A 111,479-nucleotide genomic window follows, 5' to 3' on the forward strand; every position below is an offset into this window, starting at 1 on the left:
GGCTCCCAGTAGACGACTGGGTTGATAGGCCGGATATGGAAGCCCTGTGAGGGGTGGAGTTGACCGGTACTAATAGGCCGAGGGCTTGTCCTCAGTTGCTCGCGTCCACTGTGTTGTTCTGAAACAACGACCCGCCCGACGTTCGGGTGCGCGGTTGACAGTTTCATAGTGTTTCGGTGGTCATAGCGTAAGGGAAACGCCCGGTTACATTCCGAACCCGGAAGCTAAGCCTCACAGCGCCGATGGTACTGCAGGGGGGACCCTGTGGGAGAGTAGGACGCCGCCGAACAATCATTCAGAAGAACCCCCGTCCGGGATTCCGGACGGGGGTTCTTCGCATTCCCGGGCCTTTTCGAAACCGCGCGGCCGGTCAATGCGGGTAGCGAGTGCGGATGGCTCGGGCGGCGTCGGTGCCGTCGAGCAGGCTGTGGAGCAGGGCGGTGAGGGTCTCGACGTCCTCGGTGGTGAGCCGGGCGCCCATCTCGGTGGTGAGCCGGGCGGTGGCGTCGCCGAGTCGGGTGGCGAGGGCGCGGCCGGCGTCGGTGAGGTGGATGAGGACGGCTCGTTTGTCCTGCTCGTGCGGGACGCGGCTGACCAGGCCGCGTTGGACGAGCGCGTCGACGAGCCGGCTGGGGCTGCCCTGTTCGCAGATCAGCAGTCGGCCGAGGGCGGCCAGGGTGACCGGTGGGTGCGCGGAGAGGACGTCGAGGACCTCGGCCTGGGCGGGGGTGAGGCCCAAGTGGCGCAGGGCGTCGCCGAGTCGGCGGCTGCCTTCGCGTTGGGCGGCCAGGACCAGGTAGCGCAGTTCGTCGTGCGTGGCCCGGGCTGGGCGGCTGGGATCGGTGGTCGCGGTCACGGGCTGTCCTCGTTTCCGGGGATCGGGTGGCGGTGTGCGGCCAGCATATCAATGACATGACATCGATGTGATGACATCGATGCCACAACATTGATGCCAGAACATGGATGACACGACATCGATGTTGTGTCATGGTTGTCCTCGTCATCGACGGAAGCCCGCTGGGGCGGAAGGAGCACGACCATGCGATCCGACGCGCGTTCAGAAGCACGATCCGACTTCGTCGTTCTCGGTGCCACCGGCACCACCGGCGGCTTGGTCGCCGAGCACCTCGTTCATCAGGGCGCGACCGTGACGCTGGCCGGTCGGGACGGGGACCGGCTGGCGGCCGCCGCGGCGCGGTTCGTCGGCGGTGAGGTGTCCGTCCTGACCGTCGACCTCGCGGAACCCGCCTCGCTGGCGGCCTTGGCCCGGGCGGGCAGGGTGCTGGTCAACACGGTCGGTCCGTTCGCCCGGCTGGCGCCGGCGGTGGTGGACGCCTGCCTCGACGCCGGCACGGCGTACCTCGACCTCGCCAACGAGCGGGTCGCGGTGCGCGCCCTGCTCGACCGGGACGCCGAGGCGCGGGAGCGGGGCGTCGCGCTGGTCACCGGCGCCGGCTTCGGGCCGGCCGCCACGGAAGCGCTGGTGCTGACGCTGCTCGGGCGAACGGCGGGGGAACCCGCTCGGGTGGTGGTCGCCTCCGCAGCCACCAGCGCGTTCGACACGGCGGGAGTGCGCAGCACCGTGGCCGAGGCCGTCGCCGAGGGGGCCACCACCTACCGTGCCGGCGAGCTGGTCCGCGGTCCGCTCGGCGAAGGCGCCACCACGCTCGTGTTCGGCGGTGCGAGCCGTGCGGTGATCCCGGTGCCGACCGGCGACCTGGAGGCGGCCCGTGCCGCCAGCGGTGCGCCGGACGTGACGGCGTACGCCGTTCCGCGCGGAGGCGGTGGCGGCGCGGACGCCCGCTCCTACGCGTACGCGGAGCTCACCGACACCCATGGGCGCTCGCACACCGCCGAGTTGGGCACGGGGGAGGGGTTCGCGTTCACCGCGTCGCTCGCCGCGGCGGCCGCACGTGCGCTGCTGGACGGCCCGCGCCCGGGTGCCCGCACGGCGGCGCAGCTGCTCGGTGCCGACCGGGTCGCGGCCCTGCCCGCCACCGGCATCACGCTGGGCCGGTGATCCCGTTGAGCGCCTTCTCGGCCCCCACGTCCTCGTCGCCCGCCTTCTCGTCCGCCGCGCTCACCGTGCACCGGCTGGGCGACCGCATGATCAACTTCTATCTCGTCGACACCGGTCCGGCCCTGGTGCTGGTCGACGCCGGGCTCCCCGCGCACTGGGACGGCCTGGTCGGGGCACTGCGGGGCCTCGGCCGGCCGCTCACCGACATCGCGGCGGTCCTGGTCACCCACGCCCACCCCGATCACGTGGGCCTGGCCGAGCGGGTCCGGGTCGAGGCCGGAGCCGAGGTGTGGGTGCACGAGTCCGACGCACCGATCCTGGCGGAACCCCGGAGCCTCAACCGGGTCTGGCGCCCCGAGCGTTCCCTCCTCGGCTACGCGGCCCGGCGCCCCAGCAGCTTGCGCGGGCCCCTGCACCTGGCCCGGGGCGGCGCGCTCCGCACGCCGGCGGTCCGGGAGTTCCGCACCTTTACGGCGGACACCCCGCTCGACCTGCCCGGGACGCCGCTGGCCGTGCACACCCCGGGCCACACCCACGGCAGCACCAGTTACCTGTTCCGGGACGCCTCGGTGGCCTTCACCGGCGACGCCCTGGTCACCAGTGACACGGTCGGCGGCCGGATCGGACCGTGCGTCATCTGCCGGGCCTTCACCCAGGACAGCCGCGCGGCGCTGGCTTCCCTGGAGAGGGTCGCGGAGCACGAGACCGGCACCGTCCTGCCGGGCCACGGAGAGCCGTGGCAGGACGGTTTGGCGGAGGCCGCGAGGCAGGCGGTGGCGGCCGGGATCCGGTGAGTGCCGGACTCCCTGGGCGGCCCCCGGACCCCGGCCGCCATCGGGGCCTGACGGTCACCCGGCTCCGCCGACGGCCGGCCGCCGCCCGGCCCGCTGCCCTGCCCATCGCCCGGGCCCATCGCCCGGGCTCACCGCCCGGGCTCACCGCCCGGGCCCACCGCCCGGGCCCCCGCCCGGCCGGCCGCTCCGGAGGCCGAGAGGCCCGCGCGCCGGTGCTCAGCTGGTGTGGAGGACGCGGAAGCGGGCGGGGTCGGCCGGATCGCGGTCGACGACCTGGACGGGCGGCCACGCCCACTGCCAGACGCTGATCCCCGGCGCGCGGGAGAACCGGATCGTTCCGCGGGTGCCCTCGACGGCCACGCGCGGCCACGCGGCGGCGATCTTCGCCCGATCCGCGTCCGCGCCCTCGGAACGCAGCACCTCGGCGAGGACGGTGACGGTGTCGTAGCCCTCGAAGGCGACGAAGGACGGCGCCTCACCCAGCCGTTCGCGCAGCGCCGTCCCGACGCGGGCGCCGAGCGGGCCGACGTGCTCGGGCAGGTAGCGCAGGAACGGGACGGCCGCGCCGTCGTCGCCCAGCCGCGCCGACCAGTCGGCGAACTCCGGTTGCCCGGCCGGAGCGCCGATCAGGATCCCGGCCAGACGCCGGTCGCGGCGGACGGCCTCGACGATCGACACCGCCGACTCGGGCGCTCCGACCAGGAGCAGCAGCGCCGTCGCGCGCTGCCGGACGAGCTGGTCGCGGACGGCCTCGGGGGCGAGTTCGCCCGTGTCGAGCTCGACGAGGCCGGCGCCACGGGCAGCGAGGTGTTCCCGCAGGACGCGGGTGCCGGACGCCCAGTAGACGTTCGGCTGGGTCGCCACGGCGATCCGGCGATGGCCCGCGCCGAGCAGGAAGTCCGCGTAGACCCGCCAGCCGTGGGACTGGGCGGGGGCGATCCGCGCGACCCACTCCGTCGGCTGTTCGGTGAGCGCGTCGAGAACCGCCGACGCACAGAGGAAGGGCACGCCCAGCGCGTCCGCCCTGGCGGCCACGGCACGGGCGACCACGCTGTGGTACTCCCCGGCGAGAGCCGCCACGCCCAGGCCCGCCAGTTCGTCCACGGCCGCCGCGGCCTTCTCCGGGTCGGCGGCGGTGTCCCGGACCACCAACTCCAGGGGCCGGCCGCCGACCCCACCGGCGTCATTGGTTTCTTCGACGGCCAGTTCGAGCCCGGCGAGCAGGTGCCGGCCGGCCTCGACCCAGCCGGGCCGGGTCAGCGGGACGAGGGCGCCGAGCCGGACGGACGGACCGTCGGCCCGTTCCGCGGCGGACGGCGATGGTGGCGTGGGCATGGGTGGAGCCTCCGAGTCACGATGCGGCTACGGCCCGCACATCAGGATTGATCGCGCGCGCACCTGACACCCCAGCACGCCGGGGCGCGAGGTCTCAACCCCCGTCCTCGACCCCTTCCCCACGCCGCCCCCACCCCGCGCTCGGCGCGCCCCCGTGCTCGGCGCGCGCACGCGCCCGGACAAGGGCCGTCCCGCGGTCGAGCCCCGAGGCCGGCCGGCCCCACCCGGGCTCGGGTCCGACGGCCCGCCGTCAGGATGACGGAGGGATGGCTCCCAGGGGGGATCCTGATCGCGCGTGAGGCCGACGCAGCGTCGTCAAGCGACGACGAGGCTGGGGGCATGCCGATCTCGCGTCTCGCCCTTCCGCTCGGTGACACCGAGCGCGCCGTCCCCGTCTGGGCCGTCCGGCTCGCCAGGGCCCTTCCGTTCGTGGTGGTGCCGCACTGCCTGTGGCGGCTCCCGTTCGCCGTCGACTTCCCGATGGGGCAGGTCGATCCGGCGGCCCCGGTCGCTCCCTGGTGGTCCCCGTTCTACGTCATCGGGCTCAGTGTGCTCACCGAGGCGCTGGCCCTGCTGACCACCGGCTTGGTGAGCGGGTGGGGTGAGGTCGTGCCGCGCTGGGTGCCGTTCCTCGGCGGCCGCCGGGTGGCGCCGCTCGCCGCGGTGATCCCGGCGGTCCTGGGCGGCCTGGCCCTGGTGGCGATGTACGACCTCTACCCGCTCGCATGGGTCGGCGTCCTGCCCGCGGTGGAGTACAGCAACGGATGGTGGCGGGCCCTCGCCCACGTGTGCATCACCCCGGCGATGCTGTGGGGGCCGATCGTGCTCGTCCTGGCCTGGGCCTACTACCGGCGGCGAACTGCCTGAGGGGTTCCTCGGTGCGGACCGGCCGAGCCGGGAAGGCTCGGACCACCACGATCGCCGACGCCTGCAGTGCTCCCACCGCGTCGGTCCGCCGAGCCGATCGGCCGAGACAGGTCCGGCGGTTCTGGGTAACCTCGCCCCGTGGTGGATCAGGAGCAGTACGTCCGGTATCGGGAGGACTCGAAGGTGCTGGCGGCGATCGGGGCGCACGTCGATGCCCAGGTCGGCCGGATCACCGTGCGACTGCCCAGGGCGGTGGCCGAGGCCGCGGTGGGCGCATGGGAGCGTGACGAGTCGGGCGACCTCGGCGAGGAGACCCATGAGCAGTACGCACTGCGCGACCAGGCGGCGGAGTTGGCGCTGATCGGCCTCGCGATCTCCCAGCGCGGCCGCTGGGAGGGCGAGGAGGTCGTGATCGACCTGGACGTCGCCTCCGCCGGCGCGGCCTTGCGGGCGTCACAGTAGTCAGGCCGCGGGGCAGAGACCTGGCGCCCCGAGCGGATGCCCTCCCCGCCGCGGCTGCGCCCGCGTTCGCCGGATTCGGCCTCGGCGCGGCCGGCGTGTGCGTGGTGCGCGCCGCTGACAGCGGCCCGGCCGTGCGCCAGCATGGGGCGCATGGCCGAGACGACGAGGACCTTCCGCAGGATCGCCGACGACCACGTGGCGCGGAGCGCCGCGCTCGACCCGATGACCTCGACCAGACTCGGCCTGCACCCCGAGGACGACCGGCAGCCCGACCTGTCGCCGGAGGGCTTCGAGGCGCTCGCCGACCTCGCCCGGCGGACGCTGGCCGCGCTCGACACCGCCGAACGGGGCGTCGGAGCGGCCGAGTTCGGTGCACGACACGGCGACGCCGAACACGGTGCGACCGAACACGGTGCGACCGAACACGAGGGCGCCGACCACACCGGCGCCGAGCGGGACTGCGCCCGGCTGCTGCGGGAGCGGTTGACCGCCGAACTCGCCGTGCACGAGGCCGGCGACCACCTCCGCCAGCTGCGCAACGTCAACTCGCCGCTGCACAAGGTGCGGAGCATCTTCACCATGATGCCCACCGACACCGAGGAGAACTGGGCGGCGGTCGCCGGGCGGCTGCGCAACCTTCCCGGCGCACTCGACGGCTACCGGGCGACCCTGACCGTGGGCATCGACCGAGGCCTGCTGTGCGCGCCCCGGCAGGTGCACGCCGTCATCGCCCAACTCGCCGCCTGGACCGGCCAGGACGGTGACGGCGCCGACTGGTTCACCGGCTTCGTGGCCGCCGGCCCCGCCCGGCTGCGGCCCGAACTGGACGCCGCCGCCGCACGCGCGACGGCCGCCGTGGCGGCCTTCCGCGACTGGCTGCTCGCCACCTACCTGCCCGCCGCCGACGGCACCCCGGACGCCGTCGGCCGGGAACGCTACCTGCGCTCCGCCCGCTGGGCCAACGGCGCCGAGGTCGACCCGGCCGAGGCCTACGCCTGGGCGTGGGAGGAGTTCCACCGGACCGTCGCCGAGATGCGGGCCGAGGCCGAGCGGGTGCTGCCCGGGGCCGGCGTCCGGGAGACCATGGACCACCTCAACCGGCACGGCCATGCGATCGAGGGCGCGGAGAACATCCGCGCCTGGCTGCAGCAGATCACCGACGAGGCGATCGACGCCCTCGACGGCACCCACTTCGACCTCACCGGCCCGCTGCGCCGGGTGGAGACCCGGATCGCGCCGCCGGGAAGCTCGGGCGCGCCGTACTACAACGGCCCGAGCCTCGACTTCAGGCGCCCCGGCCGGACCTACCTGCCGACGCTCGGCCGGCGCTCCTTCCCGACCTGGCAGCTCGTCAGCACCTGGTACCACGAGGGTGTCCCCGGCCACCACCTGCAGACCGCCCGGTGGACGGCCTGCGCCGACCGCCTGAGCAGCTACCAGATCACCCTCGGCGCGGTGAGCGCCGACAAGGAGGGCTGGGCCCTGTACGCCGAGCGCCTGATGGACGAGCTGGGCTTCCTGACCGACCCGGCCCGGCGCCTCGGCTACCTGGACAAGCAGATGCTGCGGATCATCCGGGTCATCGTCGATATCGGCATGCACCTGGAACTGGCCATCCCCGCCGACTCCGGCTTCCATCCCGGCGAACGCTGGACCCCGGAACTCGCCACCGCCTTCATGGCCGCCCACCACGGCAGCGACATCCCCCGCCGCAGCAGCGAGATCGACCGCTACCTGGGCTGGCCCGGCCAGGCCATCGGCTACAAGCTGGGCGAACGGGCCTGGCTGCGCAGCCGGGAGGCGGCCCGGCGGCGCCTCGGCGCCGGCTTCGACCTGCGGGCCTGGCACACGAGCGTGCTCTCCCGGGGCTCGGTCGGCCTCGACGACCTGGCCGTCGACCACGTCGCGCCGTGAGCGACGGGCCGTGTGAGCCGCGTCGTGAGCGCCGCGTCGTGAGCGAGAGGCCGTGAGCGAGAGGCCGTGAGCAGCCGGCGCCCGTGAGCGGGGGAGCATGCCGCCGGGCCCCGGCGGTTCGCGGCCGTCGGGGCCCGTCCGCGTGTGAGCGCCCGAGGGGGCGGTCAGATCCTGCGCAGGGCACCGTCGGCGCGCAGGTCGGCGAGGCCGGGGTAGCCGTCGACGGCCATGAGCAGGTCGGCCTCGGCGAGCAGCGAGCGCAGGACGTGCACGATGCCGTCCTCGCCGCCGATCGCCAGGCCGTAGGCGTACGGTCGGCCGACGCCGACCGCCGTCGCGCCGAGCGCGAGCGCCTTGACGACGTCCGCGCCAGTGCGGACCCCGGAGTCGAACAGGACCGGCAGCCCGTCCGCGGCCTCGACCACGCCGGGCAGCGCCTCCAGGGCCGCCAGGCCGCCGTTGGCCTGGCGGCCGCCGTGGTTGGAGCAGTAGACGCCGTCCACGCCGCCGTCCTTGGCGCGCCGGACGTCCTCGGGGTGGCAGAGGCCCTTGAGGAGGATCGGCAGTTCGGTGAGCGAGCGCAGCCAGGGCAGGTCGTCCCAGGTCAGCGGGTTGCCGAAGACGCCGATCCACTCCCGCACGACGGCCTGCGGGTCCTCCTCCGGGGCCTTGGCGAGGCGGGCCCGGAAGACCGGGTCGGAGGTGTAGTTGGCCAGGCAGTGGCCGCGCAGCTGCGGGAAGTTGGCCGTGGCCAGGTCGCGCGGGCGCCAGCCGGGGACCCAGGTGTCCAGGGTGATCACGATGCCCTTGAAGCCGGCGGCCTCCGCGCGGTGCACGAGGCTCTCGGCCAGTGCCCGGTCGGTGGGGGTGTAGAGCTGGAAGAAGCCCGGGGTGTCCCCGAACGTGGCGGCGACCTCCTCCAGCGGGTCGACCGTCAGGGTGGAGGCGACCATCGGCACCCCGGTGCGGGCGGCGGCGCGGGCGGCGGCGAGGTCCCCGTGGCCGTCCTGCGCACAGAGCCCGAGCACCCCGACCGGCGCCATGAACAGCGGCGACGGCAGCCGCATCCCGAACAGCTCGACCGACAGGTCCCGCTCCGTGGCGCCGACCAGCATCCGCGGCACCAGGCCCCACCGCTCGAAGGCGGTGACGTTCGCCCGCTGGGTGGACTCGTCCCCGGCGCCGCCCTCGACGTAGGACAGGAGCGACGGCGGCAGCGCGGCCCGGGCCCGGGCCTCCAGTTCGGCGAAGGTCATCGGCAGCGCCGGCACCACGCCGGCCAGCCCGTTCAGGTAGATCTCGTACTGGTAGTCGCCGAACCGCATGCCGGTCTCGGGGCTCATCCCGGTCGCCGTCCTCTCGCCGTCACCCGCCGTCCGCGGACCGGGGACATCCCGGCCGGGGCGCCGCCCGTCCGTCGCGCGGGGCGGACGGAGCGGGCGGCGCCCCGGCATTCTCGCGGGGGCCGGTGCCCTTGGGTAGGGCGCGGCCGGGGAGGGCAGGGGCCGGGGGCTACTTCGCCGCGCGGAACAGGCCGACGCCGACCGGACGGTGGCCGGCGGGTCCCCGGGACCGGGCGGCCGCTGTGACGGGCTTCGGACTGTGACGGGTTCCGGACTGTGACGGGTTTCGGACAAGGTGGCGCGCGGGGCGGATTTCCTGGAACCTCCACGGAACACTCACTCCGTCTCCCCGTAAGGTGGCACTCGTTCCGCCGCCGGGCAGCGGGCGGAACGCTTCTCCTCGTCCTCGAATCGACCGGAGTGAACCGATGGTGAATACCCGTCAGCTGTGGGAGCGAGCGGCGGCCGCGGTCGTCGGAAGGGGGATCGGAGCCGCAGCTGCGGCGTTCGCGCTGGTCGCGGCCGTCGTCCTGGGCGGCACGGTCTCCGGCATGGCCTCGGCGGAGGCCAAACCCGCCTGGCCCGCGGGCCGTTGGGCCTGCTCCGGGCAGTCCATCGACGCCGGCAACGTCCTCACCGACCACGACCCTGCGGGCTGCGGCGGCTTCGGCTCCTGGTACCAGCAGCCGGCGAAGGACGGGATCTGGACGTGTTCCGGCTCCCCCGTGGTCGCCGGCTACGTCATCACCGACCACACCACGTACGGATGCCGGGGCATCGGCTCGTGGCGGCACAGCCTGGTCAAGGACGGGATCTGGACCTGTTCGGGTTCCCCGATCGTGCCCGGGTACGTCATCACCAACCACCTGCGGGCCGGCTGCGGCGGCATCGGCTCCTGGCAGCACGGTCTTCCGCACGACGGGATCTGGACCTGCTCCGGCTCGCCGGTGGTCGCCGGCTACGTGATCACCGGCCACCAGCAGGGCGGCTGCGACGGCGCCGGCTCCTGGTACCACAACATCGCCCGCGCCGGCCTGTGGACCTGCCCCGGCTCGCCCGTCCCGCCCGGCTTCCGCGCCACCACCTACGCCGCCGGGGGCTGCAACGGCCTCGGTGCCTGGATGCTGGCCAAGGCCTGACGGGCCGTCAATCTTCTGGGGTCCCGAACTCCCGCCGTCCCCGCGTCCCTACACGGAGGCGGGGGCGGCGTCGGCGGCTCCCGGGAACCGCTCGTGAGCCGGTCAGCCGCTCAGCCGGTCAGCCGGTCAGCCGGTCAGTCGACGGTCGGCTGCCGGCCGGTCGTCGGCCGGCCCGCCGACGGTGGGTTGCCGGTCAACGCAGCGCGTCGTAGGACCAGTTCGGGTCGCGACCGGTGAGGGCGAGCAGCCGCTCCTGGCTGCCGGCGCCCGGCGCGCTGACGAGCGGCGGGTCGAACAGGCCGGTGCCGGCCAGGTTGTGGTAGCCCTGGAACTCCTCCAGCGCGTACCGGGCGGCGCCCGGCGGCATCCGGCCGTCCTCGCCCAGCGCCCGGGCGAGGTCCCAGCCGTGCACGACGGTCTCGGCGGTCAGCTCGCGGGCGTACCCGCCGGCGTCGCGCACCCCGTAGGGCAGGTGCACCAGCAGGTCCGGTGCGCCCTCCTGGTGGAGTGCGCGCACCGCCGTGTCGGCGGCCATCGCCCATACCCCGGCGGGGTTGAGACCGAGCACGTCGCCTCCGAACCGGTGGCCGATCGCCTCCGGCGTGTAGCCGGCCACGGCCTGGCACACCCAGAGGTGCTGCGCGGCAAGGTGGTTCAGCAGCATGCGGACGTCCCAGTCCCGGCACGGCGTGGGCGCCGTCCAACCGTCCTCCGGAACGGCCCGCACCAGGCGGGTCACCTCCGCCACGGCGGCGACGTAGCGTTCACGGACCTCGACGTGGAACCCGGGTGGGTGCGGACATTCCATCGGAGGGCCTCCCTCCTGCCCTGCTCACTCTCAGTAAACCGCCCCGGGGAGTGAGGTGCCAGGTCTGGGAGGGGGCGACTGCCGTGAGTGCTCGCCCGGTGCCTCCCCGTCAGCGCGCCGGGTCCTCCAGGACGGCCCGCGCCGCGTTGTGCCCCGGGATGCCGCTGACACCGCCGCCGCGCACCGCTCCCGCTCCGCACAGCAGGACGGCCGGGCGGTCCGTCGCCACGCCCCAGCGGGCGGCGGCACCGCCGGTGGCGGCGCTTTCGGCCGCTCGGCCCTCCTCCGCGAACGGGAAGGCGAGGTCGCGGTGGAAGATGTGGCCGCCCGGCAGGCCGATCTCCCGCTCCAGCTCCGGCGGTGTCCTCGCCTCCAGACAGGGCCGGCCGTCGGCGTCCGTGGCCAGGCAGTCGGCGATCGGCTCGGCCAGCACCGCGTCCAGCTGCGCCAGGCTCGCGGCCAGCGCGCGCTCCTTGGCCGCCGGATCGCCGAACAGCCGGGCGGGCATGTGCAGACCGAACAGGGTCAGCGTCTGGAGCCCCTGCCGGACGGCCTCCGGGCCCAGGATCGACGGGTCGGTCAGGGTGTGGCAGTAGATCTCGGACGGCGGCGCCGAGGGCATCAGGCCGGCCCGCGCCTCGGCATGCGCGGCCGCCAACTGCCGGTAGCCATCGGCGATGTGGAAGGTCCCCGCGAAGGCCTCGCGCGGGTCCACGGCGGCGTCCCGCAGCCGCGGCAGGCGGCGCAGCACCATGTTGATTTTCAGCTGGGCGCCCTCCGGTGCGGGCCCGGGGTCCTCGCCCAGCAGCCGGGCCAGGGCGGCGGGCGCGGCGTTCACCAGCACCCGGTGCGCGGCCACCCTCCCCTCGCCACCCCGCTCCAGGTCCCGGTACGACACCTCGGCCTCGGCGTGGCCGCCGGTGCGGCCGTCGCCCGTGGCGCGCTCGGCGGCGACGGCGGTCACCTCGTGGCCGGTCCTGATCTCCGCGCCGGCCGCCCGCGCCGCCGCGGCCAGCGCGTCCGTCACCGCGCCCATCCCGCCGACCGGGACGTCCCAGTCACCCGTCCCGTTGCCGATCACGTGGTACAGGAAGCAGCGGTTCTGCCGCAGCGCGGGGTCGTGGGCGTGGGTGAACGTGCCGATCAGCGCGTCCGTGAGGACCACGCCGCGCACCAGGTCGTCCGCGAAGCTCCGTTCGATCACCGCGCCGAGCGGCTCCTCGAACAGCGCCGTCCAGGCCTCCTCGTCGGCGACCCGCCGGCGCAGCTCCGCCCGCGCGGGCAGCGGCTCGGTGAGCGTCGGGAACACCCGCTCGGCGACCCGCGCGGTCGTCCCGTAGAACCGCTGCCAGGCCTGCCACTCCCGGTCGCCGCCGGTCAGTGCCCGGAACGACTCCCGGGTGCGTCCCGGATCGCCGGCGTCCACCAGCAGCCCGGTGGGCTTGCCGTCCCGCTCGACGGGCGTGTACGAGGCGATCCGGCGCCGCCGCAGCTCCAGCCGCAGCCCGAGCTCCCGGACGACCTTCCGCGGCAGCAGGCTGACCAGGTAGGAGTAGCGCGACAGCCGCGCGTCCACTCCCGGGAACGCCCGCGTCGACACGGCCGCCCCACCCACCCGCGGCAGCCGCTCCAACACCAGCACCCGCCGACCGGCCTGCGCCAGGTACGCCGCCGCCACCAGCCCGTTGTGCCCGCCGCCGACGATCACGACGTCGTACCGCGAGGACGCGTTCGTGTTCATCCGGCCACGCTACGCCACAACCCGGGGCGCGGAACAGGCGTGCGGCCCCTCCACCGCCGTCGCCGCGCGTGGCCGGACGCGCGCTACGGGGTGGGATGGTCCGTGCGGGTGCGCAGGTACGTGAGGACGGCGAGGACGCGGCGGTGGCCGGTGTCGGGGGTGGGCATGCCGAGTTTGGCGAAGATGTGGCCGATGTGCTTGTTCACCGAGCTCTCGGCGATGAACAGGAGGGCCGCGATGGTGGGGTTGTTGTGGCCCTCGGCCATCAGGGCGAGGACCTCGCGTTCGCGCGGGGTCAGCGCGGCGAGCGGGTCGTGGTCGGGGTGGCGGGCCATGAGGTGGGTGATGACCTCGGGGTCCATGGCGGTGCCGCCTCCGGCGACGCGGGTGAGGGCCTGGAGGAACTCCTCGGCGCGGCCCACGCGGTCCTTGAGGAGGTAGCCGACGCCGGCGGCGCTCCGGGCGAGGAGCTCGGCGGCGTAGGCGCGTTCGACGTACTGGGAGAGGATCAGGACGGGGAGTCCGGGCAGTCGTCGGCGGGCCTCGACGGCGGCGCGCAGGCCCTCGTCGCGGAAGCCGGGCGGCAGGCGGACGTCCACCACGGCGACGTCGGGGCGGTGGTCGAGCAGGGCGGGCAGCAGGTCGTCGCCGTGCTCGACGGTCGCGCACACCTCGTGGCCCTCGCTGGTCAGCAGGAGCACCAGGCCCTCGCGGAGCAGGGCGTTGTCCTCGGCGATCAGGATCCGCATGGGATGCGCACCTCCAGTACGGTCGGGCCCCCGGGTGGGCTGGACAGGTCGGTCGTGCCGTCGAAGGCGGCGACGCGCCGGCGCAGACCGGGCAGCCCGCTGCCGGATCCCTCGGCGGCGCCGCCCCGGCCGTCGTCCTCGATCCGCACGGCGATCGCCTCGCCGGTGATCCGCAGCCGGACGAGGGCGGTGCGGGCGCCGCTGTGCCGGGCGACGTTGGTGAGGGCCTCGGCGACCACGAAGTAGGCCGCGGCCTCGGCTGCGGCGGGTACGCGGGGCGGCGGGGTGCCGGGGCCGGCCTCGGCGGGGTCAGCGGGGCCGGCAGGGCCGGCTTCGGCGGGGTCGGCCAGGTCGGTTCGGGTGGGGACGGGGCAGTGGGCGGCGAGGGAGCGGACCGCCTCCGCGAGGCCGCGGTCGGCGAGCACCGGGGGGTGGATGCCGCGGACCAGGGCGCGCAGGGACTCCAGGGCCTGCTCGGCGACCAGTTGGGTCGAGTCCACCAGCTCCGCGACGTCGTCCGGGCGGTGGGTGAGGGCGCGGCGGATCACACCGAGCCGCAGCGAGACGGCCACCAGGTCGGCCTGGGCGCCGTCGTGCAGGTCGCGTTCGATCCGGCGCAGCTCGGCGGCGTGGGCGTCCAGCGCCTCGGACCGGCTCACCGTCAGCTCGTGCACCCGCTGCGCGAGCGACGCGCGGCCCCGGGCCGCCAGCAGCCGGCGGGAGGCCCGCGCGTGCAGGTCGGCGAGCGGCCCGGCGGCGGCCACGGCGACGGCGGCGTAGCCGATCCCACCGACCGCGGCGGTGACCGCCATCGCCCAGGAGTCGACGTTCAGCAGGATGACCGCGTCCCGCTCGTGCGGCAGCAGCCGCCACCACACGGGCGCGGTCAGCCAGTTGAAGGCGTGGCTGCAGAGGGTGAGGGAGGCGGCGCACAGGGCGGTGCCGGCGGTGCCGTGGGCGAGCAGCCAGAGCAGGTCGCTGCGGACGGCCGGGTCGCGCGGGGACGCCGGTCCGTGCGGGTACGGCGAGCGGACCTCGGGCCCCAGCCGGCGGCCGACCAGCCGGCGGTGGAACTCGCTGCAGTGGCGCAGGAGTCGCAGCGCGTGGGGGAGGAGCAGGAGGCCGACGCCGGTCAGGCACAGGGCGAGGACGGCGAGCAGCAGAACGAGACCGACCAGTGCACCGAGACCGGTGCCGAGGCAGAGCAGCGTGTACCCGGCGGCCGAGGGGAAGCGCCGAACCGTCGACCGGACCGCTGCTCCTGCGGCGATTCCCGCTGCCCGCACGATCGTTCAGTGCCTCCGCGTCGACTCCTCGCCACCCTAGCACCGGCCGGTGAGCGGCCCTTCCGCTGGGCGGCCGCCGAGTTCACAAGGGGGCGGGCGATCGCGAGGGTCCGTGAGTTCGGTTCCTGGAGGGTGGCTCCGCTCGGCCCGCCGTCAGTGGACAGCGGTCTGCCAGTCCGAGGGGCCGGCGGCGGGGAGGTGGTCGGGGAGGCCGGGGGTCCAGCGCTTGGTGCCGTCCGGGAGGACGGCGAGGGCTTCGAGGCCGGGGCGGCGGGCGACCCAGGCGAGCGCGCGGTCCGGGCCCATGGCGAAGGCGGCGGTGGCCCAGGCGTCGGTGCGGGCGATGCCGGTGCCCGGTGCGCCGACCAGGGTGAGGGAGGCCAGGCCGGTGGCCGGGCGGCCGGTGTGCGGGTCGAGGATGTGCGGGCCGCGTTCGGCGGTGCCGGAGGTGGCGACGGCGAGGCCGTGGCCGGCGAGTACGGCGGTGAGCCGGCCGGGGTGCCCGGGGTCGGCGATGCCGATCCGCCAGGGCCCGCCGCCGGTCTGGACGTCCCCGCCGCCGCTGACGCAGTACTGCCGGGAGCCGGAGGAGTGCAGCAGGGCCGCTGCCTCCTCGACGGCCCACCCCTTGACCCAGCCGCTGGGGTCGAGCCTGCCGCCGGGCCGTTCGGTGAACCAGCCGTCGGTCTCGGCGGCCACCCGGCGGCAGGCGGCCAGGACGGTGCGGACGTCGGGATCGCAGTCGCCCGGGGAGAGTTCGCCCCGGTCGAGGCGGCTGATGTCGCTGTCGGGCCGGTAGGTGGAGAAGACCGCGTCGATCCGGTGCAGCCGCTCGGCGATCCGGCCGAGCACGGCGGGAGTCTCCGGCCCCGGGTCGCGGACGGTGATCGAGAAGACGGTGCCCATCACGGGTTCGGCGTGGTGGAGCACGGCGTCTCAGCCCTTCGCCCGGTCGAGGGCGCTCTGCAGCGAACGCATGTAGCCCTCGCTGGTGTACGTCGCGCCGCTGACCACGTCGATCCGGGCGCTCTGGGCGGAGATCGCCTCCTGGTTGAGCACGGGCAGGGCGGAGGTGTTGATCTCGCGGTCGCGCCGTTCCGCGGTGGGGTACTTGACCACGTCGACGGCGGTGATCCGGCTCCCGGCGAGGGTGACCTGGACCTGGACCGGGCCGTAGCGCGTGTTGACGGTGTCGCCGCCGACCTTCCGGGTGGCTCCCGCGGAGGCGGCCGCGGACGGGTTCGCGGATCGGCCGGCGGAGGGGCCGGTCGACGGCTCGGAGACGTCCGAGCCGCTTCCCGCGGCGGATCCGGCACCGGAGGCGGACCCGGCGTCCGGCCCCGAGCCGATCACCGGGGCCGGGCCGGTCGCCTGGTGCGGTTTGAGGGAGAGCAACAGCACCACCCCGGCGGCGGTGGCGGCACTGGTGACGACGGCTCGGCGCATGGGTATCGACACTCCTCGGAGGACGGCGGGCAGGGGGAAGACGCGGGCACGGGATGGAGCGGGGCACGGGGTGGACGGCGGGCACGGAAGACGCCTGCACGGGAAAGCGCGGGCACGGGATGGAGCGGGGCACGGGGTGGACGGCGGGCACGGGAGAGGGGGCGGGGCTCAGAAGGAGAAGTCCTCGTGGTGGATCCGCCCCCGCCGCACCCCCGCCGCCCGCAGCGCGCGGACGGCCTCCCCGGTCAGCGCCTCCGGGCCGCACAGGTAGACCTCGTGCCCGGCGAGGTCCGGGACGAGCCGGGCGAGCGCGGCGCCGAGGTCGCCGACCTCCTCCCGGGTGCCGAGCAGCTCGTGCACCACCGCGCCGCGCCGCCGGGCGACGTCGGCCAGCTCGGCCCGGAACAGCACGTCCTCCGGTCGGCGGGCCCGCTGGACCAGGGTGAGCTCGCCCGGGAGCGTCTCGAACAGCGCGCGCAGCGGGGTGATCCCGACGCCCGCGCCCAGCAGCAGGACCCGACGCTGTCGCAGCCGTCGCCCGGTGAACGCGCCGTAGGGGCCCTCCGCGCGCACCCGGGTGCCCGGGCGCAGGCCGGCCACGGCGGCGCTGTGCCCGCCGAGGTCCTTGACGGTGAAGCGCAGGAAGCGCGGGTGCGGCGGTGCGGACAGCGAGTACGGGTTGGCGGCCCAGCGCAGCCCGGGCGCCTGGAACTGGAGGCGGAAGAACTGCCCCGGCTCCGCGCGGAGTTCGTCCAGCCGGTGTCCGGTCAGGAACAGCGACACCACGCCCGGTCCCTCCGGCCGTACCTCGGCGACCTGCAGTCGGTGCCGCCGGTCGAGCAGCCACGGCCGGGCGAGCCGGTACCAGCCGAGCAGCGCGGCCGTCCCGAAGTAGAGGGCGTACCAGGCGGCGCCGCCCGGTCCGCCGCCGAGGTCGGCGCCGGTGGCGAGCTGGTGGGAGAAGGCGAGCGCCACGGCCAGGTAGGTGGCGAGGTGCAGGTAGTACCAGGCTTCGTACGGGAGGCGGCGGCGCGCGGCCCGGGCGGAGACCGCGCCGGTGCCGAGCAGCAGCAGCGTGCCCAGGGTGGCCTTGATCATCTCGGGGTAGTGGAGGACCACCTCCACGCCCTCGCCGAGGAGTCCGCGCCCGTCGGTCAGCGCGTAGCCCCAGACGACGGTCAGCACGTGCACCGTGACGGCGGCCACCAGCCACCGCCCGCCGAAGGCGTGCCAGCGGGCCAGCCGGTCCGCGCCGATGCCGCGTTCCAGCGGCGGCAGCCGGGCCATCAGCAGGATCAGCACGGGGGCGGCGTACCCGGCGAGCAGCCCGGTGATCCGTCCGGCGCCGGTCAGCCAGCCGGCCGCGCCGACGACCGCCGGGGTGCCGGCCCACCAGAGCGCGAGCACGCCGACGGCGCCGACGGCGATCAGGGCCAGTGCGGGCGCCGGCTCCAGGGCGAAGGGCGCGCGCGGCGCGGCCCGGCGGCCGCGGTCGGTGGGGGTCGGTCGCGGCCGGGGCCCGGGCCGCGACGGCGGCGCGGCGGCAGTGGTCATCGGGAACCTCCTCAGCGCCCGGCGGCGGGTGCCGCCGAGGCCAGCCACGATCGCACCGCAAGCTCTGAGCCGGCTCTGAACGGGAGCGGCCCCCGGGGGCTGGTGAGGGCGCATCGCCCCTGGTCAGGGTGGGTAGATCGGCGGCGAACCAGGTTCAGAGGTCTCAGGACTTTCTCATCGCGGCGGTCCAGAATGGACGCCGCGGCGCCCGCGTGCCCGGCACCGGCGCGCACCGCACGAGACCGAGGGAGCAGCATGGACGACACCGCCGACCGCCCGGAGTGGCGCGTTCTGGTCGTCGACGACGAGCCGGACCTGGTCGAGGTGGTCTGCGGCGCCGTGCGCTACGAGGGCTGGCAGGCGCGCGGCGCGACCACCGGCCTGGCCGCGGTGGAGGCGGCCGCCACGTGGCGGCCGCACGCCGTGGTGCTCGACGTGATGCTGCCGGACCTGGACGGCCTGGAGGTGCTGCGCCGGGTGCACGCCGGGCAGCCGGAGGTGCGGGTGCTCTTCCTCACCGCCCGGGACGCCGTCGAGGAGCGGATCGCGGGCATCGCGGCGGGTGGTGACGACTACGTCACCAAGCCGTTCAGCCTGGCCGAGGTGGTCGTCCGGCTGCGCGGACTGCTGCGCCGGGCCGCTGCGCCCGTGGCCCCGCACCGGCCGCCCGCGCACGCGCTGGTGCTCGGCGACCTCGTCCTGGACGACCGGGCCCGCGAGGTCACCCGCGGCGGCGAGACGATCGAGCTCAGTCCGACCGAGTACGCGCTGCTCGCCCACCTGATGCGCCACCCCCGGCAGGTGCTCAGCAAGGCGCAGATCCTGGACGCGGTCTGGTCGTACGACTTCGGGGGGCAGGCGCACATCGTCGAGCTGTACATCAGCTACCTGCGCAAGAAGGTGGACGCGGGCCGCAGTCCGATGATCCACACGGTGCGCGGCGCGGGGTACCTGATCAAGGCGGCGCCGTGAGGCCGGGCATCCCCCACGCCCCGCGCACTTCCGGCCGGCTGCGGGCCGGGCTGGTCCCCCGGACCCTGCGGGCCAGGCTGATCGCCGGCCTGCTGGTGCTGCTCGTCGTGACCTGCGCGGCCGTCGGCCTCGCGACCACGGCCTCGCTGCGCCACTTCCTGGTCGACCGTCTGGACCAGCAGCTCGCCGCGGCCGGTGGCCGCTACGCCGCGAGCCTGGAGCACGCGGGCCAGGGCGGCGGGCCCGACACCCGGGCGCAGACCCCCGGGACCCTCGGCGTCCGGCTGGTCGGCGGCCGGGTCACCGCGGCCGGGGTGGTCGACGGCGACGCCGACGACGCGGACGCCCCCGGCGCGGACGGGACCGGCACGGACCCGACGTCCACGGACGGCCACGGCGCGAACGGGACCAGCGCGAACGGGACCGCCGCGAACGGGACCGCCGCGGACGCGACCGGCGCCGACGGCACCGGCGACGAGGACGACCGGATCACCTTCACGCCCGCCCAGCAGCGCGCGCTCGCCGCCCTGCCCGCCGGCGGACCGGCCCGCACCCTGGACCTCGGCGCGGCCCAGGGCCACTACCGCGTCCGCGCGGTCGCCGGACGGGACGGCGACGTGCTGGTCAGCGGCCTTCCGCTGCGCCCGGCCGAGGACACCGTCCGGCGGCTGGAGGCCCTTGAGCTGACGGTCTTCGCGATCGCCGTCGCGGCCGCCGGTACGGCCGGGGCGCTCTGGGTGCGCTGGTCGCTGCGCCCGCTGCAACGGGTGGTGGGCACGGCCGAGCGGGTCAGCGCCATGCCGCTGGCCAGCGGCGAGGTCCTGCTGGCCGAACGCGTGCCGGACGACGACCCGCGCACCGAGGTCGGCCGGGTCGGCGCGGCGCTGAACCGGATGCTCGGCCACGTCGGCGACGCCCTCGCCCGCCGCCACGCCGTGGAGGAACGGCTGCGCGCGTTCGCCGCCGACGCCAGCCACGAGCTGCGCACCCCGGTCGCGGCCGTCCGCGGCCACGCCGAGCTGGCGCTGCGCCACCCCGGGGCCGTGCCCGCGCCGGTGCGGCACTCGCTGGAGCGGATCGACGCCGAGGCGGTGCGGATGGGCACGATCGTCGAGGACCTGCTGCTGCTCGCCCGCCTGGACGCCGGTCGCCCGTTGGCGGAGGACGAGGTGGACCTGACCCGGATCGCCCTCGACGCCGTCGCCGACGCCCGCGCCGCCGGGCCGGACCACCATTGGCGCCTCGCCCTCCCCGAGGAGCCGGTCCTGGTCCGGGGCGACGGGCACCGGCTGGGCCAGGTGGTGGCCAACCTGCTGGCCAACGCCCGGACCCACACCCCGCCCGGCACCCGGGTGGAGCTGGACCTCCGGCGCACGGGCGCCGGTCAGGTCGAGTTGAGCGTGACCGACGACGGGCCGGGCATCGCGCCGGAGCTGCTCGACCGGGTCTTCGAGCGCTTCGTCCGGGGCGACCGCGCCCGCTCCCGGGCCACCGGCTCGACCGGGCTCGGGCTGGCGATCGTCCGGGCCGTCGTCCGGGCGCACGGCGGCACGGTGGACGCGGTCGCCCGACCGGGCCGTACGGTGTTCACCGTCCGGCTGCCGTAGCGCGGCCAGCGGCGGCGTCCCCGCCCGCGCCGTCGCCCTCGTCCCCGGTCCCGCCCGCGCCCTCGTCCCCGGTCCCGCCCGCGCCCTCGCCCCCGGTCCCGGCGCCGCCGCCGGCCGTACGGAAGCGCTGCCGGTAGTCGGTCGGAGTGGTGTCCAGGCGGCGGCGGAACGCTCGGACGAGGGTGTCCGTGGTGCCGAACCCGCAGGCGGTGGCGATGCGTTCGAGCGTGGCGTCGCCGGATTCCAGCTGGTGACGGGCGCGTTCGACCCGGGCCGATTCGATGTAGGCGCTCGGGGTGGTGCCCAGCTCGGTCTTGAAGATCCGGGTCAGCTGCCGTTCGCTGACGTGGGCGTGGGCGGCGAGTTCCGGGACGCTGAGCCGCCCGGAGAGGTTGCGCAGGATGTGGTGGCGCAGCTCCTCGATCCGCCGGGTGGTCGAGACCGGCTCCAGCGGGACGCTGAACTGGCTCTGTCCACTGGGACGTTTGAGGTACATCACCAGCTGGCGGGCGACCCGCAGGGCCAGCTCCTCGCCGAAGTCCTCGGCGACCAGGGCGAGTGAGAGGTCCAGGCAGGCGCTGATGCCCGCGCCGGTCCAGACCTCGCCCTCGCGGATGAAGATCGGATCGGCGTCCACTTCGATCGCCGGGTACTCGGCGGCGAGTTGGTCGGCCGTGGACCAGTGGGTGGTGGCGCGCCGGCCGTCCAGCAGTCCGGCGGCGGCGAGCAGGTGCGCGCCGACGCAGACGCTGGCGACCCGGCGCGAGCGGGCGGCCAGGGTGCGGACCCGGTCGACCACGGCGGGGTCGGTCACCGCGTGGACCCGGCGCCGTTCGTCCAGTTCGACCGCGCCGGGCACCAGCAGGGTGTCGATGCCGCCCTCGGCGGCCTGGTCGAAGGTGAGGTCGGGCAGGATCCGCACGCCTGCCGCGGTGGTGACCGGCGCCGTGGTCTCGGCCGCGAGGACGACCCGGTAGCCCGTCGCGTCGCCGGTCTCCCGCCGGACCAGTGAGAACACCTCCGGCGGGCCGGTCACGTCCAGCAGGTCGACGCCCTCGAACAGGACGACGACGATCAGCCGCTCCACGCTCGCGCTCTCGGTCTCGCTGTCGCTCGCGGTCGCGCACTCGGTCTCGGTCTCGGTCTCGGTCTGCACCCGGCCTCCTAGGCGTGATGTCCGAATCTGCAGGTTAGACGACATTGCCGACACGGGAACGCCGCCCGTAGCGTTTCCCGAGGCAGGAACACCACCTGTGACCTGCAGGAACATCACTCTCCCCTCCATCTCCGAAAGGCGGCACCGCCGTGCCCACGACGACCCTGCGCACCCTCAGCGGACTCGACGAGAAGCCGGCCGCACTGGGCGACTCGACCGTGATCCTGATCGACTACCAGAACACCTACACCCGCGGCGTGATGGAGCTGGAGGGCTGGCGGGAGGCGCTCGCCGCCGCCGCCGACCTGCTCGCCCGGGCCAGGGCCGCCGGCGCCACCGTCATCCACGTGATGAACGACGGCGGCGCGGGCACCCCGTACGACGTCCGCGCCGAGATCGGTCGGATCCACCCGAGCGTGGCCCCCGCCGAGGGCGAGCGGGTGGTGGTCAAGCAGGTGCCGGACGCGTTCGCCGGCACCGACCTGGCCGAGCTCGTCGACGCGGCCGGCCACCAGGACGTGGTCGTCGCCGGGTTCATGACCCACCTGTGCGTCACCTTCACCACCGCCTCCGCCTTCCTGCGCGGCAACCGTCCGACCGTCGTGGCCGCCGCCTCGGCGACCCGGCCGCTGCCCTCCGGGGGCACCGAACTGACCGCCGAGCAGGTCCACCGCAGCGCGCTGGCGACGATCACGGACCTGTACGGAGTGGTGGTGGAGTCCCCGGCGGACCTGGGCTGAGGCCCCGGGAGGGTACGGCGGCGGGGGAGCGGGTCCCGGGGGCTCGCGGGGGGTGGGGGCCGAGCGCCGGGCCCGCTCCCCGCGGGCGTCGGCGTCCGGTCCGCCCTCGGCCCCCGCCGTCCAGGACGTCCGGGGTTCCAGCCTGACGGGGGGCGACCGACGGGCCGTCGATTCGGTTCTCGCCGAACGGTCTTGCGGTGGCGCCGCCCCCGGGGCGACGATCGCCGTCGTGCTGCGAATCTTCTTCGGGGCGGACGACCTGGCGCGGGTCCGAGTCGCGGAGCGCCCGGACATGTCGATGGAGCTCTCCCTCAGCGTGCACGCCCTGGTGAGCGGGGTGCGCGACCCGCGCTTCCAGGCCTGGCGGAACCGCCTGCGGGCCTCCTGGAACCCGCGCACCTCGCTGCTCTTCGACCTCTACACCCCGGCGGCGATCCCGGAGTTCCTCACCGTGCTGCGCGATCCGGGGGCCACCGAGAGCGCCACCGCCGAGACGCCGGAGGGACCGCTGCGCGAGCACCTGCGCTCGGTCGGCGGGGAGCGGCAGTTGAGCGCCTTCGCCTGCAGGGTGGCGGCCGGCGACCGGCGCGCGAGGAGGCTGCTCGGCACCGTCACCGCCGACTACCAGACCCGGGCGATCGATCCCTACCGGCGGCAGATCGAGACCATCGTCACCGTCGAGCACGGGCGCCGCCAGCGGCTCACCGAGCCGGACCGGGTGCTGGGCTCGCTGCACCCGGCGCTGTCCTGGCGCCGGCCGGTGCTCAGCTTCCCGCTGGCGAACCGGTGCCGCCACGACGTGTGGCTGGACGGCCGCGGCCTGCTGCTCCAGCCCTGCGTGTTCGGCCCCGGCCGCCCCGTCATCGCCCGCTTCGAGGACCCCTCCCAGCAGCCCGTCCTCCTCTACCCGGCCAGGATCGGTGGACCCTTGCGCGCCGAGCCCGAACCGATCCCCAGCCGCAACCTGACCGCCCTGCTCGGCCAGACCAGGGCCGCCGCCCTGGAGGCCATCGCCGCCCACGGGCCCTGCTCCACCAAGGACCTGGCGGCGCGCCTGGGCATCTCCACCGCCTCCGCGAGCGAGCACGCCAGCGTCCTCGCCGACTCCGGGCTCACCACCAAGGCCCGCGCCGGCCGGACCGTCACCCACCGGCCCACGCCGCTCGGCGAAGCCCTGCTGGCCGGCCGCCTCCCCGCCCCGGCCCCCGGCCGCGTCCCCGCCTGACGGGCGCCGTACGACCACCCCGGCCCCGGCCGAACGCGTTCAGCCCCCATGCGCGACGATGAGGGCGCATGCGGGGACCTCCCGCCCGCACCTGGCTCCGCCACGCCGCCCGAGGGGCCGGCCCCGGCCGGCTGCCGAACGCCGGATCGCCGCCCGGTCACCATCGGCCCGGAAGGCCCCCACCATGACCGAACTCCTCACCCTGGAAGCCCAGTTGCGCCTGGCCGGCGCCGCCCTCGTGGCACTCGGCCTGGTCCACGCCGTCCTGCCCCGCGTCATCGGCTGGCCCGCGGACCTCGCCCGCACCACCCTGCTGACCCGGCAGGTCTCCTACGCCCACCTCTTCTTCATCGGCCTGGTCTGCACCCTCCTCGGGCTCCTCCCGCTCTGCCTGGCCCCCGACCTGCTCGCCGGCACCCGTCTCGGCACCGCGCTGCTGGCCGGCCAAACCCTCTTCTGGGGCCTGCGCTGGCTCTTCGAATTCGCCGTCTTCTCCCCGAAGCTGTGGCGCGGAGACCGCGTCCGCACCATCGCCCACCTCGGCCTCTCCACCCTCTGGACCTGGATCACGGCCGTCTTCGCCACCGCCCTCTGGCACACGCTCTGACCCCGCCCCTCCGGGACTCGTGCGGCCCGAGGGGGCTGCCCCGCAACCCGTCGGCAAGGGATCGGCCGACCCGCTGGAGGCTCCCGTCGCGGTGCGTTCGCCGTGCGTCCGGGGGCCGTACGGGCCGGAGCCGTCAGTGGGCGGCAGCCTCCCTCAGGGGGCGGCCGGGAGGGCGGGGGCGCGGCGGGGTTGGCGGGGGAGGGGGAGGGTGAGTGCCTCGGGGGAGGTGGGCGGGAGCGCGAGGGCGGAGGCGGTCTCGGCCGGGAGGGGGCGGAGGCCGAGGAGGGCGGTGGTGAGGCGGGTGGTGGCGCGGTGCCAGTCGGGGACGCGCTGGAGCATGGCGTGCCCGCTGCCGGTGACGGTGTAGCCGCAGACGCGGGCGCCGGCGGCGCGGCTGCGGGCGGCGAAGGCGTGGGTGTCGGCGGGCGGGGTGACGGTGTCCCGGTCGCCGTGCAGCAACAGGATGTCGCGGTCGGCCAGTTGGTCGCACGGGTCCTCGGCCGGGCACCAGGGGGCGAGGGCGATCAGGCCCGTGACGGAGGGGTGTCCGCCGGCCCGGAGGGCGGCGCGCCCGCCCATCGAGTGGCCGATCAGGACGGTCGGCACGGGGCCGAGCGCGGCGGTGAGTTCGTCGAGGGCGGCGAGTGCGTCCCGGGCGGCGTCGGCGCGTTCGCCGTTCCAGCCGCGGTGGCGGTAGCGGACGGTGCCGACGGCGACCTGGGCGTCCGCGGTCGCCCTGACGAGCCCGCGCAGGAAGCCCTGCATGCGGAGCAGCGGGAGGTTGAGGCGTCCGGGCCGGGCGAGGTTGTGCTCCTCGCCGCCGTGCAGGACGAGGACGGCGGCCCGGGCACCGTGCGGGCGGGTCCGCCACTGCAGCGCCCGGTGTCCGACCGTGCTGTCCGCCGCACTGTCCGCCGTCGTACCGCTCACTGCCGCACCGTCCTGTCCCGTCCCGTCCCGCCCCGTGGCCCGTCCCCCTGGAACGCCACTGTACGCGGGCGGTCCGGCGGGCCGGTCAGCCGAGGAAGACGTTCCGGACGCCGGACGGCCGACGGACGGGCGGGCGGCTCGGGTCTCAGAACTCCAGCAGGCGCTGCTCGCGCACGAGCCAGCAGATCGCGGTCAGCCTGAGCACGGCGTAGTCGTGGCCGACCGGCTCCCGCCAGCCGATCTCGGTGAGCGCGTCGAGGAAGCCCTGCGCGTAGTCGGACAGGTCCGCGCGGTCCACTGGCCGGGCCGCGAGCTCCGGGCCCTGCGCGTAGAGCAGTTCGCGCAGCATCGCCGCGTGCTGGTCGACCGCCGCGACGAACCCGGGCTCGAAGGCGAACTCGGCCAGCCGCGGCGTGAAGGCCGCCACGATGCCGGGCAGCGGGCAGCCGGCCGGCTCGTCGGGGGAGCGGAACGATTCGTCGGAGGTCGCGAACATCCGTCCACGGTAGGCGAGCCCCGGTGTGGGCGCGGCGGCCCGTGACGGTTCCGTGCTGAGACCTTGGCCACCCGTGCGGGGCGTCGGCACGTTCCGTGTTCTGGCCGGTTCCCTGCGCTCACGGCCGGGCGGTCCGTACCAGAATGGTCCGCATGGATCTTCGCATCTTCACCGAACCCCAGCAGGGCGCGAGCTACGACACCCTCCTGGCGGTCGCCCGCACCGCGGAGGAACTCGGTGCCTTCAGTGCCTTCTTCCGCTCCGACCACTACCTGAAGATGGGCGACGTGGACGGCCTGCCCGGGCCGACCGACGCCTGGATCACCCTGGCCGGCCTCGCCCGCGACACCCGCACCATCCGCCTCGGCACGCTGATGACCGCCGCCACCTTCCGGCTGCCCGGGGTCACCGCGATCCAGGTCGCCCAGGTCGACGCGATGAGCGGCGGCCGGGTGGAGTTCGGTCTCGGAGCCGGCTGGTTCGAGGCCGAGCACACCGCCTACGGCATCCCCTTCCCCAAGGAGAAGTTCGGGCGGCTGGAGGAACAGCTGGCGATCATCACCGGGCTGTGGAACACCAAGCTCGGCGACACCTTCGACTTCGCCGGCGAGTACTACACCCTGACCGACTCGCCCGCGCTGCCCAAGCCCGCCCAGGACCGCATCCCGGTGCTGGTCGGCGGCCACGGCCCGACGCGCACCCCGGCGCTGGCGGCCCGCTTCGCCGACGAGTTCAACATGCCGTTCGCCTCGGTGGACGACTCCGCGGCCCAGTTCGGCCGGGTCCGCGCCGCGGTCGAACAGGCCGGGCGCTCGGCCGACGACCTGGTGTACTCCAACGCCCTGGTCGCCTGCGTCGGCCGGGACGACGCCGAGGTGGCGCGCCGGGCCGCCGCCATCGGCCGTGAGGTCGACGAGCTGAAGGCCAACGGCCTGGCCGGTACCCCGGACGAGGTGGTCGAGAAGATCGGCCGGTACGCGGCCGTCGGCAGCGAGCGGATCTACCTGCAGATCCTCGACCTGGGCGACCTGGACCACCTGGAGCTGATCGCCTCCCGGGTCGCCCCGCAGCTCGGCTGAGCCGGCTCAGCCGGCGGCCCGGCTGATCCGCTCAGCGGCTGACCTGGCAGCCCGGCCGATCCGGCGGCCCGCCGACCCGGCTGACCGGGCGGCCCGGCCGACGGTCCAGCCGGGCCGCCGCCGCGCTGGGGCGGACGGGTGCCGCGCGGGGGCCGGGAGACCGGCCCGTCTCCCGTCACGGCGGCGTCCGGAACCGGGCCCGGTCCGGTAACGGCGCCGGGACCGGCACGGGCCGTCCGTACCCGCTCCGACCTCCGCCCTTTACTCGCTCTTGGGAATGCGCCATGCTCCTGGGGAGAAAACGGCGGGGGGAGCACCGGTGAGCGGGACGAGAACGGCGCGGGCGGCGGTGCCGGGCGCACCGCCGCCGCGCACCGCCGGGGAACGCGTCGTCCTGCCCCCGCCGCACGACCGGCCGCACGAGCGGCCCGCCCTGCACGAGCTGCGCGGACCCGGCCCGGTGGTGCTGCGCTACCCGGCCGGTGACCTGCTGGTCGTCACCGGCCTGCCGGGCAGTGGCAAGAGCACCCTGATGCGCCGCTGCGTCCGCGCCCCGCTGGTCGACTCCCAGACGGTCCGCGAGGAGTACGCGGCCCGGCTGCCGGGCCGGCTCCCGTATGCCGTCTACCGCCCGGTCGCCCGGCTCGCGCACTACCGGCGGCTGCGCCGGGCCGTGCTGGGGGGCGGGCCGCTCGCGATACACGACTGCGGCACGCTGCCCTGGGTGCGGTCCTGGCTGGCCGGCACCGCCGCCCGGCAGGGCCGCCGGGTGCACCTGCTGCTGCTCGACGCGGCGCCGGGTGAGGCGCTGGACGGGCAGCGGCGGCGCGGGCGCGGCGTCTCCCGCTACGCCTTCGTCCGGCACGTCACCGGCGTCGCCCGGCTGCGCCGCCGGATCCTCGGGGACGGCCGGCTGCCGGCCGGCTGTGCGTCGGCCGTGGTACTCGACCGGGCCGCCGCGCGCGCCCTGCGGGAGATCGACTTCACGGCGTCGTAGTCTCGGCGAGTCCGCGCCGGGCGGCGCGCCGGCGGGTCCGGCCGGAGTACGCCAGGGGCGGCCGATACCCCGTCAACTCCCCCGTCAGGAGCGCAGATGCGCCGTTCCGCCCGGGTGCGCTCGCGTGCCCCCCGCCTGTTCCCCTGCGCCGTAGCCCTGGTCGCCGCGGCCGGCCTGAGCCAGTTCGCGGCCCCCGTCCCGCAGCGGGCCGCCGCCGTCGCCCCGTCCACCGTCTGCGAGGGCGGCGCGGCGGCGACCGACGCCGCGGCGCGGAAGCCGGCCGGCAGCCAGGTCGGGAAGGACCCGAACGCCGTCAGCGACCTCCGGGCCCGGGCGATGGAGGCCGACCTCGCCGACCGGCTCGCCGCGCTCGGCCCCGACCGGCCGCGCAGCGGTGCCCCGACCGCTGTCCCGGTGTACGTCCACGTGATCCACTCCGGTGCCGCCGGCAAGCTGGACGAGGGCGCCGTCGCCGCCCAGATCGACCACCTCAACGCCACCTACGGCGGCCAGGGCGCCGGCAACACCCCCACCCCGTTCCACTTCGAGCTGGCCGGCACCGACTGGACCGACAACGCGGCCTGGTACAGCGGCATGACCCCCGGCTCGGCGGCCGAACGGGCGATGAAACGCGCCCTGCGCAAGGGCGACCAGGGCACCCTCAACCTTTACACCGCCCGGCTCGGCCAGTCCCTGCTGGGCTGGTCCACCTTTCCCAGCGAGTACCGGGCGGACCCGACGGGCGACGGCGTGGTCGTCCTGGACGCCTCGCTGCCGGGTGGCTCCGCCACGCACTACGACGAGGGCAACACCGCCACCCACGAGATCGGCCACTGGCTCGGCCTCTTCCACACCTTCCAGGGCGGCTGCCTCGGCCAGGGCGACTACGTGGACGACACCCCGGCCGAGCGCACGCCCGGCTACGGCTGCCCCGAGGGCCGCGACACCTGCCCGAGCGCGGGGCTCGACCCGATCCACAACTTCATGGACTACAGCTACGACTCCTGCATGACCCAGTTCACCCCTGGCCAGGTCCAGCGGATGACGAACTCCTGGGCCGCCTACCGGAGTTGATCCGGCCTCGAAGGAGCCGCAGGAGGGCCGGGACGGAGCAGGTGCAGGAGCAACCGAAGGAGCAGCAGGGCATGCGTGCCATTCCCCGGATCGTCGTCGGCGTCGACGGCTCGCCCGCCTCCGAGCAGGCGCTGCGCTGGGCCGTCGACTACGCGACGCTCGTCGGCGGGACCGTCGACGCGATCACCGCCTGGGAGTACCCGGCGTTCTACGGCTGGGCCGGACAGGGCGTGCCGACCGTCGAGACCTTCAACCCCGAGGAACTCGCGGGCAGGACCCTCTCCGAGACCGTCGCCAAGGTCGTCGGCGACGACCCGGCCGTGCCGATCCGCGAGAGCGTGGTCCCCGGCGGCGCCGTCGCGGCCCTGCTGGAGGCGGCCGAGGGCGCCGCGCTGCTCGTGGTCGGCAGCCGCGGCCTCGGCGGCTTCTCCGGCGTGCTGCTCGGCTCGGTGAGCCGCCACCTCACCGAGCACGCGCCGTGCCCGGTGGTCGTCGTCCGCGAGGGCCAGGCCACGGCGCACTAGCCGGAGCAGCGGAACCGGCCGGAGCAGCCGGGAGCAGCCGGCGCGGGGGCCGGTACGCCGCCGGGCGCCGTGCGGACCAGAATGGAGACATGCCAGAAGGTGACTCCGTCTACCGCGCGGCGGCCCGGCTGCACGAGGCCCTCGCCGGTCAGCTGCTGACCAGCGCCGACCTGCGGGTGCCCGCCCACGCCACCGCCGACCTGGCCGGCCGCCGGGTCCTGGAGGTCGTCCCGCGCGGCAAGCACCTGCTCACCCGCCTGGAGGGCGGCCTCACCCTGCACACCCACCTGCGGATGGACGGCCGCTGGGCGGTCTACCGCCCCGGCGAGCGGTGGACCGGCGGCCCCGCCTGGCAGATCCGCGCCGTCCTCGGCACCGAGCGGGGCACCGCCGTCGGCTACCGGCTGCCCGTCGTCGAGCTGCTGCGCACCGCCGACGAGCAGCGCGCCGTCGGTCACCTCGGCCCGGACCTGCTCGGCCCCGACTGGGACCCGGTCGAAGCCGTCCGCCGGCTCCTCGCCCGCCCGGGCCGCCCGGTCATCGAGGCCCTGCTCGACCAGCGCAACCTGGCCGGGATCGGCAACGTCTACGCCAACGAGCTGTGCTTCGTGGCCGGGGTGACGCCGTGGACCGAGGTCGGTGAACTCCCGCACCCCGACCGGCTGGTGGAGCGCGCCCAGCGGATGCTGGAGGCCAACAAGCTGCGCCCCGGCCACATCACCACCGGCGACACCCGCCCCGGCCACCAGCACTGGGTGTACGGCCGGGCCGGGCGGCCCTGCCCGCGCTGCGTCACCCCCGTCGCGGCCGGTCGGCAGGGTGAACCCCCGCGCGACCGCTCGGTGTTCTGGTGCCCGTACTGCCAGCGCGGCCCCGCCCCGGAGACCGCCCGACCGGGCCGGGGGCGGCGGCCGCCGGGGCGGTTCTGAGGCCGCCGGGCGGTCCGGGCTCAGGCCCGCTCGACCAGGGCGGGATGCCTGGGGTCGTCCATCCGGACGGTGAGGTCGGCGAGTCCGGCGGGGACGGTCTCGGCCTCGTAGCGGGCGAAGGCGGGCAGGGTCCACTGCTGGTCGGCGGGCGTGCGGCGGGCCAGGGCGGCCGGGGTGAGGGCCAGGTGGACGGTCAGGTCCAGCGGCAGCCAGCGGCCGAGCAGGAGCGCCCCGTCCAGCAACAGCACGGCGTTGGGCGCGAGTCGGGTGTACGGGGCGCGGGTGGAGCGGTCGGTGACCGGGTCGCGCAGGGAGGGCAGGACGCGGCCGCTGCCGCCCGGCTCCAGGGGGTCGAGGACCTCGCGCAGCAGGGCGCCGTCGTCCAGCCAGAGGTCGTGGAAGGCGTCCGCGTCGTGGTGGCCGTACTCCAGGCGGATCGAGGCCGGGCGGAGGAAGTCCGTCGCCGACACCCGCAGCGTGGGGCGGCCGCGCAGCCGCAGCGGCTCCACCAGGGCGTCGGCGAGCTCCTCGGGCCGGGCGGCCGCGGCGCCGTCGACGGCCACCCGCAGCCGGCGGTCGGCGGCGTCGGGCAGGGCGGTGATGCGGTCGGCGAGCAGCTCGGCCAGCTTGTCGGGGGAGATCGGGCGTACCTGCATCGGGCCATCCTGCCTCGGCGGGGTCGCGTTCTGCGGAACCGGGACCGGGACCGGGACCGGAATCAGGACCGGGACCGGAATCAGGACCGGGACCGGAATCAGGACCGGGACCGGAATCGGAACCGGAACCGGAATGAGAGCCGGACCCGGGTGCGCAACCGGGACCCGGTCGGCCCGGGGCGGTCAGGCCAGCGGGAGGGCGTGCAGGACGTCGTCGTGGCCGGCGTAGAGGTGGCCGCCGTCCGTAGCGAGGTTCCAGACGTCCCGTCCCGGGCCCGAGTCGCGGAAGGTCCACGCCAGCTCGCCGGTCGTGGTGTGGATCGCGCTGACCCCGCCGACCGCCGTCCCCGGGACGAACAGGGTGTCGTTCGCGACCAGCGGGCGGGTGCGGCGGTCCAGCAGGTACGGCAGGCGGCAGGTCCACTCGACGGCGCCGGTGACCGCGTCGTGGCCGGTCACGATGCCGTTGTCGCGCGCGACGTACACCCGGGTACCGCTCGGGACGGGCGGCAGCGCGCGCCAGGACTCGCCGCGGGCGGGCGAGTACGTCCAGCCGGGCTCGCCGCCGGGGCGCAGCGCGCGGACGCCGCCGGTGCCGTCCGGGACGTAGACGTCCTGCGGGCCGGCCACGCACCAGCGCAGGTCCTCGTCGCCGGAGGCGGTCCACAGCTGGCGGCCGGTGGCGGCCTCGCGGACCACCAGCTCGGCCCGGTTGCCGAGGAAGCGGACGCAGGCGAGGAAGCTCCCGCCGACCCGGGTGGCGGGGGTGATGGGCTGCTCCTCGCGCTCGGTGGGGACGGTCCAGAGGAAGGACCGGTCGGCGACCCGCAGGGCGAACAGCCGGTTCTCCGCGGGGCCGTCGTCCGACCGGTGGTGGCCCCAGGAGTAGCCGTAGAGCACGCCCTGGTCGTAGCCGGCCAGCCGGGTCTCGCCCTGCAGGTCGTCGGGCAGCGGCAGGCTCCAGTCGGCGCCGGGGTCGGTGAGGTGGCGGGCTTCGAGGTGGCCCTCGTAGGTGGTGGTGAAGAGGCGGTCGGGCCCGAGGGCGACCTTGCCGAGCAGGTCGAGGTCGTTCGGCCAGCGCCGGGCCTCGGACGGGTCGAAGACCAGCAGCCGGGCGGCGGTGCCCCGGGCGGGGTCGAGGACCTGCAGGCCGTTCCTGGAGAGGTAGACCGGCCGGCCGGGCGGATCGGTGAGGCGCTCGGGGGTCATCGCCTCGGCACCCCGGTAGGTCCAGACCGGGGTCGGTCCGGACAGGGCGGTGGGCTGCGGCCGGGTCGGCGTCGGCGCGGGGAGCCCCTCACCGGCACCCGAACGGCCGAACGCCCAGACGGCCCCGCCGGCGGCGAGCACCCCGGCCCCGACCAGCAGCCGGCGCCGGCTCAGCCGCGGCCCGTCCCCGCCCCCGGCGATCACCTCCCCCGGGGCCTCGGCCGCGCCGCCGTCCTCCGCGTCCCACTGCCACGCCGCCTCGCGCGCGGATCCCTCGGACGACGGCGACTGCATGTGCTCTCGCTTCCCCACCGACGGCCCGGCGCCGCCACCCGTCGGGAGGATATCGAACAGTCCTCGAACCGTCCGAAACCGCGGAACTCCCGTACCAGGCTGCGGCACACCACACCAAGAGCCGCCCAACAGCCCCGGGGAGGTACGCCGTGACGGCCGAGATGATCGCACCCGAGTGGATGCACCGGCAGGTCACCGGCGAGCAGTACGACTCCTGGACCGACGAGCAGTGCGCGGGAGGTCGTCGACGGGGTGGTGGTCGTGTCCCCGAGTGCCGCCAAGCGGCACCACCGGCTCGCCCGCTTCCTCGCGAACGCGCTGGACGAGGCGGGAGGCGTCGAGTGGAACGCCGACACCGGCTTCGACGTGCGGCTGCAGGACGTGCCGCTGAACAACCGCGGGCCCGACGTGGTGGTCTACCGCGCCGACTCGATCGACGAGGCGCCGACCAGACCCCAGCACGTGCTCCTGCTGGTCGAGGTGGTCTCGCCGGGCTCGGAGACCACCGACCGGGTGGTCAAGCTCGACCAGTACGCCCGAGCGGGCATCCCGTTCCACTGGCGGGTCGAGCAGGCCGCGGGCCGGGTGCCGATCGTGCACACGTACGTGCTGGACGCGGCTGAGGGGGCGTACCGGGCGGGGGAGGTGTTCACCGGGCTGGTCAAGGCCGATGTGCCGTACCCGGTCGAGGTGGACCTGTCCGGGGTCTGAGCGGCTCGCCCGTCAGTGCTTCCCCGGGGGGTGGTCGGCGAGGTCGGCGAGGACGTCGGCGTGGCAGGGGAGCGGGGCGCACCAGCAGCCGAGGCGGTGGCCGCGCAGGGGCGGGACGAGGGCGAGCAGGTCGGGGCGGGCCAGGAGGTAGGCGCGGTACTTCGCGACCATCTCCTCGCGGGTGAGGTCGGGGCCGAGGCGGTACGGGGAGTGCAGGGGGGATTCGGCGAGGTGCCAGCCGCCGCGGTGCACGGCGCGGCCGACGTAGACGACGTCGTCGTAGTCGGGGTCGTCGCGGTGGCCCTTGAGGTTGACCACGGTGGTGCGGCAGGAGGTGCTCGGCATGGCGTCCATGCTGGCGCAAGCGGGGCGGCCCGGCAGCCCGGGGCACCGGCGGCCCCGCCTTGACACGCTTCCGGGCCCGGCGTAGCAAAAGAGCATGCGCCATCCGCACGCGACCGGTGGGGCCCCTGGGGCGCGGTCCGGGCCGGACCGGCCGCCGGAGCCCGGGGCCGACGCGGAGGTGCGCCGGGAGGCGCCCCGTTCCGTGCCCGGGGCGGCCGATCGGGCGGACCACCGGCGCGACGCGCTGCTCGCGGACGCCGTGCGCCGGGTGGTCGGCATCGACGGGGCGTACGGCGCGATGGTGCACCTGCGGTCGCGGGACGGCAGGTCGCTGGTGCTGCGGACGGTCGCGGGGGTGCCGCTGGCCGTGATGAGCCCCTTCCGGCAGGTCGCGGCGGCCGGACCGCTGCCGGTCGCGGTCTGCTTCCGGACCGGACACCCGATCGTGCTCTCCGACGCCGAGGACACCATGCGGCGCTTCCCGCAGCTCGCGGTCGGCCTGCCGTACGACTTCGCCTCCGCCTGCGTGCCGGTGGGGCACGGCGAGGAGCGGTTCGGGGTGCTGAGCGCGCTGTGGCCCGCCTCGGACGACGGGACGCCGCCGGCCGCCGGACCGGAGCTCGCCGCGGTGGCGGCCGAACTGGGCCGGGGGCTGGCCGCGTTGGAGGAGGCCGGGCAGTCGGTGGAGCCGCGCGGGGAGGCGGTCGTGGTGGAGCTGCCGCTGCCGGCCGCGGCGACCACCCGGGTCGGGCTGTTCGACTGGAACCTGGCCACCGGGGCGCTGTCCGCCGACGAGGGGTTCCGGGAGATCTTCGGCTTCGGGCCGGGCGAGTTCGACGGCACGGTGGCGGCGCTGAACCGCCGGGTCGCCCCGGGCGACCTGCCGGAGTTCCGGGCCGCCGCCCGGACCGCGCTGGAGCACGGGGAGGTGCTGGCGGCCCGGGTCCGGGTGCTGGGGGCGGACGGCCTGCCGTACCCGGTGGAGCTGTGGGCGCGGGTGCCCTCGGCGCTCGCCGACGGCCGCGACCACCTGGTGGGCGCCGTGCTGGACGTCCGCGGCCTGACCGCCGCCGCGGCCGCCGTCGAGCGGCTGAACGAGGGGGTGTTCTCGCTCGACCTGGACGGCCGGATCGGCTACGCCAACCGCGCCACCGAGTCGCTGCTCCTGGCCCCCCGCGAGGACCTGGTCGGCCACCACCCCTGGGACGTGCTGCCCTGGCTCGCCGACCCCTTCTACGAGAACCGCTACCGCGCCGCCCTGCTCTCCCAGCGGCCCGCCACCTTCCTGGCCGCCCGCCCGCCGGACGGCTGGCTGGCCTTCTCGCTCTACCCCGACCCGCACGGCGTCACCGGCCGGGTGGTCGCCGCCGAGCCGCCGTCCGGCGCCGCCGCCGCGCCGACCGCCCCGCCGCCCGCCGCCCGGACCGGTGGGATCGGCGGCACCCACCACCTGCTGCAGCTCGCCAGCGCGCTCACCGAGGCCGTCACCGTGCGCGACGTGTGCCGCGCGGTGGCCGAGCAGATCCTGCCGGCGTTCGGCGGGCAGGAGCTCGCCATCTACGGGGTGCGGGACCAGCGCCTGCACCTGGTCTCGCAGAGCGGCTACCCGGACGGCTTCCTCGACTCCTTCGAGGGCACCCCGATCGACGCCCGCGTCCCCGGCGCGGAGACGCTCAGCACCGGCACCCCGATCTTCTTCGAGTCGGTGCGCGAGCTCGCCGCGGCCTACCCCGGCCTCGCCCTGGACGAGATGGGCGCCTGGGCCTTCCTGCCGCTGATCGCCTCGGGCCGTCCGGTCGGCAGCTGCATCCTCGGCTTCGACCGCCCGCGCCCGTTCACCGTCGAGGAACGCGGCCTGCTCACCGCCCTGAGCGGCTTCATCGCCCAGGCCCTGGAGCGCGCCCGGCTGTACGACGCGGAGTTCGCGCTGGCCCGCGGCCTGCAGCAGGCGCTGCTGCCGCACCGGCTGCCCGAGGTACCAGGCATCCGGATCACCGCCCGCTACCTGCCCGGCACCCAGGGGATGGAGATCGGCGGCGACTGGTACGACGCGATCGTCACCGGCGGCGACGTCACCCTGGTGATCGGGGACGTCGAGGGGCACAGCGTCGCGGCGGCGGCCGCGATGGGCCAGCTGCGCAGCGCCGTCCGGGCCTTCGCGACCGGCGGCGACCCGCCCGACCAGGTGCTGGCGCGCACCAACCGGCTGCTGCTCGACCTCGACCCCGGGTTGCTCGCCAGCTGCTGCCTGGTCCGGCTCACCCCGGCCGACGGCACCGCCCGCTTCGCCCGGGCCGGGCACCTGCCGCCGGTGCTGCGCCACCCGGACGGGCGAGCCGAGGTGCTGGACGTGGCGGGCGGGCCGCTGCTGGGGGTGGACGAGCGGGCCGGGTACCCGGTCAGCGAACTGCGGCTGCGGCCGGGGGCGGTGCTCGCCCTGTACACCGACGGGCTGGTCGAGGACCCGGCGGTGGCGATCGACCAGGGCGTGGACCGGCTGCGGGCCGCGCTGGACCGGGCACCGGCGGGGGAGGTGCTGGAGGCGGCGGCCGAGCGGCTGTTGCGGGAGGTCGGCTCGACCGGCCGGGTCGACGACGTGGCACTGCTGCTGACGGCCTTCGGCTGAGCGGGCACCGACGAAAGTCGGCCGCCGGCCGCGACGAAGGAGGACGGCCGCCGTGCCGGGCGGCCCGTTAGCCTCGACGGGTGAACGCGATCGCACGGGCCTGGAAGACGGCGGTACGGACGGCGCTGCCCGGGCCCTGGCGGCCCCGGCGGATGGTGGGCGAGGCCCTGCTCGCCGTACTGATGGGCGGCTTCGCCGCCCTGCTGGAGGGCCTCATGGGCAGCGGCCTGGAGGTGCCGTTCGGCGTCGGCGTCGCGGTGCTGTGGGTGCTGCGGCGGGGGTTGCCCGCCACCGTGCTGCTGGCGGCGTCGGCCGGAACCGGCTGGTCGGGCGGGCCGGTGCTGCTGCTGGTCTGCGCGGGCTGGGTGGCCGGGGCGCGGATCCGCCGGGTCTGGACGCTCGTCGGCACCTTCGTCCTGAGCTGGGCGCTGTTCACCGTGACGGGCGTGCTGAAGGACGGCTCCTCGATCTCGCCGACGCTCGTCCTCGGACTGTCGCTCGGCGGCTACCTCGTGCTCGCCGTGCTGCCCGCGCTCTACGGCCGGTACCGCGCGCAGCGCCGCGCCCTGCTGGAGGCGCTGCGCGAGCGCAACGACCAGCTGCTGCGCGAGCGCGTCATGGTGGTGCACCAGGCGCGGCTGCGCGAGCGGCACCGGATCGCCCAGGACATGCACGACAGCCTGGGCCACCAGTTGGCGCTGATCTCGGTGCACTCCGGCGCGCTGGAGGTGGACCGGACGCTGACCGACCGGCAGCGGGAGGCGGTCGGCGTGCTGCGGCAGGCGGCGGTCGCGGCGATGCGCGAGCTGCGCGAGGTGGTCGGGGTGCTGCACGACGAGTCGACGGCGGTGCCGCCCGCGGCGGGGGCGGCCGGCACGGCGCCCGCCCGGGGCGGGGTGGACGGGATCGAGGGGCTGCTGGAGTCCTCCCGGGCGGCGGGGGCGGAGGTCACGCTGAGCCGGGAGGGCGAGCGGCGTCCGCTGTCGGCCGCGGTCGACCACGCGGCGTACCGGATCGTGCAGGAGGCGCTCACCAACGCCCACAAGCACGCCCCCGGCGCGCCCATCGGCGTCGCGCTCCGGTACGAACCGGATGCCCTGGTGGTGGAGGTGGTCAACACCCGCGCGCCGGAGCCGGTGGGCGCGCGCGCCGGAGCGGGCCAGGCCGTCAGCGGCGGTCAGGGGCTGACCGGCCTGCGGGAGCGCGCCCGGTTGGTCGGCGGCATGGTGCACGCCGGGCCCACGCCCGCGCACGGCTTCCGGCTGGCCGCCGTGCTGCCGTACGAGGGGAGCGAGGGCAGCGCGGAGGGCGCCGCCGCCGAGGCCGGCGTGGACGGCTGGGCGTTGGAGGGCCTGCCGGCCGACGGGACGCAGGGCGGGCGCCGCAGTCCGGCGCTCGGCTGCGCGCTCGGGGTGGTGGGGGTCGGGGTGGTGCTGCTGGGGCTGGTGGTGTGGGGCGTGGTCGGCTTCCTCGACGGCACCCGCGATGCGACGGTGAAGAGGGCGCGGTACGACGGGATCCAGGTCGGCACGGCCGAGTCCGCGGTGCTGGCCGAACTGCCGCCCGGGAACAGCCTCTTCACCGAGGACTACAAGAAGGCGGGGCCGGCCCGGCCGGAGGGCGCGCACTGCCGCTGGTACCTCCTGTCCGGCCTGCCCGGAGACGCCTGGAACGACCAGCACGTCGCGCGGTTCTGCTTCAAGGACGGGGTGCTGGTGGACAAGCAGGAGTACGTCAGCAAGGACTGAGCGCACCCGTCCCCGGTGCGGGGGCGGGGCGGCCGGGATGTGAGGATGGTGGCGCAGCCCGAGCACCGTTCGAGGGGAATGACCAGCGTGATCCGAGTCCTCGTCGCCGACGACGAGCCGCTGATCCGGGCCGGGATCAGGATGATCCTCGGCTCCGCCGACGACATCGAGGTGGTCGCCGAGGCCGTCGACGGCCGGGAGGCGCTGGAGCTGGCGCGGGCGCACCGGGTGGACGTGGTGCTGCTGGACATCCAGATGCCGGTGATGGACGGCCTGACGGCGCTCGGCGAGCTGGCGAGGGTCGCCCCCGGCGCGCGGGCGCTGATCCTCACCACCTTCGGGGAGCGCGAGAACGTCCTGCGCGCCGTGACCGAGGGCGGCGCCGGCTTCCTGCTCAAGGACACCGCGCCGAACGAGCTGATCCAGGCCGTGCGGGCGGCGGCCGGCGGCAACGCCTTCCTGTCCCCGGCCGCGACCCGGCACATCGTCGATTCGCTCGCGGCCGGGCACAGCGGCTCGCTGGCCGCCCGCAGGGCCGCCGCCCGGCGCCGGCTGGAGGTGCTCACCGAGCGCGAGTCGGAGGTCCTGGCGCTGCTCGGCGAGGGCCTGTCCAACGCCGACGCGGGCGCCCGGATCCACATGAGCGAGGCGACGGTGAAGACCTACGTGAGCCGGATCCTGGCCAAGTTGGGCTGCGAGAACCGGGTCCAGGCGGCGCTGTTGGCGCGGGACGCGGAGCTCGGCGGGCGCGACTGAGAGCAGTCGGACGGTCACGGAGCGTCCGGGGTGTGGGCGATGCCACGCGGCGGCCGCGCGGAACCGGGAACTCCGGGCGCGGTGGTGACGGTGCGTCAGTCATTCGTTGCGATGAGTCGATGGTGTGCCGGCGCTTGTGAAGGGATAGGTGTGAGCGAGGGCACGGAAATCGATCATTCGATCTTGAAAATGCGGTCAAACCCGGTCGAACCGGGCATCGTTTCTTGATCGATACCGCCGGTAACAGTCAACTGACCTGCGACGTCGAAGAATTGCTTGCTGCGCCCCGGGGATGCCCCTAGCTTCATTGGCGGCGCAACGAGCGCCACCCGGGTTCACCCCGACCCACCGCCCGCCGACTGACCCACGGCGCGAGGGCGGTACCCGCCGACCAGGCCGGCTCCAACGGGCCGTCGGCGAGCGGAGGTGACCACGGCGGCACGGCACGTTCCGACACGTGCCCGGCCGCCTGTCGAGTGAGGTGAGCGGATACCACCGGCCCATGTCCCGGGCCTGGTTCCGCCTGCCCGCCCGGGGCTCGTCGAGAGGACTTACATGACTCCCCGTCACGAGACCACCGCTGCCACCGAGACCACCGTCACCAAGCGCAACCGCGTGCGGATGGTGGTCGTCGCCGGGGCCGCCATCGCGGCCCTGCCGGTGGTCGGCCTCGTCACGGCCACCTCGGCCTCCGCCGCTCCGGCCTCCACCTGGGATGCCGTCGCGCAGTGCGAGAGCGGCGGCAACTGGAGCATCAACACCGGCAACGGGTTCCACGGTGGACTGCAGTTCTCCCCCGGCACCTGGAAGGCGTACGGCGGCACCGCGTACGCCCCCCAGGCCAACCAGGCGACCCGGGCGCAGCAGATCGCGATCGCCGAGAAGGTGCTGGCCTCGCAGGGCCCGGGCGCCTGGCCGGTCTGCTCGAAGAAGGCGGGTCTCGGCAAGGGCGGCGCCCCGGCGTCCGTCGACACCGACACCAATGCCGAGCCGGCCGCCAAGCCCGCGACGCCGCCCCGGTCGGCCAAGCCGGCGAAGCCCGTCGCCAAGCCGGCCCCGGTCGCCAAGCCCCAGGCGCCCGTGGCCGCCGACCCGGCCAAGGCCCGGTCGTCGGCCAAGCCGGTGCAGTCCACGCCGGTCCCGTCGGCCGCGCCGGTCGCGGCGACGGACACCGCGGCGGGCCACTACACCGTCCGGAGCGGTGACACCTTGAGCGACATCGCGGCCAGGTTCGGCGTCGACACCGAGAGCCTGTACGGCAAGAACGTGAGCGTCATCGGCGGCGACCCGGACCTGATCTTCCCGGGCCAGACCCTGACCGTCTGACGCTCCGCGACCGTCGACGGCCCCGGGCCACCTGACGGAGCCGTCGAGCGAGCCTCCGCCGCAGTGCCGGACCCAGCCTCCGGCGGAGCCACGCGCGAACCCGAGCCGAGCGGCCGCCCTCCCCGTGGGGGCGGCCGCTCGGCTCGGTGCGTCACGGGCCGTCCGGGGGGACGCGGCGCGCCGATAGGCTCGGCTGATGGTCCGACTGATCGACGACGGTGAACTCACCGCCTCCTCCGTGGTGGCGAACAGCACCATGAACCGCGAGCGGGGGCTCGGCGGGGTGAACAGCTACGCGCGCGAACTCGGTTTCGACCCCCTGGACTGGCTGCGGGGGCGCTGCTCGCGGGAGCACCGCCCCCAGGGGCGCACAGGCGCGGCGCCGGGCTGGCTGGACCTGTGCAGCGGGGAGGGCCGGGCGCTGGCGGAGGCCGCGCGGCGGTTGCCCGAGGAGGTCGAGCTGACCGGTGTCGACCTGGTCGGGCCGATGGCTCCGCCGCCGGACGCCGCGGCGCTGCCGGGGCTGCGGCTGGTCACGGCTCCGGTCGCGCAGTGGCGGTCGGAGCGGTCCTACGACCTGATCACCTGTGTGCACGGATTGCACTACCTCGGCGACCAGCTCGGCGCGATCGCCCGCGCCGCCTCCTGGCTGGCCCCGGACGGCCGGTTCGCCGCCCACTTCGACCCGGACTCGGTGCGCCGGACGGACGGCTCCAGCGCGGCCCGCCCGGTGGTGGCGGCGCTGCGGGCGGCCGGGTTCGAGTACCGGGCGCGGCGGCACCTGCTGGTGCTGGACGGCGGGCGGCCGGTCCGGCTGCCCTTCGACTACGCGGGTGCCGACCCGGCGGCCGGGCCGAACTACACGGGGCAGCCGGCGGTCGGCTCGTACTACCGGTAGGCGCCGCGGCGTGCCCCATGAGCCACGGCGTGCCACGGGTGCGCGGTGCGGCACGGACGGGCGGCGCGGCACGGGCGGGCGGCGCGCCGCGGGCGGGCGGCGTGCGCGCCGGGGTACGGAGGCGTCCGGCGGCGTGGTTGAAAGTTGAACGCAACGTCCGAATCCCGCCGGAGGTTTGCGGCGCCCCGGACCAGGATCGAGTCATGTCCGAGATCCGAACGAGGAGTTCCGGGGAGATGACGATGAACGGTGCGGGAGCGCTCGGCGGCAAGGTGGCCCTGGTGACCGGCGGCAGCCGGGGGATCGGGGCGGCGGTCGCCCTGCGGCTGGCCGAGGACGGCGCCGACGTGGTGCTGACCTATCAGGGCGGCGCGGAGCGGGCCGAGGAGGTCGCCGCCAAGATCACCGCGATGGGGCGCACCGGCTGGGCCGTCCGCGCGGACGGCGCCGACCCGCAGGCGGTGGACGGCGTGGTCGCGGCGGTCGCCGAGCGGTTCGGGCGGCTGGACGTCCTGGTGAACAACGCGGGCGTCGGCGTCCTCGGTCCGATCGGCGAACTGGCGCCGGACGACGTCGACCGGGTGCTGGAGGTGAACGTCCGGGCGCCCTTCCTGTTCGCCCGGGCGGCCTCCGCCCACCTGGCCGAGGGCGGACGGATCGTGACCATCGGCAGTTGCGTCGCCCAGCGGGTCGCCTTCCCCGGCGCCACCCTCTACGCGACCAGCAAGGCCGCGCTGATCGGGCTCACCAAGGCGCTGGCCAGGGAACTCGGCCCGCGCGGGATCACCGCCAACCTGGTGCACCCGGGGCCGATCGACACCGACATGAACCCCGCCGACGGTCCGTCGGCGCAGTTCCAGGCGGGGCTCACGGCGCTCGGCCGCTACGGCACCGGTGCGGAGGTCGCCGCCGCCGTGGCCTACCTGGCGGGCGAGGACGGCCGGTACGTCACGGGCGCGGAGCTGGCGGTGGACGGCGGCTTCGCGGCCTGACGGGGCCACCGGCGGGCCCGGTAGACCCGGCGGCTGCGGCTGCGGCTGGGGCACCGGCGGTATCTGCGGTGCCGGCGCGGTGTCGTGCCGGGCGGTCGTCGGCGCTCGCGCTTACGATCACCCGGCACGACCCGTCCCCGACCCAGAGGTGTGCCATGACCGCAGCGGACGACCCGATCGGACTGCTCGCCCGAGCCCTCGCGCAGACCGCCGGGCTGATCGACGGCACCGGCGTCGAGCTGGCCGGCCACCCGACCCCGTGCCGCTCCTGGGACGTCGGCGACCTGGTCAGCCATCTGCTCCACGACCTGCGGCAGTTCACCGTACGGGCGCGGGGCGGTCAGCCGGACTGGTCGCAGCCCTTCGAACGGGTCGAGGAGGACTGGCTGCACGCCTTCGAGGCCGGGGCCGAGGAGCTGGTCGACGCCTGGCGCGCGGCCGGGGACCTCGGCGGGACGCTGGAGGTGCCCGGTGTCGGCACCCTGCCGGCCCGCTTCCCGGTGGACCAGCAGATCGCCGAATTCGCCGTCCACGGCTGGGACTTGGCCCGCGCCACCGGCCAGTCCACCGAAGGCCTGGACCACGAGGTGGCGCTCGCCGCCCTCGCCTGGGCGCAGGGCGCGCTCAAGCCCGAGTACCGCGGCGCCGAGGAGGACCACCACGCCTTCGGGCCCGCCGTCGCCGCGCCCGCGGACGCGCCGCCGTACGACCGGCTCGCCGCGTTCTTCGGCCGCGACCCGCAGGCCCCGGTCGTCGCGTAGCCGGCCGGCCTGGTGGCGGCCGGGGACCCGGCGGGTGGCCGCTGGTCGGCCGGGAACCGCCGTCGGCGGTGGGCCGCCGTGCCGCCCGGCGCGGCTCGCCCGAGGGGGATCCGGTCCCGGTGGCGGCGTCGGTCGGCCGGGCGGTGGCCCGGCCACCCGGGGGGATGGACCAGGGGCGAGGACATCGACGACCAGGGCAGGTCCGGTACCGGGGGCAGGCCCACGGCCACGGCACCCACGCCGACGTCAGCGGGGCCTTCCCCAACGTCTGGCGGAACGGCGACACCGGGCGGTGCCGAGCGGTCGGCGCGCTGAGCGCCGGGGCCCCGCCCGGGGCGAAGCCCCGCCCCGGGCGGGGGCACGCCGGGGTCAGGGCCGGGTGGCCGTCCGGGCGGCCGCCTGCTTGATCGCCTCGCGGATGCGGGGATAGGTGCCGCAGCGGCAGACGTTCTGGATCCGGTCGATGTCCGCGTCGGTGGGGTTCGCGGTGTGGCGCAGCAGGGCGACCGCCGCCATGATCTGGCCCGGCTGGCAGAAGCCGCACTGGGCGACGTCGCAGGCCAGCCAGGCCTCCTGGACGGGGTGCAGGGTCTCGCCGTCGGCGAGGCCCTCGATGGTGGTGACGGTGTGGCCCGCGCAGTCCTTGACGGAGCGGGTGCAGGGCTGGAACTCCTCGCCGTCGAGGTGGCTGGTGCAGGCGCGGCAGACGCCCACTCCGCAGCCGTACTTGGGGCCGGTGACGCCGAGCTTGTCGCGCAGCACCCAGAGCAGCGGCATGTCGTCCGGGGCCTCGACGGTGACGGGCTGCCCGTTGAGGACGAAGGTGTGGGTGGGCATGGGTCGTCGGGATCCTCGAAGTCGGTTCGGGCGGACGGGAGTGGGAGGCGCGGAAGCCGGGGCGGTCAGAAGTTGATCGGGAAGGAGCGCGGGCTGGTGCCGGTCGCCCGGGCGTAGGCGTTGGCGACCGCGGCGGACGCGGCCGGGACGCCCAACTCCCCTGCGCCGCCCGGTGATCCGCTCGGCGGCATCAGATGGACCTCGACCACCGGCGGGGTGTGCCGCTGCCGGGCGAACTGGAAGTCGCCGTAACTGCCCTCCCGGAAGGCGCCGTTGTCGAGGTGGTTGCCGGCCTGCAGGATCACCGAGATGCCGTCGACCAGCGCGCCGGTCAACTGGGCCTCCAGGCCCTTGGGGTTGACGGCCCGGCCGACGTCGGCGGCGATCACGGCCTTGGTGACCCGGGGGGCGGCCGGGTCGGTGGCGTCCAGTTCGACCAGGTAGGCGGCCATGCTGCCGTGCTCGTCGTGGTAGCCGATGCCCTGGGCCTGGCCGGGGGGCATCGGGCGGCCCCAGTTCCCCTTGACGGCGACGGTGTCCAGCACGGCCCGGCCGGCGGCGCTGCGCAGCCGGGCGCGGCGGAAGGCGACCTCGTCCTGCCCCATCCGGCGGGCCAGTTCGTCCATCATGATCTCGTCGGCCACCCGGACGGTGCCGGAGTACACCGAGCGCCAGCTGCCGGTGTGCACGTCCAGCGGCAGTTCGGCGAGCAGTTGGGTGGGGACGCCGACGTCGTACGGGTTCTTCTCGGTGAGCAGGAAGAACGCCTGGGCCAGGCTGAGTCCGGCCAGGGAGAGGTTGAACCCGGCGGCGGTGAGCGCCTCGCCGAGGCCGTGTCCGAGGTCGGTCTTGACGGTGGCGGCGCGGTGCTCCCAGGTGAGCACCTGGCCGAGGCCGTAGGTGGCCCGGATCCGGTGGTGGCTGGCGGGGCGCATCCGGCCGTGGCGCATGTCGTCGTTGCGGGTCCACATCAGCTTGACCGGCCGCCCGGCCGCCTTGGAGATCCGGGCGGCCTCCAGGGCGGCGTCGAAGAACAGCCGGCGGCCGAAGGAGCCGCCGCCGCGCACCACGTGGACGGTGACGGCGTTCTGCGGCAGGCCGAGTTCGGCGGCGATGGTCTGCTGGGCGATGATCGGGCTCTGCGCCGCGAACCAGAGCTCGGCCCGGTTGGGGCGGACGTCGGCGACGGCGGTGAGCACCTCCATCGGGGCGTGGTTGACGAAGGCGAAGTCGAACTCCCCGTCCAGGTACGGGGTCAGCAGCGGCGGGATGAGGAACGGCAGGTGGGCGGCGCGCAGCCGGCTGCGGACGTCGGCGTCGGACAGCCCGGCGACCGGGCCCGGGTTCCAGGTGGTGCGCAGTGCGTCGCGGGCCTTGAGTGCCTGGTCGAAGGTCTCGGCCAGGACGGCGACGCCGGTGGGGATCTGCACCACGCCGAGGACGCCGGGCATGGCGCGGGCGACGGAGGCGTCCAGGGACTTGAGGGTGCCGTTGACGGTGGTGGGGCGGGCGACCACGGTGGGCGCGGCGCCGGGGATCTGCAGGTCGCCGGCGTACGTGGCGCGGCCGGTGACGATGTCGCGGGCGTCGATGCGGCCCGTCGGGGTGCCCACCAGGCGCTGCCGGTCGGCGGGCTTGGGGGTGCCGGGGACGGCGGGGAGGGCCACGGCGGCGGCCGCGGCGGCGAGTTCGCCGTAGCCGGCCCGGCGGCCGTCGGGCGCGAGCACGGCGGAGTCGGCGGTGCGCAGGGAACCCGCCGGAACGTTCCAGCGGGCGGCGGCGGCGGTCACCAGGCGGGCGCGGGCGGCGGCGGCCGCAGCGCGCACCGGGTCGTACAGCGAGCGGACGGAGTTGGAGCCGCCGGTCAGCTGGTTGAAGAGCAGCTCGGGGCGGCCGTCGGAGAGCGGTACGTCCACGTCGGTGAGCCTGGCGTCGAGCTCCTCGGCGACCAGCATGGCGATCGCGGTGGTCAGGCCCTGGCCGACTTCCAGCCGGGGCAGGTACAGCGCGGCCCGTCCGGCGGGGGTGATCTCGAGGACCAGCAGGTGGGAGGTCGGCAGTCCGGCGAGGATCATCGCGTCGCCGAGGTCGAGGACGTCCGGGATGCCGGGCAGGCCGAGCAGTTGCGGGGGCGCGACGGCGCGGGCTTCGGCGGTGCGGACGGCGGCCCGGGCTTCGGCGGCGCGGACGGCGGCCCGCGCGGTGGCGGGCGCGGCGGCGTCGAGGCCGAGGCCGGCGGCGACGGTGAGGGTCGGCGCGGCCAGCAGGTAGGTGAGGAAGCGCCGCCGACCGGCCGGCCCCGCCGCGGACGCCTCGTCCCGGTGCTGGGGCGCGTCGGCGCGGTCGGCCGGTTCGGCCGCGGATCCGGACGCCCCGCCCGGCTGGTCGGTGGGGTCCGCGGGGGCGATGGAGGTACTGATGGGAGGCATCCTTCGGGCCGGGAACGGCGCCGGATCGGGCGGGCGACGACGGCCCCGGCCCCGGTGCCGGATCGCGAACGCCGTTGAGCATAGGAGTGAGCTACTGGCCGGTCAATACGGCCAAAGTTGGTCCCCGAACCGGCTGATCGGAGTTTTGCAAGGTTCGGCTGCCGGGGAGTCGGAACGGGTACGGACGGCGCTTCGGCGGCGCGGGCGAGGCCCGGCCGGAGGAGCCGCCGATGGGTCCGCCGAGCCCAACCGGCCGCTGTCGTACGGGGGTTCAGCGCTCGGTCGGCGGTACGGCGGCGGGCGGAAGTGGCCCAGGAAATTCCTTGATCACTGGACCTGTCGGCTGGGCCGGTTCCCGCCTAGGGTGGGTGGCGAACCGTCGACGACGGTGGTGAACTCCGGCCCGCGCGCCGCCCGTCCGTGCGTTACCGCTGTCGCCCGTCCGTGGGCGGACGGCGGTCCGCCGGGCCGACGGTGACGGACCGTGACCCGTGGAGGAGAGACGTGCCGACCGACCGAGCCGCCCGGTGGGGCCACCTCCTGCCACCTGCCGGTCCCCAGCGGACCCTGGCCGCAGCCCAGTTGGCGAGCGCGGTGGGCGACGGCGCGTACTACACCTGTTCCGCGCTCTACTTCACCCGGGTCGTCGGGATGTCACCGACCGCCCTCGGCATCGGCCTCGCCGTCGCCTGGGCCATCGGCTCCGTCGCCGGCGTCCCGCTCGGCCACCTCGCCGACCGGCGCGGCCCGCGCCGCACCGCCGTGGCGCTCGGACTCGCGGCGGCGGCCGTGGTCGCCGCCTTCCTGGTGATCCGCGCCTACCCGCCGTTCCTGCTCGCGGTCTGCCTCTACGCCACCGCGCAGTCCGGACTCACCGCGGCCCGGCAGGCGCTCGTCGCCGGGCTGGTCCCGCCGGCCGAGCGCACCGGCCTGCTCGCCCATCTGCAGTCGACCCTCAACGGCGGGCTGGCGGTCGGCGCCGCCGTCGGCGGCATCGCGCTGAGCGTGGGCACCCGCGGCGCGTACCTGGCCGCCTTCGTCCTCACCGCGCTCGGCCTGCTGACCGGCGCCCTCGTCCTGCACCGGCTGCCCGAAGTCGCGCCCGCCGCCGAGGAGTCGGGCACCGGCCCGCGGCTGGCCGTGCTGCGCGACCGGCGGTACGCCGCCGTCACCCTGGTCAACGCCGTCCTGCTGCTGCGGATGCCGCTGCTCAGCCTGATCATCCCGCTCTGGATCGCCCAGCGCGCCCCCGGGATCGGCTGGCTCGGTTCGGCGCTGTTCGTGCTCAACACCGTGGCCGTGCTGGCCTTCCAGGTCCGGGCCGCGCGCGACGTCACCGGGCTGGACTCGGCGGCCCGGGCGGTCCGCTCGGCCGGGCTGCTGCTGCTCGCGAGCTGCGCGGTCTTCGGCCTGTCCGCGCTCGACGTGCCGGTGTGGGCGGTCGGCGCGCTGCTGGTCGCGGCGTCCGTGCTGCAGGTGGTCGGCGAGATGCGGCAGTCGGCGGGCTCCTGGCAGATCGGCTTCGACCTGGCCCCGCCGGACCGGATCGGCCAGTACCAGGGCTTCTTCGGCACCGGCGTCGCCGTCGCCCGCACCCTCGGGCCGCTGCTGCTCACCACCCTGCTGCTGGACGGCGGCCTGACGGGCTGGCTGGTCCTCGGCGGGGTGTTCCTCGTGGCGGGGTACGCGATGGGGCCGGTCGCCCGCTGGGCGGCCGAGAACCGCGACCGGGTGGCGGCACCGTCCGCGCCGGCGGTGGCGGCGGGCGTCGGGGCGGAGGGGGCGTAGCGGCCGCCCGCACGGGCCGTCGGGCGGCGGCGGGGATGACGTGGACGGCCGCAGGGATGTCGCGGGCGGCTGCCGGGGAACGTCGCGGGCGACTGCCGGAAACCGCTGGCGAGCGCGCGCCGCCCGCTGGCATGCTGGCCGCGTGGACCGACCCCAGATCTGGCTCGACTTCGCCCCTGAGCTGCACCTCTTCGTCTCCTCGCCGCGCCGTGCGGGCCGCACCGCGCTGCGCACCGACGGCACCTCCACCCTCGGCCACGTCGTGGAGTCCCTCGGCGTCCCGCTCACCGAGGTCGGCGTCCTGCGCGTGGACGGCCGGGCCGTCCCCGACGCGCACGTGCCGGCCGACGGCGAGCACGTCACCGTCGAGGCCGTGACCAGACCGCAGCCGATGCCCGCGCCGCCGCGCTTCCTGCTGGACGTCCACCTCGGCACCCTCGCCCGGCGCCTGCGCCTGCTCGGCGTCGACGCCGCGTACGAGAACCCCGACATCGGCGACGCCGCGCTGGCCGCCCGCTCCGCCGCCGAGCAGCGCGTCCTGCTCTCCCGCGACCGCGGCCTGCTGCGCCGCCGCGAACTGTGGGCCGGCGCCTACGTCTACAGCCACCGCCCCGCCGAGCAACTGCGCGACGTGCTCTCCCGCTTCGCCCCGCCGCTCACCCCCTGGAGCCGCTGCACCACCTGCAACGGCACGCTGCGCACCGTCACCAAGACCTCGGTGCGCGAGCAGTTGCACGACGGCACCGAGCGCTCCTACGACGCCTTCGCGCAGTGCACCGACTGCGGCCAGGCCTACTGGCGCGGCGCCCACCACGCCCGGCTGGAGGCGATCGTGACGGAGGCGGTGCGCGAGTTCGGGGAGGACCGGGGGCGGCTCGGGGCCGTGTCCGGGTAGCGGCCGGTCGGGCGCTCTGGCGGGCGACCGGGTGGCCGTGGTCCCATCGGCGGTGGGCAGCCGGGACCGGCTGCCCCGTGCGACCCAGTGCCACTCGATGACGCGAGAGAGGACCAGGCCGTCGGATGAGCGAGCGACCGGGGCAGCAGCCCTTCCGGACCGGGGACGTCGAGCACGCCCCCGCGGTGACCGCCCCCGACGGCGCCGCGGTGTACCCCCTGCTGGTCCTGGAGGGGGCCGGGAGCCTCGCGGTGTTCGCGCTCGCCCCCGGGCAGGTCAGCCGCGCCGTCTCGCACGCCACCGTGCAGGAGTTGTGGCACGTCACGGCGGGCAGCGGCGCGCTCTGGCGGCGCCAGGGGGCGCGGGAGGAGACCGTCCGGCTCACGCCCGGCACCGCCGCGTCGATCCCGCTCGGCACCGCCTTCCAGTTCCGGGCGGACGAGGACTCCGACGGGCCGCTGCGGATCACCGCCGTCACCATGCCGCCCTGGCCCGGGACGGACGGCGAGGCCCGCCCGGAGGAGGGCCCCTGGCAGGCGTCCGCCGAAGGCTGACGGGCGGTCGAGGAGGCCGGTCCCGCCGACCGCCCGGCGGGAGCCGAGGCGGCGGGCGCCCGGCCGAGCGGCCTCCGGCGGCCGGGCGCGCCGGTCCCGGTACGGCCCGGTGCGGTTCAGTACGGCGGGTGCAGGGTGAGGTGCCAGACGTGGGCGGTGTACCTGCCCATCCGGGTGGGGTGGCGCTCGACCAGGGTCGCCTCGACGCGGTCGGCGGCGGTGCGGCGGAGCGAGCCGGTGAAGCGGTGCTGCTGGTCGACGGGCAGGGGGTGCAGCTCGGCGAGGACGGCGTCGTCCAGGTCGCGGCCGACGGCGCGCAGCACGCCCCCGTCGAGGATCAGCAGGGTGCCGTCGGGCAGGACCAGCGGTTCGGCGGCCTGCCCGTCCGTGAGCAGCGGGCCGCGTTCGATCCGGCCGCCGGGGAGCAGCCGCACCACCCGGCTCTCGGTCCGGAGGCGGCGGTCCGTCTCGACCACGCGGACACCGCTGCCGACCACGTAGTGGCCGTAGCTGCGCCAGGAGTCGACCAGGGTGCCGTCACGGTCGTACGCCCAGCTGTCGAAGGTGCCGTAGCCCTCCAGGCCGAGGACGAAGCGCCCGCCGCCGAGGGCGGCGCCGCGCTCACCGCGCAGCTCGGCGACCAGGGAGCCGTCGTCGAGGTCCAGCAGGAGGGCGGGGCCGAGATGGCCCCAGGCGGTGTACTCGAAGGAGTCTGTGGTGACCAGGACCCGGCCGGAGGAGAGGTGCGCCGCGTTCGGGCGCCCTGGGCACGGCTGTCGCCAGCGGACCCGGCCGGTGGCGTCGACGCAGCTGAGTTCGCCGTCCCGGGCGTGCACCTCCAGCCCGTCCCGCCGGGCCAGCGGACCGGGCGGTCGGCCCTGCGGCCGTTCGCCCCTCCTGCGCTCCTGGTCCACGACCGTGACTCGCCAGCTCCCCATGGCCCGGATGATAGGGGACTGCGCTGAACGGCGGAGCCGGTTTCGGTGGGCGTCCGAACGGACGACAATTCCTCCGGGAATCCGGGGGTTCCCCAGGAGCCGAGGAGGAGGCCGCGGTGGAGTTCGAGGTGATGATCGAGATCCCGCAGGGGTCGCGGAACAAGTACGTGATGGACTTCGTGGCGCGCCGGATCCGCCTCGACCGCACCCTGTTCACGGCCACCCGCTACCCCACGGACTACGGCTACGTCGAGGGCACGCTCGGCGGGGACGGCGAGCCGCTGGACGCCCTGGTCCTCGGCGGTGAACCGGCCGTCCCCGGCTGTGTGCTGACCTGCCGTGCGGTGGGCATGTGGGTGATGCGCGACGAGCGCGGCCCCGACCAGAAGGTGCTCTGCGTCCCGGCCCGGGATCCGCGCTACGCCGTCCTGCAGGACATCGGCGACCTGCCCGAGTTCGACCTGCTGGAGATCACCCACTTCTTCCGGGTGTACAAGGACCTGGAGCGCGGCACGTCGGTGGAGGGCTCGCACTGGGCCGACCGGGAGGCCGCCCACGTCGAGATTGCCGCCTCCCGCGCCCGGGCGGTGGGGACGCGCTTCGCCGGTCCGGCGTAGGGAGGTCCGCAGGGGGCGCGCCGCCGGCCGGCGCGCCCCCGGGGTGGCGGGGACTCAGAGCCGGGCGCCGCTCAGGACGGCGCGGACCTGGTCGGCGATGGCGGCCTCGTTGCGCTCGAACTCGGGCGCGGTGAGCAGGCTCGGGTCGGTGGGCAGGCCGGTGAGGACGGGGGTGTGCAGATGGCCGCCGGGCAGGCCGGGGGCGAGGTCGAGGCGCAGGCGGTTGGAGCGGTAGGCGACCTCGTTGGAGAGGTAGCCGCCGCCCCCGCCGGCGACCGCGCGCGAGCCGGGGGTGGGGCCGTCGGCGCGCTCGACCGGCTCGGTGGCGCCCGCCGGGATCTCGGTGACGGGGGTGTTGAGCAGCACCGGGTAGGGCTGCTGGACGGCCGTCATGGCGTCGGTGGGCAGGGTGGTGCGGATGAACTGGGGGCCGTCGGCCAGGCCGGGGGCGTCGACCGGGTGCTCGGTGGTCCCGCCGGAGAGCGCGCCGACGTTGTCGGGGTACGGGTCGGCGGAGCGGGCGCGTCCGGCCCAGGCCTCCAGGGTGAAGATGCCGGGGTAGCCCTGGCTGATGCTGGTGATCAGGTCGGCGGCCTGCGGGCCGGGCTGCAGGTGCGGGCCGAAGGCGCGCTCGACGATCCCCCGGTCGAAGTCGCCGTAGCGGACCGGCAGGACGACGGCCCGCACTTCGGCCGTGCTGCCGTCGGCGAGGGTGATCCGCTGCCCGTCCAGCTGCAGGACGGCCGCGCCGGAGGGGTTGGCGCGGCGCGGTTCGCCGTCCAGTCCGAACGGGTCGAAGCCGCTGACGAAGATCCGTCGGAGGCCCGGCTCGGCGCTGAAGCCGTCGCCCAGACCGCGTGAGGCGTCCTCGAAGCGGGCCCGCAGCCCGGCGCGGTCGACGGCGAACCGGGGCTGCCAGTCGGCCAGTCGGACGGTCATGGCGAGCCTGGTCCAGTACAGCGGGCGGTCGTCGAGGGCGGGCAGGTCGCCGCTGGGCCGCCGGCCCTGGGCGCGGTCCACGCCGGCCTGCCAGAGCGCCCGGCCCCAGACCTCCACCACCCGCTCGGCGCGGTGGGCGGTGCGGGCGGCGCACAGCGCGGCGGTGAAGCCGTGCAGCAGGTCGCGCAGGCCGGAGCGCTCGGTGAAGGCCTCGGTGCGGGCGTCCTGCAGCCGGGCCTGCTCGGCGTCGAGCGGTGCGGCCGTGGTCTGCCCGGCCCGGGGTGCCGCCGTGCCGGCGACGGGGCAGCCGCTCGGGGCGGCCTGGGCGGCGGCGGGGGCCAGCAGCGCGGCGAGCGTTCCGGCGAGGGCGGCGGCCAGTCCGGCGGTACGGCGAAGTAATGTCATGTCACCTGACAATAGGTCCGGGCCTGACGCCCCGCCAGAGTGCCGCCGGCCCGCCGTCCCACTGCCCCGTAGGCTGGCCGGGTGACAGCGCCCGACCTCACCCTGAACACCCTGATCGCCGACCCGTACGGCGGCTACACCCGACTGCGCGCCGACGCACCCGTCCACCGGGTCGTCGGGCCGGACGGCCTGCCCTTCTGGCTGGTGACCCGCTACCCGGACGTGCGCCAGGCCCTCGCCGACCCGCGACTCGCCCTCGACAAGGCGCACGCCGCGCCCGGCAACTACCGCGGCTTCGCCCTGCCGCCCGCGCTGGACGCCAACCTGCTGAACATGGACCCGCCGGACCACACCCGGATCCGCCGCCTGGTCTCCCGGGCCTTCACCCCGCGCCGGATCGCCGCCCTGCGCGCCCCGATCGAGAAGCTCGCCGAGCAGCTCCTCGACGCCATGGCCCCGGCGGGCCGCGCCGACCTGCTCGCGGCGTACGCCGGTCCGCTGCCGATCACCGTCATCTGCGACCTGCTCGGCATCCCCGAGGACGACCGGCGCGACTTCCGCGCCTGGACCGACACCCTCATCACCCCCGACCCCGAGCGGCCGGAAGCCACCCGGGCCGCCGTGCAGGCGATGCTCGGCTTCTTCGGCGGCCTGATCGCGCGCAAGCGCGCCGAACCCGCCGACGACCTGCTCTCCGACCTGATCGCCGTCCGGGACGACGAGCCCGGCGAGGACGGCGACCGGCTCAGCGAGGACGAGCTGACCTCGCTGGCCTTCCTCATCCTGTTCGCCGGCTACGAGAACACCGTCCACCTCATCGCCAACGCCGTCCTCGCCCTGCTCACCCACCCCGACCAGCTGGCCGCCCTGCGCGCCGAACCGGAGCTGATCGACGACGCCGTCGAGGAGTTCGCCCGCTTCGACGGACCGGCCCCGCTGGCCATCCGCCGCTTCCCGCGCGAGGACGTCACCATCGGCGGCGTCACCGTCCCGGCCGGGGAGACCGTGCTGCTCGCCCTCGGCTCCGCCAACCGCGACCCCGAGCGGTTCACCGACCCCGACCGGCTCGACCTGCGCCGCCCCGAATCCGGCCACCTCGCCCTCGGCCACGGCATCCACTACTGCCTCGGCGCGCCGCTGGCCCGGATGGAGACCGCCGTCGCGCTGACCGCGCTGCTGCGCCGCTTCCCGGACCTGGCCCTCGACGTGCCGGTCGAGCGGCTGCGCCACCGCCCCACCCTGCGGGCCCGTGGCCTGCTGGAACTGCCCGTCCGGTACTGACCCCGGGCCGGTCCGGCAGCGGCGCGCGGGGCGGTTCCGCCCCGCTGCGATCTCGACGTCCGGGGCGGGAACCGGCGCGAGTACGACAGCGTTGTCGTGGTCGAACAGCGGTACTCGTACGGTCGTGGAGGAAGTCCCATGAGTGTGGCCCTGATGAAGGGCGGCAACGTCTCCCTGGGCAAGCAGGCCCCCGGGCTGGGGGTGGTCCGGGTCGGCCTCGGCTGGACGGCCGCGGCCGGGTACGACCTGGATGCCAGCGCACTGCTGTGCGGGGCGGACGGCAAGGTCGGCTCGGACCGGAACTTCGTCTTCTTCAACAACCTGCGGAGCCCGGACGGCTCGGTCCGCCACCAGGGCGGCTCCGGCGGCGGCGCCGACCGCGAGCAGATCGAGGTCCGGCTCGCCGAGGTCTCCCCCGACGTGGAGAAGATCGTCTTCGCGGTGGCGATCTACGACGCGGCGCAGCGGCGGCAGACCTTCGGGCAGGTCCGCGGCGCGTACGTCCGGATCGCCGACCCGGACGGCGGGGCCGAGGTGGCCCGCTACGACATCGCGCCCGAGGCGGGCAGCGAGACGGCGATGGTGTTCGGCGAGCTCTACCGGCACGGCGCCGACTGGAAGTTCCGGGCCGTCGGGCAGGGGTACGCGACGGGGCTCGCGGGCATCGCCGCGGACTTCGGCGTGGACGTCCTGCAGCCCGCCCCGGCCGTCCCGCCGGCGTCGGCGTCGGTTCCGCCCCCGGCCGCCGTGAAGCCCGCCCTGCCCTCGACGCCGCCCGCGCCGCCGGTGGCGGCCACGCCCGTGGTGCCCGCTCCGGCGGCGCCCGCCACCACGTCCGCCGTACCGCAGATCCAGCCAGCAGCAGGGAGTTACCCCGTGACGTGTTTCTTCGACCCCTCGCACGGCGCCGGCACGACGGCGGTGCTGTGGTCGCCGCAGTGGGGCGTGCCGCGCCAGATCGAGACCTGCGCCGCCTGCGCCCAGCGGGTGCAGACCACCCTGCCGCCCTTGTACACCCCGCCGCAGCAGGGCTACCCCCAGCCGGTCCAGCAGGGGTACCCGCAGCCCGTTCAGCAGGGCTACCCGCAGGGGCCCGGCCAGCAGGCCCAGGGCGGCGGCCGGCGCTTCGGCACCGGCGCCCTGATCGGGGCGGGCGCGGCGGGCCTGGTCGGCGGCGCACTGCTCAACGAGGCGTTCGACGACGACGGGCCCGAGGTGGTCGTCAACAACTACTACGAGGACGACGGCATCTTCTAGACCGTCGAGCCGCCGGGGCGCGGCTCCGCGAGGGCCGTCGGGGATCACCCCGGCGGCCCTCGCCGTCGGTGCGGTGCGTTTGAATGGCGTCGGCACACCGCTCTGACCGGGGGAGACGCACCGATGACCGGGTCCACGCCCACGACCACGTCCGCGCCCACGTCCACGTCCACGTCTACGTCCACGACCGAGGCCGACCTGCTCGCCGCCGCACGCACGCCCACCGCGGCCTGGCTGGAGTCCTGCTTCGGCCCCGGCACGCTGTGGCGGCCCGCATCACTGCCCGAGCAGCTGACGTCGCGCGAGACCCGGGCGTTCCTGCGCGAGGTCGGCGTACCGGCCGTCGGGATCGACTTCATCGGCTACGACGCCACGGACCTGCCCGCCCGCGGGATGTGGGAGGCGGACCTGGACGACCTGTTCGGCGTGCGCAGGCCCGACGACGAGACCCCGCCGACCGACTGGGGGTACTGCGTCGGCACGTTCGACCAGTGGCACCTGATGGTGTCCGCCGACACCGGCGGCGTCCGGATCTACAACGCGGACGGCTGGGACCACGGCCGGGGCTACGGCGGCTGGGCGGCCGACTCGCTGCCCGAGCTGATCGGCGCGCTGGCGCTGCTGACCCGCTTCGAGGACCGGATCTGCGGGGGCGACGCGACGGCCGCACTGGACGAGTTCGAGGCGCTGGTGGGCCGGTTGGGGCAGGGCCCGGACCAGTCGGACCTCTGGTGCAGCCTGGTGGAGAACCTGCGGGACGAGTACGAGGAGCCGGACGAGGACTGACCTCCGTCCCCTCCGTCCTCTCCGTCCGTCCGCGGTGGCCGCACAACGCGCTTGCGTGGTGCGGCCGTTCGCTTTCCCGGCGACTGCGGTCCCTCCCGGTCGCCCTGGCCCGCCGTCCCGCCGCCCCCTCCCGGCCGACAGCCGCCTCCACGACACCGCCGACTACGGCCCGCCGGTCGAGGACGAGCTGCTCCACCGGGTGGTGGACGCCCTGGACGGGGTCGCCGCCGAGACCGGCCGCACCGTCCCCCAGGTGGCCATCAACTGGCTGCTGCGGCGTCCGACCGTCTCCTCCGTCATCATCGGCGCCCGCAACGAGGACCAGCTGCGCCAGAACCTCGGCGCCGTCGGCTGGTCCCTGACCGAGGATCAGGTCGCCCGCCTCGACGCCGCCAGCGCCCGAACGGCGCCCTACCCGTACTTCCCGTACCGCCGCCAGGAGGCCTTCGCCCGCCTCAACCCGCCGCTCGCGGGTTGAGCGGTGCCGGTCGGTCGCCGGGGGTCGGTTGCCGGGGGGCGCGCCGGGGGCCGGTTGCCGGGGTCGCGCCGGGAGTCGGTCGTCGGCCGCGGCCGCGGCCGGGGTCGGGCGCCGGGGCGGAGTGGGGCGGAAGGTGGAGGCGGGGTTGGTGGGTTGGTGTGCGGGGTGTGAAGTTCCGGCCGGGACCTGTGTTCGAGAGTCGACAGGTGCATGTGAATTCTCCGGGTCCGGCGGCAGCGGCCTGGTGGTGCGTCAGTCCTGCTCAGGCCCGGATGCGGGCCGCGGGGGCAGGGTGGTCCGACGGGCTCGGAACGTCTGATGAAACGTCAGGGTTCCTTGTTTTCCTGCGAACTTGTCTGAAGGCGCTTTAAGCTCCCGTTAACAATGGCGGCTTTCCGCCACGCGCGGACTTCCGCACGAGCTCGGGCGGCAGGCTCCACTGTTCAGTGCCCAACCTGACGATGAGAGCAGGGATGACGACGACAAGTGAACGAAAAGCCGGTGCCGCGCGCGGCCCGGACCGGCGGCGACCGGATGGGCTCGGCCGCCGCACCGCAGGCGGCGTGGCGGCGCTCGCCGTCGCGATCGGCGCCTGCTCCTTGGCCGCGGCCCCCTCGGCGTTCCCGCAGACCGGCGACGGGACGGTGACGGTCCGGGTGATCCGCGCCGTGGACACCACCGGCGTGTGGACGCCCGCGCTGGAGCCCGGGATGGCGGGCGTGAAGGTGACGCTCACGGACGACGCGGGCGTCGGCATCGAGGGCACCACCGCGGCCGACGGCACGGTGACCCTGGCGCCGGCCGCGAGCAAGGCGACCGGCGGCACGTACCGGGTGCAGGTGGTGAATCCGAAGCCGGGGGCGCTGTTCCCGGCCTTCGCCTCGCGCCAGGGACTGACCGGCGCACCCAACCAGCTCAGCAGCAACGAGGAGTTCGTCGACCTCTCCGGCGGCAAGAAGGTGGAGTTCACCACGGGCCTGTGGAGCCCCGGTGACTACTGCCAGAAGAACGCGCCGCTGGTGTCGACCTGCCAACCCGCGCCCAGGGAGGGCGGATCGGCGCGCACGCTGGTCTCCTTCCCGTACGGCGCCCGCGGCGTGGCCGGCACCGACGCGACCGTGACCGACCTGGCCACGGCCGACCAGACCGGCAACCTCTACGGCATCGCCTGGAACCGGGCCGACCGGCGGCTGTTCTCCTCGGCCCAGGCCAAGCGGACCACCGCCTACGGCCCCGGCGGCCCCGGCGGGATCTACGTGACCGACGTGGTGCAGAAGAAGACCACGCTGTTCACCACCGTCCCGGACGCCGGCACCACCCCGCACGGCCCGGGCAACGACGACGCCTTCCTCGCCGCGGTCGGCAAGGAGAGCCTCGGCGGGATCAAGATCACCGATGACGGCAAGGACCTCTTCGTCGTCAACCTGCACGACCGCAAGCTCTACCGCTACGACGCCACCGGCCCGACGGCGGCCGAGCCCAAGGCCGCGTACCCGATCCCCGACCCGGGCTGCCCGGCCGCCGGGGACTGGCGACCGTACGGCCTCGGCCTGCAGGACGGCACCGGCTACCTCGGCGGTGTGTGCTCCGGCGAGTCCACCGGCAAGGCCTCGGACCTGCGGGCCGTGGTCCTGCCCTTCGACCCGGCCACCGGCGCCTTCAAGGCGGCGGTGCTGGACCAGCCGCTCGACTACCCGCGCGGCTCCACGGTCGGCGGGCCGTGCCCCGGCGCCGGCTGGTTCCCGTGGCAGGACACCTTCCCGGCCACCCAGAACGGGCATACCTGCACCGGTTACATGGCCAACCCCGAGCCGGCCCTGGCCGAGATCGCCTTCGAGACCGACGGCTCGATGCTGATCGCCTTCCGGGACCGCTTCGGCGACCAGTCGGCGGCCGGACCGACCGCCGGCACCATGGCCAACGTCCTGCCCGGCGGTGATCTCGACAAGGCCTGCCCGGTGGGCGGCACCTACGTGCTGGACACCGACAAGGGCTGCGGGGCCGCCGCCCGGGGCACCCGGTTCTTCGACAACAACCGCATCGGCCACAACAACGCCCTGAACGCCGGAATGGCGTTCTCCAAGGTCGAGGACTCCATCGCGACCTCGGGCTACGACACCAACGGCATGGCCTTCGGCTACGGCGCGGGCTTCGACAAGCGCGACGGCAAGGCCGACGGCGGCCTGCGCCTCAACCCCGTCGGACCGCTCCCGCCGTTCGGCAAGGGCGCCGCGATGGGCGACCTCGAAGTGCTGTGCGACCAGGCGCCGCTGCAGATCGGCAACCGGGTCTGGTACGACCCGGAGCGCAGCGGACTCCAGCTGCCGGGCCAGCGCCCGGTTCCCGGCGTCACCGTCCACCTGTACGACGAGTCGGGGAAGCCGGTCGGCACGACGAAGACGACGGCGCGCGGCGAGTACTACTTCGACGACAGCAACGTCGAGGGCGGCCTCAAGCCGAGGACCAAGTACACCATCAAGCTGGACAACCCGGCCGACTACGCCAAGGACGGCCCGCTGTACCAGTGGGTGCCGACCGAACACGACGTCGGTGACAACCACTTCATCGACTCCAAGGGCGTCGTCCCGCCCGGTGGCAGGTACCCGGAACGCGCGCTGACCACCGGCGGACCGGGCGAGAACGACCACACGTACGACTTCGGCTTCCGTCAGCAGGAGGGCGCGCTGCGCCTGGTCAAGCACGACCAGGACGGCAAACCGCTCGCGGGGGCCACGTTCCAGCTGTGGCACGAGACAAACGGCACCGACGGGCTGCAGCCGACCGGCGACAAGCCCGACACCAAGGTCGGTGAGCCCTGCACCACCGGGGCCGACGGGCTCTGCCAGGGCAAGGGCGTGGTGGGCACCTACTACTGGCAGGAGCTGAGCCCGCCGGAGGGCTACGCGGCGCCGGCGGTCACGGTGTTCGGGCCGCTGGTGCTGAACTCAGGGAACCTCGACGACGGGGTGTCGGTGACGGCGGTCAACACGCTGATCCCGGCCCCGACCCCGACGCCGACGCCCACCCCGACGGGGACGCCGACACCGCCGCCGACCACCTCGACGGCGAACCCGGCACCCCCGGCACCCCCGGCCCCGCCGGGACCGCCGGGACCGGCACCCGGGCACCTGCCCAACACCGGCGCGGGCAACGGGATGCCGCTGGCCATGGCCGGCGCGGCGACGCTGATCGCCCTCGGCGCGGGCGCGGTGCTGCTGGCCCGCCGGCGCCGGGCCGCGCGGCACGGGTAGCCCCGCGGGACGGGTAGCCCGTCGACACGGGTGACCCGGTGACCGCAGCGGAGCGGGCGGGTTCGCGGACCGAGGGTCCCGGACCCGCCCGCCTGCTGTGACCGACCGATGAGAGAGACGAGAGGAAGGCACCCGCATGGCCCCGGCCCGGAAGACCGAGCCCGCCGAGCCCGCCCCCCGCAGGTCGCGTCGGAGACCCTGGCTCCGCGCCCTGGTCGCGATCGCGGTGTGCGGCGCCGCGGCGGGCGGCCTGGTCGCCTACCGGACGGTCTCCGACGAGGCCGTCGAACGCCCGGTGACCACCGACGAGGCCTCCCGGCTGGCCCTGTCACGGCTGAACCTGTACCAGGCCAGCCCGGTGCCGGTGACGCTGACCGCCGCCGAGGGCGGGGGCGTCAGCATCCGGGTCGAGGGCGTCGTGGACTACCGCACCCACCGGGGCGTCGGCCGCTACCGGACCACCGGCGCGAGCGGTCCGCTGGACCACGGCCTGGTCGTCTGGGACACCGGCGGCCTCGGGCTGGCCCCCGAGCCCGCCGGCGTGGACGGCCCGGCGTGGGAGCAGGCCGAGCACGTGCCGCGGCAGGGCTGGTCGCCGCGCTCCTACACCGCGGACCCGCTGGACGCCGGCCTCAGCCTGGTCGTCCAGCTCGGCGCGGACCGCCCCGACAACCCGCTGCTGCTCGCCCAGTCCGGCGCCCGCTGGCTCGGCCGGGACCGGATCGACGGCCGGAGCCACGACCGCTTCGCCGGCCCGCGCGCCCAGGGCTCGGCCCCTGACGGTGGGAAGTCCCCGCTGACGTACTGGGTCGACGGCGACGGCACGCTGCGTCGGGTCACGATGCGGATGCCCGGCCTCGGCACTCCCACCACGGCGGACTTCTCGGCCCGCGACGCCGCCGCCAAGGTCCCTGAGGCCCCCTGGCTGACGGGCTGAGCACGCCCGGTGATCCGGTGGTGGCCGGAAGGAAACGCCATCCGGTCACGCTGCGGAACCCGTACGTCCGGAACCGCTCCACGTCGGTCGGGTGGCCGCGCGACCGCACGGCCCGGTGGAGGATTCCCCCATGGGAAGGAGAGGCGTCGTGCATACGGCACCCCACGGACCTGGCGACTACCGCACCGTCAGCGACCCCGAGCAGGCCCTGAAGTACGCGATCCGGCATCTCGCGGGCGGCCGCGGCGAGATCGTCGAGGGAGTCATCACTCCCGCGTCGCCCTCCTGGGCGCACGAATCCGCCGCCGAGACCGTCCGCCGCCAGATCACGCCCCGGCTGGAGCAGCTCGGCCTGGTGTCCGGTTCCGGCGACCTCGACCTGCCGGGGAGTGAGAACTGGTACATCCCCGACCTCGCGGTGGTGCCCGCCGAACTCGCGGAGAAGACCGAGGGTGCCCTGCTGCCGGAGCAGACCTTGCTGATCGTCGAGGTCAGCTCTCCGTCGAACGCCGAGACCGACCGCGTCGTGAAGCGCCGCCGGTACGGGCAGTACGGTGCGCCGCTGTACCTGCTCGTCGACCGGCAGGACCGTAGCTGCACGCTGTACAGCGAACCGACGCGGCTCGGGTACGCCCGGGAGAGCGGTCCGTACCCCTTTGGCACGCCCGTCCACCTGCCCGCGCCCTTCGACCTCGATCTCGACACCACCCGCCTGTAGCGGCGGGCGGACTCCCTACACCCGGGCGGCGTCCGTCGAACGGGCTCTGGCCGGGAGGCCGTTGGCGAGGTCCTCGGTGAGCAGGCGCCAGGCGATCGCGTCGGCGGCGGTGCGCAGCTGCGGGCTGCGGGGGCGGCCGGCGTCGGCGTCGAGGCGGGCGTTGAGCCAGTCGGACCAGGCGTGGGCGAGGGCCCGGACCTCGCGGGTGCCGGCTTCGGTGTGGACGAGGCGGTCGCCGTCGCGGACGAGGTAGCCCTCGGCGGCCATCCGGTCGAAGACCGGTTCCAGGACCTCGGGCGGCACCCGCTTGCGGGCGGCGATCAGGTCGAGGTCGGCGTGGCCGAGGGCCTTGGCGTGCTGGGCGACCTCCATCAGGGCCCAGGCCCCGGCCAGGTCGACCCGGGTGTCGGCGTCGGCGACGATCGCGCGGACGGTGGAGAGGTCCACCCCGCGCACGATCGTGCAGACGGCGTACTCCAGGTGCGGGTCGGAGTCGGCGGTGGTCGGCTGCGCGAAGCCCTCGCCCATGTCGGTGGAGCCGGCCCGGGCGGTGTCGCGCAGCGGCACCTCCTTGAGGAAGAGCGCGACCACGAAGCCGACCGCGGCCACCGGGATGGTCCACAGGAACACGGTGTGCAGGGCGTCGGCGTAGGCCTGGACGATCGGCGCGGCCTGGTCGGCGGGCAGGCTGTGCAGGCCCTGGGGGCTCCCGGCGGCGTGCGCGAGCGCGGCCGGGTCGGCGCCGGTGAGCCGGGCGGCGGAGGCGACGCCCGCCCGGAGTTCGGAGGTGAGGCTGTTGGCGTAGATGGTGCCGAACACGGCGGTGCCGAAGGAACTGCCGATGGTGCGGAAGAAGGTCACCCCGGAGGTGGCGGTGCCGAGGTCCGCGTAGTCGACGGTGTTCTGGACGGCGATGGTGAGCACCTGCATGCTCAGCCCGATGCCGACGCCGAGCACGAACATGTACAGCGAGGCGAGTGCGGTGCCGGTGTCGGGTTCGAGCCGGGAGAGCAGGTAGAGGCCGAGGGCCATCACGGCGGTGCCGGCGACCGGGAACAGCCGGTACCTCCCGGTCTTGCTGACCACGTTGCCGCTGGCGATCGAGGCGATCAGCAGACCGATCACCATCGGCAGCATCCGGACGCCGGAGACCGTCGCCGAGTCGCCGTCCACGTACTGCAGGAAGGTGGGCAGGAAGGTCAGCGCACCGAGCATCGCGAAGCCGACGATGAAGCTGAGCACGGAGCAGGCCGTGAACACCGGGTTGCGGAACAGCCGCATCGGCAGCATGGGTTCGACCGCGCGGGTCTCCGCCCAGCAGAACAGCGCGAGCGCGACCACGCCGCCGGCGAACAGGCCGATGATCACCCCGGAGCTCCAGGCGTACTGGTTGCCGCCCCAGCTGGTCGCCAGGATCAGGGCGCAGGCGCCGGCCGTGACCAGGCCGATGCCCAGGTAGTCGATCACCGGCCGGGTCGCCGAGCGCACCGAGGGGATGGTCCGGGCGGCGGCGATCACCACGACGACCGCGATCGGCACGTTGACGTAGAACGCCCAGCGCCAGGACAGGTGGTCGGTGAACAGCCCGCCCAGCAGTGGCCCGATCACCGTGGCCACGCCGAACACCGCGCCGATCGCGCCCTGGTACTTGCCGCGTTCGCGCAGCGGGATGACGTCCGCGATGAGCGCCATGGCGGTGACCATCAGACCGCCCGCGCCGATGCCCTGCACCGCCCGCCAGGCGATCAGCAGCGTCATGTCGGTCGAGAGCCCGCACAGGAAGGAGCCGCCGACGAAGACGATCGCCGAGACCTGGAACAGCAGCTTGCGCCCGTACAGGTCGCCGAACTTGCCGGCCAGCACGGTGGCCACGGTCTCGGCCAGCAGGTAGGAGGTGACCACCCAGGACATGTGCGCGGCCCCGCCGAGGTCCGCGACGATGGTGGGCAGCGCGGTGCCGACGATGGTCTGGTCGAGGGCGGCCAGCAGCATGCCGAGCACGATCGTGCCGAAGACGACGTTCCGCTGCCGGACGTCCAGCACCGGCGGGGCGGACGGCGGGTTCTCGGTGGCGACGGTCATGCCGTCAGCCTCTGGGGTCGGGGCCCCGACCGCGATCCGGTTCGGCCGTCCGGGTGAGCGGCGGTTCGGTCCCGTCCGGGTGGCGGCGCCCGGTGCGCGGGGCGAGGATGGGCCGAACGGCGCCGACGGGCCGAGTCAGTACCGGTCGACGGACGAGCGACCGGGCCGCGGGCCGCCCCGCCCCCGACCGGGCGGGCGCCGTGCGGGCTCCCGACCGGCGACCGCCGACCCGGGCCTTCCCGCAGCACGTCCCGCCGCACGTCCCGCCGCAGCACGTCCCAGCAGCACGTCCTCCGCACCACGCCGCCCCGGACACCGGGAAGGGGCTCCGATGACCGCCCGACCCCCGTGCCGTACCGCGCACCCCGACCCGCCCGGCGCCACCTGCGCCGGGCGGCGGGCCGCCACGCGGCGCTGGCGGGCGCTCGCGGTCTGCCTGGTCGCCGGGTTCATGACCCTGCTGGACGTCAGCATCGTCAACGTCGCCCTGCCGACCGTCCGGGCCGGACTGCACATGTCCGAGAGCGGCCTGCAGTGGGTGCTCAGCGGCTACGCGCTGGCCTTCGGCCTGGTGCTGGTCCCGGCCGGGCGGCTCGGCGACGCGCGCAGCCGCCGGGCCGTGTTCCTCACCGGGCTGGCCCTGTTCACGGCGGCCAGCGCGCTGGCCGGCGCGGCGCAGAACCAGGAGTGGCTGGTGCTGGCCCGGCTGTTCCAGGGCGCGGCCGGCGGGGTGCTGGTGCCGCAGGTGTCCGGCTTCATCCAGACCCTCTTCCAGGGCGCCGAACGCGGCCGGGCCTTCGGCGCCCTCGGTGCCACCATCGGGCTGTCCACCGCCGTGGGACCGCTGCTCGGCGGGCTGCTGATCCACCTGTTCGGCCCGCAGGACGGCTGGAGGTGGGTGTTCCTGGTCAACCTGCCGATCGGCCTCGTCGCCCTACCGGTCGCCCGTCGGCTGCTCCCGCCGCCTCCGCCCGCCGCCGAGCGGGCCGGGCACCGCGACTTCGACCCGGTCGGCGTGCTGCTGCTCGGCTCCGGCACGGTCGCGCTGCTGCTGCCCTTCGTCCAGGCCCAGCAGTGGCACAGTGCGGCCCGCTGGCTGCTGCTGCCGGTCGCGGCGGTGCTGCTCGCCGCGTTCGTCGGCTGGGAGGTGCACTACGGGCGGCGGCACGAACCGCTGGTGAGCATGGCCCTGTTCGCGGTCCGCCCGTACGCGGCCGGAGTGCTGCTGTCGCTGGTGTACTTCGCCGGGTTCACCGCGATCTTCTTCATCTTCACGCTGTACCTGCAGGCGGGGCTGCACTACTCGGCGTTGACGGCGGGCCTGGCGATCACCCCGTTCGCGGTCGGTTCGGGCGTGGCGGCGGCGGTGGGCGGGCGGCTGGTGAGCCGGCTCGGCCGACGGCTGGTGGTGGTCGGGCTGCTGCTGGTGCTGGGCGGGCTGGTGGCCGCGGCCCTCGCGGTGCAGCTGTGGTCCGGGCCGCGGGTGGGCTGGACGACGGCGCTGCCGCTGCTGGTCGCCGGGGTGGGAAGCGGGCTGGTGATCGCCCCGAACCAGACGCTGACCCTGCAGCAGGTGCCGGTCGCTCGGGCGGGCAGCGCGGGCGGGGTGCTGCAGACCGCGCAGCGGGTGGGCTCGGCGGTGGGCATCGCCGTCGTCGGCTCGGTCTTCTTCGCCCACGCCCGCGGCAGCCACCCGGACTGGGCGCGGGCCTTCCAGCTGGGTGTGGCGGTCGCGGCGGGCCTCGTGCTGGTGGCGCTGCTGGTGGCGGTGGCGGACACGGCGGCGGGGCGGTTTCCGAACCGGCCCGACGAGGTAGGAGGCGGGTCGTGACGGATGCCCGAGCGGACTTCCTGGCCGCGGCCGACGCGGCCGGACAGCTGCTGCGCCGCCCCGAGGTGGCGCGGGCCTGGCGGGCCCCGAGTGCGCTGGCGCAGTGGAGCGTCGGCGGGCTGGCCGGGCACCTCGCCTATCAAGTGCTGTGCGTGGAGGAGGCCTTGGCGGCGGCTGCGCCCGGCGAGGAGACGGTCGGCCTGCTGGACCACTACGCCCGGGTGGCGTGGGTCGGCGCGGCGCCCGACGCGGACATCAACGTGCGGATCCGGCAGGGCAGCGAGGCGTTCGCCGCGGACGGACCGGCCGCGCTGCACCGCCGGGTCGCGGACGCGCTCGCCGGCCTCGCCACCGCGCTGGCGACGGCGGACGGCACCCGGCCGGCCCGGCTGCCGTTCTGGGGGCCGTGGTCGCTCCGCCTGGACGACCTGTTGGCGACCCGGACCATGGAGCTGGCCGTCCACGGCGACGACCTGGCGGTCAGCGTCGGCCTCCCGACCCCCGAACTCCCGCCGGAGACCGCCGACTCGGTGATCGGTCTGCTCGCCCGGCTGGCCGTCCGGCGGCACGGCCAGGCGGGCGTGCTGCGGGCGCTCAGCCGGGCGGAGCGGGCGCCGGGGAGCATCGCGGCGTTCTGACCGCGGCGACCCGGCCGGCCTCCGGTGGCCGTCGCGTCAGCGGTCCCGTCAGCGGTCCCGTCGTCAGCGGTCCCGTAAGGGCCCGTCAGTGGTCGCGCCGCCGGCCCGTCAGTGACCCCGTCCGAGGTGGCGGCGGTGGATCACCACGGCCGCGACCACCACCGGGACGACCGCCCGGGCGGCGAAGGTGAGCCAGGAGCCCGCGATGGTCGCTCAGCGCTTGACCGCGACGCCCGCGTACATCGCGATGTCCTGATCGCGGACGGGCGCGGCGTCGGCGTCCGGGTGCCAGTGGTGGACCAGCGTGACGCCCGGGTCGAGCAGCTCGTAGCCGTCGAAGAAGGCCTCCGTCTCGGCCTTGTCGCGGATCTGCAGCGGGATGCCGCGCGCGTTGTACTCCCGGCCGACGCCGCCCACGCCCACCGGGTCGGTGTCGCCGGTGAACACCGTCAGGGCGAGGAAGCTGCCGGGCACCAGGGCGTCCATGAAGCGGCGCACGATGCCCTGCGGGTCGTCCTCGTCCAGGACGAAGTGGACGATGGCGATCAGCGACAGCGCCACCGGCTGCGAGAGGTCGAGCACCTCGCGCAGCCGGGGGTCGCCGATGATCGACTCCGGGTCGCGGAAGTCGGCGTCCACGTAACAGGTACGGCCCTCGGGCGTGCTGGACATCAGCGCCCGCGCGTGGGTCAGCACGATCGGGTCGTTGTCCACGTACGCGACCCGGGCGTCGGGCGCGATCGCCTGGGCGATCTCGTGCACGTTCGGCGAGGTGGGGATGCCGGTGCCGATGTCCAGGAACTGCCGTACGCCGTACCGCTCGGTGAGGTGGCGCACCGAGCGCTGCATGAACGCGCGGGTGGTGCGCATCGAGATCGGCAGGGCCGGCCAGGCCTTCACCGAGGCGTGCGCGGCGACCCGGTCCGCCGCGAAGTTGGTCTTGCCGCCGATCAGGTAGTCGTAGACCCGGGCGGAGTGCGGGACGTCCATCCGCAGGTCCACCGACGGGAAGTCCTCCTGCGGGCCGCGCTCCGCCCGGACCTCGTTCGCCATTGCTCGCCCTCCCACGGGGGATCCGTCACCGAACCGCCTCGGCGGCGGCCCGTGGTGCGCATCGTAGCGGTCGCCGGTACGACGAGATGACGAACTCTCAGGCCTGAGCCTCCCGTTCCCCGGCCCCCACCTCCGCGGCGTCCACATCCGAGGCGTCCGGCTGCCGGGGCACGAGGTCCTGGTCGGCGGCGAGGCGGACCCCGTGCCGCCGGTGAGCGGCGAGTTCGAGCGCGGCGCCGATCCAGGCCGCACCGAAGGACCACGTCGCCAGCCACTCGCACAGGTACAGCGGACGCACCGACCAGTCGTCCCCGACGCCCGTGGCCCCGGCCAGGACGGAGAGCAGCAGGGCCACCAGGATCAGCACCCCCGCCACCAGGTAGGCCGTGCTCACCCGGGCCGGCTGTGTGGAGCGGGGATTGCGGAAGGAGTAGAGACAGAACAGCGCCAGCATGACGAACAGCAGGGCGGCGAAGGCCAGGTGCAACCAGCCGACGGTGCGCTGCAGGCCCGTCGCCCCGTGCTCCGACGTCGGGCACAGCGCCACCCCCACCGCGAAGAGCCCGGCCAGGGTGCTCCACCGGTCGTCCCGGCGGTCGAAGCGGTAGCAGATCAGGAACACCCCGAGCGCGCACAGGGAGCCCACGAAGACGTTCCGGGTGTCGGTGTAGTACGCGGCGCTCATCGAGCCCGGCCAGTAGCCGTCCGTGCTGCGCCCCGTCACCACGGCGGCCAGCCAGTTGCCGAACGGCAGGGCCGGGGGCAACAGGATGCCGATCAGCCCCACGCCGAAGCGCAGGAACATGACCGTCCGTCCGTCCTGGACGCCGCGCCGGGCGTCCGGGGAGTTCTGCGCGCGTGAGTCGTGAGCCACGGACGCCTCCTTGCTGGGATGCGGGCGCGTGCACGCCCGCGGACTTCTCGGGCCGCGAGGACAGAACGGGGGCGGCGTCGACGGGTGTCGCCGCACCTGAGCGGCCATCAACCGGTGTACCCGCAACCACGTTCGAAGCACCACTGGATTGAGTGGTTTACCGCCCGGGGCCGCCTCGGCCGGGCAGGGGCTTCGGGGTCAGGCGGTGGGCTGCTCGGTGTGCGCGATCAGCGCGTTGAGGAGGGCGGCGCCGCGCTCGGCGTCGTCGACGCTGACCGCGAAGTCGCGGCCCCGGCGGGTGCGCACCACCAGGCAGGCGCCCCGGCGCAGCATCACCGTGGTGCCGAGCCCGTTGATCCGGTAGCCCCAGCCGCCGGCCTGGGCGGGGGTGCGGTCCTCGGCGCGGGCCGAGACCAGATCGGCGGGGGACCAGTGCCGGGCCGGCCGGCCGAACGGGCCGAAGCCGACGGTCAGTCCGCGCGCGGTGACCCGGGCCTGCACCGAGGAGCAGGCGAGGGTGGCCAGGGCCGGGACCGCGAACGACAGCGCGAGCGGCCACTGCGCGCGGGCCAGCCCGCTCGCGGCCGCCAGCGCTCCCGCCACCGCGACCAGCCCGAAGACGACGGAGAGCAGCTGCAGCCACGGGTTCGCGGCCCGCGAGAGCCAGACGAACCGTTCCCCCTCGGGCACCTCCAGCGTCGGCGCGCCGGGCGTCGGACGCTCCTCGGCCCGGCCGCCGAACCGGCGGCCCGCCAGCCAGACCAGGGCCCCGGCGGCGGCCGTGGCCAGCAGGACCAGGACCACCTCGATGCCCATCGGCGCGGCGTCCTGCCAGCGGGCGCGGTCCAGGTTGGCGTGCACGATGGCGGTCTGCGCCCCCGTCAGCAGCACCCCGCCGGACGCCAGCGCCGCCGCGCCGACGCCGGGCGACCGTCCCGCGCCGTAGTGCTGCACCAGCGCGGCGGCCGACACCAGGGCCAGCCAGACCAGCGCCGGGAACAGGACGGCCCAGGTCAGCGACATCGACCCGTCCGGCTCCCGCCCGCCCCAGTGCGTGGCCAGTGGGTCCGGCAGCCGGTGCCGCGCCGCCAGCGGCAGCGCGATCAGCAGTGCCAGCACCCCCAGCGACCAGGCCGCCGCACCCCACAGCGCGCCCGGGCGCCTGACGCGCCGTCCGCCTCGCCCGGCCCGTTCGCCTCGTTCCGTCGCGCCGTCGTCCGTCGGGCCGTCGTCCGTCGCGCTGTCGTCCGTCATGCCGTGGTCCGTCACGACAACCCCCTGATGATGTCCACGAGATCGTTCCTGCTGTAGCCGGCCCGGGCCGCGTCCTCCACCAACTGCCGGACACGACCGACCAGTTCGGAGCGGCTGTCGGCGCCGGCCGCGATCGTGATGCCACGGCCCCGGCGGAACTCCAGCACCCCCTCCTCGCGCAGCGTGCGCAGCCCGCGCAGCACGGTGTTGGTGTTCACCCCCAGCGCCCGGGACAGCTCCCGGGCCGGCGGCAGCTTGTCCCCGGGGGCGCACTCGCCCTCGGCGACGGCCCGTCGGATCGCCCCGGCGACCTGTTCGTGCAGTGGTCGGGTGTCCCCGACGTCCAGCTTCAGCAACATGGTGCTACTGACGATAGCACCATCCCTCTCATCGGTCGCCCGGGTGCGCGTCCGCTCCTACCGGTCGTATGGAGTGCGTCGGGATCGCCGCCCGGAGCGTCAGGGAGGCATCAAGAAGGGCCGCTGAGCGCGCCGGTGGCGGTTGGGTGGAGGCAGGAGCGCAACCACGACACGAGGACGGACGGACCATGCACGGCAGCGAGCGGCACGAGGACGGCGGGACACCGAGGGTGGTGGTCGGGGTCAGCGGGTCGCTGGGGAGCCTGGCGGCGCTGCACCGAGCCGCGGCCGAGGCGAAGGAACGCGGCGCGGAGCTGCTGCCGGTGCTGGCCTGGGAGCCGCCCGGCGGCGAGCTCGGCTACCGCCGCTCGCCCTGCCCGCCGCTGCTCGCGGCCGTCCGGGACGCCGCCGAACAGCGCCTGCACGCCGCCCTCGACACGGCCTTCGGCGGCGCCGACCCCGGCGTGCCGCTGCAGCCGGTGGTGATCCGCGGCGAGACCGGCCCGGCCCTGGTGCACGTCGCCGACCGCCCCGGGGACCTGCTGGTCCTCGGCCAGAGCGGCGGCCCGCTGCGGCGCCGGCTGCGGCGCTCGGTGCCCGCGTACTGCGCGCGGACGGCGGGCTGCCCGGTGCTGACCGTACCGGTGCCCGCCCTGCTCACCGAGCTGCACCGGTTGGAGGCGATCCACCGCCGCGCCCGCTGGCGCCTGACGGCCGCCTCGGCCCCCGAACTCCTCCTGGCGAAGGGGTAGTCCACGGTGCGGATGTACGCGGCCCGCCCGGGTGCCACCCGCTTCCGCCCCGTCCGGGAGCGGCTGTCGACCGGCGCCTCCGGCACCGTCACCCTGCTCGCGGGCGGCGCACTGGCGCTCGGCCTCGGGGGGCTGGGCGAACTGCACTCCGGGTGGCTCGCGTTCGCCGCGTACGTGGCGCTGTGCGGCCTGGCCGGCGCCGTCTCCCGGCCGCGTGCCGCGCCGGTGATCGGCCTGGCCGCCTGGCTCTGCTGCAACGCCTTCGCCGAGCACCGGCACGCCGAACTCGGCTGGTCCGGACCCTGGCCGGAGGGGCGGCACTACGCGGCGTTCGCCGCCGCTGCCCTGCTCCTCGCCCTGCCCGCGGCCGTGCCGCGCCGCACCGTACGGGTGGCACGGCTGCGCCTCGACCGCCCGGCCTGAGGCGGGCCCCGGCACGTTCGCGATCGGCCGCCCCGCGCGGCCGGTGGCGGACCACACCGAAGGACCGCGGGCTCCGGCCGGTACTCCGGAGCCCACGGCGAACCGGTGGAGGCAGGGGACGGGGCGCGCGGAGCGCCGTCGCAGGTTCGGACGCGACCCGCTCCGCGCGCCTCACCGGCCGAGCGCGGCGATCCAGGGCGCGAAGTCCGCGGACTCGCCCGCGAAGCCCTCGGGGCTCGGATCGCCCAGGTCCGAGGAGAGCGCGGCGGAGGCCGGGACGTCGGCGGGCAGCGGGAAGCCGCAGAGGCCGCCGTCGTCGCCGACGAGGACGAACCCCGGTGCATCCCGGGCGACTTCAGCAGGGGGTGTTGCATGCGCCGGTGCTCCCGGACGAACGGACCGTCACCCCGGCCTCGGTGGTCAGCCCCTTGGTGACCTGCCGGAGCGCGCCCCGCGGAGTCGGCAGGCCGGGCGCAGCGACCGGCCCGGGCGCACGCCACCTCGGTCGGCGTGGCCGCCGCCGCCCGGATACCGGTCCGGTCCGGTCCGGACCCGGACCCGGACGCGGATTCCGCGGCCTAGTCGTCCCCGCGGAGTTCCGCCGGGACGGCGATGACGTCGACCAGGGCCTCGCCGCGCAGGACGGTGAGGGCGACGGGGCGGCCGATCGCGTCGGCGAGCATCAGGCGCTGCAAAGCCTGGGCGCTGCCGATCGGCTCGCCGGCGGCGGTGAGCAGGAGGTCCCCCGGGTGGAGGCCCGCGCGGTCGGCGGGGGCGCCGGGGACCACCTCGACGATCCGCAGGCCGGTCCGCTGTCCGGTGCGGTCGCGCAGGGCGGGCGGCAGCGGGGCGGGCACCCCGGCCAGGCCCAGGTAAGCCCGGCGGATCCGGCCGTCGGTGAGCAGGGCGGCGATGATCTGCCGGCTGGTGGCGTCGATCGGGACGGCCAGGCCGAGCCCGTTGCCGGCCACCGCCGTGGTGATGCCGACGACCTCGCCGCCGGCGGTGGTCAGCGCGCCGCCGGAGTTGCCCGGGTTGAGGGCGGCGTCGGTCTGGATCACGTTGTCGATGACCCGCACGGCGCTGCCCGAACGGGCCGGCAGCGAGCGGCCGAGGGCGCTGACCACGCCCGCCGTGACCGTACCGGCCAGCCCGAGCGGGTTGCCCACGGCGACCACCAGCTGCCCGACCCGCAGGGCGGTGGCGTCGCCGAGCCGCACCGGGGCGGGGGTGGGGCCGTCGGCGCGCAGGACGGCCAGGTCGGAGAGCGGGTCGGCGCCGATGGTGTGGAAGGGGGAGACGGTGCCGTCGGCGAAGGCCAGCGTGCCGGCGTCGGCGTTGCCGACGACATGGGCGTTGGTCAGTAGGAAGCCGTCCTCGGTGAAGACCACCGCCGAGCCGAGCGCGGTGCTGAACCAGCCGCCCCGGCCGCGCCGCGGGACCTGGAGCGCGGCGACCCGCGGGGTCACGGCGGCGGCCGCGGTGGTGACGATCCGCGAGTAGGCGTCCAGCGCCTCGGCGGTGCCGTCGTCGGAGGCGGGTTCGGGCCCGGGGAGTGTGTCGGACACGTGCTCACCCCTTCCGTCGACGAGGCTCCTCCCGGCCAAACAACGGGGCGGTGCCGAAGCTTCCACCGCCGGCTCCTGGCGCCCCCTTGACGAGCGGAAAACTATAAAGGGTCGGCAAAGCAGGCGTATGGTGCGAGCAAAAGCCACCGTGCGGGGAGGGCCTGATGGAGACCACGCTGGAAACGGACTGGCGCACGCCCGACACTCCGGGCGGCCGCCTCGGGACGGAGCACCTGCTGGCCGCGATGGCGGGGGCCGGCGGCCCGGCCGGAGCGGCCCTCGCCGCCGCCGGAGCCACCGAGCGCGAGCTGCGCGCCCTCCTGCGCGAACGCGAACGGGAGCAACGGGAACGGGAGCAACGGGAGCGGGGGCAACGGGAGCGGGAGCACGAGCGCGGTACGGCCGGGGGTGCCGGCTGGGGCACGGACGACGGCGCCGGTTCCGGTGTGCCCGCCCGCGAGGTGCTCGGCTCGGCCGGCGCACCGGACCTGGTGCTGACCGGCGCCGCGGCCCGCGCGCTCGCCGCCGCGGTGGCGGCCGTCCGGCGCAGCGGCGGGCACCGGCTCACCGCCGAGCACGTCCTGCGCGCCCTGCTGGCCGACGACCGCACCCGCGCCGCCGAACTGCTGCGCGCGGCGGGCGTGGCACCGCAGACGGTGCGGGAGCGGCTGGACGGCCGGCCGACGGCTCCGCCCGTAGCGCCGCCCTCAGCTCCGTCCCCCACTCCGTCCGCAGCGCCGCCGTCCGCGTTGGACCCGCTGCTGCTGCCCACCCGGGACGCCCTGTTCGACCGCCCGGCGCACCGCCTCCCGCGCTGGCGGCGGATGGTCGGGCGCCGCGCGGCCGGTCCGGCGGCCACCGCCGCGTCCGCCGCCGCGGACTGGATCCGCTCGGAGGCGGACGAGCAGGCCCGGCGCCTCGGCCGGCGGACGCCCGGCACCGAGCACGTGCTGCTCGCCGTCCTCGCCGTCCACGAGGTGCTGCGCCACCACCCGCGACCGGACGTCGACGACACCGGCGGGGAGCTGCTCGCCTCGCTCGGCCTCGGGTACGCGCGGGCCCACGCCGCGCTCTTTGCCGGAGCCGTCCCGCTCCCGGCGGACCCGCGCTCCGTCGAGGCCTACCTGGCGGGTGCGGCGCCCGGTCCGCTGGTCCGGGCGCTGCTCGCCGAGGACACCAGGGCCCGGCGCCTCGTCGAGGCCCTGCGGGCGGACGGCTCGCGCGGCGACGACGAGCGGGACCGCTCGGCCGAGTGGCAGGACGGGCGCGGTCGGCGGCCGGAGGCTCAGCGGGTGGTGTAGCGGCCGTCGGCGAGGAGCGTCCGGCCGGTGATCCGCCCGCTCCCGGTGGCCGGGGCGGTGACGATTGGCGCTCGGTCCTCGATCGCGGTCAGCCCGGCCGCCCGTCGCCTGGGACTCGTGGAAGACGACCCGCACCGGCGGCGTCTCCTGGCCGTAGCGGAACGGGGCGTCCATCGGGCCCGGTGCCGCGGTGTCGACGGGAGGCGGCGGGCGACGAACTCCGTGGCGGGCGAGTCAGAGCGCCGTGGCGGCGAGGGCGATCGAGCCGAGCACCGCGAGCACCCCGAGCGCGAGGAACCCGTACTCCAGCCCGACCCGCTCCCGGCCGTCCACCAGCACCTGCCGGGGGTCGGCCGGGTCGTAGCGGACCGGGACGTAGCGGCCGTCCGGCAGGGGGTGGCGGGGGGTGGAGGGGACGGGGGAGAAGACCTCGACCACCCGGCCGTCCGCCGTCTCGAACTGCAGCAGCGGGCGCGGCGGCAGCGCGCGGTCCTCCGGGCCCGAGGCGCGGGCCCGCACCAGGGCCGAGGCCGGGACGCCGACCCGCCGCAGGCGCCGCAGCTCGCGCAGCCCCACCACCCCGGCGAGGTACGCGACCACGCCGCCCAACGCGCCGAACACCACCACGGCGAACCCGGCCGTTCCGCCCACTGCGCGCCTCCCTGCCCGAGAGTTCCCCCGCGGCCCAGTATCGCCCAGGGGCGGCCCGCCCGGCGGCCCGGGCCGCCGGGCGCTCGTCCGTGCGGACGGGCGCACCCCGCCCGTCGTCGCCCCCGCCGCCGCCCGTCCGTCACAGCGGACCGGCAGCCGGACGCACGCGCCAATGCTCCGTCAAGATGGCGACCAGCGCCGTCAAGGACCCGTCAAGGTGGCCGGACGGGTGGGTGGCCGGACCTAGTGTGAGCTGCGAGGAAACGGTTCGCTGCCCGGGCGTGGGGCCTGGCGGCGGACCGTTTGCCGAATCCCGACCCCCGGCGGGTTCCTCCGGGGAAGGTTCGGCGGCCAGTGAAGAACAGGGGAGGGGGCGCGCGGCGCTGCCGACGGGAACGTCGGACGGTACGGCCGTCAGGGGAAGACGGTCGCGGCGGGGACGGCGCGACCGGAGACGGTCGTACCACTCGCCGCCGCGCGCCCGCTTCGCTCCGACCGCGCTCCCGCATCCCGTGGTTCAGCGCTGACAGCCCTCGCTAACGCTCCGATAAGATGACCACAGGTGTGCCGGGAAGCCTGGTCGGCGCGGGGGATGACTGCGGCAATCCGCGGCGGTGACCCCGGTTCTTGCGATGGGGTCCTCTCCACCGATGCACGTAGTGGCGATCGTTCTCGTCCTGGTGGTCCTGGCCACGACCGTGGCCACCTTCGCCGGGCGCCTGCGGGTGCCCGCGCCCTCGCTGCTGGTCCTGGCCGGCATCGCGGTGGCGCTGGTACCCGGTGTCCCCGCGCTGCACGTCCCGCCGCAGGTGATCGGCACGGTGGTCCTGCCGCCGCTGCTGTACGCCTCGGCCGAGGAGCTGTCGCTGCGGGACCTGCGCACGGTCTGGCGCCCGGTGACGATCCTCTCCTTCGGACTGGTCTTCGCCTCCGCCGCCGCCGTCGGCTTCACCGCCGTCGCCGTCGCCGGGCTGCCGCCCGCGATGGCCTTCGTCCTCGGCGCCGTGCTCTCCAGCACCGACCCGGTGGCCGTCACGGCGCTCGGCCGCCGACTGGCCCTGCCGGGGCGGCTCCAGGTGCTGGTGCAGGCCGAGAGCCTGTTCAACGACGCCACCTCGCTCGTCCTGTTCAAGGTCGCCGTCGGCATCGCGGTGGCCGTCGGCGCCTCGGTCAGCGTGCCGGCGGCCGGCGGGGAGTTCCTGCTGCTGGGCGGGGGCGGCAGCCTGGTCGGCGCCGCCGTCGCGGGCCTGGTGTGGCTGGTGCGCCGACGCACCAGCGACCCGGTGCTGGAGACGGTGATCGCGTTGGTCACCCCGTACGCGGCGTACGTCCTCGCGGAGTCCGCGCACACCTCCGGCGTCACCTCGGTCGTGGTCGCGGGCGTGCTGCTCGGGCGCTCCGGCCACCGGCTCACCGACGCCCACATCCGGCTGCAGCTGCACGCCGTGTACGCCGTGGTGGTGTTCCTGCTGGAGAGCGTCGTCTTCAGCATCGTCGGCCTGGAACTGCCGACCCTGGTGCGGGACCTCCCCCGGGGAACCGGCTGGTGGCCGCTGCAGGCGCTCGCGCTGGCCGCCGTCCTGATCGCGGTGCGGGTCCTCTCCACGCTGCCGCTGACCCGTGCCGTCAAGCCCAGCCAGGGCCGCGGCCGGCTGTCCTGGCGAGTCGCCGGAGTGGTCACCTGGGCCGGCACCCGGGGCGTCATGCCGCTCGCCGCGGCGCTGTCCATCCCGCTGCTCGCCGACGACGGCACCACACTCACCGGACGCCCCCTCGTCCTGGTGCTCACCACCGCCGTCGTCGTCTTCACCCTCGTCGTCCAGGGCCTCACCCTCGCCGCCGTCGTCAACCGCTCCGGCCTTGCCCTCGAACCCGAACACACCGCCCGCGAGGAGGACGACGCCCGCGACGCCCTCAACCGCGCCGCCCTCCAGCACGTCGAGAACCTCGCCGAACTGGAAGCCGTCCCCGACACCGCCCTCGACCGGGTCCGCCACGCCCTCACCGCCCGGCTCGACCGCACCCCCGAGACGCCCGACGGCACCACCGCCGACGCCGCCTACCGCCAGCTGCGCCACGAGGTCATCGCGATCCAGAGCACCGAACTGCAGCGCCTCTACGACGAGCACCGGATCAGCGACACCACCCGCCGCCGCCTCCAGCACGACCTCGACCGGGAGGACGCCGCCCTCGGCACTCCCTGACGGTCCGCCGTCCACCCGGGGCGGCGGGCCTCGACGGGCGGCTCCGGCCGCCGGGCCACTGCCGTCGGCGGCCGCGTGCCGGTGCGGTGCGTCGAGTCCGAGCGCGCCTCCGCCCGGTCGGCGTCGCCTTCACCGGGCTTCGGGTCCTCGGGATCTGCGCCACCGCAGCAGCGGCGGCGCCGCGGCGTGCCGGCCGGGGGAAGGGGGCCGGGACACCGGGCCGGACCTGGAAGCAGCCCTCGGCCTGCTCCCCGTTCGCTGGAGGACCTCGGACTCCTTCCCCGCCATGGGGCTCATGTCCGGAGTCCTGCCCAGCGGCCGACGGCCGGCCCGATGCCCTGCGCTCAGCGGCCGGTGGTGCCGTAGCGGCGCTGGAACAGCTCGACGCGGCCGGCGGTGTCCAGCACGCGGCTCTTGCCGGTGTAGAAGGGGTGGCTGGCCGAGGAGATCTCGACGTCGACCACGGGGTAGGTGCGGCCGTCCTCCCATTCGACCGTGGCGGTGGAGGTCAGGGTCGACCGGGTGAGGAAGGCGAGGCCGCCGGCCTTGTCGCGGAAGACGACCGGGCGGTACGGGGGGTGGATTCCGGGCTTCATGGGTTCTCCTGTCGGGTCCGGGCGGGTCGGCTCGGGTCCGGGCGGCTCGGGTCGGCTCGGCCGCTGCGGGTCAGCGCTCCTCGCGGAAGTCGACGTGCTTCCGGGCGACCGGGTCGTACTTGCGCAGGACGAGGCGGTCGGGGTCGTTCCGGCGGTTCTTGCGGGTCACGTAGGTGTAGCCGGTGCCCGCGGTGGAACGGAGTTTGACGATCGGGCGCAGTTCGTTGCGTGCCATGAGGGGTCTCCTTCGGATCGGTCAGGACTATAGCAAAATGAAATCCATGTTCATGTAGAGTCTTCCGCGTCGACCCCGACAGACCCCGACAGAACGGAGCCATCGATGTCCGCCCACTGCCAACTGACCGGCCGCAGGCCGGGCTTCGGCAACGCGATCTCGCACTCGCACCGCCGCACCCCGCGCCGTTTCGACCCGAACATCCAGCGCAAGCGCTACTGGCTGCCCAGTGAGGGCCGCTACGTCCGCCTCACGCTCAGCGCCAAGGGCCTGAAGACCGTCGACACCATCGGGATCGAGGCCGCCGTCGCCCGCATCCGTGCCCGCGGGGAGAAGGTCTGATGGCCAAGCAGAGCAAGATCGCCAAGAACGAGCAGCGCCGGGCCCTCGTCGCCCGCTACGCCGAGCGCCGCGCCGAGCTGAAGAAGACCACCGCGCGGCCCACCAGCACCCCCGAGGAACGGGCCGCCGCCCAGGCCGAACTCGCCCGCCAGCCCCGGGACGCCAGCGCCACCCGGGTCCGCAACCGCGACGCCGTGGACGGCCGCCCGCGCGGCTACCAGCGCGCCTTCGGCCTCTCCCGGATCAACCTGCGCACCATGGCCCACGCCGGACAGCTGCCGGGCGTGCGCAAGTCGAGCTGGTGAGCGCCGTGCCCGAACACGTCAGGCTCCCCGTCGTCGTGGTCGCCGGCCTGCACCGAGCCGAACGCCGCCGCGCCGTCCAGGAGTTGCTGGACGGCTGCGTCAACGGCGTGGTCCTCCACCACGACCTGCGCGACGCCGACCGGGGCACCGTCCAGCGCGAACTGCGCGACACCGACGGCGTGTACGACACCGCCGAACTGCCGCTGACCAACGGCTGCCCGTGCTGCGCCCTGCGCGAGGACCTGCTCCCCGTGCTCGCCGGCATCGCCGAGGCCGGCGAGCACGGACTGGCCGTCGTCGAGCTGTGGGGCGGCAGCGACCCGCATCCGATGGTCGAGGTGATCGCCGGCGGCGAGGTGGACGGCCGTCCGACGGACGAGCTGATCGAACTCGCCGGCGTGGTGACCGCGGTCGACCCCGACCGCCTGATCGGGGAACTCTCCGTCTCCGACGACCTCAGCGAGCACGGCGAGCACACCTCCGCCGACGACGCCCGCACCCGCGCCGAGGCGCTCGCCCACCAGATCGAGTACGCCACCACCATCGCCGTCGCCCGCGGCGGCGAGACCGGCCTCGCGATGCTGCGCCAACTGCACCCGACCGCGCGCCGGGTGCTGCTCGGCACCGGCGAACTGCTGCGCGCGGCGCTCGGCGGCTTCGACGTCCCGGCCGCCCGCGACCGGGTCAACCCGGCGCTGGCCCTGCTGCCGCAGGAGCACGACGAGGCGGGCGTGGCCACCCTGGTGTGGGAGCGCCGCCGACCGCTGCACCCGGCGCGGCTGCACGACGCGCTGGAACTGCTCGTCCCGGCCGCCCAGCGCAGCCGCGGCCGGTTCTGGCTGGCCAACCGGCCGGAGCTGATGCTGGCCTGGGACGCCGCCGGAGCCAACCTCGCGGTCGAGGAGTGCGGGCCGTGGCTGGCCTCGCTGCCGGACGCCGCCTGGGAGCTCTACCCGCCGGCCCGCCGGGCCGCCGCCGCCCTCGACTGGGATCCCGCTCACGGCGACCGCATCCAGCAACTGGCCTTCACGGCCGAGGGGCTGGACGCCGACGGCATCGTCGAGCTGCTCGACTCCTGCCTGCTCACCGACGCCGAACTGATGGCGGGGGAGCAGGGCTGGAAGTCCCTCCCCGATGCCTTCCGCGACCTGCTCGACCCCGTGTCCTGACCGACCGACGACCGACCGACGACCGACCGACGACCGACCGACGACCGACCGACGACCGACCGACGACCGACCGACGACCGACCGACGACCGACCGACGACCGACCGAAGGACGTACCCTCCGATGGCCCGACGCCCCGGCGGCGGCAACTCCGCCCGCCCGCGCCCGAACCCGCTGTTCGAGGCCGGCATCACGTACATCGACTACAAGGACACCAACCTGCTGCGGAAGTTCATCTCCGACCGCGGCAAGATCCGCAGCCGGCGGGTGACCCGGCTGACCGTCCAGCAGCAGCGGGCGATGGCCCGGGCGATCAAGAATGCCCGCGAGATGGCCCTGCTGCCGTACGCCTCCGCGGCTCGCTGAGCCACCGCCCGCTGAACCCACCGCCCGCTGAACCCCGACCCCCGGACAGGAGAGCCGACATGGCCGTTCCGAAGCGCAAGATGTCCCGGAGCAACACGCGCCACCGCCGTTCGCAGTGGAAGGCCGCTGCCCCGCAGCTCGTGCCGATCACCGTCGAAGGCCGGGAGCACCTCGTGCCGCGCAACCTGGTGAAGGCCTACGAGCGGGGCCTGCTCGTGCCGTAGGCAGCGGACGGCACGGCGGAAGGGGTCGCAGCCCGTGGGGGGCTGCGACCCCTTCCGCCGTCTCAGCGCACGTCCTGCGGGAGGTCGGCCGCCGGCAGGTGCCGGTGCCGGGCGGCCCGTTGGGCGGTCCGCATCCGCGCGTAGCGGCCCCCGGGGAACCCCTGGCCTCGGAAACGCCGTTTCCCGGCTGCCACCCGTCCCCGGGAGGTGGCGCCTTCGGGCCTGCCGGGGTCCGGTACGTCCTCGACAGCGCCCGGCTCGCGCGACTAGGCTCACGCGCAGGCAAGCTATTCAATTTGTTGACTATGGAGCCCGCCGTGCACCCTTTCCGCGCAGCCGTCGAGGCCGGCGACCACGACGCCATCGAGGCCCTCCTGGCCGAGGACGTCGTCTTCACCAGTCCGGTCGTCTTCAAGCCCTACCCGGGCAAGGCCATGACCGCCGCGATCCTGCGCGGTGCCGGACGGGTCTTCGAGGACTTCCGCTACGTCCGCGAGATCAACGACGCCGGCGGCCGCGACCACGCGTTCGTCTTCAAGGCCACCGTCGACGGCCGCGAGGTGCACGGCTGCGACTTCCTCCACCTCGACGAGGACGGCCTGATCGACGAGTTGACGGTGATGGTCCGCCCGCTCTCGGGCGCCCAGGCCCTCGCCGCCGCGATGGGCGCGCAGTTCGAGCGGATCACCGCCGAAGCGCTCGGCGGGTCCACGGCGTGAGCGCGACGACGGGCTTCCGCCGTTACGTCGCGGTCGGCGACAGCCAGACCGAGGGCCTGGGCGACGGCGACGAGGCCGCCGGGTGGCGCGGCTGGGCGGACCGATTGGCCGAGACGATCGCCGGGCACGAACCCGGCCTGCTCTACGCCAACCTCGCCGTGCGCGGCCGACTCGCCGGGCAGGTGCGGGCCGAACAGCTCGCCCCCGCGCTCGCGCTGCGGCCGGACCTGGTCAGCGTGGTCGCCGGGATGAACGACCTGATGCGGCCGGGCTTCGACGCGGGCGCGGTGGTGGCGGAGTTGGAGGCGATGTTCACCGCCTTCACCGCCACCGGGGCGCGGGTGCTCACCTTCACCTTTCCCGACATCGGCCGGATCGCGCCCGCGGCCCGAGGTTTGCGGCCCCGGCTGCTGGACCTCAACGCGCGCATCCGGGCCACGGCCGACCACCACGGCGTCGTGGTCGTCGACTTCTTCCCGCACGCGGTGACCACCGATCCGCGCATGTGGAGCGCGGACCGGCTGCACGCCAGCCCGCTCGGCCACGCGGGGATCGCCGCCGCGGCGGCCCACGCGCTCGGGCTGCCCGGCAGCGACCGCGGATGGGCCGAGCCGCTGCCTCCGCTCCCCCCGGCGGGGGTCCGCCGACGAGCCGCCCAGGAGGCCGCCTGGATCGGCACATTCCTCGGACCGTGGCTGATGCGCCGTCTGCGCGGCCGCTCCTCGGGCGACGGAAGGGTCGCGAAGCGCCCGGACCTGCGGCCCGTCCTGGCTCCTCGCCCGGCGCACTGAGCGGCGCGGGCCGACGCCCTGCTGCGCAGGCTCCGGGAAGCCGTCAGGCCGGCTCCTGCTCCGGCCCCTGCGCCGAGTCCCGCGCAGGAGCCGGAGCAGCGATGGTCGGAGCAGCGATGGTCGGAGCGGCGGTGGTCGGAGCGGCGGTCGGAGCAGGTGCCGAAGCGAGGGCGGAAGCAGCGGCCCGCCGGTCCAGAACGGCGAGCGCCTGCTCGCACCAGCGCTGGTTCTCGCGCTCGAACGCCAGCCCGCGCATCAGCGTCAGATACGGCCCGATCCGTTCGGCCGCGGCGAGGTACTCGTCCTCCTCGCGCCCGTCCAGCAGCCGCGCCCGCAGGCGCTCGTAGCGGGCCGCCTTGGCCTGCGCCCACACCAGCCGTTCGAGCAGCGCCGCGCGCACGGCGTCCGGGTCGCCCGCGTCCACGGCCTGCACCTGGACGAGCAGCTCGTCCCGGATCGCGGACGGCCGCGGCGGCGAGGCCGTGAACGACCGCAGCGCGGCGCGGCCCGCCTCGGTGAGCGAGAACAGCCGCTTGTTCGGCCGCCGTTCCTGCTCGACGACCCGGGCGCTGACCAGTCCCTCGGCCTTCATCCGGTCCAGCTCCCGGTAGAGCTGCTGCGGTGTGGCCATCCAGAAGTTCGCCGCCGACGCGTCGAACGCCTTCGTCAGGTCGTAACCGGACGCCTCGCCCTCCAGGAGGGTCGACATGATCGCGTTGCGCAGGGCCATGTCGCCAGCCTATCCGGGCCCATGGGCCGGCGGCGGAGGCGATCGACCGACGAGGCACCCGCCCCGCGGGGGCCCGGCGGGCTCCTGGAACGGGAGTCCTCCCCGCGGAGGCGGTTCTCCCGGAAGCGCCGGCGACCGGGGTCGGCAACGGACGGGTCCCACCCCTTGCCGACCCCGGCCGCCGCGGAGCCGCGGTGTCCAGCTGTCCTGTTCCGGCGGCACGACCCGCGGCCGGTCGGAGCGGTCCGCCGGCGCCCCGATCCGCCCGCGGTCGGTTCGACGGTGGCGCGGCCGAGGCCCTCGTCCGAGGCGCCGGGTGCCGCAAAGGGCCGGCACCCGGGTGCGAAGGCCGTCGGGTTCGACCGCGCCGGCCGGGTACTGACCGCGGGCGAGGGTCTGCCGGTCGATGCCGAGGGGCCGTCCGGCCCTCGCCCGCCCGGGCCTGGGAGGCGAGCATCGAGAGCATGGAACTCGAACAGGAGGCGGCCGGCGAGCAGCAGTGGCTGGCGCTGCTGGCAGGACGGCAGGTGGGACGTCTGGTGTACACGGTCGGCGCGCTGCCCGCCGTGCTTCCGGTCCGTTTCCGTCTCGACGGAGAGGGCTCACTGCTCTTGCGGGCGCCGGTCACGGCGGAACTCGCGCGGGCGGTCGACGGAGCGGTGGTGGCCTTCGAGTCGAGCGAGGTCAGCAAGGCGGACGGCAGCGGCTGGAGCGTCACCGTGCTCGGGCACGCCACCGCGACACCGGGCGCCGACACCGTGCGCTTGCGCTCCGAGTTGGTGACGGGCCGACGGCTGGCGTCGGCGGCGGCAGCCGAGGAGCGGTGATCCGACGGCGCTCTACGCCCCGGCCAGCGGAGCCTGCCACACCAATCGGGCCCCGCCGTCCGCCGGTGTCTGCGGTTCGAACGTGCCGCCCGCCTTCCCGGCCCGCTCGGCGAGGTTGCGCAGTCCGCTGCGCCGCCCGTCGGCGGGGATCCCGGCACCGGTGTCCGTCACGGTGAGGACGACGTCCGTTCCGGTGGCCCGGAGGACGACCTCCACCCGGTCGGCGTGCGAGTGCCGGGCGGCGTTGCTCAGCGACTCCCGGAGCACGGCCATCACGTGCTCGGCCGGCTCGGCCGGCACGTCGGTGTCGAGCAGCACCTCCATGCTGGGCCGCGGCGCGAAGCCGAGGGCCTCCTGGGCCTCGCCGACGGCCAGGGCGACCTGGGCGCGCAGGCTGTGGGTGCCGTCCCGCTCGCGGGCGCGCAGGCCGAAGATCGTCGACCTGATGATCTTGATGGTCTCGTCCGGATCGCCCACCGCCCGCATCACCCGGTCCGCCGCGCCCGGATGCTCGACGAACCGGGCCGCGCTCTGCAGCGTCATCCCGGTGGCGAACAGCCGCTGGATCGCGAGGCCATGCAGGTCACGCGCGATGCGGTCGCGGTCCTCCAGGAGGGCGAGCTGCTCGGCGGCGCGAGGCCGGCTCCAGGGCGAGCGCCGCCTGGTCGGCGAAGCCCAGCAGCGGGCCGATCTCCTCGGCCGTGAAGGCGGGCTCTCCGGCGGGCCGCGCCAGCGCCAGGACGCCCTGGACCTCACCGGTGGGGGCGCCGAGCGGGACGGCGACGGCCGGGCCCAGGCCGTCGAAGCGGCGTGGGCCGGCGGTGAACCGTGGCTCCCCGGGGAGGTCGGTGCTCGTGGCCGGAGCTCCGCTCGTGTACGCCGTGCCCGACAGCGTGCCCTCGGCCGGAACGGTCAGCCCGAGCCGCGCGGCGGCGTCGGCGCCGAGGGCGAGTTCGACCGTCAGCCGGTCCGTCCCGGGGAGCGGTACGGACACGTCGGCGAGCTGTGCTCCCGTGATCTCCCGGGCGCGCTGGGCGATCAGCTCCAGCACCTCGGCGCGCGGGCTGCCGAGGTGCCCGACGGGCCACCACGAAGCGCACAGGTCCCCGACCCGCCGCGGATCGGCAGCTGACGGATGATCGGCCGGCCGCCGATCCGCGGCTGACGGCCATCGGCTCGCCCGACGGGACCGGCAGCCGCGGAACGATCACCCCTGCGCAGTAGGGCGGCGCGGGTCGGAACAGGCCGGATGCCGCGTCCACCGGGAGTGGACGCGGCATCCGTGTCGTCGTTCGCCGGTGCCGCGGCGGGCACCTGCCGGGTGTCAGTCGTGGGGGACGATGGCGACCGGCGCCGGGGCGTGGTGGATCACCGCGTGGGCGACCGGGCCGAGGCGCAGGCCGAGGTGGTGGCGGCGCCGGTGGCGGCCGACCACGACCAGTGCGGCACTGCGGGAGGCGTCCACCACGGCGCCGGCGCCGGTGCCGATCCGGCTGTCCTCGGCCACCGCCACGTCCGGATACTTCTCCCGCCACGGGTTGAGCGCCCGGTCGAGCAACTCGGCCTCGATGGTGCGGAACCGCTCGGTCTCGATCCGCGGTGCCGGCCGGCCCGCGTAGCCCCCTACCGCCGGCGGCGTCCAGCCGTGAACGGCGCGAAGGACGGTGCCGCGGTCCGCGGCCGCCCGGAAGGCGAAGCCGAGGACCTCGTCCGCCGGGTCACGGATGTCGATGCCGACCACCACGTCGGCGCTCCCGTCGGCGCCGGCCTCCTGCGGCGGTGCGGCGCGGACCAGGACGACGGGCACCCCGCACCGCGCCGCGACGTTCAGACCGACCGATCCGACCAGCAGGCCCTCGAAGCCGCCCAGCCCCAGCGAACCGACGCTGAGCAGCTCGGCTTCGGCCGCGGCGGCGAGCAGCGACGCGGCCGGTTCGTGGCCGGGCAGGAGGCCGGTGTGCACCTCCAGCCCGGGGTGGGCCGAGCGCACCTGCCGCGCGGCGTCGTCGAGCATCCGCTCGGTCAGAGCGCGCACGCGCGCAGGCTGGTCCGGATCGGCGTGCACGTCGTCCTCCCAGGTCCAGGCGTGGGCGAGGCGCAGGGCACGGCCTCGGCGTACCGCTTCGTCGGCCGCCCACCGCGCCGCCGCGGTGCTCTCGGCCGAACCGTCGATACCGGCCAGTACGAACCCGCTCATGGCGATGCCCTGCCTTCCGTCGTCCGGGACCGCCCCGGCCACCACCGGCCGGGGTCGGGACCAACCTCTCCGGCGGTGGCGCTTCGGCCCAGGGCCGGCCGGGTACGCGGGCGGGGCCCAAGGTCCCGGACGCGCGAAGGCGCGCACCCGGGACTTCCGGGTGCGCGCCTTCGCGCATGTCCCGCGAACTGCTGATCGTGACCACGTCCGGATCTGCGGGCGGACAGGCGCCTCCTGCTTCCCTGCCCAGGTCGGCTGGTCGGCTGGTCGGCTGGTCGGTTCCGGCGTTCCGCCGCCGCACCGGGTCCTTCGGGGGCCGGGTGGTCCTTGTCGGCGGACCACTGGTCCCGGGCGGGCCCGAGGTCCCGGTCGCACCGGACGGAGGTGTCCCGGTCGGCCCTGTACGCGACCGGACGAGGGTGGCGACGATGAGGGCCGTGCCGGCCGGCTCGCCCTGCAGCCGCGACGGCGACCAGAGGAGATGGCGTTCATGGACCTTCCCGTCACCGTTGGACTCGACGGTTCCCCCGAGAGCCTGGAGGCGGCCGATCTGGCCGCCGACGAGGCGCGGTTGCGGCGGTGTCCGCTGCGCCTCCTGCACGCTCTTCCGTTCATGCCGCACCTGCTGCCGAGCGCGTCCCGGCCGCGGGCCGACGGGCCCGGTGTGCTCGTCGATGCTCGGCACGTGCTGGCGGTCCGGCACCCGGGCCTGATCCTGCGCGTGGACGAGGTGCACGACGTCGCCACGGCGGCGCTGGTGGCGGCGGCCGAGGACGCCGAGTTGCTGGTACTCGCCGCGCGGGGGAACGGTGGTTTCCCCGGGCTGCGGGTGGGGGCGACGGCGCTTCACGTCGCGGGCCGGGCGGGCTGTCCCGTCGTCGTGCTCCCCACCGAGCGGATGGCGTCGGGGCCTCGCGAGCAGGTCGTCGTGGGGGTGGACGCCAGGTGGCCGGCGGAGGCGGCGCTCGACTTCGCCTTCGGCGCCGCACGCCGCTACGGGCTGCCGGTCCGGGCCCTGCACGCGTGGGCCTCGGCCGGTCGGCCGGGCAGCGCGGAGGCCCGGCTCGCCGAATGCGAGCTGCTCGACCGCGCGGTCGCGCCGTGGCGGCGCGCCCACCCGGACGTGCAGGTGATCGCGGACGCCGAGCCGGGCGGTACCGGGCAGGTGCTCGTCGAGGCCTCGGCCAAGGCACGGCTGCTGGTCCTGGGGCGGCGCGCCGGTGCCCCGCTCGGCGGCCTCGGGCCGGTGGGGCACGCGGTGCTGCACCACGCCGCCTGCCCCGTGGCGCTGGTGCCCGGGACGTGACGCCCGAGCGGCCGGGCGATGCGGCGGTGGCTCCGGGACCTTCGGTACCGGCGGGGGGCTGACCGGCCCCTGTGCCGGACATCGACCCGGTACCACGCTGCTGGATGCGAGCCGGGCACGTGGGTGCCCACGCGACTGAACCCGGGCGGGTGATCGTGGCCGGAGCTGGCGCGGTTCCGGCCACTCGCGCGTGTCGAGCGCGGACGGGCGCGAGCGGCGGCGACGAGAGCGAACGGGCGCGAGCGGCGGCGGACGGGCGCGAACGGGAGCGGACGGGCGCGTGGACGTGCCGGGACGGGGCGGACGAAGACAGGACCTTCGGCCCGCACGCAGGCCCCAACGGCCGGGGCCCGCGCCCCGATCCGCGGGGGAGGCTACCGGTGTCGGCGCACGCAGTAGCCGGTAGGCGCCCGACCTTGGACGACGACCCGAAAGGTGGTCCCGCATGCCCCGCCGCGAGCCGACCGAGGACACCGCCGTGAGCGTTCCCCGCCCCACCGTGCCCCAGGAGGCGCCGGCCGCCGTCGACGCCCTGGTGCACTCGGCGTTGACGGCCCTTCACGAGTACGCCGACTACACCCAGGAGCAGGTCGACCACATCGTCAAGAAGGCGTCCCTGGCGGCGCTCGCCCGGCACACCGCGCTCGCGGAGTCGGCGGTGGCGGAGACCGGGCGCGGCCTGTTCGAGGACAAGGCCGTCAAGAACGTCTTCGCCTGCGAGAACGTCACCCACGTGATGGCCCGCACGAAGACCGTCGGCGTGGTGCGCCGGGACGAGATCGACGGGATCGTGGAGATCGCCGAGCCGGTCGGCGTGGTCGCCGGCATCACCCCGGTGACCAATCCCACCTCGACCACCGTCTTCAAGTGCCTGCTCGCGCTGAAGACCCGCAACCCGATCGTCTTCGCCTTCCACCCGTCCGCGCAGCGCTGCTCCGCCGAGGCGGCGCGGATCGTCCGGGACGCCGCCGTGGCGGCCGGTGCGCCCGCGCACTGCATCCAGTGGATCGAGGAGCCGTCGATGGCGGCGACCCGGGGCCTGATGAACCACCCGGACGTCGCCACCATCCTGGCCACCGGGGGCAACGCGATGGTGCGGGCCGCCTACTCCTGCGGCAAGCCGGCCCTCGGGGTCGGCGCGGGCAACGTGCCGGCCTACGTCGAAGGGACCGCCGACCTGAAGCGGGCGGTCAACGACATCGTGCTCTCGAAGACCTTCGACAACGGCATGATCTGCGCGTCCGAACAGGCCGTCATCCTGGACGCGCGGATCCGCGAGGCGGCTCTCGACGAGTTCCGCCGGCTCAAGGCGCACCACGCGAGCGCCGAGGAGAAGGCGCTGCTGGAGCGGTACCTGTTCGGCACCGGCGAGGGCGACTCGTGCGCGGGGGAGCGCCTGAACGCGGCCGTGGTCGGGCGGTCCGCGGCACACATCGCCGAGGCGGCGGGATTCCGGGTGCCGGCGGACACGTCGCTGATCCTGGTGGACGCCGCGCGGGTGGGGCCGTCGGAGCCACTGACCCGCGAGAAGCTGTGCCCGGTGCTGGCGGTCCTGACCGCCGACTCGCGCGACGACGGAGTCGAACTGGCGGCCGCCATGGTGGAGTTCAACGGCCTCGGGCACACCGCGGCGGTGCACACCGAGGACGAGGCGTTCGTCGAGCGGTTCGGGCACGCCGTCAAGGCCTGCCGGATCATCTGGAACGCCCCCAGCTCCCAGGGCGGCATCGGGGACGTCTACAACGCCTTCCTGCCCTCGCTGACGCTGGGCTGCGGCAGCTACGGGCACAACTCGGTGGCCGGCAACGTCTCGGCGCTCAACCTGGTCAACATCAAGCGGATCGGACGGCGCAACACCAACATGCAGTGGTTCAAGGTCCCGCCGAAGATCTACTTCGAGCGCAACAGCGTCACGTACCTGGCCAGCATGCCGAACGCCCACCGGGTCGTCGTGGTCACGGACCGGACGATGGTGGAGATCGGGCACCTCGACCGGATCCGCACGGTGCTGGACCGGCGCCGCGAGCCGGTGGAGGTGCGGATCGTCGACTTCGTCGAGCCCAACCCGAGCATCGACACCGTCCGCAGGGGCGCCGAGCTGATGCGCGCCTTCCGGCCCGACACCGTCATCGCGCTCGGAGGCGGCTCGCCGATGGACGCGGCCAAGGTCATGTGGCTGATGTACGAGCACCCCGAGGTCGAGTTCGCCGACCTCAAGGAGAAGTTCTTCGACATCCGCAAGCGCGCCTTCACCTTCCCCGACCTGGGGGAGCTGGCCAAGCTGGTGTGCATCCCGACCACCTCCGGCACCGGCAGCGAGGTCACCCCGTTCGCGGTCATCACCGACACGGCCACCGGTCAGAAGTACCCGCTGGCCGACTACGCGCTCACCCCGAGCGTCGCCATCGTCGACCCGGCGCTCACCACGCACCTGCCCCAGGACGTCACCGCCGACACCGGCTTCGACGCCCTCACCCACTGCATCGAGACCTATGTGTCCGTCTACGCCAACGACTTCACCGACGGCCTGGCCCTGCAGGGCATCCGGCTGATCTTCGACCACCTGGCCGAAGCGGTCGCCGACGGGCCGCGCAGCCCGCTCGCCCGGGAGAAGATGCACAACGCCGGCACCATCGCCGGCATGGCCTTCGGCTCGGCCTTCCTCGGCGCGGTGCACGCCATGGCGCACACGCTGGGCGCCACCTTCCACGTGGCCCACGGCCGGACCAACGCCCTGCTGCTGCCGCACGTCATCCGCTACAACGGCGCCGCGCCGACCAAGGTGACCAGCTGGCCCAAGTACCGCAGCTACGTCGCCCCCGAGCGGTACCAGGCCATCGCCCGGATGCTCGGCCTGCCGGCCGGCACGCCCGACCAGGGCGTCGAGTCGCTCGCCCTGGCCGTGGAGGAGCTGCGTGACCGGGTCGGGATCCCGCGCTCGTTCAAGGACGCCGGTGTGGACGAGGAGGCCTTCCTGGCGGCCCTGCCGCAGCAGGCGATGAACGCCTACGAGGACCAGTGCGCGCCCGCGAACCCGCGGATGCCGATGCTCGACGACATGCGGCAGATCATGCGTCAGGCGTACTACGGCGACCAGGCCTGACCACCGACCCCGAGAGGAAGCAGCCGACCATGACCACGCAGCAGCGCGCCTGGACCGGCCCCGTCGCCTGGGACGGCTTCGAGGGCGGGCGGTGGTGCGACACCGTCGACGTCCGCGACTTCATCCAGCACAACTACACGCCGTACGAGGGCGGCGGCGCCTTCCTGGCGGGCCCGACCGAACGCACCCTGGCGGTGTGGAAGCGGATCACCGACCGCTTCCCCGAGGAACGCGCCAAGGGCGTGTACGACGTCGCGTACGACGTCCCCTCCACCATCACCGCGCACGCCCCCGGCTACGTCGACCGCGAGCGGGAGCTCATCGTCGGCCTGCAGACCGACGCACCGCTCAAGCGCGCGATCATGCCCTACGGCGGCTGGCGGATGGTGGCCGGCGCCCTGAGGACCTACGGCTACCCGGTGTCGCCCGAGCTGGAGAAGACCTTCACCGAGTACCGCAAGACCCACAACGCCGGCGTCTTCGACGCCTACACCCCCGAGATCCTCGCCGCGCGCAAGGCGGGCATCATCACCGGGCTCCCGGACGCCTACGGCCGCGGCCGGATCATCGGCGACTACCGGCGGGTCGCCCTCTACGGCGTCGACCGGCTCGTCCAGGCCAAGCACGCCGAGAAGGCCGAGCTGGACGCGATGTCCCCCGACGGCGCCCGACTGGAGGAGACCATCCGCCTGCGCGAGGAACTGGCCGAACAGATCCGCGCGCTGGGCGAACTCAAGCGGATGGCCGCGGGCTACGGCCACGACATCTCCGGCCCCGCCGCCGACGGCCGTCAGGCGATCCAGTGGCTGTACTTCGCCTACCTCGCGGCCGTCAAGGAGCAGAACGGCGCCGCCATGTCACTCGGCCGTACCTCCACCTTCCTCGACATCTACCTCCAGCGCGACCTCGACCGCGGCGTGCTGACCGAGGAGGGCGCCCAGGAACTGGTCGACGACTTCGTCATCAAGCTGCGGATCGTGCGCTTCCTGCGCACCCCCGAGTACGACGAGCTCTTCTCCGGCGACCCCACCTGGGTCACCGAGTCCATCGGCGGCATCGGCGAGGACGGCCGGCCGCTGGTCACCCGCACCTCCTTCCGCTACCTGCAGACGCTCTACAACCTCGGTCCCGCCCCCGAGCCGAACATGACCGTGTTCTGGTCACCCCGACTCCCGGCCGGCTTCAAGGAGTTCTGCGCCAAGGTGTCCATCGACACCTCCAGCATCCAGTACGAGTCCGACGAGCTGATGCGGCCCCGGTTCGGCGACGACACCGCGATCGCCTGCTGCGTCTCCGCCATGGCCGTCGGCAAGCAGATGCAGTTCTTCGGAGCGCGGGTCAACCTCGCCAAGACCCTGCTCTACGCCATCAACGGTGGCCGGGACGAGGTCTCCGGTGCCCAGGTCGGCCCCGAGACGGGACCGGTCACCGGCGAGGTCCTGGACTACGACGAGGTGTTGGACCGCCTCGACCGGCAGATGGACTGGCTGGCGGCCACCTACGTCCACGCGCTGAACGTCATCCACTACATGCACGACAAGTACGCCTACGAGCGCCTGGAGATGGCCCTGCACGACCGCGAGGTCCGGCGCACCATGGCCTGCGGCGTCGCCGGCCTCGCGGTCGCGGCGGACTCGCTCTCGGCCATCAAGTACGCCGCGGTGAAGCCCGTCCGCGACGCGAGCGGCCTCGTCGTCGACTACGTCGTCGAGGGCGAGTACCCGGCGTACGGCAACAACGACGACCGGGCGGACGACCTCGCGGTGTGGCTGGTCGAGGAGTTCATGCGCAAGGTGCGCAAGCACCCGGCCTACCGCGGCGCCGAGCACACCCAGTCCGTGCTGACCATCACCTCCAACGTCGTCTACGGCAAGAAGACCGGAACCACCCCGGACGGGCGCCGGGCGGGGGAGCCGTTCTCCCCCGGCGCGAACCCCATGAACGGACGCGACCGCCACGGCTACCTCGCCAGTGCCCTCTCGGTGGCCAAACTCCCCTACGCGCAGGCCGAGGACGGCATCTCCCTCACGAGCACCGTCACGCCCGACGCACTGGGCCGCACCGACCGGGAACGCACCGCCAACCTGGCCGGCATCCTGGACGGCTACGTCGCCGGCCACGGCTTCCACATGAACGTCAACGTGCTCCAGCGCGACACCCTGCTCGACGCCATGGAACACCCGGAGCAGTACCCCCAGTTGACCATCCGCGTCAGCGGCTACGCGGTCAACTTCGTCCGGCTCACCCGCGAGCAGCAGCTCGACGTGGTCAACCGCACGTTCCACGGCTCCCTCTAGCCCTCAGCGGACGCGGTGCCGGCGCCCCGACCACAGGCGCCGGCACCCGCTCTTCCCGACGGAGACCCGACATGGCCCACCCACCCCCGACCCCAGGCGCAGGGGACCTCCTCGCCGCCACCCCCGCCGCAGCCGCCACCCCGGCCGCAGCCGCCACCCGGCGGCCGGTGAGCGGCATGGTGCACTCCTGGGACCTGTCCTCCGGCGTCGACGGCCCGGGCACCCGGTTCGTCACCTTCCTGGCCGGCTGCCCGCTGCGCTGCCGGTACTGCCACAACCCCGACACCTGGCGGACGCGAGACGCCCGGCGCGCCTCGGCCGACGAGATCGTCGGCGAAGCCGCCCAGTGCGCCGAGTTCATCCGCACCTGCGGGGGCGGCGCCACCCTCAGCGGCGGCGAACCGCTGCTCCAACCCGTGTTCGCGGGGGAGCTGTTCCACCGCTTCAAGCACGAACTCGGCCTGCACACCGCCCTCGACACGTCCGGCTACCTGGGCACCCGCGCCACCGACGGCATGCTCGCCGACGTAGACCTCGTCCTGCTCGACATCAAGTCCTGGGACCGTCGGCTCTACCGCCACCTCACCGGCCGGGAACTCGCTCCCACCCTGGGTTTCGCCCGTCGGCTCGCCGACCTCCGCAAGGAGGTCTGGGTGCGCTTCGTCCTCGTCCCCGGCCTCACCGACCACGCCGAGAACGTCGAGGGCATCGCCGCGTTCGCCGCCTCGCTCGGCAACGTCACCCGCGTCGACGTCCTGCCCTTCCACAAGCTCGGCGCCGCGAAGTGGCAAGCGCTCGGCCTGGTGTTCCCCCTCGGCGAGACCCCCGCGCCCACCCCTGAGCAGACCGCCACCGCTCGCGCCGCGTTCGCCGCCCGCGGCCTGCACGCCGTGTGACCGGGCCGGCCGCCGCCGCGCGGTGCGGGGACACCGCCGCCGAGTACGCCGGCCGGTTCCCGTGAGCCCTCCGGCGCATCCGGCCGGCCGCGACCCCACGGTCGTGATCCGCCCGCCGCTGGGCCGCAGCAGCCCCACCAGGCAACGGATGGCGGTGGTCTTCCCGGCGCCGTCGGGCCCGAGGAAGCCGACGACCTCGCCCCGCCGGACGATGAGGTCGAGTTCATCGACGCCGACCTTGGGACCGTCGTGCTTGGGCAGGGCTGCCAGCTCGATCGCCGGCCCATCGTGGTCCGTCCGGTACCTCCCACGCGGGCGCGGAGACCGCGCTCACCTCGTACCCGCTCCGCCGGCACAGCCGCACGCGATGACGGTGCCCTGCCCGTCCGCACGCGCGGCAGGCGCCGATGGTCCCCGTCGGCACGGCCGTCGGTCCCCTCCCCGCCCGTCGTCCGGGCCGCCGGGGGCCCATGACCCGTCGGCTACGACGGCCTCCCGGCTGTTCGAACGACCCGCCCCGCTGCTGAACGATCTGGGAACGGGCCCGTCACCCGATGGGGGCAGGCACGGCTCGGCGTGTCATGCTCGTCCCATGGACGTCGATGCCGAGCACGAGGTCACCCGGCCCGGGGAACCGAGCGACAGGGGTGTGTTCTCGTCGCGCCGGTACCTGGCCCGCCGGCAGCCGACCGCGCTGACCGCGGTCGCCGACCCGGCGGTGTCCGTGGTCCAGGAGGTCCTGGCCGGTGTGCCGGGTTCGGTGACCTTCCTCCAGCCGGTCCTCGGCCCCGGCGGCGAGGTCACGGATCTGCGCTTCGCGGCGGCTTCGCCCGGGGCGGTGGACATCGGGGGCCGGCGGGGGCAGGAGCTGATCGGGCTCAGGGTGCTGCAGACGTACCCCGGGGCGGCGGGCAGCGAGCTGTGGCGGGGCTATCTCAAGGCCCTGGAGACCGGTGAGAGCTACGAGGGCGAGCTGGAGTACGAGGAGGTCGCGGCCGGCATCCCGCACCGCTCGCGCTACGGGGTGCGGGCGGTGCCGGCCCAGGGCGGGCTGATCGTCTCCTGGACCCGGCTGGACACGGGCGAGCGCGAGAAGCGCCGCCTGGCGGTCATGCAGCGGCTGGCGGGGATGGGCTGGGCGGACTGGGACCTGGTCCGCAACGTGATCACCTGGTCCGACGAGGTCTACACGATCTTCGACCGCGATCCGGCGCGGGGCCCGATGACCCTGGAGGAACTGCCCGCCCACGTCCCGGCCGAGGACCTTCCGGCCCTCGGCGAGGCCGTCCACCGGCTGCTGGGCGAGGGGCAGCCCGTCGACCACACCTTCCGGATCACCACGCCGGGCGGAGAACTGCGGCACGTGCGGATCGTCGCGGAGGCCGAACTCGACGCCCACGCCGACCCGGTGGAGGTCCACGGATTCTTCCAGAACCTCACCGCGGCCAAGCACGCGGAACAGCAGCTCCTCCTCCACCAGCAGGAGGCGCTCGCCCAGCAGAGCCGGCTGGCCGCCGAACGCAGGCTGGCCGCCCGTCTCCAGGACACCCTCCTCCCGGTGTCCCGCCAGACCCGCCCGCTCGCGGGCCTGACCGTCGATGTCGCCTACCAGCCCGTGCAGGAAGGCCTCAACCTCGGCGGCGACTGGTACAGCGCCATCGAACTCCCCGACGGTGAAGCGCTGTTCGTCGTCGGCGACGTCGCCGGCCACGGGCTCGACGCCGTGGCCACCATGGCGCTGCTGCGCTTCACCGGCAAGGGCATGGCCATCACCGGCACGCCGCTTCCCGCGATCCTGGGCCGCCTCAACACCCTGCTGCTGCACGCACCGGACCAGGACTTCGAGACCGCGACCATGATCATGGCCTGCTACGACCCGGCCGCCTCCCGGCTGACCTGGGTCCAGGCCGGCCACCTGCCGCCGCTGCTGGTGCGTAAAGGCCGGGCGCGCTTCCTGCCCGCTCCCGAGGGCACGCTCCTGGGAGCCTCCACCCAGGCGCACTACGAGGCGGCCACTCTCGATCTCCTGCCCGGGGACCACCTGTTCCTCTACACGGACGGGCTGGTCGAGGCTCCGGGCGTGCCCCTCGACGAGGGGATGGCCCGGCTGGCGCGCGCTGCCACGGTCCACGTCGGCGATCCCCGCTCCCTGGACGCGCTCGTGGGGACACTCGTCGGGCCGCGGGCGCGCCGCGACGACATCTGCGCCCTGCACATCGCCCGCTGATCGCCTGCGGGTCGCCTACTGATCGCCCGCAGGTCGCCGGTGCCCCGGCCGGGGGGGATCTCCCGTCACTCCTCGTAGCGGGCGGACAGCGTCCGTACCGTTTCGGCGATGCGGTCGCGGAGTTCCGCCGGAGCCATGACCAGGACGTCGGCACCCAGCCGCAGGAACTCTCCATGGGCGTGGTCGATCGACTCGATCGGCACCCGGGCCTCCGTCCATCCGTCGCCCACGGGTGTCACCCCGAGGCGGCGGGCGCCCTCCGGAGTGAGCCGTACCACGGCTTCCCCGGTGTGCAGCCGCGCCCGGAAGCCGGCCAGGTAGCCGTTCCAGTGCCCGGCCAGGTCGAACCCGTCCGGCGCGGAGAACTCCTCGTCCAGCGGCCGGAGTTCGAGGATCTGGTCGACCCGGTAGGTGCGGATCCCGGACGGCCCGCCGGCGACCAGGTACCAGCGGCCGGCCTTGAGCACGAGCCCGTACGGCTCCACCCGGCGCTCGATCTCCTCCGGCGCCCGCCAGCGCCGGTACCTGAGGACCACCGCGTGCCGCTCCCACACCGCGGCGGCGACCGCGACCAGGTGCGGAGTGCGGTCGGTGTCGCCGTACCAGCCCGGGGCGTCGAGCAGGAAGCGTTCCTGGATCCGCTCGGCGTGCTCGCGCAGTTCGGCCGGTAGGGCGGCCCGCAGCTTGAGCCGGGCGGTGGCGAGTGCCTCGCCGAGGCCGAGCTCCGCGGCAGGGCCGGGGAGTGCGGCGAGGAACGCGGCCTGCGCCTCGTGCGCGGTCAGTCCGGTGAGCCGGGTCCGGTAGCCGTCGACCAGGCGGTAGCCGCCCGCGTGCCCGGCCTCGCCGTACAGCGGGATCCCGGCGCCGGCCAGGGCCTCGACGTCCCGGTAGACCGTCCGGACGGAGACCTCCAGCTCCTCGGCCAGCTCCCGGGCGGTCATCCGCCCGCGGTTCTGGAGCAGCAGAAGCAGGGTGACCAGCCGACTCGCGCGCATACCGCTCAGTATCCACTGACAGGGGATGTCAGCGGACCGGCCCTAACCTGCGGCGCATGGACGACTTCGACTTCCTGCACGGCTCCTGGGACGTGGCCAACCGCCGCCTCGCGGCACCGCTGAGCGGCGCGGCCACCGGCACCTGGGAGGAGTTCCCCGGCCGCGCCGAGGTCCGGCCGCTGTTCGGCGGGGCCGGCAACATCGACGAGATCGCCTTTCCGACCCTCGGACGGCAGGGCGTGACCCTGCGGCTGTTCGACCGGGAGACGAGGCAGTGGTCGATCCACTGGGCCGACAGCCGGACCGGCCGGCTGGATCCGCCGGTGGTCGGCGGCTTCACCGGTGACCGCGGCGACTTCCACGGCGAGGACACCTACGCCGGCCGCCCGATCCGCGTGCACTTCACCTGGCACCGGCTCGGCCCGGACACCGCCCGCTGGGAGCAGGAGTTCTCCGCAGACGGAGGACGCACGTGGGAGCTCAACTGGATCATGGACCTCACTCGCACCGGCCGGGCCGCCGCATGACCATCGTCGAACTCCGCCAGTACACCCTGCGTCCCGGAGCCCGGGAGACGCTGATCGAGCTGTTCGAGCGCGAGTTCGTGACCGGTCAGCAGGCGGTCGGCATCACCCTCGGCGGCCGGTTCCGCGACCTGGACGACCCGGACCGCTTCGTCTGGCTGCGCGCGTTCCCCGACATGGCGCACCGCCGGCGCGCGCTGGAGGCCTTCTACACCGGCCCGGTCTGGCGGGAACACCGCGAGGCGGCCAACGCCACCATGATCGACAGCGACGACGTCCTGCTGCTGCGCGGCCCGGGCTTCACACCTCGGCCCGGCGCCCGCGAAGTGCTCGCGACCGTCTGCCACCCCGCCGACACGGCCGCCTTCGACGCGTACGCCGCCCGGCACCTGGGCCCGGGGCACGCGCTGCACCGCACCGAGCACGCCGAGAACGACTTTCCCCGCCTGCCCGTGCGCACGGGGGAGGACGTCCGGGTCTGGTTCGGCGCGGCCGAGCCACCTCCCTGGCCGACCCGGCGGCTGCGGCTGGAACCGGTCGCACTCACCTGACGGGCCCGTCCGACGCGGCGACCGGGGCGTCGGGCCGCCGTTCACGTCACCCCCGGCTGGGGCCGGCAGCCGGATTCCGGTCCCACGCCGAGGGGGAGCGACCCCTGGACGCGGGACCACGTGGCCGGGGCCTCGGCCGCGCGGCCGGGAGCCTCAGCCCGTGAAGCCGAGACCCCAGCCGGGCGGGACGGACAGGCGTCCGTCCCGCCCGGCGACGGTTTGCCGCTGTCCTCGCGTCTCGGCGGGCCGTGACGGTGTTGCCCGAGACCTCACCTACCGCCGGTGTTGCCGTCCGCCCCCGCGCCGTGCCCCCGTGCGAGCCGCCTGGACGGCCCCGGCTGGCGGATGCCGGTCGTCCGCCGATTCTGCCCTCGCAGATGCGACATGTCCATGCGCTGGTCGATCACCCGATCCGGGCCTCGGGGGATGGTGTGCCGACCCACTCGTTCCGGCTGGTCGGGCGTTGTTTCAATCGCCGTGTCGATCAGTCGATCTGTCGAGGACGGTGGTGGCACGTGGACCTGAACACGGTGGTGGAGTGGCGCGACGCGCGCAGTCGCGGCACATGGCGGCCCGGGGACGCCTGGCTGGCCGGGGGCACGTACCTGTTCTCCGAGCCGCAGCCGCACATCCGCCGTCTGATCGATCTGAGCCGGATGGGCTGGGAGCCGGTCCGGATGACCCCGGCCGGGGGCCTGGAGATCGCCGCGACCTGCACGATCGCCGAGCTGTCCCGCTTCGCCCGACGCGCGGACTGGCCGGCGGCGCCGCTGTTCGAGCAGTGCTGCCGGGCGTTCCTCGCCTCGTGGAAGATCTGGCACACGGCCACCGTCGGCGGCAACCTGTGCAACGGGCTGCCGGCCGGGCCGATGATCTCACTGACCGCCGCCCTGGGCGGCGCGTGCACCCTGCTGTCCCAGACCGGGGAGGTGCGCCGGGTGCCGGTCCAGGACTTCGTCATCGGCGCCGGCGTCAAGGACCTGAGGCCCGGTGAGCTGCTCCGCTCCGTCACCCTCCCCGCCCGGGCGCTGGAGAGCCGCACCGCCTTCCGGCAGGCCTCCCTGTACGGGCTCGGCCGCTCCGGCGCGCTGCTGATCGGTGCCCGCGACCCCGTCGACGGCGAACTCGCCCTGACCGTCACCGCGTCGACCGTACGGCCCGTCCGGCTGCGCTTCGCGGTGCCGCCCACCGCGGAGGCGGTCCGCGAGGCCGTCGAGTACGGCGTACGGCCCGAGGAGTACGTCGACGACATCCACGGACTGCCCGCCTGGCGGCGGCACATGACGTTCCGCTTCGCCGAGGAGATCCGGCGGGAGCTGGTCGAGGAGGAGGGACGATGAGCTTCACCGTTCAGGTCAACGGCGAGGACTTCGATGACGAGCCGCGCGCCGGCCAGTGCCTGCGCACCTACCTGCGCGAGCGCGGCTGGTTCGGTGTGAAGAAGGGCTGCGACGCCGGCGACTGCGGCGCCTGCACCGTCCAGGTCGACGGGGAGCCCGTCCACAGCTGCCTCTATCCGGCGCTGCGCGCCGAGGGCCGCTCGGTCACCACCGTCGAGGGGCTCGCCAAGGGCGGCGAACTCCACCCGATGCAGCAGCGGTTCCTGGACGCCCAGGGGTTCCAGTGCGGCTTCTGCACGGCCGGCATGCTGATGACCACCTCCGCCGCCGCCTTCGACGACGACAAACTCGCCGATCTGCCGCGGGCGTTGAAGGGCAACCTGTGCCGCTGCACCGGCTACCGGGCGATCGAGGACGCCGTCCGGGGGGTACGGCACACCGAACGGCCCTGCGCCGGGCAGGCGGTCGGCCGCAGCCTCGGCGCACCCGCCGGTCCGGCGGTGGTGACCGGCACCGCGCGCTACACCTTCGACATCGAGGTCGAGGGCCTGCTGCACATGAAGCTGCTGCGCTCCCCGCACCCGCACGCCCGGATCGTCTCCCTCGACACCTCCGCGGCGCTGCGCGTCCCGGGCGTGGTCGCGGTGTTCACCCACGAGGACGCGCCCGACAAGCTCTACTCCTCGGCCCGGCACGAGCACTCCACCGAGGACCCGGACGACACCCGGGTGCTGGACGACGTGGTCCGCTTCGTCGGCCAGCGGGTCGCCGCCGTGGTCGCCGAGAGCGAGGCGGCGGCCGAGGAAGGCTGCCGCAGGATCGTCGTCGCCTACGAACGACTCCCGTACGTCCTCGACCCGGAGGAGGCGATGGCGCCCGGCGCGCCGGTGATCCACCCCAAGGGGCCGCAGTCGCGGATCGCCCGGCCGGAGAGCAACGTGTGCGGTGAGGCCCACGGCGAGCTGGGCGACGTCGAGGCGGGCTTCGCCGACGCCGACGTGGTGTACGAGGAGACCTTCCGCACCCAGCGGGTGCAGCACGCCAGCCTGGAGACCCACGGCTGCGTCGTGTCCTTCGAGGAGAACGAGGAGAGCGGCGAGGAGCGGATCGTGGTCCGCTCCTCCACACAGGTGCCGTTCCTGACGCGACGCGCGCTCTGCGACCTGTACGACCTGCCGATGGAGCGGGTCCGGGTCGTCGCGGGGCGGGTCGGCGGCGGCTTCGGCGGCAAGCAGGAGATGCTCACCGAGGACGTCGCGGTGCTCGCGGCGCTGCGGCTGCGCCGACCGGTGAAGCTGGAGTTCACGCGCGCCGAGCAGTTCTACGGCGCCACCACCCGCCATCCGTTCACGATCGGCGTGAAGCTGGGCGCCAGGAGGGACGGCACCCTGACGGCCCTGCAGTTCCGGGTCGTCGCGAACACCGGCGCGTACGGCAACCACGGTCCGGCGGTGATGTTCCACAGCATCGGCGAGTCGATGGGGATCTACCGGGCGCCGCACAAGAAGGTCGACGCCTACTCCGTCTATACCAACTCCGTGCCCGCCGGCGCCTTCCGCGGCTACGGGCTGGGCCAGGTCACCTTCGCCGTCGAGCAGGCCATGGACGAACTCGCCCGGAGGCTGGAGATCGACCCGCTGGTGCTGCGCGAGAGGAACGTCATCGGCCCCGGTGAGCCCATGGAGGGCCCGCTCGGCGAGGAGGAGGACCTCCACATCGCCTCCTACGGCCTCGACCAGTGCCTCACCGTCGTGCGGAACGCCGTCGCCGACGACACCAGCACCGAACGCGCCCCCGAGGGCTGGCTGGTGGGCCAGGGCTTCGCCCTGTCGGCGATCGCCTGCGGGCCGCCCGGCGGGCACATCGCCGACGCCACGGTGACGCTGCTGGAGGACGGGACGTACGACATCGCGGTGGGCACCGCGGAGTTCGGCAACGGCACGACCACCGTCCACCAGCAGATCACTGCCGGGGCGCTGGGCACCACCGTCGACCGGATCGCCGTCCGGCAGTCCGACACCGACCTCGTCCGCCACGACACCGGGGCCTTCGGTTCGGCCGGCACCGTCGTCGCCGGCAAGGCGGTGATGAAGGCCGCCAACGCGCTCGCCGAGCGGATCCTCTCCTTCACCGCCGAGTACGCCCGCACCCCGCGCAGCCTGCTGCGGCTCACCGCCGACTCGGTGGACTGCGACGGCCGGCCGGTGGCGCTCAAGGAGGTCTTCGAGGCCGCGCGCGGCCAGGGTGTCGCGCTCACGGCCGACGGCCACTTCGGCGGCTCGCCGCGGTCGGTGGCCTTCAACGCGCAGTGGTTCCGGATCGCCGTGGACCCGGACACCGGGGAGATCCGGATCCTGCGCAGCGTGCACGCCGCCGACGCCGGGAAGGTGATGAACCCCCTGCAGTGCCGGGGCCAGGTCGAGGGCGGGGTCGCCCAGGCCCTCGGCGCCACGCTCTTCGAGCAGGTACTGCTGGACGACCGGGGCGAGGTCACCACCGCCGCGTTCCGCCGCTACCGACTGCCCGCCTTCGCGGACGTCCCGCGCACCGAGGTCCACTTCTCCGAGACCTCGGACGCGATCGGACCGCTGGGCGCCAAGTCGATGTCCGAGAGCCCGTTCAACCCGGTGCCGCCCGCCTTCGCCAACGCGCTGCGCGACGCCACGGGCATCCGCTTCACCGAGGCGCCGTTCCTGCGCGACAAGGTCTGGCAGGCCATCGACGCGCGCCGCGGCGGCGACCGCCGCGGCGCAGCCTGACGGCCGAGGGCGCGGGGCGTGCGTCCGCAGTGCCGCTGCGGACGCACGCCTCATGACGCACGCCTCACGACGCACGACCCACGACGCACGACCCACGGCCCACGGCCCACGATCCCCGCCGAGTCCGGTCGTGTTCGGACGCGCTCCTCAGGTCCTACCCCACCCGGTCCGACCGGAGCGCCAGTGTCGGGACCACTGGACAACGACACCGTCCGCCCCCCGCCCATCGGGTGATCGAACAAGAGGGAGGACCCACGGTTCCCCTGGCATTTACGATGCCGTTCCGGCGCTCGATCTCGCACATGCGATGCGCCAGCGATCGGAGCACGAGGAGCACACCATGATCGTCGGAGACCTGCTGGAGCTGGACGACCTCCACATCGAGGTCGCCTGGGCATCCCCGGACATGCTCGGCCGCGAGGTGAGCGGGGTGACCTCCACCGACCTGCAGGACCCGGCCCGCTACCTGCAGCCGGGCGAACTGGTCCTCACCGGTCTCGTCTGGTGGCGGCCCGACGACGGCCAGGCCGCGCTGCGCTTCGCCAACGCCCTGCGCAGTGCCGAAGCCGCCGCGCTCCTGGCCGGCGAGGGGACCCACGGCACCGTTCCGCCGGAACTGATCGACGCCTGCCGCCGGCACGGCGTCCCCCTGCTGTCGATCCCCACCGGAACCAGCTTCCGCGCCGTCACCGACCGCATCTACCTGCGCCTGTGGGGCGACCTCCAGACGCACTCCGAAGGCAAGGCTGCACTGCCGGCCGCCGCCCGCCGCACCCTGACCCAGATGATCCACGCCCAGGCCCCGCTGGCCGACCTCCTGCAGCGGGCCGTGACCGACCTCGGCCTGCCCGACTGCTCCCTGACCACCGGCGCCGGCCGCCTGCTGGCCTGCTCCGCGTCGGGGACCACGGCCGCGACACCCGTCCCGGTGGGTCCACCGGGCGACTCGCCCTTCGACGGCTGGCTGCTCCGGCCCCACACCGAACCGGGACCCACCGCCGCCACCATGCTGCACGGCCTCGCCGAGTTGCTCGCTCCCCTGGCCACCCGCGCCCGGGCCACCGCCTGCGCCCAGCGGCAGACCGGCACCCGGCTGATCGAACTGCTCGACTCCGGCGCCGAAGCCGACACCGAAGCCGAACGCGCCCTCGCCCTGTCCGGCCTTCCCCCGCACACACGGCTCACCCCGGTCGCCGCGCGGATCGACGGCACCTCCGAGACCTGGACGGCCACCGCCCTCGCCGAGGCCCTCCACGAACTGCCGGACCCGTTCATCGCCGCCCCCGACGGCCGGGGCGGCGCGGTCGCGCTGTCCGCAGCGGCGGAAGGGACGATCGCCGCGACGCTGCACTCCGCGCTCACCCGCCTGGAAAACCGACTGACCGACGGTCGCCGCATCCACCTGGGCATCGGCCCCACCGTCCAACCGCTCGCCACCGAGCTCAGGACGGCGCTCGTCCAGGCCCGCTACGCCCTCAACGTCCAGCCGCCCGGCTCCATCGGCCGCTGCTCGCAGATCACCTCCCTGGAGACCCTGCTCCGCGGCGTGCCCCCCGAGATCACCGCCGCCTTCCGGCGACGCCTCCTCGCGCCACTGATCGAGCACGACCGGACGAACTCCGTCTCGCTCCTGGACACCCTCGACGCCTTCCTCCGGCACAACGCCTCCTGGGCGAAGACCGCCGAAGCCCTCCACATCCACGTCAACACCGTGCACTACCGGATCAAGCGGATCGAGGAACTCACCGGCCGGAGCCTGCTGCACCTCGACGACCGGATCGACCTCTGGGCAGCCCTGCGGTGCACCTCCGGCCGTCTCCCATGACCGCCCGCACGACCTGCCCGCACGACCGCCCGCCCGCCTGACTGCCCGCACGACCCGCACCGCACTGCGGCGGCGGCTGACGGCCTGTGGTGTCGGTCACGGACCTCCCGGAAGGGCACGGCCAGGACCTGCGCCGGCGCAACACCGACGCCCGCCGCCTCGGCGTCCCGGGGGCCACAGCGGCGGGCACGGAGGCGAATCCGCAGCGAGAAGGGCATCCGCGGGGGCGGACGCCCACTCGCAGCGACGGGCCGACCTTCCGCACGCCGTCCGTGTGTGCTCGCATCCGAGTCTGGACACCGTCGCCCCGGTCACGGTCCCGGCCGACGCCCAGGAGATCGCTCTGCTGGCCAGGGCGGCCCGGCCCACCACCGGCATCGCCGCCCACTGATCCTCCGAAGAGTCCGGCCGCGGGCCACGGGGAGCGGGCGCGGGGGCGGGAGTTCGGCCGGTCCGGCCTCCCGCTGCTGCTGACCGCCGGACAGCTGGGCCGGTCGGCGGTCGGCCTGGTCCGCCAGGCCCACCATCCGCAGTGCCTCGATCACGCCGGCCCGCCGCACCCTACGGCCCTGGAGCCGCAGCGGCAGCGCCACGTTCTCGAAAGCCGTGAGCATCGGCAGCAGGTTGAACTGCTGGAAGACGAAGCCGATCCGGCTGCGCCGCGCCTCGGTCAGCTGCCGCTCGTCGCAGGCCACCAGGTCGGTGTCGCCGAGCAGCACCTTGCCGCTCTCCGGCCGGTCCAGCCCGGCCGCGCAGTTGAGCAGAGTGGTCTTGCCGGAACCGGACGGCCCCATCACCGCGGTCAGGGCCCGCTGCGGGAAGCCCAGGCTGACCTCGCGCAGCACCAGGACCGGCCCGGTGGCGCTCGGGTAGCTCTTGGTGACGCCGACCAGGTTGACCGCGGGCAGCTGGATGTCGGTGAGCAGTGACATGCCCCCAGTCCACCAGAGTGCGGGCGCGGACGCAGTGGGCCTGCGAGGAGTCCGGGCGGGTGGGTTTTCCCTACCATCCCCGGTGCGCGGTGGCCCGATAGAGTCGGGCACGAGGGTTCGTGCGCGAGCGGGGAGGGCAGCGGCATGACGGTTGCCGTGTGGGTGGCCATGCGTCGGCGGCCGCTGGGCTTCATGTGGTCGCGGTGGCCGCTGCGCGCCTGGGCGTTCCTGCTGACCGGCACCGTCCAGGGCGCCGCCTCGCTGGTGGTGCTGGCCGCGCTGCTGTTCGTCGGGGTCGGGCTGTCCGTGATCGGGATCGGGCTGGTGGTGCTGACCGGGGTGGCCGTGCTCGGGGTGCCGCTCGCCGCGCTGGAGCGGCGCAGGCTGCTCCTGGTCGAGCCCGTATCGTTGCCCGACCCGCACGGATCGCTGCCCGGCGCGGGCGCCACGGCCTGGCTGCGGACCCGGCTGAAGGAGCGGGCGACCTGGCGCGAGCTGGCGTACCTGCTGATCCAGGCCGTGCTGTTCACCGCCAGCGGCATCGGCTTCGTCGCGCTGCTCGGCATCTCGCTGATCCTGCTGGCGACGCCGCTGATCGTGTGGTCGATCAGTCCGGACACCGTGATGCTGATGCCCGGCCGCCCGATCTCGGACCCGGTCGCGGCCCTGCCCGGCAGCGCGGCAGGACTGGTCGGGCTGGTGCTCTCCGCCTACGCCGGGGGCCTGCTGGCCGGGGCACAGGTGCGGACGGCGCAGTTCCTGCTGGCGATGCGGGACGAGGACCTCGGCAGCCGGGTCGTCGAACTCACCCGCTCCCGCGCCCGGTTGGTGGACGCCTTCGAAGCCGAGCGGCGCCGGATCGAGCGCGACCTGCACGACGGCGCCCAGCAGCAGCTGGTCGCCCTGAGTATGACCCTCGGGCTGGCCGAGCTGGAGCTGCGCGGGCAGAACCCGGCCGCGGCCGAGCTGGTCACCCGGGCCCGCGGCGAGGCCAAGCAGGCCCTGGACCAGCTGCGCACTCTCGTGCGCGGGATCCATCCGCAGGTGCTGACCGACCACGGGCTGCCCGCGGCGGTCGCCGAGCTGGCACTGCGCAACCCGATCCCGGTCACCGTCGACATCGACCTGCCGGACCGGCTTCCCGCCGTGGTGGAGACGGCCGCCTACTTCACCATCACCGAGGCACTGACCAACGCCTCCAAGCACAGCGGCGCGGACGAAGTCGCCGTCGCCGCCTCCGTCAAGGGCGAGAAGCTCGTGCTGCTCGTCACCGACAACGGCCACGGCGGGGCCGACCCCGCCGCCGGCGCAGGCCTGCAGGGGCTGGCCGACCGGGTGGCCATCCTGAGAGGACGACTCATCGTGACCAGCCCGGTCGGAGGACCGACCCAACTGCGTGTGGAGGTTCCGTGCTCCGTGTAGTGCTCGCCGAGGACGCCGTACTGCTGCGGGCCGGCCTGGTGGAGCTACTGGGGCGGGTCGGCCACCGGGTGGTCGCCGCGGTCGGCGACGCCGAGGAGCTGGCGGCGGCGGTCGACGCCGAACGGCCCGACATCGTCATCACCGACGTGCGGATGCCGCCCGGCTTCCGGGACGAGGGACTGAAGGCCGCGGTGGAACTGCGCTCCCGGCACCGGGGGTTGCCGGTCCTGGTGCTCTCCCAGTACGTGGCGACGGCGTACGCGACCCAGTTGTTCAGCAACGAGGCCTCCACCGACGGCGGCCTCGGGTACCTGCTGAAGGACCGGGTCGGGGAGGTCGCCGACTTCCTCGACGCGATGGAACGGGTGGCGGGCGGGCAGACCGTCCTCGACCCGGAGGTGGTGCGGGTGCTGCTCCAGCAGCGGACCGCCGACGAGCCGTTGAAGCGCCTGACCCCGCGCGAGCGGGAGGTGCTGGGGCTGATGGCGGAGGGGCTCAACAACCAGTCGGTCGCCCAGCGGCTGACCGTCACCGAGGCCTCGGTGGTCAAGCACTCCAGCAACATCTTCATGAAGCTGAACCTCGACCCGGTCGAGGGCAACCGGCGGGTCCTGGCCGTCCTGGCCTACCTGCGCGGCGGGGGCGTGCCGTCGTAGTCAGTCCACCGGCGGGACGGCGGCGGAGCGCAGCTCCACCCCAGGGGTGAGAAGCCGGGTGAGTTGTTCCGCCGAGGCGTCCCAGGACCACTGCTCGGACACCCATTGTCGGCCGCGCCGCCCGAACTCCCCGGCCCGGTCGGTGTCCAGCAGAACCGTCGCGACGGCGTCGGCCACGGCCGGCACGTCCCGGCCGTCCACCACGCTGCCGGTCCGGCCGTCCAGCACGGTGTCCGGTGCGCCGCCCGAGTCGCCGACGACTACGGGCAGGCCGCTCGCCGCGGCCTCCAGGAAGACGATGCCCAGCCCCTCCGCCTCCAGGCCGCCCTTCCTGGTCCGGCACGGCATGGCGAAGACGTCCGCCGCCGCGTAGTACCAGGCCGTCGACCCGTGGTCCTGGCCGCCGACGAACACCGCGGCTCCGGGGCGAGTTGACGTGCCATCCGGCGAAGCCGAGGTTCGTCGGGGCCGTGCCCGACGATCATCAGGACGGCGTCCGGGACCTGTCGGCGGATCAGCGGCAGCGCCCGGATCAGGGCGTCCTGGCCCTTTCGGGGGACCAGCCGGGACACGCACAGGATCACCTTGGCCTCGCCGAGACCGTACTGCTCGCGGATCACCCGGCGGTGCTCCGGCGACGGCCGGAACGCCCCGGCGTCCACGCCCGGGACAAGCCGCGCCATCCGGGCCCGCGAACCCAGCGCCGGGGCGATCCGGCGGCGGGTGTACTCGCCGAGGTAGGTGACGACGTCGACGTGGTCGCCTACCCGGCGCAGCAGCCGGCGCGCGAGTGGGGCGCGGGCCCACCAGATCTCGTGGCCGTGGGTGGTGGCGACGATCCGCTCGATCCCGCCCCGGCGCAGCGCGGGCGCCATTGCGGCCAGCGGTGCGGCGGCCCCGAACCAGACCCGGTCGCTGTCGTGGGCGCGGGCGATTTCGAGCGCCCGGCGGGTGACCCGGGCGGTGGGCAGCAGCGTCCGGCTGGGGTCCCGGACCACCGGGAAGGGAAGGGCGGCGTCGTACGCGGCGTCACCCGGCTCACTGGAGGTGTAGACGACCACGTCGTTGTCCGGGACGCGCACGGCCATCGCGTGTACGAAGGTCTCTATGCCGCCCTGCCGGGGCGGGAAGTCGTTGGTGACGATCAGCGTGGTGCCCATGGGAGTCGGTGCCTCGCATCCAGGTGGGGTGGTCAGACGGTGAACAGGTAGTTGCGGCAGTCGTCGCTGACCTGCGAGACCCGGGCCCACCGGCCGCGCCACCAGCGGTGCGGCCGGTAGCCGTACTGCTCCAGGTGCCGCGGCACGTCCGCCGCGCGCGACCCGTACTTGCGCAGGTGCCGGTCCTCGATCTCCAGCAGCAGCGTCGGCCGGTGGCGCAGCAGGGTGGCGGCACCGCCCCGGAGCACAGCCAGTTCGGCGCCCTCGACATCGGCCTTGATGAAGGAGTCCCGGGTGAGGGGCAGCCGCTCCGCCAACTGGTCGAGGGTGACGACCCGGGTGGGCACCCGCACGGACGCGGCGAACTCGGCGTTGGGCCCGGGGCCGTCCGCGCCCTCGGTGAGGTACGTCCGGCCGTGTACTGGGAGCCCGCGGCGCTTGGGCAGGCTGAGCGTGCCTGGGCCCGCCTCCGCACCGAGGGCGAACCGGTGCACGGTGACGTTGCGGGTGCCCAGCAGCCGGGAGGCGGTGCGCAGCCAGCGGGACGGGCCGGGCAGCGGCTCCACGCTGTGGACGTGGCCGGCCGGGCCGACCAGCGAGGACAGCACCCAGGTGTAGAGGCCGTACTCGGCGCCGACGTCCAGGCAGGTGGCGCCGGGGGCGACTACCTGGCGCAGACCGGCGACCTCGTCCTCGACGAAGGGCAGCCGGGTTCCGCCCCAGTGCAGGGCGGTGGCTACGGTGGCGGTGCGGGCCCCGGTCGAACGGCTCCGGTCCCCGGTCGTACGGGTAAGGGCCGCGGCGGCGGGGTGCCGTCGGTCGGTGGTGTCGAGCGGTGCCGTGGCGTCCACCGGGTGGAGGCTCATCGGACACCTCCTTCCTGGGAGGACTGGGAGGTGCGGGGGGTGGGTTCGGTCGCGTGCCCGGGCAGCGGGAGCGGGTGCGGGGCCGCCGGGCAGGACTTAGGCATGACGCGGGCCCAGATCGCCAGCACGGCGGGCAGGGCGAGGTAGCCGAACCGGCTGGCCGGAGCCAGCAGGAAGGCTGCTCCCAGGCCGAGGGCCAGCCGGTCGGCGGCGGCGACCAGGTCGCGGGGCGGCCGGCGTACCAGCGAGACGGCGATGGTCAGGCCGCCGAGCAGCAGGAGCGCGACCGCCGTGCCCCAGCCGGCTGTACCGAGGTCGGCGAGCAGCTTGCCCGGCAGCGGGCTGGCGGCCTCGGTCCGCAGCCCGCCGCGGCCGAGCGGGAAGGCCAGCACCTGGTTGACCATGGGCCCGGGGGCGACCAGCGCGGCGGGCAGCACCAGGACGGCGGTGCCGAGCAGTGCCAGGGTGGAGCAGCGGGCCGCGGCCCGCCGACCGGCCGTGGCGGCGAGCAGGGCGACGGCGACGGCGACCGCAGGCCAGGAGGTCCACTTCATCGCGCACGCGGCGGCCAGGGCCAGCCCGGTGGCGGTCGGCCGTCCGGCTGCGGCCAGGGCGAGCGCCAGGCAGAGCAGTCCGGTCAGCGGGAGGTCGACGCCGCTGACCGCGAGTGGCAGCGCCACGACCGGCGAGGCGACCAGGGCGGCGAGCGCCGTCCCCGGGGGCACCGCGTTCCAGCGTCGGCCGCCGGCGGGCGCGGCGGCGCGAAGCAGCCGGTGGGCGGTCCACAAGCCGGCCAGGAGCACGGCCGCGCACCAGAGCCGGGGGTCGCCGGCCACCCGCGCCAACGGTCCCTGGGTTCCGAGCACCGCCCGAGGCAGCCCGAGCAGCGCCATCCCCGGCAGATAGGGCGTTACCTCGTCCACCGTGCGGGGATCGTCGAGGTACGGGGATACCTCGTGCAGCAGCAACGAGCCGGAGCGCTCGATCACCCCGACCTCGCTCTGGGCCGCCCCGGTGTGCACCAGCAGGAGCAGTGGCAGGACGGCCGCACCGGCGAGCGCGAGTGCGGCCGATACGACCCGGGCGTCCCGCCGCGACGGCAGCAGGACGGCGACCGCCGCGCCGAGGTAGCCGACCGCGGCGACGGTACCCCAGGTCCGGTGCGGTCCGAGGGAGGAGACGAGGGGGAACGAGGCGGCCCAGGCGGCGGCTGCGAGCCATCCGGCACACCAGAGCCACCTCTGCCCGACCGCTCCCGGAGCCCGGTGGGCCTGGTGAGTGAGCACGCCTCCATTGCAGCTTCCGCAGGGATGTGACGTCATGACAGCCAGGTCGAGAACCGGCGGTCGGGTTTTCCCTACCATTCCCGCACCGAGCGGCAGTTGGGCGCGCGGCGGAATTGTGCCCGAAACGGCGCGCAGCGACCGCGTAGGGCGGCGGGCATCGAGATCGGCCGCACCCGCCGGGTCACCTCATGCCCTCGACGGCTGTCCCGGGCCGGCCTGCTCCCGGCCAGGTGACCGTGTCCTGGTCGAAAACCTCATCCGGCTTGATCGGGAACCGGGTTGGTGGTCCTGGAGCAGCCCGCCGAGTCGCTCGGTTCGGCGTGTACCGAGACGAGCGATTCGCTCGGGGCTGTCGATACACTGACGGATCCACACGGTGTCGCAGAACTGCTGCGGGCCCCGAGAAGGCTTCGGGACCTCGACGCTGTACGACAACTCCTGGCCCGCCGGCCCGCCGCCCACGTGGAGCTTGCGAACCCGGGTGGGCTCGCCGCCCTCGTGCGTTCCCTGCGCTCAACCGGGGACCGCGAGGCGGTCCGCTCCCTCGCGACCAGGGCCGCCACCCACGCGAGCGTGTCGGACTACGCCGGCGGCGAGGCTTTGACGTTGGCGATGTCCCAGGCGGGAGGAACCGAGGAAGCGCGGACGTATGCCAGGAGGTTGCAAGATGCCGCTGTAGGTCGGCGCGAGGATTTCGGCCAGTACGGACGGGAGACGGACGGACGGGCAGCTCGGCCGTGGACCTGGGACGACCTTCATCACCAGATGAATCCTGGGTAGAACCGGCCATCCTGCGGGAGCATCAGAGGTCCTGACAAAGTCGCGGGACGTGCCTGCGAGCGATCAGGCAGGTGGCAAGGCCGAGGAAGCCTCCGTGGATGTCATCGCGCCGTTCCCGGCGGATACGAAGGCGGCGGCAGCCGTGGAGCCGAGCGATGGTGCGCTCGACGACCCGGCGGTGGACGCCGAGTCCTGATCCGTGGGGCACTCCGCGGCGGGCGATCACCGGCTTGATCCCCCGCTTCCACACCGGGCTGGACCTGCGGGCGGCGCTGGGGTGCACATCGTAGGCGCTCCTCGGCGTCGGCCCGCGCGGCGGTAGCTGCTGCCGTCCTCGGCCGGGCTCGACCGGCCGCTCTCGACCAGGTGGCGGCGCAGCGCCGGGAAGTCGTCGTGCACCGTGCGGTTGGCCTCGCTGACCTCGTTGGCCTCGACCTCACGGTAGGCGCGGCCGGGCTCGACGAGCGTCGCCGCGAGGTGGTCGAGCAACGGGTCGCGGCGGGCGGCCTCGCGAGGGATGGCCTCGGGCGCCCGTCACGGGACAGCGAGGCCACCTTGGGCGGGAGGGCACTGGTCACGGGCCTCCTGGCGTCGGCGTCGTCGCGGGAGGTTCGCATGCCGCCGCGCCGGCTCGACTGATTGATCGTCAGGGTGACCGCCGGTCAAGGGTGAAGAGCAGGGCGACCAGCGCCCCGTCGGCCGTGCGGCCCTCGCGGCAGACGGTGTTCTCGGCGAAGGTCGGGAGAGCGGGCAGGCTGAGGTTCGGGGTGATCTGGCGGGCCAGCCAGACGCGCTGGTGGCGGCCCGGTCCGGTCCGGTGCTCCACGGTGGCGGCGTCCCACAGCAGTCCGAGGTCGGCGCTGAGAGCCTGCCAGTGCGGTGCGGCCGCTACGAACTCGGCCTCGGCGATCCGCTCGGGCGGGCCCAACTGGACGAGCAGCAGGACCACGAACGCCTCCTCCGCCCCGACCGCGGTGTTGTCGATGATCTCGGCGCCGATGTGCACCGGGTGCGAGCCCGACGGCAGGCCGGGCAAGGTCGCGTCACCGGCGTGGTGGTACTCCTCCGGCCGGTCCCAGGGGTCCTCGATGTACTCGTCGGCGAGCCGGCGCAGCAGCGTCTCCAGGTCCATGGCCACAGATCATGCCAGGACGGGGCCGCACCCTTTCGGCCGCAGGGATGTCAAGGGAACGTCAGGACAGGCCCGATGGGTGTAGACCGCGCGTCAGGGGCGGCGCTGCCGGCCGCGAACGGGTTGCACTGGAGGCGGGCTCGGAGCCGAGCCCGCAGGGCACGGTAACGGGAAGGGCGATGCACGCCATGACCGGCTACCTGGTGATCTCGACGGACCCCGACGGACGACACGCTCGCCCGGCTGACGACCTTCAGCGGACCGACTTGCCGCACCGGGCGAACCTGGCACCGATGGCGACGAGGGTGGCGACGGAGGCCGTGGCCGGATGTGGCGGTGGGGTAGGGGCGGCGGAGGTTTCGCAGGGGCAGTCGAATCCTGTGGGGCCAGCTCTCCTGTACTTGCGAGTCCCGCTGTTCGAGGTCGTCGCGGCCTTTGCTTCGGAGCCATCGGAGGGCGATCTGTGCTGCTGGTCCGCACCTGTTCGACGCTTCGACGGTCTGCGAGAATCGGCCGGTCGGTAGAACAGGCGAGGAGGTCTCCCGTGGGCGGGGACGAGATGCGGCCGCGGATTCCGCAGCTACGGCTGGACGAGCTGTTGGAGGAGCTCCAGGCGCGCATCGACGCCGCTCGGGGAACCCGGGACCGGGTGCACAGCCTGCTGGAGGCGGTGCTGTCGGTGGGCCGGGAGCTGGATCTGACCCAGGTGTTGCGGCGCATCGTCGAGGCGGCCGCGGTGTTGGTGGACGCCCGGTACGCGGCGCTCGGCGTGATCGGTCCGGACGGGGAGACGCTGTCGGAGTTCCTGACCGTAGGACTGTCAGAGGAGGAGATCGCGCGGATCGGCCCCTACCCGACCGGCCGGGGCATCCTGGGGGAGTTGATCCACCACCCCGAGGCGCTGCGCCTTGCGGATCTGGCCGGGCACGGCGCGTCCTACGGGTTCCCGGCGAACCATCCGCCGATGCGCACGTTCCTCGGTGTGCCGGTGCGGGTGCGCGACGAGGTGTTCGGCAACCTCTACCTCACGGACAAGCGGAGCGGCGAGGAGTTCGACGCCGACGACGAGTCGGTGATCTCGACCTTGGCGGTGGCCGCCGGGGTGGCGATCGACAACGCCCGTCTGTACGAGGAGTCGCAACGTCAGCACCGCTGGTTGGCCGCGAACGCCGAGATCACCCGCGGGCTGCTGTCCGGTAGTGCCCGCTCGCAGGTGCTGGAGCTGATCGCCCAGCGCGCGCGGGAGATCACCGGGTCTGAGCTGGCGGACGTTTCCGTCCCTGTGGCCGGCACCGCGGCAGTGCGGGTGGAGCTCGCACTGGGCGGGGACGAAGCCGAGCGGTTGGGCCTGGTGGTGCCGCTGGAAGGCTCGCTGTCCGGCGAGGCCTGCGCTCAGGGCTCACCGGCAGCGACGGCCGATCTGGCGGGCGACCCGCGGCTGTCCGCGGGCCCGCGGCGGTTCGACGGGCTGGGGCCGGCGGTCGCGGTGCCGCTCGGCCGCGGCGCCGGGCAGGTCGAGGGTGTGCTGCTGCTGGCCAGGCGGTCGGGGGAGCAGCCGTTCACCGAGCGGGAGATCGCCCCGCTGCTGGGGTTCGCCGACCAGGCGGCGCTGGCCCTGGAGCTTGCGGAGCGCCGCCGCGACGCGGAGCAGCTGGCGATGCTGGAGGACCGCGACCGGATCGCCCGCGACCTGCACGACCTGGCGA

General features: G+C 74.9%; 97 protein-coding genes, 2 rRNA genes and 7 pseudogenes (1 of these 106 running past the window's edge). 64 read left to right on the plus strand and 42 right to left on the minus strand.

Features of this window, described 5'->3' with window-relative positions:
* Together ACZ6Y7_RS05280 and rrf are read left to right on the plus strand one after the other, a co-directional pair.
* Positions 1-93 (plus strand): 23S ribosomal RNA (locus ACZ6Y7_RS05280); the annotation flags it as partial.
* Positions 94-172: 79 nt separating this feature from the next.
* Positions 173-289, plus strand: a 5S ribosomal RNA gene (gene rrf / locus ACZ6Y7_RS05285).
* Between the two features lie 81 nt (positions 290-370).
* Here the strand turns inward: rrf and ACZ6Y7_RS05290 are convergent.
* A complete protein-coding gene (locus ACZ6Y7_RS05290) occupies positions 371-856 on the minus strand; it encodes a MarR family winged helix-turn-helix transcriptional regulator (protein WP_465756482.1) in 486 nt (161 codons plus the stop codon).
* Positions 857-1,039: 183 nt separating this feature from the next.
* Between ACZ6Y7_RS05290 and ACZ6Y7_RS05295 the strand changes: the two genes are divergently transcribed.
* Both ACZ6Y7_RS05295 and ACZ6Y7_RS05300 read left to right on the plus strand, forming a co-directional pair.
* A complete protein-coding gene (locus tag ACZ6Y7_RS05295) occupies positions 1,040-2,020 on the plus strand; it encodes a saccharopine dehydrogenase NADP-binding domain-containing protein (protein WP_465756483.1) in 981 nt (326 codons plus the stop codon).
* The gene (locus tag ACZ6Y7_RS05300; protein WP_465756484.1) at positions 2,017-2,814 is read left to right on the plus strand and encodes an MBL fold metallo-hydrolase; all 798 of its coding nucleotides are present in this window, start codon (positions 2,017-2,019) and stop codon (positions 2,812-2,814) included. The genes ACZ6Y7_RS05295 and ACZ6Y7_RS05300 overlap by 4 nt, the downstream gene beginning before the upstream one ends.
* 216 nt (positions 2,815-3,030) lie before the next feature.
* Here ACZ6Y7_RS05300 and ACZ6Y7_RS05305 read toward each other — a convergent pair whose 3' ends face one another.
* On the minus strand, positions 3,031-4,149 hold the full coding sequence (locus ACZ6Y7_RS05305; protein ID WP_465756485.1) for an ABC transporter substrate-binding protein: 1,119 nt from the start codon (positions 4,147-4,149) through the stop codon (positions 3,031-3,033).
* A gap of 339 nt (positions 4,150-4,488) precedes the next feature.
* Between ACZ6Y7_RS05305 and ACZ6Y7_RS05310 the strand changes: the two genes are divergently transcribed.
* From ACZ6Y7_RS05310 to ACZ6Y7_RS05320, 3 genes are all read left to right on the plus strand, one after another.
* Positions 4,489-5,016, plus strand: coding sequence for a hypothetical protein (locus ACZ6Y7_RS05310; protein ID WP_465756486.1), 528 nt, complete (start codon positions 4,489-4,491; stop codon positions 5,014-5,016).
* A gap of 138 nt (positions 5,017-5,154) precedes the next feature.
* A complete protein-coding gene (locus ACZ6Y7_RS05315; RefSeq protein ID WP_465756487.1) occupies positions 5,155-5,478 on the plus strand; it encodes a hypothetical protein in 324 nt (107 codons plus the stop codon).
* A gap of 150 nt (positions 5,479-5,628) precedes the next feature.
* Positions 5,629-7,392, plus strand: a complete 1,764-nt coding sequence (locus tag ACZ6Y7_RS05320) for a DUF885 domain-containing protein (protein ID WP_465756488.1) — start codon at positions 5,629-5,631, stop codon at positions 7,390-7,392.
* A gap of 164 nt (positions 7,393-7,556) precedes the next feature.
* Here ACZ6Y7_RS05320 and ACZ6Y7_RS05325 read toward each other — a convergent pair whose 3' ends face one another.
* The gene (locus tag ACZ6Y7_RS05325; protein WP_465756998.1) at positions 7,557-8,717 is read right to left on the minus strand and encodes an alpha-hydroxy-acid oxidizing protein; all 1,161 of its coding nucleotides are present in this window, start codon (positions 8,715-8,717) and stop codon (positions 7,557-7,559) included.
* Positions 8,718-9,163: 446 nt separating this feature from the next.
* Here ACZ6Y7_RS05325 and ACZ6Y7_RS05330 point away from each other — a divergent pair, with 446 nt between their 5' ends.
* Complete coding sequence (locus ACZ6Y7_RS05330) at positions 9,164-9,874, plus strand: hypothetical protein (RefSeq protein WP_465756489.1); 711 nt, start codon at positions 9,164-9,166, stop codon at positions 9,872-9,874.
* Between the two features lie 193 nt (positions 9,875-10,067).
* Here the strand turns inward: ACZ6Y7_RS05330 and ACZ6Y7_RS05335 are convergent, their stop codons facing one another.
* The 7 genes from ACZ6Y7_RS05335 to ACZ6Y7_RS05365 all read right to left on the minus strand — a co-directional run bounded on the left by ACZ6Y7_RS05335 (position 10,068) and on the right by ACZ6Y7_RS05365 (position 17,458).
* Positions 10,068-10,682: a TIGR03086 family metal-binding protein gene (locus tag ACZ6Y7_RS05335; protein WP_465756490.1), complete on the minus strand. Its 615-nt coding sequence runs from the start codon at positions 10,680-10,682 to the stop codon at positions 10,068-10,070.
* 109 nt (positions 10,683-10,791) lie between these two features.
* Entirely contained in the window at positions 10,792-12,423 is a 1,632-nt protein-coding gene (locus ACZ6Y7_RS05340) for a phytoene desaturase family protein (RefSeq protein ID WP_465756491.1), read from the minus strand.
* A gap of 83 nt (positions 12,424-12,506) precedes the next feature.
* On the minus strand, positions 12,507-13,172 hold the full coding sequence (locus ACZ6Y7_RS05345; RefSeq protein ID WP_465756492.1) for a response regulator transcription factor: 666 nt from the start codon (positions 13,170-13,172) through the stop codon (positions 12,507-12,509).
* A complete protein-coding gene (locus ACZ6Y7_RS05350) occupies positions 13,160-14,458 on the minus strand; it encodes a sensor histidine kinase (protein WP_465756493.1) in 1,299 nt (432 codons plus the stop codon). The genes ACZ6Y7_RS05345 and ACZ6Y7_RS05350 overlap by 13 nt, the downstream gene beginning before the upstream one ends.
* A gap of 153 nt (positions 14,459-14,611) precedes the next feature.
* A complete protein-coding gene (locus tag ACZ6Y7_RS05355) occupies positions 14,612-15,364 on the minus strand; it encodes an FAD:protein FMN transferase (RefSeq protein ID WP_465756999.1) in 753 nt (250 codons plus the stop codon).
* A gap of 30 nt (positions 15,365-15,394) precedes the next feature.
* Positions 15,395-15,904, minus strand: a complete 510-nt coding sequence (locus tag ACZ6Y7_RS05360) for an FMN-binding protein (RefSeq protein ID WP_465756494.1) — start codon at positions 15,902-15,904, stop codon at positions 15,395-15,397.
* 168 nt (positions 15,905-16,072) lie between these two features.
* The gene (locus ACZ6Y7_RS05365) at positions 16,073-17,458 is read right to left on the minus strand and encodes a ferredoxin reductase family protein (protein ID WP_465756495.1); all 1,386 of its coding nucleotides are present in this window, start codon (positions 17,456-17,458) and stop codon (positions 16,073-16,075) included.
* Between the two features lie 255 nt (positions 17,459-17,713).
* Between ACZ6Y7_RS05365 and ACZ6Y7_RS05370 the strand changes: the two genes are divergently transcribed.
* Both ACZ6Y7_RS05370 and ACZ6Y7_RS05375 read left to right on the plus strand, forming a co-directional pair.
* Positions 17,714-18,430 carry a response regulator transcription factor gene (locus tag ACZ6Y7_RS05370; protein ID WP_465756496.1) on the plus strand — a complete coding sequence of 239 codons (717 nt, stop codon included), beginning with the start codon at positions 17,714-17,716 and terminating at the stop codon, positions 18,428-18,430.
* Entirely contained in the window at positions 18,427-20,037 is a 1,611-nt protein-coding gene (locus ACZ6Y7_RS05375; RefSeq protein WP_465756497.1) for a sensor histidine kinase, read from the plus strand. Before ACZ6Y7_RS05370 ends, ACZ6Y7_RS05375 begins: the two co-directional genes overlap by 4 nt.
* Here the strand turns inward: ACZ6Y7_RS05375 and ACZ6Y7_RS05380 are convergent.
* Positions 20,018-21,124 carry a GlxA family transcriptional regulator gene (locus ACZ6Y7_RS05380; protein WP_465757000.1) on the minus strand — a complete coding sequence of 369 codons (1,107 nt, stop codon included), beginning with the start codon at positions 21,122-21,124 and terminating at the stop codon, positions 20,018-20,020. The two genes, ACZ6Y7_RS05375 and ACZ6Y7_RS05380, sit on opposite strands and share 20 nt — an antisense overlap.
* Positions 21,125-21,342: 218 nt before the next feature.
* Between ACZ6Y7_RS05380 and ACZ6Y7_RS05385 the strand changes: the two genes are divergently transcribed.
* The 3 genes from ACZ6Y7_RS05385 to ACZ6Y7_RS05395 all read left to right on the plus strand — a co-directional run bounded on the left by ACZ6Y7_RS05385 (position 21,343) and on the right by ACZ6Y7_RS05395 (position 23,765).
* Positions 21,343-21,933 (plus strand): isochorismatase family protein, encoded by a 591-nt coding sequence (locus tag ACZ6Y7_RS05385; protein WP_465756498.1) that lies wholly within the window; start codon positions 21,343-21,345, stop codon positions 21,931-21,933.
* A gap of 229 nt (positions 21,934-22,162) precedes the next feature.
* Positions 22,163-23,158 (plus strand): MarR family transcriptional regulator, encoded by a 996-nt coding sequence (locus ACZ6Y7_RS05390; RefSeq protein ID WP_465756499.1) that lies wholly within the window; start codon positions 22,163-22,165, stop codon positions 23,156-23,158.
* A gap of 184 nt (positions 23,159-23,342) precedes the next feature.
* Entirely contained in the window at positions 23,343-23,765 is a 423-nt protein-coding gene (locus ACZ6Y7_RS05395) for a hypothetical protein (RefSeq protein WP_465756500.1), read from the plus strand.
* A 153-nt stretch (positions 23,766-23,918) separates the two neighbouring features.
* Here the strand turns inward: ACZ6Y7_RS05395 and ACZ6Y7_RS05400 are convergent, their stop codons facing one another.
* Both ACZ6Y7_RS05400 and ACZ6Y7_RS05405 read right to left on the minus strand, forming a co-directional pair.
* Positions 23,919-24,695 (minus strand): alpha/beta hydrolase, encoded by a 777-nt coding sequence (locus ACZ6Y7_RS05400; protein WP_465756501.1) that lies wholly within the window; start codon positions 24,693-24,695, stop codon positions 23,919-23,921.
* A gap of 145 nt (positions 24,696-24,840) precedes the next feature.
* Positions 24,841-25,191, minus strand: coding sequence for a DUF6401 family natural product biosynthesis protein (locus ACZ6Y7_RS05405; RefSeq protein ID WP_465756502.1), 351 nt, complete (start codon positions 25,189-25,191; stop codon positions 24,841-24,843).
* A 152-nt stretch (positions 25,192-25,343) separates the two neighbouring features.
* On the opposite strand from ACZ6Y7_RS05405, the gene ACZ6Y7_RS05410 reads away from it, so the two are divergent.
* The 5 genes from ACZ6Y7_RS05410 to ACZ6Y7_RS05430 all read left to right on the plus strand — a co-directional run bounded on the left by ACZ6Y7_RS05410 (position 25,344) and on the right by ACZ6Y7_RS05430 (position 29,794).
* Positions 25,344-26,270, plus strand: a complete 927-nt coding sequence (locus ACZ6Y7_RS05410; RefSeq protein ID WP_465756503.1) for an LLM class F420-dependent oxidoreductase — start codon at positions 25,344-25,346, stop codon at positions 26,268-26,270.
* A gap of 277 nt (positions 26,271-26,547) precedes the next feature.
* Positions 26,548-27,267, plus strand: coding sequence for an AAA family ATPase (locus ACZ6Y7_RS05415; RefSeq protein WP_465756504.1), 720 nt, complete (start codon positions 26,548-26,550; stop codon positions 27,265-27,267).
* A gap of 96 nt (positions 27,268-27,363) precedes the next feature.
* Entirely contained in the window at positions 27,364-28,341 is a 978-nt protein-coding gene (locus ACZ6Y7_RS05420) for a zinc metalloprotease (protein WP_465756505.1), read from the plus strand.
* Between the two features lie 71 nt (positions 28,342-28,412).
* Positions 28,413-28,865: a universal stress protein gene (locus ACZ6Y7_RS05425; RefSeq protein ID WP_465756506.1), complete on the plus strand. Its 453-nt coding sequence runs from the start codon at positions 28,413-28,415 to the stop codon at positions 28,863-28,865.
* An 89-nt stretch (positions 28,866-28,954) separates the two neighbouring features.
* A complete protein-coding gene (locus ACZ6Y7_RS05430) occupies positions 28,955-29,794 on the plus strand; it encodes a DNA-formamidopyrimidine glycosylase family protein (protein ID WP_465756507.1) in 840 nt (279 codons plus the stop codon).
* Positions 29,795-29,814: 20 nt separating this feature from the next.
* Here ACZ6Y7_RS05430 and ACZ6Y7_RS05435 read toward each other — a convergent pair whose 3' ends face one another.
* Both ACZ6Y7_RS05435 and ACZ6Y7_RS05440 read right to left on the minus strand, forming a co-directional pair.
* Positions 29,815-30,450, minus strand: a complete 636-nt coding sequence (locus ACZ6Y7_RS05435) for a nucleoside/nucleotide kinase family protein (protein ID WP_465756508.1) — start codon at positions 30,448-30,450, stop codon at positions 29,815-29,817.
* A 183-nt stretch (positions 30,451-30,633) separates the two neighbouring features.
* Complete coding sequence (locus ACZ6Y7_RS05440) at positions 30,634-31,953, minus strand: outer membrane protein assembly factor BamB family protein (RefSeq protein ID WP_465756509.1); 1,320 nt, start codon at positions 31,951-31,953, stop codon at positions 30,634-30,636.
* Between the two features lie 149 nt (positions 31,954-32,102).
* Between ACZ6Y7_RS05440 and ACZ6Y7_RS05445 the strand changes: the two are divergent.
* A pseudogene (locus tag ACZ6Y7_RS05445) lies at positions 32,103-32,664 on the plus strand (Uma2 family endonuclease).
* A 12-nt stretch (positions 32,665-32,676) separates the two neighbouring features.
* Here the strand turns inward: ACZ6Y7_RS05445 and ACZ6Y7_RS05450 are convergent.
* Positions 32,677-33,009, minus strand: a complete 333-nt coding sequence (locus tag ACZ6Y7_RS05450; RefSeq protein WP_465756510.1) for a DUF4326 domain-containing protein — start codon at positions 33,007-33,009, stop codon at positions 32,677-32,679.
* Positions 33,010-33,211: 202 nt separating this feature from the next.
* On the opposite strand from ACZ6Y7_RS05450, the gene ACZ6Y7_RS05455 reads away from it, so the two are divergent.
* From ACZ6Y7_RS05455 to ACZ6Y7_RS05465, 3 genes are all read left to right on the plus strand, one after another.
* Positions 33,212-35,635, plus strand: a complete 2,424-nt coding sequence (locus tag ACZ6Y7_RS05455) for a SpoIIE family protein phosphatase (RefSeq protein WP_465756511.1) — start codon at positions 33,212-33,214, stop codon at positions 35,633-35,635.
* Positions 35,636-35,715: 80 nt separating this feature from the next.
* A complete protein-coding gene (locus tag ACZ6Y7_RS05460) occupies positions 35,716-37,383 on the plus strand; it encodes a sensor histidine kinase (protein WP_465756512.1) in 1,668 nt (555 codons plus the stop codon).
* Positions 37,384-37,470: 87 nt separating this feature from the next.
* Entirely contained in the window at positions 37,471-38,139 is a 669-nt protein-coding gene (locus ACZ6Y7_RS05465) for a response regulator transcription factor (RefSeq protein ID WP_465757001.1), read from the plus strand.
* A 173-nt stretch (positions 38,140-38,312) separates the two neighbouring features.
* Here the strand turns inward: ACZ6Y7_RS05465 and ACZ6Y7_RS05470 are convergent, their stop codons facing one another.
* Entirely contained in the window at positions 38,313-38,468 is a 156-nt protein-coding gene (locus ACZ6Y7_RS05470; RefSeq protein ID WP_465756513.1) for a hypothetical protein, read from the minus strand.
* Positions 38,469-38,694: 226 nt separating this feature from the next.
* On the opposite strand from ACZ6Y7_RS05470, the gene ACZ6Y7_RS05475 reads away from it, so the two are divergent.
* The 4 genes from ACZ6Y7_RS05475 to ACZ6Y7_RS05490 all read left to right on the plus strand — a co-directional run bounded on the left by ACZ6Y7_RS05475 (position 38,695) and on the right by ACZ6Y7_RS05490 (position 42,116).
* Positions 38,695-39,465, plus strand: a complete 771-nt coding sequence (locus tag ACZ6Y7_RS05475) for a transglycosylase family protein (protein ID WP_465756514.1) — start codon at positions 38,695-38,697, stop codon at positions 39,463-39,465.
* A 196-nt stretch (positions 39,466-39,661) separates the two neighbouring features.
* Positions 39,662-40,363, plus strand: a complete 702-nt coding sequence (locus ACZ6Y7_RS05480) for a class I SAM-dependent methyltransferase (RefSeq protein WP_465756515.1) — start codon at positions 39,662-39,664, stop codon at positions 40,361-40,363.
* Positions 40,364-40,566: 203 nt separating this feature from the next.
* Positions 40,567-41,355 (plus strand): SDR family NAD(P)-dependent oxidoreductase, encoded by a 789-nt coding sequence (locus tag ACZ6Y7_RS05485; protein ID WP_465756516.1) that lies wholly within the window; start codon positions 40,567-40,569, stop codon positions 41,353-41,355.
* A 155-nt stretch (positions 41,356-41,510) separates the two neighbouring features.
* Positions 41,511-42,116 (plus strand): TIGR03086 family metal-binding protein, encoded by a 606-nt coding sequence (locus tag ACZ6Y7_RS05490; protein ID WP_465756517.1) that lies wholly within the window; start codon positions 41,511-41,513, stop codon positions 42,114-42,116.
* Between the two features lie 369 nt (positions 42,117-42,485).
* On the opposite strand, the gene ACZ6Y7_RS05495 is transcribed toward ACZ6Y7_RS05490, so the two are convergent.
* Both ACZ6Y7_RS05495 and ACZ6Y7_RS05500 read right to left on the minus strand, forming a co-directional pair.
* Positions 42,486-42,953 carry a (2Fe-2S)-binding protein gene (locus ACZ6Y7_RS05495; RefSeq protein WP_465756518.1) on the minus strand — a complete coding sequence of 156 codons (468 nt, stop codon included), beginning with the start codon at positions 42,951-42,953 and terminating at the stop codon, positions 42,486-42,488.
* 65 nt (positions 42,954-43,018) lie between these two features.
* On the minus strand, positions 43,019-45,382 hold the full coding sequence (locus tag ACZ6Y7_RS05500; protein WP_465756519.1) for a xanthine dehydrogenase family protein molybdopterin-binding subunit: 2,364 nt from the start codon (positions 45,380-45,382) through the stop codon (positions 43,019-43,021).
* A 504-nt stretch (positions 45,383-45,886) separates the two neighbouring features.
* Here ACZ6Y7_RS05500 and ACZ6Y7_RS05505 point away from each other — a divergent pair.
* From ACZ6Y7_RS05505 to ACZ6Y7_RS05515, 3 genes are all read left to right on the plus strand, one after another.
* Entirely contained in the window at positions 45,887-47,170 is a 1,284-nt protein-coding gene (locus ACZ6Y7_RS05505; protein ID WP_465756520.1) for an MFS transporter, read from the plus strand.
* Positions 47,171-47,312: 142 nt separating this feature from the next.
* The gene (locus ACZ6Y7_RS05510) at positions 47,313-48,065 is read left to right on the plus strand and encodes a Mut7-C RNAse domain-containing protein (RefSeq protein ID WP_465756521.1); all 753 of its coding nucleotides are present in this window, start codon (positions 47,313-47,315) and stop codon (positions 48,063-48,065) included.
* A gap of 125 nt (positions 48,066-48,190) precedes the next feature.
* Positions 48,191-48,619 (plus strand): cupin domain-containing protein, encoded by a 429-nt coding sequence (locus ACZ6Y7_RS05515; protein WP_465756522.1) that lies wholly within the window; start codon positions 48,191-48,193, stop codon positions 48,617-48,619.
* Between the two features lie 116 nt (positions 48,620-48,735).
* On the opposite strand, the gene ACZ6Y7_RS05520 is transcribed toward ACZ6Y7_RS05515, so the two are convergent.
* A complete protein-coding gene (locus ACZ6Y7_RS05520; RefSeq protein ID WP_465756523.1) occupies positions 48,736-49,557 on the minus strand; it encodes a hypothetical protein in 822 nt (273 codons plus the stop codon).
* Between the two features lie 116 nt (positions 49,558-49,673).
* Between ACZ6Y7_RS05520 and ACZ6Y7_RS05525 the strand changes: the two genes are divergently transcribed.
* Positions 49,674-50,174, plus strand: coding sequence for an inorganic diphosphatase (locus tag ACZ6Y7_RS05525; RefSeq protein ID WP_465756524.1), 501 nt, complete (start codon positions 49,674-49,676; stop codon positions 50,172-50,174).
* A 54-nt stretch (positions 50,175-50,228) separates the two neighbouring features.
* Here ACZ6Y7_RS05525 and ACZ6Y7_RS05530 read toward each other — a convergent pair whose 3' ends face one another.
* Positions 50,229-51,518: a pyroglutamyl-peptidase I gene (locus ACZ6Y7_RS05530; protein ID WP_465756525.1), complete on the minus strand. Its 1,290-nt coding sequence runs from the start codon at positions 51,516-51,518 to the stop codon at positions 50,229-50,231.
* Positions 51,519-51,599: 81 nt separating this feature from the next.
* On the opposite strand from ACZ6Y7_RS05530, the gene ACZ6Y7_RS05535 reads away from it, so the two are divergent.
* The 7 genes and pseudogenes from ACZ6Y7_RS05535 to ACZ6Y7_RS05565 all read left to right on the plus strand — a co-directional run bounded on the left by ACZ6Y7_RS05535 (position 51,600) and on the right by ACZ6Y7_RS05565 (position 60,226).
* Positions 51,600-52,799, plus strand: a complete 1,200-nt coding sequence (locus tag ACZ6Y7_RS05535; RefSeq protein ID WP_465756526.1) for a cytochrome P450 family protein — start codon at positions 51,600-51,602, stop codon at positions 52,797-52,799.
* A gap of 138 nt (positions 52,800-52,937) precedes the next feature.
* Positions 52,938-53,489: pseudogene (locus tag ACZ6Y7_RS05540) on the plus strand (TerD family protein); the annotation flags it as partial.
* Between the two features lie 690 nt (positions 53,490-54,179).
* Complete coding sequence (locus ACZ6Y7_RS05545; protein WP_465756527.1) at positions 54,180-54,842, plus strand: SUKH-4 family immunity protein; 663 nt, start codon at positions 54,180-54,182, stop codon at positions 54,840-54,842.
* A 121-nt stretch (positions 54,843-54,963) separates the two neighbouring features.
* A pseudogene (locus tag ACZ6Y7_RS05550) lies at positions 54,964-55,320 on the plus strand (aldo/keto reductase); the annotation flags it as partial.
* A 563-nt stretch (positions 55,321-55,883) separates the two neighbouring features.
* Positions 55,884-58,571: an SdrD B-like domain-containing protein gene (locus ACZ6Y7_RS05555; RefSeq protein ID WP_465756528.1), complete on the plus strand. Its 2,688-nt coding sequence runs from the start codon at positions 55,884-55,886 to the stop codon at positions 58,569-58,571.
* 136 nt (positions 58,572-58,707) lie between these two features.
* Positions 58,708-59,508, plus strand: a complete 801-nt coding sequence (locus ACZ6Y7_RS05560; RefSeq protein ID WP_465756529.1) for a hypothetical protein — start codon at positions 58,708-58,710, stop codon at positions 59,506-59,508.
* Between the two features lie 148 nt (positions 59,509-59,656).
* Entirely contained in the window at positions 59,657-60,226 is a 570-nt protein-coding gene (locus ACZ6Y7_RS05565) for a Uma2 family endonuclease (protein WP_465756530.1), read from the plus strand.
* Between the two features lie 15 nt (positions 60,227-60,241).
* Here the strand turns inward: ACZ6Y7_RS05565 and ACZ6Y7_RS05570 are convergent, their stop codons facing one another.
* Positions 60,242-62,308 (minus strand): MDR family MFS transporter, encoded by a 2,067-nt coding sequence (locus ACZ6Y7_RS05570; RefSeq protein ID WP_465756531.1) that lies wholly within the window; start codon positions 62,306-62,308, stop codon positions 60,242-60,244.
* Positions 62,309-62,639: 331 nt separating this feature from the next.
* On the opposite strand from ACZ6Y7_RS05570, the gene ACZ6Y7_RS05575 reads away from it, so the two are divergent.
* Both ACZ6Y7_RS05575 and ACZ6Y7_RS05580 read left to right on the plus strand, forming a co-directional pair.
* Positions 62,640-64,139, plus strand: a complete 1,500-nt coding sequence (locus ACZ6Y7_RS05575; RefSeq protein WP_465756532.1) for an MFS transporter — start codon at positions 62,640-62,642, stop codon at positions 64,137-64,139.
* The gene (locus ACZ6Y7_RS05580) at positions 64,136-64,777 is read left to right on the plus strand and encodes a maleylpyruvate isomerase N-terminal domain-containing protein (RefSeq protein ID WP_465756533.1); all 642 of its coding nucleotides are present in this window, start codon (positions 64,136-64,138) and stop codon (positions 64,775-64,777) included. Before ACZ6Y7_RS05575 ends, ACZ6Y7_RS05580 begins: the two co-directional genes overlap by 4 nt.
* A 213-nt stretch (positions 64,778-64,990) precedes the next feature.
* Here the strand turns inward: ACZ6Y7_RS05580 and ACZ6Y7_RS05585 are convergent, their stop codons facing one another.
* The 4 genes from ACZ6Y7_RS05585 to ACZ6Y7_RS05600 all read right to left on the minus strand — a co-directional run bounded on the left by ACZ6Y7_RS05585 (position 64,991) and on the right by ACZ6Y7_RS05600 (position 68,317).
* The gene (locus ACZ6Y7_RS05585) at positions 64,991-65,830 is read right to left on the minus strand and encodes an SAM-dependent methyltransferase (RefSeq protein ID WP_465756534.1); all 840 of its coding nucleotides are present in this window, start codon (positions 65,828-65,830) and stop codon (positions 64,991-64,993) included.
* Positions 65,831-65,927: 97 nt separating this feature from the next.
* The gene (locus ACZ6Y7_RS05590) at positions 65,928-66,704 is read right to left on the minus strand and encodes a hypothetical protein (RefSeq protein WP_465756535.1); all 777 of its coding nucleotides are present in this window, start codon (positions 66,702-66,704) and stop codon (positions 65,928-65,930) included.
* 198 nt (positions 66,705-66,902) lie between these two features.
* Positions 66,903-67,958, minus strand: a complete 1,056-nt coding sequence (locus ACZ6Y7_RS05595; protein ID WP_465756536.1) for a DUF1648 domain-containing protein — start codon at positions 67,956-67,958, stop codon at positions 66,903-66,905.
* 11 nt (positions 67,959-67,969) lie between these two features.
* The gene (locus tag ACZ6Y7_RS05600; RefSeq protein ID WP_465756537.1) at positions 67,970-68,317 is read right to left on the minus strand and encodes a GntR family transcriptional regulator; all 348 of its coding nucleotides are present in this window, start codon (positions 68,315-68,317) and stop codon (positions 67,970-67,972) included.
* Positions 68,318-68,505: 188 nt separating this feature from the next.
* Between ACZ6Y7_RS05600 and ACZ6Y7_RS05605 the strand changes: the two genes are divergently transcribed.
* A complete protein-coding gene (locus ACZ6Y7_RS05605) occupies positions 68,506-69,069 on the plus strand; it encodes a universal stress protein (protein WP_465756538.1) in 564 nt (187 codons plus the stop codon).
* 6 nt (positions 69,070-69,075) lie between these two features.
* Positions 69,076-69,492 (plus strand): hypothetical protein, encoded by a 417-nt coding sequence (locus tag ACZ6Y7_RS05610; protein WP_465756539.1) that lies wholly within the window; start codon positions 69,076-69,078, stop codon positions 69,490-69,492.
* A gap of 578 nt (positions 69,493-70,070) precedes the next feature.
* Here ACZ6Y7_RS05610 and ACZ6Y7_RS05615 read toward each other — a convergent pair.
* Positions 70,071-71,060 (minus strand): S1C family serine protease, encoded by a 990-nt coding sequence (locus ACZ6Y7_RS05615; protein ID WP_465756540.1) that lies wholly within the window; start codon positions 71,058-71,060, stop codon positions 70,071-70,073.
* Between the two features lie 164 nt (positions 71,061-71,224).
* On the opposite strand from ACZ6Y7_RS05615, the gene ACZ6Y7_RS05620 reads away from it, so the two are divergent.
* A complete protein-coding gene (locus ACZ6Y7_RS05620) occupies positions 71,225-72,361 on the plus strand; it encodes a Clp protease N-terminal domain-containing protein (protein ID WP_465756541.1) in 1,137 nt (378 codons plus the stop codon).
* A 234-nt stretch (positions 72,362-72,595) separates the two neighbouring features.
* Here ACZ6Y7_RS05620 and ACZ6Y7_RS05625 read toward each other — a convergent pair whose 3' ends face one another.
* On the minus strand, positions 72,596-73,012 hold the full coding sequence (locus tag ACZ6Y7_RS05625) for a DUF3592 domain-containing protein (RefSeq protein WP_465756542.1): 417 nt from the start codon (positions 73,010-73,012) through the stop codon (positions 72,596-72,598).
* 650 nt (positions 73,013-73,662) lie between these two features.
* On the opposite strand from ACZ6Y7_RS05625, the gene ACZ6Y7_RS05630 reads away from it, so the two are divergent.
* Positions 73,663-75,216: a Na+/H+ antiporter gene (locus tag ACZ6Y7_RS05630; protein ID WP_465756543.1), complete on the plus strand. Its 1,554-nt coding sequence runs from the start codon at positions 73,663-73,665 to the stop codon at positions 75,214-75,216.
* A 344-nt stretch (positions 75,217-75,560) separates the two neighbouring features.
* Here the strand turns inward: ACZ6Y7_RS05630 and ACZ6Y7_RS05635 are convergent, their stop codons facing one another.
* The gene (locus ACZ6Y7_RS05635; RefSeq protein WP_465756544.1) at positions 75,561-75,812 is read right to left on the minus strand and encodes a type B 50S ribosomal protein L31; all 252 of its coding nucleotides are present in this window, start codon (positions 75,810-75,812) and stop codon (positions 75,561-75,563) included.
* 70 nt (positions 75,813-75,882) lie between these two features.
* Positions 75,883-76,047: a 50S ribosomal protein L33 gene (gene rpmG / locus ACZ6Y7_RS05640; RefSeq protein WP_465756545.1), complete on the minus strand. Its 165-nt coding sequence runs from the start codon at positions 76,045-76,047 to the stop codon at positions 75,883-75,885.
* A 105-nt stretch (positions 76,048-76,152) separates the two neighbouring features.
* Between rpmG and rpmB the strand changes: the two genes are divergently transcribed.
* The 7 genes from rpmB (at position 76,153) to ACZ6Y7_RS05675 (ending at position 79,962) form a co-directional block, all read left to right on the plus strand.
* Complete coding sequence (gene rpmB, locus ACZ6Y7_RS05645) at positions 76,153-76,389, plus strand: 50S ribosomal protein L28 (protein WP_465756546.1); 237 nt, start codon at positions 76,153-76,155, stop codon at positions 76,387-76,389.
* A complete protein-coding gene (rpsN, locus tag ACZ6Y7_RS05650) occupies positions 76,389-76,694 on the plus strand; it encodes a 30S ribosomal protein S14 (RefSeq protein WP_465756547.1) in 306 nt (101 codons plus the stop codon). Before rpmB ends, rpsN begins: the two co-directional genes overlap by 1 nt.
* A 5-nt stretch (positions 76,695-76,699) precedes the next feature.
* Complete coding sequence (locus ACZ6Y7_RS05655) at positions 76,700-77,863, plus strand: CobW family GTP-binding protein (protein WP_465756548.1); 1,164 nt, start codon at positions 76,700-76,702, stop codon at positions 77,861-77,863.
* A gap of 122 nt (positions 77,864-77,985) precedes the next feature.
* Positions 77,986-78,228 (plus strand): 30S ribosomal protein S18, encoded by a 243-nt coding sequence (gene rpsR / locus ACZ6Y7_RS05660; protein ID WP_465756549.1) that lies wholly within the window; start codon positions 77,986-77,988, stop codon positions 78,226-78,228.
* A gap of 59 nt (positions 78,229-78,287) precedes the next feature.
* Positions 78,288-78,452, plus strand: a complete 165-nt coding sequence (gene rpmF, locus ACZ6Y7_RS05665) for a 50S ribosomal protein L32 (RefSeq protein ID WP_465756550.1) — start codon at positions 78,288-78,290, stop codon at positions 78,450-78,452.
* Positions 78,453-78,769: 317 nt separating this feature from the next.
* Complete coding sequence (locus tag ACZ6Y7_RS05670) at positions 78,770-79,171, plus strand: nuclear transport factor 2 family protein (RefSeq protein ID WP_465756551.1); 402 nt, start codon at positions 78,770-78,772, stop codon at positions 79,169-79,171.
* Positions 79,168-79,962 (plus strand): SGNH/GDSL hydrolase family protein, encoded by a 795-nt coding sequence (locus ACZ6Y7_RS05675; protein ID WP_465756552.1) that lies wholly within the window; start codon positions 79,168-79,170, stop codon positions 79,960-79,962. The genes ACZ6Y7_RS05670 and ACZ6Y7_RS05675 overlap by 4 nt, the downstream gene beginning before the upstream one ends.
* Positions 79,963-80,005: 43 nt before the next feature.
* On the opposite strand, the gene ACZ6Y7_RS05680 is transcribed toward ACZ6Y7_RS05675, so the two are convergent.
* Positions 80,006-80,692: a PadR family transcriptional regulator gene (locus ACZ6Y7_RS05680; RefSeq protein WP_465756553.1), complete on the minus strand. Its 687-nt coding sequence runs from the start codon at positions 80,690-80,692 to the stop codon at positions 80,006-80,008.
* A 464-nt stretch (positions 80,693-81,156) separates the two neighbouring features.
* Between ACZ6Y7_RS05680 and ACZ6Y7_RS05685 the strand changes: the two genes are divergently transcribed.
* Positions 81,157-81,519 (plus strand): pyridoxamine 5'-phosphate oxidase family protein, encoded by a 363-nt coding sequence (locus ACZ6Y7_RS05685; protein ID WP_465756554.1) that lies wholly within the window; start codon positions 81,157-81,159, stop codon positions 81,517-81,519.
* Positions 81,520-81,531: 12 nt separating this feature from the next.
* Here ACZ6Y7_RS05685 and ACZ6Y7_RS05690 read toward each other — a convergent pair.
* Positions 81,532-82,588, minus strand: a pseudogene (locus ACZ6Y7_RS05690) (sensor histidine kinase); the annotation flags it as partial.
* A 255-nt stretch (positions 82,589-82,843) separates the two neighbouring features.
* Positions 82,844-83,716, minus strand: coding sequence for a universal stress protein (locus ACZ6Y7_RS05695; RefSeq protein WP_465756555.1), 873 nt, complete (start codon positions 83,714-83,716; stop codon positions 82,844-82,846).
* Between the two features lie 490 nt (positions 83,717-84,206).
* Here ACZ6Y7_RS05695 and ACZ6Y7_RS05700 point away from each other — a divergent pair, with 490 nt between their 5' ends.
* The 4 genes from ACZ6Y7_RS05700 to pflA all read left to right on the plus strand — a co-directional run bounded on the left by ACZ6Y7_RS05700 (position 84,207) and on the right by pflA (position 91,318).
* The gene (locus tag ACZ6Y7_RS05700) at positions 84,207-85,022 is read left to right on the plus strand and encodes a universal stress protein (RefSeq protein WP_465756556.1); all 816 of its coding nucleotides are present in this window, start codon (positions 84,207-84,209) and stop codon (positions 85,020-85,022) included.
* A gap of 445 nt (positions 85,023-85,467) precedes the next feature.
* The gene (adhE, locus tag ACZ6Y7_RS05705; protein WP_465756557.1) at positions 85,468-88,125 is read left to right on the plus strand and encodes a bifunctional acetaldehyde-CoA/alcohol dehydrogenase; all 2,658 of its coding nucleotides are present in this window, start codon (positions 85,468-85,470) and stop codon (positions 88,123-88,125) included.
* Positions 88,126-88,154: 29 nt separating this feature from the next.
* Positions 88,155-90,422, plus strand: a complete 2,268-nt coding sequence (pflB, locus tag ACZ6Y7_RS05710; protein ID WP_465756558.1) for a formate C-acetyltransferase — start codon at positions 88,155-88,157, stop codon at positions 90,420-90,422.
* A 71-nt stretch (positions 90,423-90,493) separates the two neighbouring features.
* Complete coding sequence (gene pflA / locus ACZ6Y7_RS05715; RefSeq protein ID WP_465756559.1) at positions 90,494-91,318, plus strand: pyruvate formate-lyase-activating protein; 825 nt, start codon at positions 90,494-90,496, stop codon at positions 91,316-91,318.
* A 105-nt stretch (positions 91,319-91,423) separates the two neighbouring features.
* Here the strand turns inward: pflA and ACZ6Y7_RS05720 are convergent.
* A pseudogene (locus ACZ6Y7_RS05720) lies at positions 91,424-91,594 on the minus strand (ATP-binding cassette domain-containing protein); the annotation flags it as partial.
* Between the two features lie 316 nt (positions 91,595-91,910).
* On the opposite strand from ACZ6Y7_RS05720, the gene ACZ6Y7_RS05725 reads away from it, so the two are divergent.
* Positions 91,911-93,545, plus strand: coding sequence for a SpoIIE family protein phosphatase (locus ACZ6Y7_RS05725; protein ID WP_465756560.1), 1,635 nt, complete (start codon positions 91,911-91,913; stop codon positions 93,543-93,545).
* A 65-nt stretch (positions 93,546-93,610) separates the two neighbouring features.
* Here ACZ6Y7_RS05725 and ACZ6Y7_RS05730 read toward each other — a convergent pair whose 3' ends face one another.
* The gene (locus ACZ6Y7_RS05730) at positions 93,611-94,540 is read right to left on the minus strand and encodes a helix-turn-helix transcriptional regulator (RefSeq protein ID WP_465756561.1); all 930 of its coding nucleotides are present in this window, start codon (positions 94,538-94,540) and stop codon (positions 93,611-93,613) included.
* A gap of 56 nt (positions 94,541-94,596) precedes the next feature.
* Here ACZ6Y7_RS05730 and ACZ6Y7_RS05735 point away from each other — a divergent pair, with 56 nt between their 5' ends.
* The 5 genes from ACZ6Y7_RS05735 (at position 94,597) to ACZ6Y7_RS05755 (ending at position 101,539) form a co-directional block, all read left to right on the plus strand.
* On the plus strand, positions 94,597-95,067 hold the full coding sequence (locus tag ACZ6Y7_RS05735; protein WP_465756562.1) for a hypothetical protein: 471 nt from the start codon (positions 94,597-94,599) through the stop codon (positions 95,065-95,067).
* Entirely contained in the window at positions 95,064-95,615 is a 552-nt protein-coding gene (locus tag ACZ6Y7_RS05740; RefSeq protein ID WP_465756563.1) for an NIPSNAP family protein, read from the plus strand. The genes ACZ6Y7_RS05735 and ACZ6Y7_RS05740 overlap by 4 nt, the downstream gene beginning before the upstream one ends.
* Before the next feature lie 515 nt (positions 95,616-96,130).
* Positions 96,131-96,955: an FAD binding domain-containing protein gene (locus ACZ6Y7_RS05745; RefSeq protein ID WP_465756564.1), complete on the plus strand. Its 825-nt coding sequence runs from the start codon at positions 96,131-96,133 to the stop codon at positions 96,953-96,955.
* A complete protein-coding gene (locus ACZ6Y7_RS05750; protein ID WP_465756565.1) occupies positions 96,952-99,714 on the plus strand; it encodes a molybdopterin-dependent oxidoreductase in 2,763 nt (920 codons plus the stop codon). The genes ACZ6Y7_RS05745 and ACZ6Y7_RS05750 overlap by 4 nt, the downstream gene beginning before the upstream one ends.
* Before the next feature lie 340 nt (positions 99,715-100,054).
* Complete coding sequence (locus tag ACZ6Y7_RS05755; protein WP_465756566.1) at positions 100,055-101,539, plus strand: PucR family transcriptional regulator; 1,485 nt, start codon at positions 100,055-100,057, stop codon at positions 101,537-101,539.
* Positions 101,540-101,850: 311 nt separating this feature from the next.
* On the opposite strand, the gene ACZ6Y7_RS05760 is transcribed toward ACZ6Y7_RS05755, so the two are convergent.
* Positions 101,851-102,471, minus strand: coding sequence for an ABC transporter ATP-binding protein (locus ACZ6Y7_RS05760; RefSeq protein WP_465756567.1), 621 nt, complete (start codon positions 102,469-102,471; stop codon positions 101,851-101,853).
* Between the two features lie 144 nt (positions 102,472-102,615).
* Here ACZ6Y7_RS05760 and ACZ6Y7_RS05765 point away from each other — a divergent pair, with 144 nt between their 5' ends.
* Together ACZ6Y7_RS05765 and ACZ6Y7_RS05770 are read left to right on the plus strand one after the other, a co-directional pair.
* On the plus strand, positions 102,616-103,893 hold the full coding sequence (locus tag ACZ6Y7_RS05765) for a sensor histidine kinase (protein WP_465756568.1): 1,278 nt from the start codon (positions 102,616-102,618) through the stop codon (positions 103,891-103,893).
* A complete protein-coding gene (locus tag ACZ6Y7_RS05770) occupies positions 103,881-104,549 on the plus strand; it encodes a response regulator (RefSeq protein WP_465756569.1) in 669 nt (222 codons plus the stop codon). Before ACZ6Y7_RS05765 ends, ACZ6Y7_RS05770 begins: the two co-directional genes overlap by 13 nt.
* Here the strand turns inward: ACZ6Y7_RS05770 and ACZ6Y7_RS05775 are convergent.
* The 6 genes and pseudogenes from ACZ6Y7_RS05775 to ACZ6Y7_RS05800 form a co-directional block, all read right to left on the minus strand.
* Positions 104,550-105,709 (minus strand): annotated as a pseudogene (locus ACZ6Y7_RS05775) (glycosyltransferase family 4 protein).
* 32 nt (positions 105,710-105,741) lie between these two features.
* Positions 105,742-106,575 carry an FkbM family methyltransferase gene (locus ACZ6Y7_RS05780; RefSeq protein ID WP_465756570.1) on the minus strand — a complete coding sequence of 278 codons (834 nt, stop codon included), beginning with the start codon at positions 106,573-106,575 and terminating at the stop codon, positions 105,742-105,744.
* Entirely contained in the window at positions 106,572-107,861 is a 1,290-nt protein-coding gene (locus tag ACZ6Y7_RS05785; RefSeq protein WP_465756571.1) for a hypothetical protein, read from the minus strand. The genes ACZ6Y7_RS05780 and ACZ6Y7_RS05785 overlap by 4 nt, the downstream gene beginning before the upstream one ends.
* Positions 107,862-108,663: 802 nt before the next feature.
* A pseudogene (locus tag ACZ6Y7_RS05790) lies at positions 108,664-108,885 on the minus strand (IS5/IS1182 family transposase); the annotation flags it as partial.
* Positions 108,864-109,160, minus strand: coding sequence for a DUF2087 domain-containing protein (locus ACZ6Y7_RS05795; RefSeq protein ID WP_465757002.1), 297 nt, complete (start codon positions 109,158-109,160; stop codon positions 108,864-108,866). The gene ACZ6Y7_RS05795 and the pseudogene ACZ6Y7_RS05790, both read right to left, overlap by 22 nt.
* 127 nt (positions 109,161-109,287) lie before the next feature.
* The gene (locus tag ACZ6Y7_RS05800; protein WP_465756572.1) at positions 109,288-109,773 is read right to left on the minus strand and encodes a hypothetical protein; all 486 of its coding nucleotides are present in this window, start codon (positions 109,771-109,773) and stop codon (positions 109,288-109,290) included.
* 559 nt (positions 109,774-110,332) lie between these two features.
* On the opposite strand from ACZ6Y7_RS05800, the gene ACZ6Y7_RS05805 reads away from it, so the two are divergent.
* Positions 110,333-111,479 carry the 5' portion of a GAF domain-containing sensor histidine kinase gene (locus tag ACZ6Y7_RS05805; protein WP_465757003.1) on the plus strand. Its footprint extends 548 nt past the window's final position, so only the first 1,147 of its 1,695 coding nucleotides appear in the window; it begins with the start codon at positions 110,333-110,335; its stop codon lies off the right edge, out of view.

Source organism: Kitasatospora sp. NPDC053308 (genome assembly GCF_055585785.1).

Excerpts from the sequence above, each read along its gene's own strand:
- ACZ6Y7_RS05295 (WP_465756483.1), top strand. The coding sequence starts at position 1,040 with ATGCGATCCGACGCGCGTTCAGAAGCACGATCCGACTTCGTCGTTCTC.
- ACZ6Y7_RS05305 (WP_465756485.1), bottom strand. The coding sequence starts at position 4,149 with ATGCCCACGCCACCATCGCCGTCCGCCGCGGAACGGGCCGACGGTCCG.
- ACZ6Y7_RS05310 (WP_465756486.1), top strand. The coding sequence starts at position 4,489 with ATGCCGATCTCGCGTCTCGCCCTTCCGCTCGGTGACACCGAGCGCGCC.
- ACZ6Y7_RS05320 (WP_465756488.1), top strand. The coding sequence starts at position 5,629 with ATGGCCGAGACGACGAGGACCTTCCGCAGGATCGCCGACGACCACGTG.
- ACZ6Y7_RS05325 (WP_465756998.1), bottom strand. The coding sequence starts at position 8,717 with ATGCGGTTCGGCGACTACCAGTACGAGATCTACCTGAACGGGCTGGCC.
- ACZ6Y7_RS05330 (WP_465756489.1), top strand. The coding sequence starts at position 9,164 with ATGGTGAATACCCGTCAGCTGTGGGAGCGAGCGGCGGCCGCGGTCGTC.
- ACZ6Y7_RS05335 (WP_465756490.1), bottom strand. The coding sequence starts at position 10,682 with ATGGAATGTCCGCACCCACCCGGGTTCCACGTCGAGGTCCGTGAACGC.
- ACZ6Y7_RS05340 (WP_465756491.1), bottom strand. The coding sequence starts at position 12,423 with ATGAACACGAACGCGTCCTCGCGGTACGACGTCGTGATCGTCGGCGGC.
- ACZ6Y7_RS05345 (WP_465756492.1), bottom strand. The coding sequence starts at position 13,172 with ATGCGGATCCTGATCGCCGAGGACAACGCCCTGCTCCGCGAGGGCCTG.
- ACZ6Y7_RS05355 (WP_465756999.1), bottom strand. The coding sequence starts at position 15,364 with ATGGGCACCGTCTTCTCGATCACCGTCCGCGACCCGGGGCCGGAGACT.
- ACZ6Y7_RS05360 (WP_465756494.1), bottom strand. The coding sequence starts at position 15,904 with ATGCGCCGAGCCGTCGTCACCAGTGCCGCCACCGCCGCCGGGGTGGTG.
- ACZ6Y7_RS05365 (WP_465756495.1), bottom strand. The coding sequence starts at position 17,458 with ATGACCACTGCCGCCGCGCCGCCGTCGCGGCCCGGGCCCCGGCCGCGA.
- ACZ6Y7_RS05370 (WP_465756496.1), top strand. The coding sequence starts at position 17,714 with ATGGACGACACCGCCGACCGCCCGGAGTGGCGCGTTCTGGTCGTCGAC.
- ACZ6Y7_RS05395 (WP_465756500.1), top strand. The coding sequence starts at position 23,343 with ATGACCGAACTCCTCACCCTGGAAGCCCAGTTGCGCCTGGCCGGCGCC.
- ACZ6Y7_RS05405 (WP_465756502.1), bottom strand. The coding sequence starts at position 25,191 with ATGTTCGCGACCTCCGACGAATCGTTCCGCTCCCCCGACGAGCCGGCC.
- ACZ6Y7_RS05410 (WP_465756503.1), top strand. The coding sequence starts at position 25,344 with ATGGATCTTCGCATCTTCACCGAACCCCAGCAGGGCGCGAGCTACGAC.
- ACZ6Y7_RS05415 (WP_465756504.1), top strand. The coding sequence starts at position 26,548 with ATGCGCCATGCTCCTGGGGAGAAAACGGCGGGGGGAGCACCGGTGAGC.
- ACZ6Y7_RS05420 (WP_465756505.1), top strand. The coding sequence starts at position 27,364 with ATGCGCCGTTCCGCCCGGGTGCGCTCGCGTGCCCCCCGCCTGTTCCCC.
- ACZ6Y7_RS05425 (WP_465756506.1), top strand. The coding sequence starts at position 28,413 with ATGCGTGCCATTCCCCGGATCGTCGTCGGCGTCGACGGCTCGCCCGCC.
- ACZ6Y7_RS05430 (WP_465756507.1), top strand. The coding sequence starts at position 28,955 with ATGCCAGAAGGTGACTCCGTCTACCGCGCGGCGGCCCGGCTGCACGAG.
- ACZ6Y7_RS05435 (WP_465756508.1), bottom strand. The coding sequence starts at position 30,450 with ATGCAGGTACGCCCGATCTCCCCCGACAAGCTGGCCGAGCTGCTCGCC.
- ACZ6Y7_RS05440 (WP_465756509.1), bottom strand. The coding sequence starts at position 31,953 with ATGCAGTCGCCGTCGTCCGAGGGATCCGCGCGCGAGGCGGCGTGGCAG.
- ACZ6Y7_RS05450 (WP_465756510.1), bottom strand. The coding sequence starts at position 33,009 with ATGCCGAGCACCTCCTGCCGCACCACCGTGGTCAACCTCAAGGGCCAC.
- ACZ6Y7_RS05475 (WP_465756514.1), top strand. The coding sequence starts at position 38,695 with ATGACTCCCCGTCACGAGACCACCGCTGCCACCGAGACCACCGTCACC.
- ACZ6Y7_RS05480 (WP_465756515.1), top strand. The coding sequence starts at position 39,662 with ATGGTCCGACTGATCGACGACGGTGAACTCACCGCCTCCTCCGTGGTG.
- ACZ6Y7_RS05485 (WP_465756516.1), top strand. The coding sequence starts at position 40,567 with ATGTCCGAGATCCGAACGAGGAGTTCCGGGGAGATGACGATGAACGGT.
- ACZ6Y7_RS05490 (WP_465756517.1), top strand. The coding sequence starts at position 41,511 with ATGACCGCAGCGGACGACCCGATCGGACTGCTCGCCCGAGCCCTCGCG.
- ACZ6Y7_RS05495 (WP_465756518.1), bottom strand. The coding sequence starts at position 42,953 with ATGCCCACCCACACCTTCGTCCTCAACGGGCAGCCCGTCACCGTCGAG.
- ACZ6Y7_RS05500 (WP_465756519.1), bottom strand. The coding sequence starts at position 45,382 with ATGCCTCCCATCAGTACCTCCATCGCCCCCGCGGACCCCACCGACCAG.
- ACZ6Y7_RS05515 (WP_465756522.1), top strand. The coding sequence starts at position 48,191 with ATGAGCGAGCGACCGGGGCAGCAGCCCTTCCGGACCGGGGACGTCGAG.
- ACZ6Y7_RS05520 (WP_465756523.1), bottom strand. The coding sequence starts at position 49,557 with ATGGGGAGCTGGCGAGTCACGGTCGTGGACCAGGAGCGCAGGAGGGGC.
- ACZ6Y7_RS05530 (WP_465756525.1), bottom strand. The coding sequence starts at position 51,518 with ATGACATTACTTCGCCGTACCGCCGGACTGGCCGCCGCCCTCGCCGGA.
- ACZ6Y7_RS05545 (WP_465756527.1), top strand. The coding sequence starts at position 54,180 with ATGACCGGGTCCACGCCCACGACCACGTCCGCGCCCACGTCCACGTCC.
- ACZ6Y7_RS05560 (WP_465756529.1), top strand. The coding sequence starts at position 58,708 with ATGGCCCCGGCCCGGAAGACCGAGCCCGCCGAGCCCGCCCCCCGCAGG.
- ACZ6Y7_RS05570 (WP_465756531.1), bottom strand. The coding sequence starts at position 62,308 with ATGACCGTCGCCACCGAGAACCCGCCGTCCGCCCCGCCGGTGCTGGAC.
- ACZ6Y7_RS05575 (WP_465756532.1), top strand. The coding sequence starts at position 62,640 with ATGACCGCCCGACCCCCGTGCCGTACCGCGCACCCCGACCCGCCCGGC.
- ACZ6Y7_RS05585 (WP_465756534.1), bottom strand. The coding sequence starts at position 65,830 with ATGGCGAACGAGGTCCGGGCGGAGCGCGGCCCGCAGGAGGACTTCCCG.
- ACZ6Y7_RS05595 (WP_465756536.1), bottom strand. The coding sequence starts at position 67,958 with ATGACGGACGACAGCGCGACGGACGACGGCCCGACGGACGACGGCGCG.
- ACZ6Y7_RS05600 (WP_465756537.1), bottom strand. The coding sequence starts at position 68,317 with ATGTTGCTGAAGCTGGACGTCGGGGACACCCGACCACTGCACGAACAG.
- ACZ6Y7_RS05605 (WP_465756538.1), top strand. The coding sequence starts at position 68,506 with ATGCACGGCAGCGAGCGGCACGAGGACGGCGGGACACCGAGGGTGGTG.
- ACZ6Y7_RS05620 (WP_465756541.1), top strand. The coding sequence starts at position 71,225 with ATGGAGACCACGCTGGAAACGGACTGGCGCACGCCCGACACTCCGGGC.
- ACZ6Y7_RS05630 (WP_465756543.1), top strand. The coding sequence starts at position 73,663 with ATGCACGTAGTGGCGATCGTTCTCGTCCTGGTGGTCCTGGCCACGACC.
- ACZ6Y7_RS05635 (WP_465756544.1), bottom strand. The coding sequence starts at position 75,812 with ATGAAGCCCGGAATCCACCCCCCGTACCGCCCGGTCGTCTTCCGCGAC.
- rpmG (WP_465756545.1), bottom strand. The coding sequence starts at position 76,047 with ATGGCACGCAACGAACTGCGCCCGATCGTCAAACTCCGTTCCACCGCG.
- rpmB (WP_465756546.1), top strand. The coding sequence starts at position 76,153 with ATGTCCGCCCACTGCCAACTGACCGGCCGCAGGCCGGGCTTCGGCAAC.
- rpsN (WP_465756547.1), top strand. The coding sequence starts at position 76,389 with ATGGCCAAGCAGAGCAAGATCGCCAAGAACGAGCAGCGCCGGGCCCTC.
- rpsR (WP_465756549.1), top strand. The coding sequence starts at position 77,986 with ATGGCCCGACGCCCCGGCGGCGGCAACTCCGCCCGCCCGCGCCCGAAC.
- rpmF (WP_465756550.1), top strand. The coding sequence starts at position 78,288 with ATGGCCGTTCCGAAGCGCAAGATGTCCCGGAGCAACACGCGCCACCGC.
- ACZ6Y7_RS05680 (WP_465756553.1), bottom strand. The coding sequence starts at position 80,692 with ATGGCCCTGCGCAACGCGATCATGTCGACCCTCCTGGAGGGCGAGGCG.
- ACZ6Y7_RS05685 (WP_465756554.1), top strand. The coding sequence starts at position 81,157 with ATGGAACTCGAACAGGAGGCGGCCGGCGAGCAGCAGTGGCTGGCGCTG.
- ACZ6Y7_RS05695 (WP_465756555.1), bottom strand. The coding sequence starts at position 83,716 with ATGAGCGGGTTCGTACTGGCCGGTATCGACGGTTCGGCCGAGAGCACC.
- ACZ6Y7_RS05700 (WP_465756556.1), top strand. The coding sequence starts at position 84,207 with ATGGACCTTCCCGTCACCGTTGGACTCGACGGTTCCCCCGAGAGCCTG.
- adhE (WP_465756557.1), top strand. The coding sequence starts at position 85,468 with ATGCCCCGCCGCGAGCCGACCGAGGACACCGCCGTGAGCGTTCCCCGC.
- pflB (WP_465756558.1), top strand. The coding sequence starts at position 88,155 with ATGACCACGCAGCAGCGCGCCTGGACCGGCCCCGTCGCCTGGGACGGC.
- pflA (WP_465756559.1), top strand. The coding sequence starts at position 90,494 with ATGGCCCACCCACCCCCGACCCCAGGCGCAGGGGACCTCCTCGCCGCC.
- ACZ6Y7_RS05725 (WP_465756560.1), top strand. The coding sequence starts at position 91,911 with ATGGACGTCGATGCCGAGCACGAGGTCACCCGGCCCGGGGAACCGAGC.
- ACZ6Y7_RS05730 (WP_465756561.1), bottom strand. The coding sequence starts at position 94,540 with ATGCGCGCGAGTCGGCTGGTCACCCTGCTTCTGCTGCTCCAGAACCGC.
- ACZ6Y7_RS05735 (WP_465756562.1), top strand. The coding sequence starts at position 94,597 with ATGGACGACTTCGACTTCCTGCACGGCTCCTGGGACGTGGCCAACCGC.
- ACZ6Y7_RS05740 (WP_465756563.1), top strand. The coding sequence starts at position 95,064 with ATGACCATCGTCGAACTCCGCCAGTACACCCTGCGTCCCGGAGCCCGG.
- ACZ6Y7_RS05750 (WP_465756565.1), top strand. The coding sequence starts at position 96,952 with ATGAGCTTCACCGTTCAGGTCAACGGCGAGGACTTCGATGACGAGCCG.
- ACZ6Y7_RS05755 (WP_465756566.1), top strand. The coding sequence starts at position 100,055 with ATGATCGTCGGAGACCTGCTGGAGCTGGACGACCTCCACATCGAGGTC.
- ACZ6Y7_RS05760 (WP_465756567.1), bottom strand. The coding sequence starts at position 102,471 with ATGTCACTGCTCACCGACATCCAGCTGCCCGCGGTCAACCTGGTCGGC.
- ACZ6Y7_RS05765 (WP_465756568.1), top strand. The coding sequence starts at position 102,616 with ATGACGGTTGCCGTGTGGGTGGCCATGCGTCGGCGGCCGCTGGGCTTC.
- ACZ6Y7_RS05780 (WP_465756570.1), bottom strand. The coding sequence starts at position 106,575 with ATGAGCCTCCACCCGGTGGACGCCACGGCACCGCTCGACACCACCGAC.
- ACZ6Y7_RS05800 (WP_465756572.1), bottom strand. The coding sequence starts at position 109,773 with ATGGACCTGGAGACGCTGCTGCGCCGGCTCGCCGACGAGTACATCGAG.